Annotated in this window: 91 protein-coding genes and 1 tRNA gene; 57 read left to right on the top strand and 35 right to left on the bottom strand. The window is 67.7% G+C overall.

What is annotated here, in order from left to right; translation table 11 throughout:
- The first annotated feature begins 24 nt into the window (after positions 1 to 24).
- Positions 25 to 789, top strand: coding sequence for an SDR family oxidoreductase (locus tag AC1MBE_RS00790; protein ID WP_479780141.1), 765 nt, complete (start codon positions 25 to 27; stop codon positions 787 to 789).
- Positions 790 to 910: 121 nt separating this feature from the next.
- Here the strand turns inward: AC1MBE_RS00790 and serB are convergent, their stop codons facing one another.
- Positions 911 to 1,807, bottom strand: a complete 897-nt coding sequence (gene serB / locus AC1MBE_RS00795; RefSeq protein WP_479780143.1) for a phosphoserine phosphatase SerB — start codon at positions 1,805 to 1,807, stop codon at positions 911 to 913.
- Between the two features lie 133 nt (positions 1,808 to 1,940).
- Between serB and AC1MBE_RS00800 the strand changes: the two genes are divergently transcribed.
- The 5 genes from AC1MBE_RS00800 to lplAB all read left to right on the top strand — a co-directional run bounded on the left by AC1MBE_RS00800 (position 1,941) and on the right by lplAB (position 6,036).
- Positions 1,941 to 2,726 (top strand): ABC transporter ATP-binding protein, encoded by a 786-nt coding sequence (locus AC1MBE_RS00800; protein ID WP_479780145.1) that lies wholly within the window; start codon positions 1,941 to 1,943, stop codon positions 2,724 to 2,726.
- 18 nt (positions 2,727 to 2,744) lie between these two features.
- Positions 2,745 to 3,530, top strand: a complete 786-nt coding sequence (locus tag AC1MBE_RS00805) for a sulfite exporter TauE/SafE family protein (RefSeq protein ID WP_479780147.1) — start codon at positions 2,745 to 2,747, stop codon at positions 3,528 to 3,530.
- A 7-nt stretch (positions 3,531 to 3,537) separates the two neighbouring features.
- Positions 3,538 to 4,347 carry a TrmH family RNA methyltransferase gene (locus AC1MBE_RS00810; protein ID WP_479780148.1) on the top strand — a complete coding sequence of 270 codons (810 nt, stop codon included), beginning with the start codon at positions 3,538 to 3,540 and terminating at the stop codon, positions 4,345 to 4,347.
- Between the two features lie 186 nt (positions 4,348 to 4,533).
- Complete coding sequence (locus AC1MBE_RS00815) at positions 4,534 to 4,791, top strand: type B 50S ribosomal protein L31 (RefSeq protein WP_056739465.1); 258 nt, start codon at positions 4,534 to 4,536, stop codon at positions 4,789 to 4,791.
- A 141-nt stretch (positions 4,792 to 4,932) separates the two neighbouring features.
- Positions 4,933 to 6,036, top strand: a complete 1,104-nt coding sequence (gene lplAB / locus AC1MBE_RS00820) for a lipoate-protein ligase LplAB (protein ID WP_479780150.1) — start codon at positions 4,933 to 4,935, stop codon at positions 6,034 to 6,036.
- Positions 6,037 to 6,121: 85 nt separating this feature from the next.
- Here lplAB and pepN read toward each other — a convergent pair whose 3' ends face one another.
- Positions 6,122 to 8,731 (bottom strand): aminopeptidase N, encoded by a 2,610-nt coding sequence (gene pepN, locus AC1MBE_RS00825; protein ID WP_479780152.1) that lies wholly within the window; start codon positions 8,729 to 8,731, stop codon positions 6,122 to 6,124.
- Between the two features lie 55 nt (positions 8,732 to 8,786).
- The gene (locus AC1MBE_RS00830) at positions 8,787 to 9,821 is read right to left on the bottom strand and encodes a YeiH family protein (RefSeq protein ID WP_479780154.1); all 1,035 of its coding nucleotides are present in this window, start codon (positions 9,819 to 9,821) and stop codon (positions 8,787 to 8,789) included.
- 110 nt (positions 9,822 to 9,931) lie between these two features.
- Here AC1MBE_RS00830 and AC1MBE_RS00835 point away from each other — a divergent pair, with 110 nt between their 5' ends.
- The 3 genes from AC1MBE_RS00835 to AC1MBE_RS00845 are packed head-to-tail and all read left to right on the top strand — an operon-like array spanning position 9,932 to position 13,291.
- Positions 9,932 to 11,524 carry a circularly permuted type 2 ATP-grasp protein gene (locus AC1MBE_RS00835; RefSeq protein ID WP_479780155.1) on the top strand — a complete coding sequence of 531 codons (1,593 nt, stop codon included), beginning with the start codon at positions 9,932 to 9,934 and terminating at the stop codon, positions 11,522 to 11,524.
- On the top strand, positions 11,517 to 12,443 hold the full coding sequence (locus tag AC1MBE_RS00840) for an alpha-E domain-containing protein (protein ID WP_479780157.1): 927 nt from the start codon (positions 11,517 to 11,519) through the stop codon (positions 12,441 to 12,443). Before AC1MBE_RS00835 ends, AC1MBE_RS00840 begins: the two co-directional genes overlap by 8 nt.
- On the top strand, positions 12,440 to 13,291 hold the full coding sequence (locus AC1MBE_RS00845; RefSeq protein WP_346958113.1) for a transglutaminase family protein: 852 nt from the start codon (positions 12,440 to 12,442) through the stop codon (positions 13,289 to 13,291). The genes AC1MBE_RS00840 and AC1MBE_RS00845 overlap by 4 nt, the downstream gene beginning before the upstream one ends.
- A gap of 52 nt (positions 13,292 to 13,343) precedes the next feature.
- Here the strand turns inward: AC1MBE_RS00845 and AC1MBE_RS00850 are convergent, their stop codons facing one another.
- Positions 13,344 to 13,829 carry a pyridoxamine 5'-phosphate oxidase family protein gene (locus tag AC1MBE_RS00850; protein WP_346958112.1) on the bottom strand — a complete coding sequence of 162 codons (486 nt, stop codon included), beginning with the start codon at positions 13,827 to 13,829 and terminating at the stop codon, positions 13,344 to 13,346.
- Between the two features lie 161 nt (positions 13,830 to 13,990).
- On the opposite strand from AC1MBE_RS00850, the gene AC1MBE_RS00855 reads away from it, so the two are divergent.
- Entirely contained in the window at positions 13,991 to 15,688 is a 1,698-nt protein-coding gene (locus AC1MBE_RS00855; RefSeq protein ID WP_479782708.1) for a GAF domain-containing sensor histidine kinase, read from the top strand.
- Positions 15,689 to 15,710: 22 nt separating this feature from the next.
- Here the strand turns inward: AC1MBE_RS00855 and AC1MBE_RS00860 are convergent, their stop codons facing one another.
- Positions 15,711 to 16,433 carry a response regulator gene (locus AC1MBE_RS00860; protein WP_479780159.1) on the bottom strand — a complete coding sequence of 241 codons (723 nt, stop codon included), beginning with the start codon at positions 16,431 to 16,433 and terminating at the stop codon, positions 15,711 to 15,713.
- Positions 16,434 to 16,795: 362 nt separating this feature from the next.
- Between AC1MBE_RS00860 and AC1MBE_RS00865 the strand changes: the two genes are divergently transcribed.
- Positions 16,796 to 17,239 carry a universal stress protein gene (locus tag AC1MBE_RS00865; protein WP_479780161.1) on the top strand — a complete coding sequence of 148 codons (444 nt, stop codon included), beginning with the start codon at positions 16,796 to 16,798 and terminating at the stop codon, positions 17,237 to 17,239.
- A 51-nt stretch (positions 17,240 to 17,290) separates the two neighbouring features.
- On the opposite strand, the gene AC1MBE_RS00870 is transcribed toward AC1MBE_RS00865, so the two are convergent.
- From AC1MBE_RS00870 to glgC, 3 genes are all read right to left on the bottom strand, one after another.
- Positions 17,291 to 17,758, bottom strand: coding sequence for a pyridoxamine 5'-phosphate oxidase family protein (locus AC1MBE_RS00870; RefSeq protein ID WP_479780163.1), 468 nt, complete (start codon positions 17,756 to 17,758; stop codon positions 17,291 to 17,293).
- 103 nt (positions 17,759 to 17,861) lie between these two features.
- Entirely contained in the window at positions 17,862 to 19,400 is a 1,539-nt protein-coding gene (locus AC1MBE_RS00875) for an SDR family NAD(P)-dependent oxidoreductase (RefSeq protein WP_479780165.1), read from the bottom strand.
- Between the two features lie 113 nt (positions 19,401 to 19,513).
- On the bottom strand, positions 19,514 to 20,932 hold the full coding sequence (gene glgC, locus AC1MBE_RS00880) for a glucose-1-phosphate adenylyltransferase (RefSeq protein ID WP_479780166.1): 1,419 nt from the start codon (positions 20,930 to 20,932) through the stop codon (positions 19,514 to 19,516).
- 101 nt (positions 20,933 to 21,033) lie between these two features.
- Here glgC and glgA point away from each other — a divergent pair, with 101 nt between their 5' ends.
- Positions 21,034 to 22,233, top strand: a complete 1,200-nt coding sequence (glgA, locus tag AC1MBE_RS00885; RefSeq protein WP_479780168.1) for a glycogen synthase — start codon at positions 21,034 to 21,036, stop codon at positions 22,231 to 22,233.
- 96 nt (positions 22,234 to 22,329) lie between these two features.
- On the opposite strand, the gene AC1MBE_RS00890 is transcribed toward glgA, so the two are convergent.
- Both AC1MBE_RS00890 and AC1MBE_RS00895 read right to left on the bottom strand, forming a co-directional pair.
- Entirely contained in the window at positions 22,330 to 24,504 is a 2,175-nt protein-coding gene (locus AC1MBE_RS00890; protein ID WP_479780170.1) for an acyl-CoA dehydrogenase family protein, read from the bottom strand.
- A gap of 111 nt (positions 24,505 to 24,615) precedes the next feature.
- On the bottom strand, positions 24,616 to 25,326 hold the full coding sequence (locus AC1MBE_RS00895) for a TetR family transcriptional regulator (protein WP_479780172.1): 711 nt from the start codon (positions 25,324 to 25,326) through the stop codon (positions 24,616 to 24,618).
- Positions 25,327 to 25,388: 62 nt separating this feature from the next.
- Between AC1MBE_RS00895 and AC1MBE_RS00900 the strand changes: the two genes are divergently transcribed.
- Genes AC1MBE_RS00900 through AC1MBE_RS00910 form a run of 3 tightly spaced genes read left to right on the top strand, consistent with a single transcriptional unit; the run spans position 25,389 to position 29,023 of the window.
- The gene (locus AC1MBE_RS00900; protein ID WP_479780174.1) at positions 25,389 to 26,762 is read left to right on the top strand and encodes an acetyl-CoA C-acetyltransferase; all 1,374 of its coding nucleotides are present in this window, start codon (positions 25,389 to 25,391) and stop codon (positions 26,760 to 26,762) included.
- A gap of 9 nt (positions 26,763 to 26,771) precedes the next feature.
- Positions 26,772 to 28,112 (top strand): 3-oxoacyl-ACP reductase, encoded by a 1,341-nt coding sequence (locus AC1MBE_RS00905; RefSeq protein ID WP_479780176.1) that lies wholly within the window; start codon positions 26,772 to 26,774, stop codon positions 28,110 to 28,112.
- A complete protein-coding gene (locus tag AC1MBE_RS00910) occupies positions 28,109 to 29,023 on the top strand; it encodes a MaoC family dehydratase (RefSeq protein ID WP_479780178.1) in 915 nt (304 codons plus the stop codon). Before AC1MBE_RS00905 ends, AC1MBE_RS00910 begins: the two co-directional genes overlap by 4 nt.
- Before the next feature lie 87 nt (positions 29,024 to 29,110).
- On the opposite strand, the gene AC1MBE_RS00915 is transcribed toward AC1MBE_RS00910, so the two are convergent.
- The 5 genes from AC1MBE_RS00915 to AC1MBE_RS00935 form a co-directional block, all read right to left on the bottom strand.
- Complete coding sequence (locus AC1MBE_RS00915) at positions 29,111 to 30,301, bottom strand: FUSC family protein (protein ID WP_479780179.1); 1,191 nt, start codon at positions 30,299 to 30,301, stop codon at positions 29,111 to 29,113.
- Positions 30,302 to 30,381: 80 nt separating this feature from the next.
- Positions 30,382 to 31,530, bottom strand: coding sequence for a serine hydrolase domain-containing protein (locus AC1MBE_RS00920; RefSeq protein WP_479780180.1), 1,149 nt, complete (start codon positions 31,528 to 31,530; stop codon positions 30,382 to 30,384).
- A 47-nt stretch (positions 31,531 to 31,577) separates the two neighbouring features.
- Positions 31,578 to 32,639, bottom strand: coding sequence for a glutathione S-transferase family protein (locus AC1MBE_RS00925; RefSeq protein ID WP_479780182.1), 1,062 nt, complete (start codon positions 32,637 to 32,639; stop codon positions 31,578 to 31,580).
- A gap of 48 nt (positions 32,640 to 32,687) precedes the next feature.
- Complete coding sequence (locus tag AC1MBE_RS00930) at positions 32,688 to 33,455, bottom strand: M50 family metallopeptidase (RefSeq protein ID WP_479780184.1); 768 nt, start codon at positions 33,453 to 33,455, stop codon at positions 32,688 to 32,690.
- Positions 33,456 to 33,470: 15 nt separating this feature from the next.
- Entirely contained in the window at positions 33,471 to 33,824 is a 354-nt protein-coding gene (locus tag AC1MBE_RS00935; protein WP_479780186.1) for a TraR/DksA family transcriptional regulator, read from the bottom strand.
- Between the two features lie 165 nt (positions 33,825 to 33,989).
- Here AC1MBE_RS00935 and AC1MBE_RS00940 point away from each other — a divergent pair, with 165 nt between their 5' ends.
- From AC1MBE_RS00940 to AC1MBE_RS00960, 5 genes are all read left to right on the top strand, one after another.
- A complete protein-coding gene (locus AC1MBE_RS00940; RefSeq protein ID WP_479780188.1) occupies positions 33,990 to 34,532 on the top strand; it encodes a hemerythrin domain-containing protein in 543 nt (180 codons plus the stop codon).
- Positions 34,533 to 34,539: 7 nt separating this feature from the next.
- Positions 34,540 to 36,738, top strand: coding sequence for a 4-alpha-glucanotransferase (gene malQ, locus AC1MBE_RS00945; protein ID WP_479780190.1), 2,199 nt, complete (start codon positions 34,540 to 34,542; stop codon positions 36,736 to 36,738).
- A 153-nt stretch (positions 36,739 to 36,891) separates the two neighbouring features.
- Positions 36,892 to 37,524, top strand: a complete 633-nt coding sequence (locus AC1MBE_RS00950) for a GNAT family N-acetyltransferase (protein ID WP_479780192.1) — start codon at positions 36,892 to 36,894, stop codon at positions 37,522 to 37,524.
- Positions 37,525 to 37,671: 147 nt separating this feature from the next.
- On the top strand, positions 37,672 to 40,398 hold the full coding sequence (locus AC1MBE_RS00955) for a LuxR C-terminal-related transcriptional regulator (protein ID WP_479780194.1): 2,727 nt from the start codon (positions 37,672 to 37,674) through the stop codon (positions 40,396 to 40,398).
- 13 nt (positions 40,399 to 40,411) lie between these two features.
- On the top strand, positions 40,412 to 43,099 hold the full coding sequence (locus tag AC1MBE_RS00960; RefSeq protein ID WP_479780195.1) for a LuxR C-terminal-related transcriptional regulator: 2,688 nt from the start codon (positions 40,412 to 40,414) through the stop codon (positions 43,097 to 43,099).
- 114 nt (positions 43,100 to 43,213) lie between these two features.
- On the opposite strand, the gene cysC is transcribed toward AC1MBE_RS00960, so the two are convergent.
- The 3 genes from cysC to AC1MBE_RS00975 all read right to left on the bottom strand — a co-directional run bounded on the left by cysC (position 43,214) and on the right by AC1MBE_RS00975 (position 48,151).
- Positions 43,214 to 44,509: an adenylyl-sulfate kinase gene (cysC, locus tag AC1MBE_RS00965; protein ID WP_479780197.1), complete on the bottom strand. Its 1,296-nt coding sequence runs from the start codon at positions 44,507 to 44,509 to the stop codon at positions 43,214 to 43,216.
- Between the two features lie 32 nt (positions 44,510 to 44,541).
- On the bottom strand, positions 44,542 to 45,513 hold the full coding sequence (locus tag AC1MBE_RS00970) for a sulfite exporter TauE/SafE family protein (protein WP_479780199.1): 972 nt from the start codon (positions 45,511 to 45,513) through the stop codon (positions 44,542 to 44,544).
- Positions 45,514 to 45,604: 91 nt separating this feature from the next.
- Positions 45,605 to 48,151, bottom strand: a complete 2,547-nt coding sequence (locus AC1MBE_RS00975) for a PKD domain-containing protein (protein ID WP_479780200.1) — start codon at positions 48,149 to 48,151, stop codon at positions 45,605 to 45,607.
- 434 nt (positions 48,152 to 48,585) lie between these two features.
- Here AC1MBE_RS00975 and AC1MBE_RS00980 point away from each other — a divergent pair, with 434 nt between their 5' ends.
- Genes AC1MBE_RS00980 through AC1MBE_RS01005 form a run of 6 tightly spaced genes read left to right on the top strand, consistent with a single transcriptional unit; the run spans position 48,586 to position 54,584 of the window.
- Complete coding sequence (locus AC1MBE_RS00980; protein WP_479780202.1) at positions 48,586 to 49,587, top strand: 3'(2'),5'-bisphosphate nucleotidase CysQ; 1,002 nt, start codon at positions 48,586 to 48,588, stop codon at positions 49,585 to 49,587.
- A complete protein-coding gene (gene cysD / locus AC1MBE_RS00985) occupies positions 49,541 to 50,500 on the top strand; it encodes a sulfate adenylyltransferase subunit CysD (protein WP_479780204.1) in 960 nt (319 codons plus the stop codon). The genes AC1MBE_RS00980 and cysD overlap by 47 nt, the downstream gene beginning before the upstream one ends.
- Positions 50,500 to 51,741: a sulfate adenylyltransferase subunit 1 gene (locus AC1MBE_RS00990; RefSeq protein ID WP_479780206.1), complete on the top strand. Its 1,242-nt coding sequence runs from the start codon at positions 50,500 to 50,502 to the stop codon at positions 51,739 to 51,741. The genes cysD and AC1MBE_RS00990 overlap by 1 nt, the downstream gene beginning before the upstream one ends.
- 46 nt (positions 51,742 to 51,787) lie before the next feature.
- The gene (gene pssD / locus AC1MBE_RS00995) at positions 51,788 to 52,294 is read left to right on the top strand and encodes a PssD/Cps14F family polysaccharide biosynthesis glycosyltransferase (protein ID WP_479780208.1); all 507 of its coding nucleotides are present in this window, start codon (positions 51,788 to 51,790) and stop codon (positions 52,292 to 52,294) included.
- On the top strand, positions 52,294 to 53,670 hold the full coding sequence (locus AC1MBE_RS01000; protein WP_479780210.1) for a glycosyltransferase: 1,377 nt from the start codon (positions 52,294 to 52,296) through the stop codon (positions 53,668 to 53,670). Before pssD ends, AC1MBE_RS01000 begins: the two co-directional genes overlap by 1 nt.
- Before the next feature lie 5 nt (positions 53,671 to 53,675).
- Entirely contained in the window at positions 53,676 to 54,584 is a 909-nt protein-coding gene (locus tag AC1MBE_RS01005; protein ID WP_479782710.1) for a glycosyltransferase family 2 protein, read from the top strand.
- A 15-nt stretch (positions 54,585 to 54,599) separates the two neighbouring features.
- Here the strand turns inward: AC1MBE_RS01005 and AC1MBE_RS01010 are convergent, their stop codons facing one another.
- Complete coding sequence (locus AC1MBE_RS01010) at positions 54,600 to 56,063, bottom strand: carbohydrate binding domain-containing protein (protein WP_479780212.1); 1,464 nt, start codon at positions 56,061 to 56,063, stop codon at positions 54,600 to 54,602.
- Positions 56,064 to 56,376: 313 nt separating this feature from the next.
- On the opposite strand from AC1MBE_RS01010, the gene AC1MBE_RS01015 reads away from it, so the two are divergent.
- Positions 56,377 to 57,714: a phosphotransferase family protein gene (locus tag AC1MBE_RS01015; protein ID WP_479780213.1), complete on the top strand. Its 1,338-nt coding sequence runs from the start codon at positions 56,377 to 56,379 to the stop codon at positions 57,712 to 57,714.
- Here the strand turns inward: AC1MBE_RS01015 and AC1MBE_RS01020 are convergent.
- The 3 genes from AC1MBE_RS01020 to AC1MBE_RS01030 all read right to left on the bottom strand — a co-directional run bounded on the left by AC1MBE_RS01020 (position 57,711) and on the right by AC1MBE_RS01030 (position 61,817).
- A complete protein-coding gene (locus AC1MBE_RS01020) occupies positions 57,711 to 58,601 on the bottom strand; it encodes a sulfotransferase domain-containing protein (RefSeq protein ID WP_479780214.1) in 891 nt (296 codons plus the stop codon). The two genes, AC1MBE_RS01015 and AC1MBE_RS01020, sit on opposite strands and share 4 nt — an antisense overlap.
- Before the next feature lie 61 nt (positions 58,602 to 58,662).
- A complete protein-coding gene (locus AC1MBE_RS01025) occupies positions 58,663 to 60,249 on the bottom strand; it encodes a lipopolysaccharide biosynthesis protein (protein ID WP_479780216.1) in 1,587 nt (528 codons plus the stop codon).
- Positions 60,246 to 61,817: a hypothetical protein gene (locus AC1MBE_RS01030; RefSeq protein ID WP_479780217.1), complete on the bottom strand. Its 1,572-nt coding sequence runs from the start codon at positions 61,815 to 61,817 to the stop codon at positions 60,246 to 60,248. Before AC1MBE_RS01030 ends, AC1MBE_RS01025 begins: the two co-directional genes overlap by 4 nt.
- Before the next feature lie 230 nt (positions 61,818 to 62,047).
- Here AC1MBE_RS01030 and AC1MBE_RS01035 point away from each other — a divergent pair, with 230 nt between their 5' ends.
- Both AC1MBE_RS01035 and AC1MBE_RS01040 read left to right on the top strand, forming a co-directional pair.
- Entirely contained in the window at positions 62,048 to 63,400 is a 1,353-nt protein-coding gene (locus AC1MBE_RS01035; protein ID WP_479780218.1) for an O-antigen ligase family protein, read from the top strand.
- A gap of 95 nt (positions 63,401 to 63,495) precedes the next feature.
- On the top strand, positions 63,496 to 63,912 hold the full coding sequence (locus AC1MBE_RS01040) for a serine acetyltransferase (protein WP_479780220.1): 417 nt from the start codon (positions 63,496 to 63,498) through the stop codon (positions 63,910 to 63,912).
- 21 nt (positions 63,913 to 63,933) lie between these two features.
- Here the strand turns inward: AC1MBE_RS01040 and AC1MBE_RS01045 are convergent, their stop codons facing one another.
- Entirely contained in the window at positions 63,934 to 65,013 is a 1,080-nt protein-coding gene (locus tag AC1MBE_RS01045; RefSeq protein ID WP_479780221.1) for an alkaline phosphatase family protein, read from the bottom strand.
- A 582-nt stretch (positions 65,014 to 65,595) separates the two neighbouring features.
- Here AC1MBE_RS01045 and AC1MBE_RS01050 point away from each other — a divergent pair.
- Positions 65,596 to 71,580 carry a PKD domain-containing protein gene (locus tag AC1MBE_RS01050; RefSeq protein WP_479780223.1) on the top strand — a complete coding sequence of 1,995 codons (5,985 nt, stop codon included), beginning with the start codon at positions 65,596 to 65,598 and terminating at the stop codon, positions 71,578 to 71,580.
- Positions 71,581 to 71,847: 267 nt separating this feature from the next.
- Here the strand turns inward: AC1MBE_RS01050 and AC1MBE_RS01055 are convergent, their stop codons facing one another.
- Positions 71,848 to 72,492: a hypothetical protein gene (locus AC1MBE_RS01055; protein WP_479780224.1), complete on the bottom strand. Its 645-nt coding sequence runs from the start codon at positions 72,490 to 72,492 to the stop codon at positions 71,848 to 71,850.
- A gap of 222 nt (positions 72,493 to 72,714) precedes the next feature.
- Positions 72,715 to 72,797, bottom strand: a tRNA-Leu gene (locus AC1MBE_RS01060).
- Positions 72,798 to 72,948: 151 nt separating this feature from the next.
- Between AC1MBE_RS01060 and AC1MBE_RS01065 the strand changes: the two genes are divergently transcribed.
- Both AC1MBE_RS01065 and AC1MBE_RS01070 read left to right on the top strand, forming a co-directional pair.
- A complete protein-coding gene (locus AC1MBE_RS01065; protein ID WP_346958091.1) occupies positions 72,949 to 74,253 on the top strand; it encodes a M20/M25/M40 family metallo-hydrolase in 1,305 nt (434 codons plus the stop codon).
- Between the two features lie 31 nt (positions 74,254 to 74,284).
- Entirely contained in the window at positions 74,285 to 75,445 is a 1,161-nt protein-coding gene (locus tag AC1MBE_RS01070) for an acyl-CoA dehydrogenase family protein (protein WP_479782712.1), read from the top strand.
- Here AC1MBE_RS01070 and AC1MBE_RS01075 read toward each other — a convergent pair.
- Positions 75,442 to 75,675 (bottom strand): DUF5703 family protein, encoded by a 234-nt coding sequence (locus tag AC1MBE_RS01075; RefSeq protein WP_346958090.1) that lies wholly within the window; start codon positions 75,673 to 75,675, stop codon positions 75,442 to 75,444. The two genes, AC1MBE_RS01070 and AC1MBE_RS01075, sit on opposite strands and share 4 nt — an antisense overlap.
- 39 nt (positions 75,676 to 75,714) lie before the next feature.
- Here AC1MBE_RS01075 and AC1MBE_RS01080 point away from each other — a divergent pair, with 39 nt between their 5' ends.
- From AC1MBE_RS01080 to AC1MBE_RS01095, 4 genes are all read left to right on the top strand, one after another.
- On the top strand, positions 75,715 to 75,981 hold the full coding sequence (locus AC1MBE_RS01080) for a hypothetical protein (protein WP_479780227.1): 267 nt from the start codon (positions 75,715 to 75,717) through the stop codon (positions 75,979 to 75,981).
- 411 nt (positions 75,982 to 76,392) lie between these two features.
- Entirely contained in the window at positions 76,393 to 77,322 is a 930-nt protein-coding gene (locus AC1MBE_RS01085) for a hypothetical protein (RefSeq protein WP_479780229.1), read from the top strand.
- A 30-nt stretch (positions 77,323 to 77,352) separates the two neighbouring features.
- Complete coding sequence (locus tag AC1MBE_RS01090; RefSeq protein WP_479780231.1) at positions 77,353 to 78,828, top strand: bifunctional lysylphosphatidylglycerol flippase/synthetase MprF; 1,476 nt, start codon at positions 77,353 to 77,355, stop codon at positions 78,826 to 78,828.
- 281 nt (positions 78,829 to 79,109) lie between these two features.
- Positions 79,110 to 81,743, top strand: a complete 2,634-nt coding sequence (locus AC1MBE_RS01095; protein ID WP_479780233.1) for a bifunctional lysylphosphatidylglycerol flippase/synthetase MprF — start codon at positions 79,110 to 79,112, stop codon at positions 81,741 to 81,743.
- 26 nt (positions 81,744 to 81,769) lie between these two features.
- Here the strand turns inward: AC1MBE_RS01095 and AC1MBE_RS01100 are convergent, their stop codons facing one another.
- Together AC1MBE_RS01100 and AC1MBE_RS01105 are read right to left on the bottom strand one after the other, a co-directional pair.
- Positions 81,770 to 83,095, bottom strand: a complete 1,326-nt coding sequence (locus AC1MBE_RS01100) for an alpha/beta hydrolase (RefSeq protein ID WP_479780235.1) — start codon at positions 83,093 to 83,095, stop codon at positions 81,770 to 81,772.
- Between the two features lie 61 nt (positions 83,096 to 83,156).
- Entirely contained in the window at positions 83,157 to 84,092 is a 936-nt protein-coding gene (locus AC1MBE_RS01105) for an aldo/keto reductase (protein WP_479780236.1), read from the bottom strand.
- Positions 84,093 to 84,143: 51 nt separating this feature from the next.
- Between AC1MBE_RS01105 and AC1MBE_RS01110 the strand changes: the two genes are divergently transcribed.
- Both AC1MBE_RS01110 and mshC read left to right on the top strand, forming a co-directional pair.
- Positions 84,144 to 84,977, top strand: coding sequence for an undecaprenyl-diphosphate phosphatase (locus tag AC1MBE_RS01110; protein WP_346958085.1), 834 nt, complete (start codon positions 84,144 to 84,146; stop codon positions 84,975 to 84,977).
- Between the two features lie 15 nt (positions 84,978 to 84,992).
- Positions 84,993 to 86,282 (top strand): cysteine--1-D-myo-inosityl 2-amino-2-deoxy-alpha-D-glucopyranoside ligase, encoded by a 1,290-nt coding sequence (gene mshC, locus AC1MBE_RS01115; RefSeq protein WP_479780238.1) that lies wholly within the window; start codon positions 84,993 to 84,995, stop codon positions 86,280 to 86,282.
- A 25-nt stretch (positions 86,283 to 86,307) separates the two neighbouring features.
- Here mshC and AC1MBE_RS01120 read toward each other — a convergent pair whose 3' ends face one another.
- A complete protein-coding gene (locus tag AC1MBE_RS01120; protein WP_479780239.1) occupies positions 86,308 to 87,213 on the bottom strand; it encodes a PAC2 family protein in 906 nt (301 codons plus the stop codon).
- A gap of 121 nt (positions 87,214 to 87,334) precedes the next feature.
- Here AC1MBE_RS01120 and AC1MBE_RS01125 point away from each other — a divergent pair, with 121 nt between their 5' ends.
- The 18 genes from AC1MBE_RS01125 to AC1MBE_RS01210 all read left to right on the top strand — a co-directional run bounded on the left by AC1MBE_RS01125 (position 87,335) and on the right by AC1MBE_RS01210 (position 108,179).
- Positions 87,335 to 88,057, top strand: a complete 723-nt coding sequence (locus AC1MBE_RS01125; RefSeq protein WP_479780241.1) for an HAD family hydrolase — start codon at positions 87,335 to 87,337, stop codon at positions 88,055 to 88,057.
- Complete coding sequence (locus AC1MBE_RS01130) at positions 88,050 to 89,288, top strand: site-2 protease family protein (protein ID WP_479780243.1); 1,239 nt, start codon at positions 88,050 to 88,052, stop codon at positions 89,286 to 89,288. The genes AC1MBE_RS01125 and AC1MBE_RS01130 overlap by 8 nt, the downstream gene beginning before the upstream one ends.
- 101 nt (positions 89,289 to 89,389) lie before the next feature.
- Positions 89,390 to 90,514: a tRNA (adenine-N1)-methyltransferase gene (locus AC1MBE_RS01135; RefSeq protein WP_479780244.1), complete on the top strand. Its 1,125-nt coding sequence runs from the start codon at positions 89,390 to 89,392 to the stop codon at positions 90,512 to 90,514.
- 81 nt (positions 90,515 to 90,595) lie between these two features.
- Entirely contained in the window at positions 90,596 to 92,404 is a 1,809-nt protein-coding gene (gene arc / locus AC1MBE_RS01140; protein ID WP_479782714.1) for a proteasome ATPase, read from the top strand.
- 47 nt (positions 92,405 to 92,451) lie between these two features.
- A complete protein-coding gene (dop, locus tag AC1MBE_RS01145; protein WP_479782716.1) occupies positions 92,452 to 94,062 on the top strand; it encodes a depupylase/deamidase Dop in 1,611 nt (536 codons plus the stop codon).
- Between the two features lie 111 nt (positions 94,063 to 94,173).
- Positions 94,174 to 94,374: a ubiquitin-like protein Pup gene (locus AC1MBE_RS01150; RefSeq protein ID WP_146337557.1), complete on the top strand. Its 201-nt coding sequence runs from the start codon at positions 94,174 to 94,176 to the stop codon at positions 94,372 to 94,374.
- Positions 94,375 to 94,475: 101 nt separating this feature from the next.
- A complete protein-coding gene (gene prcB / locus AC1MBE_RS01155) occupies positions 94,476 to 95,303 on the top strand; it encodes a proteasome subunit beta (protein WP_479780246.1) in 828 nt (275 codons plus the stop codon).
- A gap of 1 nt (position 95,304) precedes the next feature.
- Positions 95,305 to 96,012, top strand: coding sequence for a proteasome subunit alpha (gene prcA / locus AC1MBE_RS01160; protein WP_479780248.1), 708 nt, complete (start codon positions 95,305 to 95,307; stop codon positions 96,010 to 96,012).
- 1 nt (position 96,013) lies between these two features.
- The gene (gene pafA / locus AC1MBE_RS01165; protein ID WP_479780250.1) at positions 96,014 to 97,378 is read left to right on the top strand and encodes a Pup--protein ligase; all 1,365 of its coding nucleotides are present in this window, start codon (positions 96,014 to 96,016) and stop codon (positions 97,376 to 97,378) included.
- A 112-nt stretch (positions 97,379 to 97,490) separates the two neighbouring features.
- On the top strand, positions 97,491 to 98,426 hold the full coding sequence (locus AC1MBE_RS01170; protein ID WP_479780252.1) for an FKBP-type peptidyl-prolyl cis-trans isomerase: 936 nt from the start codon (positions 97,491 to 97,493) through the stop codon (positions 98,424 to 98,426).
- A gap of 40 nt (positions 98,427 to 98,466) precedes the next feature.
- Positions 98,467 to 98,862: an FKBP-type peptidyl-prolyl cis-trans isomerase gene (locus tag AC1MBE_RS01175; protein WP_476915398.1), complete on the top strand. Its 396-nt coding sequence runs from the start codon at positions 98,467 to 98,469 to the stop codon at positions 98,860 to 98,862.
- A 127-nt stretch (positions 98,863 to 98,989) separates the two neighbouring features.
- The gene (locus AC1MBE_RS01180) at positions 98,990 to 101,050 is read left to right on the top strand and encodes a helix-turn-helix transcriptional regulator (RefSeq protein ID WP_479780254.1); all 2,061 of its coding nucleotides are present in this window, start codon (positions 98,990 to 98,992) and stop codon (positions 101,048 to 101,050) included.
- A 5-nt stretch (positions 101,051 to 101,055) separates the two neighbouring features.
- On the top strand, positions 101,056 to 101,454 hold the full coding sequence (locus AC1MBE_RS01185; RefSeq protein ID WP_479780255.1) for a hypothetical protein: 399 nt from the start codon (positions 101,056 to 101,058) through the stop codon (positions 101,452 to 101,454).
- A 35-nt stretch (positions 101,455 to 101,489) separates the two neighbouring features.
- The gene (gene tatA / locus AC1MBE_RS01190; RefSeq protein WP_346958073.1) at positions 101,490 to 101,759 is read left to right on the top strand and encodes a Sec-independent protein translocase subunit TatA; all 270 of its coding nucleotides are present in this window, start codon (positions 101,490 to 101,492) and stop codon (positions 101,757 to 101,759) included.
- A gap of 48 nt (positions 101,760 to 101,807) precedes the next feature.
- Positions 101,808 to 102,602: a twin-arginine translocase subunit TatC gene (gene tatC, locus AC1MBE_RS01195; protein WP_479782718.1), complete on the top strand. Its 795-nt coding sequence runs from the start codon at positions 101,808 to 101,810 to the stop codon at positions 102,600 to 102,602.
- A gap of 24 nt (positions 102,603 to 102,626) precedes the next feature.
- A complete protein-coding gene (locus AC1MBE_RS01200) occupies positions 102,627 to 105,530 on the top strand; it encodes a DEAD/DEAH box helicase (protein ID WP_479780257.1) in 2,904 nt (967 codons plus the stop codon).
- A 91-nt stretch (positions 105,531 to 105,621) separates the two neighbouring features.
- A complete protein-coding gene (locus AC1MBE_RS01205) occupies positions 105,622 to 107,295 on the top strand; it encodes an amidohydrolase (RefSeq protein ID WP_479780259.1) in 1,674 nt (557 codons plus the stop codon).
- A gap of 146 nt (positions 107,296 to 107,441) precedes the next feature.
- The gene (locus tag AC1MBE_RS01210; protein ID WP_479780261.1) at positions 107,442 to 108,179 is read left to right on the top strand and encodes a polyprenol monophosphomannose synthase; all 738 of its coding nucleotides are present in this window, start codon (positions 107,442 to 107,444) and stop codon (positions 108,177 to 108,179) included.
- A gap of 89 nt (positions 108,180 to 108,268) precedes the next feature.
- Here AC1MBE_RS01210 and AC1MBE_RS01215 read toward each other — a convergent pair whose 3' ends face one another.
- The 4 genes from AC1MBE_RS01215 to AC1MBE_RS01230 form a co-directional block, all read right to left on the bottom strand.
- A complete protein-coding gene (locus AC1MBE_RS01215) occupies positions 108,269 to 108,616 on the bottom strand; it encodes an RNA polymerase-binding protein RbpA (protein ID WP_026266329.1) in 348 nt (115 codons plus the stop codon).
- 293 nt (positions 108,617 to 108,909) lie between these two features.
- Positions 108,910 to 109,863, bottom strand: coding sequence for an SPFH domain-containing protein (locus AC1MBE_RS01220; protein ID WP_479780263.1), 954 nt, complete (start codon positions 109,861 to 109,863; stop codon positions 108,910 to 108,912).
- Positions 109,864 to 109,975: 112 nt separating this feature from the next.
- Complete coding sequence (locus AC1MBE_RS01225) at positions 109,976 to 110,455, bottom strand: NfeD family protein (RefSeq protein WP_479780265.1); 480 nt, start codon at positions 110,453 to 110,455, stop codon at positions 109,976 to 109,978.
- A gap of 124 nt (positions 110,456 to 110,579) precedes the next feature.
- Entirely contained in the window at positions 110,580 to 111,443 is an 864-nt protein-coding gene (locus AC1MBE_RS01230; RefSeq protein ID WP_479780267.1) for a methyltransferase domain-containing protein, read from the bottom strand.
- Between the two features lie 110 nt (positions 111,444 to 111,553).
- Between AC1MBE_RS01230 and AC1MBE_RS01235 the strand changes: the two genes are divergently transcribed.
- Positions 111,554 to 113,644 carry a S9 family peptidase gene (locus AC1MBE_RS01235; RefSeq protein ID WP_479780269.1) on the top strand — a complete coding sequence of 697 codons (2,091 nt, stop codon included), beginning with the start codon at positions 111,554 to 111,556 and terminating at the stop codon, positions 113,642 to 113,644.
- A 9-nt stretch (positions 113,645 to 113,653) separates the two neighbouring features.
- Here AC1MBE_RS01235 and AC1MBE_RS01240 read toward each other — a convergent pair whose 3' ends face one another.
- Both AC1MBE_RS01240 and AC1MBE_RS01245 read right to left on the bottom strand, forming a co-directional pair.
- The gene (locus tag AC1MBE_RS01240) at positions 113,654 to 114,361 is read right to left on the bottom strand and encodes a peptide deformylase (protein ID WP_479780271.1); all 708 of its coding nucleotides are present in this window, start codon (positions 114,359 to 114,361) and stop codon (positions 113,654 to 113,656) included.
- Positions 114,362 to 114,370: 9 nt separating this feature from the next.
- Positions 114,371 to 115,300 (bottom strand): hypothetical protein, encoded by a 930-nt coding sequence (locus AC1MBE_RS01245; protein ID WP_479780272.1) that lies wholly within the window; start codon positions 115,298 to 115,300, stop codon positions 114,371 to 114,373.
- Positions 115,301 to 115,343 lie beyond the last annotated feature (43 nt).

Here is a 115,343-nt window from a genome sequence, read left to right on the forward strand (position 1 = left end):
GACGTTTGGAACAAAGGAGCTCGAATGGGACTGCTGGACAACAAGACCGCGATCGTTACCGGTTCGTCGCGCGGCATTGGCGCAGAGGTGGCGAAGTTCCTCGCCGCCGAGGGTGCCGCCGTCGTCGTGAACTACCGCCAGAAGGCGCCGCGCGCCAACAAGGTGGTCGCGGAAATTGAGGCAGCGGGCGGCCGGGCCGCAGCCGTGGGCGCTGACCTCACCACGCAGGAAGGCGTCCAGGCCCTGGCCAGCGCGGCGATGGAAAACTTCGGCTCGCTGGATCTGCTGGTGCTCAACGCCTCCGGCGGCATGGAGTCCGGCATGGAAGAAGGCTACGCGCTGAAGCTCAACCGCGACGCCCAGGTGAACATGCTCAACGCCGCCGTGCCGCTGATGTCGGAAGGCTCGCGGGTGGTCTTTGTGACCAGCCACCAGGCCCACTTCATCGAAACCGTGCCCACCATGCCCGAGTACGAGCCCGTCGCCCGCAGCAAGCGCGCCGGCGAGGACGCGCTCCGGGAGCTCGTTCCGAGCCTCGCCGACAAGGGCATCTCCCTGGTGGTGGTCTCCGGCGACATGATCGAAGGCACCGTCACCGCGACGCTCCTGGACCGCTCCAACCCGGGCGCCATCGAGGCCCGCCGCGCCGAGGCCGGCAAGCTGTACTCGGTCAAGGAATTTGCCGCCGAGGTCGCCAAGATGGCCACCGCCGACGTCGAGACCGGCCACACCGAATACGTCGGCGGCGCCGACTACTTCGACAAGTCGAGCGGCGCGGGCAGCAACTAGCAACCGCCGAGATGGCACTTGGCGGCAGTGTTTTTCAAGAACACTGCCGCCGAGTGTCATCTGGCGTTAACGCCGGCCACGCGGAGGCCGACCTCGCGTTAACGCCGGGCCCCGCCGGGGCCTAGACGCCGGCGATGTGCCGGACGGCGTCGAGGTACGGCATGTTCACGGCCGCGTCCGCCACCGCGCGGACGGCCGGCTTGGCGTTGAACGCGACCCCGATGCCGGCCGCGCCCAACATGTCCAGGTCATTGGCCCCGTCGCCCACCGCGATGGTGTGCTCCATCGGGATACCCTCGGCCGCGGCCCACTCCCGCAGGTACTTTTCCTTGGCGGCGCGGTCCACGACGTCGCCGAGCACTTTCCCGGTCAGCGCACCGTCCACAATTTCCAGTTCGTTGGCGATCCAGTAGTCCATCCCCAGCTCCTCGGCAATCGGCCGCAGGATCTGGTTGAAGCCGCCCGAGACGACGGCGACGGCGTGCCCGGCCGCTTTGAAGGCCGCCACCAGCTCGGCGGCCCCGTCGCTCAGGGTCACCTCCGCGCGGACGGACTCGACGACGTCGGCCGGCAGCCCGGCGAGCACCGCCACGCGGGCGTGCAGGCTCTGCGCGAAGTCCAGTTCCCCGCGCATGGCCGCCTCGGTCACGGCCGTCACTTCCTCGCGCTTGCCGGCGTAAGCCGCCAGAAGCTCAATGACTTCCTGCCGGATCAGCGTGGAGTCCACGTCCATGATCAGGAACTTCCGCGGGGCCTCCCGCAGGGCGGCGGGGACAATCGCCGTGTCGACGCCGTCAATCCCTGCCGCGGCGATGCTCCGGCGGAGCCCGGCCAGCCCGGCCGCCGTGGGGGCGTCCGGCATCGTGCACTCGGCTGAGTACACCGAGAAACGGCCGTCGCCGGCGGTGCTTTCGGCGCCGACGGACAGTCCCGCCCCGGCCAGCGACCGGCGCAGCTGCTCTACTTCGGGAAGGGACAAATTGACGCCGTAGCTGACCGCGGTCACGTTCGAACTCATGGCCTCAATCCTAGCGAGCGGGCCGCAGCCGCCCTGAATTCGTTTCGCGCCGGTGACGCGCCCGGGGGACACCGCCGCGGGGCCGCCCGCCCGGTTATCAGTCGTCCGCTTTTTTGTCCTAGTGTCTACTCCTATGAGTGATGTTCTTGAAATGGCCGCCGTCAGCGTTGTACGTGGGGCAAAAACGCTCCTGGACAAGGTTGACTGGCAGGTCAAGGAAGGCGAGCGTTGGGTGATCCTGGGTCCCAACGGCGCCGGCAAGACCACTCTGCTGCAGGTGGCCGCCGCCCGCCTCCACCCGACCAGCGGCATGGCGGGGATCCTCGAAGAAATCCTCGGCGCCGTGGACGTCTTCGAACTCCGCCCGCGGATCGGCCTGTCCTCCGCCGCCCTCGCCAACCAGATCCCCGAGCACGAAAAGGTCCTCAACGTCGTCGTGACCGCCGCCTACGGCGTCACCGGCCGCTGGCGCGAGGGCTACGAAAAGGACGACGAACGCCGCGCCTTCGCCCTGCTCAACGAATGGGGGATGGGCCCGCTGCTCAACCGCCCCTTCGCGTCGCTCTCCGAGGGCGAACGCAAGCGCGTGCAGATCGCCCGCGCCCTCATGACGGACCCGGAACTGCTCCTGCTCGACGAGCCCGCCGCCGGCCTGGACCTGGGCGGTCGCGAGGACCTCGTCCACCGGCTCAGCGAGCTCGCCCGGGACGAGGCGGCCCCCGCGATCGTGCTGGTCACGCACCACCTCGAAGAAGTCCCCCCGGGATTCACGCACGCCCTGCTGATGCGCGACGGCGGCGTGGTCGCCTCCGGCCCGCTGGCAGACGTGCTGACCGCGGAAAACCTCAGCAAGACCTTCGGCGTCGACCTCGACGTCAGTGTGTCCGGCGGCCGGTACACCGCCACCGCCCGCCGCTGAAGGGCCCGCTGACAGCGCGTGGAGTTCCTCAGTAGCGTCTTCATTTTCTTCGCCGGCCTCTGGGCCGGCACCATCAACAGCGTGGTCGGCTCCGGCACCCTGGTGACGTTCCCGGTGCTGATTGCCCTCGGCTTCGCCCCGGTGACCGCCTCGATCAGCAACGCCATGGGCCTGGTGGCCGGCAGCGCGGCCGGGGCCTGGGGGTACCGCAAGGAGCTCGCCGGGCGGCGGAACCAGCTCCTGAAGCTGCTGCCGGCCTCGCTGCTGGGCGGCATCACCGGCGCCTACCTGCTGCTGCACCTGCCGGAGCAGGTTTTCCACTACGCTGCGCCCGCCCTGATCGTGGTGGCCCTGCTGATGGTGGTGTTCCAGCCCAGGCTGCAACGCTGGGTGCAGAACCGCGAAGAGAACCCGGAGCACGCCATCCGGGACAAACGGCACGGGATCCTGCTGGTGGTCCTGGTGTACCTCGCGGGCGTCTACGGCGGCTACTTTGTCGCGGCGCAGGGCATCCTGCTGGTCGGCATCCTCGGGGTATTTATGGCCGGCACCATGCAGAACGCCAACGCCATGAAGAACATCCTGGTCCTCGGCGTGAACCTCGTCGCCGCAGCGTCCTACCTGCTGTTCGCCTTCGACCGGATCAGCTGGCCCGCCGTCGGGCTGATCGCCGTCAGTTCGTTGATCGGCGGCCTGGTCGGTTCCAAGGTGGGCCGCCGCCTGTCGCCGCCCGTGCTGCGCGGTGTCATCTTCATCCTGGGAACCGTGGCCCTGGGCTTTATGATCGCCAAGCTGGTGAATTGACCGGACCATGAGCTTCCACTACCTCGAATCCGCCGACGACCCCCGAGTCGCGGACTACACCCAGTTGACCGACGTGCACCTGCGCAAGCTCCGCGAACCCGCTGAAGGCATGTACATCGCGGAGTCCTCCCGGGTCCTGCGCCGCGCCCTCGCCGCCGGGCACCGGCCCCGCTCGTTCTTCCTTGCCGAGAAATGGCTGCAGGACCTCGCCGACGTCTTTGAGGCGTACCCGGACGTGCCGGTGTACATCGGCTCGGCCGCGCTGCTGGAGGAGATTACCGGCTTCCACCTGCACCGCGGCGCAATGGCAGCCATGCACCGCCCCGCTCCCGTGCCGCTGCCCGAGCTGCTCGCCGGCGCCCGCCGGATCGCGGTCCTGGAGGACATCGTGGACCACACGAACGTCGGCGCGATCTTCCGGTCCGCAGCCGCCCTGGGGCTCGACGCCGTACTGGTCTCCCCGCGCTGCGGGGACCCGCTCTACCGGCGCAGCGTGCGCGTGAGCATGGGCACCGTGTTCCAGGTCCCGTGGGCCCGGCTCGAAGACTGGCCGGGGGAGCTGGCGGTGCTAAAGGAACACGGCTTCCTCGTCGCCGCCATGGAACTGACACCGGACGCCGTGGATGTCGACGTGCTCGCGGCCCGGAACCCCGACCGGCTGGCCCTGGTACTCGGCACCGAGGGTGCCGGGATGAGCGACGCGACCCTCGCCGCCGTCGACCTGGCCGTGAAGATCCCGATGCGCGCCGGCGTCGATTCGCTCAACGTCGCGGCCGCGTCCGCCGTCGCGTTCTGGGAACTGCGGCCCCGCGACTGACGCCCCATCCGGGCCGCCGCTGCCGTCGGCAGGATCCCGGGAGTCCGCCCGCGGGCCGGTTCGTCCAGTCGGAGGATCTGGGCTATTATTGATAGCTGGCCGTGCTGCGCCTTTCGGCGCCGGGCGGCCACTCCCACTCATACCTGGCAGCTGGCAAAATCCAGTTGCGCGAACAAAGGTCCAATTATGCAGTCTGATATCCACCCGAAGTACGAAGCTGTTGTTTTCAACGACCTGGCTTCCGGCGTCAAGTTCCTGACCAAGTCCACCGTGTCTTCCTCGAAGACCATCGAGTGGGAAGACGGAAACACCTACCCGGTCATCGACGTCGAAATCTCCTCCGAGTCCCACCCGTTCTACACGGGCAAGCAGCGCATCATGGACTCTGCAGGCCGCGTCGAGCGCTTCAACGCTCGCTTCAAGGGCTTCGGCGGCAAGAAGTAACTTCTTCTCCCCAAGGTCTTTTGGAAAAGCCCGCACCGGTAACGGTGCGGGCTTTTTGCGTCCCGGCCGGCATCGGCCTGGGGCCGCTGCGGTTTGCGGCCGGGTTCTGTTTCGGCCGCCCAGTGCGGCAGGATTGAGGGTATGACTTCCTTCCCTTCCCCCGCAGCGTCCAGCCCCGAGGACGACGGGGGGCGGCGCCACGGAGAGTACAAGGTTCCCGGCGGCAAGCTGGTGGTGGCCGATCTCGACGTCGTCGACGGCGTGCTGGCCCACGTCTCGATCAGCGGGGACTTCTTCCTCGAGCCCGACGAAGCGCTCCTGGACATCAACCGCAGCCTCACCGGCCTGCCGGTGGACGCCGGCGCGGCGGACCTGGCCGCGGCCGTGACCGCGGCCCTGCCGGAGGACGCCGTGCTCTTCGGCTTCTCCGCCGAGGCGGTCGCCATCGCGGTCCGCCGGGCGCTGGCCAAGGCCACCGGCTGGGGCGACCACCATTGGAACATCATCGGCCCGTCCGTGCTGCCGACGCACGTGAACGTGGCCCTGGACGAGGTCCTCACCGAGGAGGTCGGTGCCGGGCGCCGCAACCCGACGCTGCGGTTCTGGGACTGGGAGGAACCGTCCGTGGTGATCGGCAGTTTCCAGTCCGTCCGCAACGAGGTCCACCCCGACGGCGTCAGCCGGCACGGCATCAGCGTGGTCCGCCGGATCAGCGGCGGCGGAGCCATGTTCATGGAGGCCGGCAATTGCATCACCTACTCGCTCTACCTGCCGCAAACCCTTGTGGACGGCATCAGCTTCGCCGACTCCTACGCTTTCCTGGACGCCTGGGTGATGGCCGCGCTGGAAAAGGTGGGCATCAGCGCTTTCTACGTGCCGCTGAACGACATCGCCACCGACCAAGGGAAGATCGGCGGCGCCGCGCAGAAGCGCCTTGCCAACGGCGGGATGCTGCACCACGTCACCATGAGCTACGACATCGACGCCGACAAAATGGTCGACGTGCTGCGGATCGGCAAGGAGAAGCTCTCCGACAAGGGCACCACCAGTGCCAAGAAACGCGTCGATCCGCTGCGGCGCCAGACCGGGTTGGCCCGCGCAGAGATCGTCGCGGCCATGATCGAGGTCTTCACCGAACGGTACGGGGCGACGCCGGCGGAACTCACCGAGGCCGAACTCGACGCCGCCCGCCGACGGGTGGCGACCAAGTTCGGCACCACGGAGTGGCTGCACCGGGTCCCGTAGCCGCCATCTTGGCCATCGGCTGCTCCGTAGCGGCCGTTTTGACCCCTGAAAAGGGCGGCTTCTCAGCAGTGGATGATGGAGGTTCCTAGCCGGCCGCCTGTGCGGTGAGCGCCCGCAGCAACTGGCTGCGCTGTTCGATGATGATCCGGCGCAGGGCCCGCGGCGCGTCCGGATGTTCGGCCAGCCACTGGTCCGTCCGGGTGATCACCGGGTGTTCCGCGGGGGTGCCACCGTCTCGGGCGAGGTCCTGGCCAGCCGGGTAGAGGCCGCGGACGATCCGGCTGGCGATCTCGATGCTACGGTCCGCCCAGACCCGTTCGAGGCACTCGAAGTAGGGTTCCACGTAGTTGTCCAGCAGGGCGGCCGGCGCCGTGTTGAAGCCCGCGATGGTGGCGCTGAGCAGCTGGTTGGATAGCGCCGTGCCGTGCACCGCGGCGTCCCAGGCGGCATCCTTGACCGCAGGGTCTGGCCGGGCCGCGAGGGCCGTGGCGTGCCCGGACTTGCCCGAGGCCGTGTTGTCCCGGTCAAGCTCGGCGTCCAGCTGCGCAGAGTCCGCCTGCCCGTTGGCCGCGAGGGCGTGCCAGAGGTTCCAGCGGAGCTCCGCGTCGACGGAGAGACCCTCGATGACGGTGCTGCCGTCCAGCAGGCCCCTGACCAGGTCCAGCCGACCGGCGTCGTACCGGCTCGTGGCCGCCACGGTGCGCGCCCAGGCCAGCTGCTGGTCGGAACCGGGGGCCGTCTTCCCCAGTTCCGCGGCCGCTGTGCCGAGGAAGCCGCTGCGGACCGCGCCCCGCGCGGCCGCGGGGACGTAGCGTTCGATCGCCGTTCCGGCGTTGCCCAGGACAGTCAGGAGCACACCGATGCCGGTCTCGGCGGGGCCGAAGCGCTGCACGGCCTCGACGTAGCGGGCCGCGGGCGTGACGGCGTCCCGGGCGGAGTCCCACAGGGCCGTCCAGCACAGGGCCCGGGCCATCGGGTCGCTGATCGAGCCCAGGGAACCGCGCACGGTGGCCTCGGAATGCGGATCCAGCCGGACTTTGGCGTAGCTGAGGTCCTCGTCGTTGACGAGCAGCAGCGCCGGGCGGGCCTTGCCGGCGAGCTGGCCCACCAGGGTGCGTTCGCCGTCGACGTCGGTCTCCACACTGTCGGTGCGGACCAGGGCGCCGGCGGCGTCGGGGTTGTACAGGCCGATCCGCAGCCGGTGCGGGCGCGGCTCCTTGCGGCCGGTGATCGGGTCGTCGGCGTGCTGGTGCAGGGACACGGCGCCCAGGACGCCGTCGTGCTCCTCGATCTCGGTGCTGAGGGTCGAGATGCCCGAGGTCTGCAGCCATTGCCGGGCCCAGGTGGCGAGGTCCCGGCCGGAGGCGGCGCCGAGCGCGGCCAGCAGGTCCGCCAAGGTGGTGTTGCCGTAGGCGTGGTCGCGGAAGTACTGGCGCGAGCCGGCGATGAACGCGTCGAAACCCACGTAAGCCACCAGCTGCTTGAGCACCGAGGCACCCTTGGCGTAGGTGATGCCGTCGAAGTTCTGCTTGGCGGCCTCCAGGTCCGGGATGTCCGCGACGATCGGGTGGGTGGTGGGCAGCTGGTCCTGGACGTAGGCCCAGGCCTTGCGGTTGTTGGCGAAGTTAACCCACGCGGTCGCCCAGTCCGTGGTGCGGTCCACCCCGAGGGTGCCCATGTAGTCGGCGAAGGACTCCTTGAGCCACAGATCGTCCCACCACCGCATCGTGACGAGGTCGCCGAACCACATGTGCGCCATCTCGTGCAGCAGGGTGTTGGCACGGCCCTGGTACTGCGAGTCGGCGGCCCGGGAGGTGAAGACGTAGCTTTCGGTGAACGTGACCAGGCCCGGGTTCTCCATGGCGCCGAGGTTGTACTCGGGCACGAAGGCCTGCTCGTACTTGCCCCAGGGGTACGGGTAGTCGAAGAGGCCGTTGAAGAAGCCCAGGCCGTTTTTGGTGAGCCGGAACAGTTCCGCCGCGTCGAAGGACGGTGCCATGGAGGCGCGGCAGTAGAGCGCCAGCGGCACGTCCAGCACGGTTCCGTCCGCGAGGGCCCCGTGCCAGGTGTCTTCGGCCTTGAAGTAAGGGCCGGCGAGCACGGTGGTGATGTAGGTGGACATCGGCCTGGTGGGGGCGAAGTCCCAGCGGCTTGTTGCCGGGTCGCTGGTCAGCCGGGTACGGAGGGTTTCGGCGCCGTTGGAGGACACCTGCCACTCGGACGGCGCCATCACGTGGAAAGTGAACTCGGCTTTGAGGTCGGGTTGTTCGAAGTTCGCGAACACGCGCCGGGCGTCCGCCGGTTCGTACTGGGTGTAGAGGTAGCACTGGCCGTCGGCGGGGTCGAAGAAGCGGTGCATGCCCTCGCCGGAGGTGCTGAACAGGGCGGTGCCGGTGACCGTGACCTGGTTTTCGGCCTGCAGGTTGTCCAGGCGGATCCGGGAGCCGTCCACGACGTCGGCCACGGGCAGGGCCTTGCCGTTGAGGAGAACGCTGTGCACCGAGCTGCTGATGAAGTCCAGGAAGGTGGAGGCTCCGGGTTCGCCGGCGGAGAAGGTGATGACACTGCGGCTGGTGTAGCCGGCAACCGCGGGATCCGCCGCCTGGCGGACGTCCAGGGAGACGTCGTAGCTGTGGATGGTGATCAGGGCTGAGCGGGTTGCCGCTTCGTCACGGCTCAGGTTCTGGTTCGACACTCCGCTATCTAATCACGGGCGGTGCCGCAGGGCCGGAAGTCAGCGGGGCGGGCGGTCAGCGGCCGGGGATGAGGACGACGGCGGCGGCCAGTCCCAGCGCGGCGATCAGCAGCCAGGACGCCAGCGCGGCCAGCAGGGCGGGGGTCCCGGTCCGCAGCAGGTGCCCGACCCGGACGGCCGACCCGAGGCCGAACAGCGCCATGCCCAGCAGCACGTCCTGCAGCACCGCGGCCGCCCCGAGCACCCCGGGGGAAAGCCAGCCGGCGGACCGCAGGGCAGCCATCGCGATGAACCCCACCACGAAGAGCGGCACGACCGGGGGAAGCTTCCCGCCGTCGGCGGACCCGATCCGGTGGTGGATCCCCGCCGCGGCGACCATGGGGGCGAGCAGCAGCACCCGGGTGAGCTTGACGATGACGGCGACCGCGAGCGCCGAGGCGCCGGCGGTCTGCGCGGTGGCGACGACCTGCCCGACGTCGTGCACCGACGCGCCCGCCCAGGCCCCGAAAGCCTCCGGGCCCAGCCCCAGCGGCCCTATCAGCAGCGGCAGGACGCCGATCGCGAGTGTGCCGCAGAGCGTGACCAGCGCGATCGGCAGCACGGTGTCCTGCTGCCGGATGCGGCGCACTGCGGCCATCGCACCGATCGCGGAGGCGCCGCAGATGGCGAAGCCGGTCGCGAGCAGCAGGGACACCGCCGGCGGCAACCGGAACAGCCGGCCGATGCCGTAGGTGCCGGCGAACGCCGCCAGCACCACCCCGGTGATCACTAACAGCGCGGGCACGCCCAGGCCCAGCACATCCACCACACTGACCTTGAGCCCCAGCACCACGATCCCGCTGCGCATCAGGTGCTTGCCGGCGAAGTCCAGTCCGGCCCGGCCTGCCCCGGCGCTCCAGCCGGACACGCCGGGCAGGTTCGCGGCAAGCAGCCCCAGCAGCACGGCCACGGTCATGGCCGGCAGCGCGGGCAGCAGCAGGTGGACGGCGAGGGCGGCGGCGACGGCGGCAGCGCAGGCGAGCAGGCCGGGCGCCAGCGGCTGCAGGCGGCCCGGGCGGGGGAGCGGGAAGGAGGGGCGGATCAAAGGCACGCACCCCACCTTGCCGCAACCGCCGGGCAAATATCGCTGCGTGAGCCGCAACACGCCCCGCGGCATACGCGGAAATGATTTCGTAACGAAAAGGTGGTTGGCTAGTGGGCATGTCTGACCTTTTCCAGGATTACTCCGAGGCCGCCGGCCGCAGCGGCGCCTACGACGAGATGTTCACCCCGGACCAGCAGGCCCGGCGCTCCTACGGGCAGGTGGCAGGGGCGCTGCAGGAGCTCTCGCTGGCCGACGTCACCGCCCGCGCCGACTCCATGGCCCGGACCTTCCTGGACCGCGGCGTGACCTTCGACTTCGCGGGGGAGGAGCGGCCCTTCCCGCTGGACATCGTGCCCCGGGTGATCCCGGCCGATGAGTGGACCGTCCTGGAACGCGGCGTAGCCCAGCGTGTCCGTGCCCTCGAAGCGTTCCTCAACGACGTATACGACAAGATGACGGTGGTCTCCGACGGCGTCATTCCGCGGCAGCTGGTGACCACCAGCGCGCACTTCCACCGCCAGGTCCACGGCTTCGAACCGGCCGGCGGCGTCCGTGTCCACATTTCCGGCATCGACGTGGTCCGCGACGCGGCGGGAACGTTCCGGGTGCTCGAAGACAACGTCCGGGTCCCCTCCGGTGTCAGTTACGTCCTGGAGAACCGCCGCGCCATGGCCAAGGGCCTGCCGGAGGCGTTCGGCCAGCAGCTCATCCGCCCGGTGGAGGAATACCCGCGCCGGCTGCTGTCGGCGCTGCGCAAAACGGCGCCGTCCGGCGTCGACGATCCCACCGTGGTGGTCCTGACCCCCGGCGTGTTCAACAGCGCCTATTTCGAGCACACCCTGCTGGCCGGCCTGATGGGCGTCGAACTGGTCGAGGGCCGCGACCTGATCTGCCGCGGCAACCGGGTCTACATGCGCACCACCGCCGGTGAACAGCGTGTGGACGTGATCTACAAGCGGATCGATGACGAGTTCCTGGACCCGCTGCAGTTCCGTTCCGACTCCATGCTGGGCTGCCCGGGGCTGGTCAACGCGGCCCGCGCCGGCGGCGTCACGATCGCCAACGCGGTGGGCAACGGCGTCGCGGACGACAAGCTGGTCTACAGCTACGTGCCGGACCTGATCCGGTATTACCTCAGCGAGGAACCCGTGATCGCCAACGTGGACACCTTCCGGCTCGAAGAGAAGGAAGCCCGCGAGCATGTGCTGGACCGGCTCGACGAGCTGGTGGTCAAGCCGGTGGACGGCTCCGGCGGCAAGGGCCTCGTGATCGGCCCCGACGCGTCCAAGGACGAGCTCGAGGCCCTGCGCAAACGCATCATCGCCGACCCCCGCGGCTGGATCGCGCAGCCGGTGCTGCAGCTCTCCACCGTGCCCACCCTCAGCGGCGACAAGTTCGGCCCGCGGCACGTGGACCTGCGGCCCTTCGCGGTGAACGACGGCGACGACGTCTGGGTCCTGCCCGGCGGCCTCACCCGGGTGGCGCTCAAAGAGGGGTCCCTGATCGTGAACTCCAGCCAGGGCGGCGGCTCCAAGGACACCTGGGTGCTGGCGGATTCCCCGCAGGTCCCGGTCGAGGTCATCCCGCGGCCGGCCATCGCGGTCCGCGAGCGGGTGTCGGTCTGGCCGGTGGAGAGCAACTGGCGCGACAGCCAGAAGGAACAGCAACAGCAGCAGTCCGACGCGCAGGAGGTAGCCGCGAATGCTTAGCCGTATCGCCGAGTCACTGTTTTGGATCGGCCGTTATGTGGAACGCGCCGACGGCACCGCCCGCATCCTGGACGTCCACCTGGAACGGCTCAACCACCTGCCGATAGAGGAACAGCGCAGCGTCGCGCAGGAGCTCCTCGCCGTGATGGGCGCCCGGCCGCAGTCCGAGGACTTCGGCCTTGATGAGCTGCTGCACGCCCTGGCCTACGACAAGCACAGCGCCACCTCGATCGCCGGGTCCCTCGGCGCCGCGCGGGAGAACGCCCGGCGCGCCAGAGAAACCGTGTCCTCCGGGCTCTGGGAAAGCCTGAACACCACCTATTACGGGCTGAACCAGCACCGCAAGGACGTGGTGGGCACGTACCGCTTCTGCAACTGGGTACTGGAACGCACCGCCATGGTCAGCGGCCTCGCGGACACCACGGTCAGCCACGACGAAAGCTGGCTGTTCCTGGTGCTGGGCCGTTCGCTGGAGCGCGCCGACATGACCGCGCGGATGCTCTCCACCCGGGACGTGCTCTCGGCTGGCATGTCCTGGGTGAACATGCTCCGCTGCGCCGGTGCGTATGAGTCGTTCCTGCGGACCCGGCGCGCCGCCTTCGGCGACCAGCACGCGGCCGAGTTCCTGCTGCTGGACCGGCTGTTCCCGCGGTCCATCGTCTACGCGCTGCGCGACGCCGACGACTGCCTCGCCAAACTGGACCCGTCGGCCCAGCGGGTCGGGTTCATCAACGACGCCCGCCGGATCGTGGGCCAGGCCCGGACGTTCCTGGAGTTCCACCGCACCGATGACCTGATGTCCGAACTGCCCGAACACATGGAGCGTGTGCAGAAGGCCGTGTCGCAGGCCTCGGACGCCATTTCCCGTAAGTACTTCAATCAGGCAGACGAACTGGCCTGGGTGGGAGAAGTTTCATGACCCGGCTCAGCATCACCCACAAGACCGCGTACAAGTACAACAAGCGGGTCACGCTCTCGTACAACGAGGCACGGATGACGCCGCTGACGGACCCGCAGCAGGTGGTGCTGGAGTCCTCGATGAAGGTCTCGCCGTCGCAGGCGGCGCTCAGCAGCTACCGCGACTACTGGGGCACCCGCGTGACGGCGTTCGACATGCAGATGCCGCACGACCACCTCGAGGTCCTCTCCACCACCACGGTGGAGGTCCACCGCGTGGAGCGGATCCCGGCCGAGGCGGACATTGTGGGCTGGGACGTACTCGCCGCGCCGGAGACGCTAAACCAGTTCAGCGACTGGATCCCGCAGTCGCAGCTGACCGGCCCGGGCGCCGAGGTCCTCGCGATCGTCCCCGGCGTCGTCGAGGGACGCAACCCGCATGAGGCGGCCATGGCCGTCTTCGAATGGATGCGCGGCGAGATGAGCTACATGAAAGGCTCCACCGGCGTCACCACGAACGCCGAAGAGGCGTGGAACCAGCGCCAGGGCGTCTGCCAGGACCTCGCGCACCTGGCCATCGGGGCGCTGCGCAGCTGCGGAATCCCGGCCCGGTACGTCTCCGGCTACCTGCACCCGCGTTCGACGGCGGAGCTCGGCGAGACGGTCGCCGGGCAGTCCCATGCGTGGCTGGAGTGGTGGGACGGCGAGTGGCGCAGCTGGGATCCGACCAACCACAAGCCGGCCGGGGACTTCCACGTGACCGTGGCTCGCGGCCGGGACTACCGCGACGTACCGCCGCTGAAGGGCATCCTGTCCGGCGGCGGAGGCTCCGCGCTGGCCGTGACGGTGGAGATCACCCGGCTGGCCTGAAATCCGCCCCCAGCCGCATCCGACGTGGCTGGGGGTTGTTCGGGCTGGGGGGTTATTCGAAACCGGAGCGGGTCGCGTCATCCAGCGGCGTCCACCAGGTCAGCGGGGGCACAATCTTGAAACGCCGACCGGTGACGGAGTCCGGCGTGATCCGGACGAAGTGCTCCTTCTTGCCCGCCTGCCAGGGGAACAGCAGCAGGCCCACGGTGTCCAGGACCTCCTCCTGATTCTTCACCGCGGCGGCCTGGCCTTTGATGACCACGCTCCAGGCGATGCCGCTGTCCGCGTCCACGCCGTCGGCCTCGACGGCCACCGGGGTGTCTCCGGTGGCGGCCTGCAGCTTGGTGCCTTCCGCGGTGCGGAACACGAGGGTTCCGTGGTCCACCTTGTAGTTGATCGGGAAGATGTCTGGGTGGTCGTCCACCCAGACGGCCATCCGGCCCACCGTGACGCTGCGCAACAGCCTCCAGCACTCGTGGTTCTCCAGGTTTTCGACGTCGTGGGGCTGGCCGGCGGCAGCTTTCGGATCAGTGCTCATGGCGCCGAGCCTACGTCAGCCCGCGGCGGTGGGGCTAGGGCATAACGGCCCGGCGGCGTAACAAACCTCAGCCCGTTTTAGGTCCCCGCGCTGCGGATGGGGGTATTCTGGCAACACGTCATCGGCGCGGATGTACGTCGTGAGAATTGGGGCCAATGAAGATGCATTCACCTGGTAACAGCCCGGACATCGTCTCCTCCGGCAACCCCCGGATCGAGGACCTGCTCAAGGACTTTGTCTCCCGCGCCGGAGAGCTGCTCCAGTCCCAGGAGCGCATGGCCGGCCTGCTCGAAGCGGTCGTCGCCGTGGCCGAGGACCTCAGTTTGGACGCCGTGCTGGAACGTGTGGTGCAGTCCGCGTGCCGACTCTTGCATGCCCGCTACGGCGCCCTCGGCGTGATCGGCGACGACCATGCGCTCAGCCACTTCATCACCGTCGGAATCGACGGCAAACTCGCCCGGCAGATCGGCCCGCTGCCCACCGGGCACGGGGTGCTGGGCCTGCTGATCAGCGATCCCAGGCCGCTTCGGCTCCACGACCTGCGCAAACATCCGGAGGCCTACGGTTTCCCGGAGCACCATCCGCCCATGCAGTCCTTCCTCGGCGTCCCGGTCCGGGTCCGGGACACCGTGTTCGGCAACCTTTACCTGACCGAGAAGGAAGGCGGCGGGGACTTCACCGCGGAAGATGAGGCGCTTGCGGTGGCGCTGGCCGCCGCCGCCGGCGTCGCGATCGAGAACGCGAAACTTTACGACGACTCCCGGCGCCGTGCCCGTTGGCTGGAAGCGTGCATGGACGTGTCCGGGCTGATGCTCGGCAGCGACCGGGACTACACCTCGGGCGGCCTCGATCCCATCGCGGCCCGGGCGCTGCAGGAGTCCGACTCCCAGTTGGCCCTGATTGTGGCCCCGGATGTGTCCGGCCCCGGTTACATCGTGGCCGGTGCCGCGGGGGAGCGGGCGAAGAACTTCGCCGGCAAATCCCTGACCCTTGACGCACCCGAGCTGCAGGACGTGCTTAACGGCGGCGAACCGGTCATTTTCGAGCACACAGACGGGATGCTGGAGGGCACCGACGGCGGCTGCCTGGGCCCGCTGCTGGCGGTCGCCCTCAGCACCCAGGGCGCGCACCACGGGCTGCTGCTGCTGGCCCGCAAACAGGAATCGCTGCGCTACGCCCGTACCGACGTCGAGATGGGGGCCGTCTTCGGCTCGCATGTGGCCCTGGCTCTGGAACTAGCCCGGGTGCACCGGCTCCGCGAGGAACTGCTGGTCTTCACGGACCGCGACCGGATCGCCCGGGACCTGCACGACTTGGTCATCCAGCGCTTGTTTGCCGCCGGGCTGAGCGTCCAGAGCCTGACCCGGTTCACCAAGGACGAACTCGCAACGGAGCGTATCCGCAACGTCACCGGCGAACTGGACGAGGCGATCCGCAGCCTGCGGGACACCATCTACTCGCTCAAGAGCAGCAGCGGGGAGACCGAACTGCTCAGCGGCAGGATCCGGCGCGTGACCCGCAGTTCGGCCAAATCCATGCCCTTCACGCCCCGGCTCACGCTGACCGGGCCGGTGGACGCGGTCACGCCGGACAAGGCGGACAACGTGGTGGCGGTGGTCTCGGAAGGGCTGAGCAACGCCATCCGGCATTCCGGCGCGGATGCCATCTCGGTCTCCGTCGCCGTCATCAAGGGCCAGGTCACGGTGGTCATCACGGACAACGGCTCCGGGTTCAACGACAGCCAGGAACGCAACGGCCTGGCCAACCTGGAAGACCGGGCACGGATGCTGGACGGCCAGTGCACCATCACGACGGCGCCGGACGCCGGCACCAGCGTTGAATGGTCCGTCCCGCTCTAGCCGGGGCTGTCCGCCGGAGCCGTCAGCGCACGCTGTGCTGCCGGGCAGCGTCCGGCGTACCCGCCGGGGCGCCGGCCGGGCTGGCGATGAAGACCGCCGCCTGGGTCCGGCGTTCAAAGCCCAGTTTGGCCAGCAGGGACGAGACGTAGTTTTTGACGGTCTTTTCGGCCAGGAACATCTCGGCCGCGATCTGGCGGTTCGTCAGCCCGCCGCCGACCAGCTCCAGCACCCTGCGCTCCTGCGGCGTGAGGGCCGCGGTGCGCGGATCAACCTCCTCGGTTTCCACCAGGCTCTCAACGATCCCGGCAGCGACGCCGTCCTCGAAGAGGGACTCGCCGGCCGCGGCGCGGCGCAGCGCACCGATCAGGTCGGTGCCGCCGATCTCCTTCAGGACGTAACCGGAGGCGCCGGCGAGGACGGCACCGCGCAGGGCCTGCTCGTCGTCGAAACTGGTGAGGATGATGCAGTTCAGTGAGGGATCGATGGAGCGCACGTCCCGGCAGACCTCGATTCCGGTGCCGTCGGGCAGCCGGGCGTCCAGGACACAGACATCCGGGTGCAGCGCCGGGATCCGGCGGGTCGCCTCCACCGCAGATCCGGAGCTGCCGACGACGAGGAAGCCCTCGCCCTCCAGCAGCTCCTGCAGGCCGCGGCGGACCAGCTCGTGGTCGTCGAGGATGAACACACGGATCACAGCCGGGTGTCCCTCGGCTGCAGTGAGACCGGCATCTGCCCAGGCAATCATGTTTCTCCCGTCAGGGCGCCGTTGCTGCCGCACTTCCCGCGGAGCTCCCCAGCTCGCGTCGCAGGTACGCAACAGACTTCGCCCGTCCATCTTGTGCGGAACCCTGGCCGCTGGTTCCTGAATTGTGGTGGAGTCGTACCTTCCATTGTGACCTCCAGAGGCCCTCAATGGTCGCGGGGCCCGATTATTTCTTCGGCCCGCACAGCCAGTCTCCGGCCGGCCGCCGGTCCGGGGCAAGGGCCGTTCGGCCCACGGCGGCCCGCGCGCCCCCTCGGGGCCGTGACTTTCGGCCCTAGCCCGGCTGCGGGGGCGGCGGAATCCTTGGAGCTACGCGCCGCGGGGGCGCGACGAAGGGACCAGTCATGAGCGAGGCTACGGGCATCCGGACCATCCTGGTCGGCGTCGACGGATCGGACGCCTCGGTGGAGGCCCTGCGCCAGGCCCAGGGCCTGGCGCTTCCGTTGTCCGCCAACATCGTGGCGCTGGCCTGCTGGGACGTGCCGCCGGTGTACGACGGCTACGTGGCCATGGGGATCAATGACTTTGACGTCCGCGCCGGCGAGATCCTGCAGGAAACCGTGGTGAAGGCCTTCGGTGACACCCTTCCTGCCAACGTGGAAATCCGGCTGGTCCAGGGTCATCCGCGCCGGATGCTGCTGGAGGAGAGCCGCAACGCGGACCTGCTGGTGCTGGGCCGGCGCGGGCATGGCGGTTTCGGCGGCTTGCTGCTCGGCTCGGTGAGCTCCGCCCTGGTGGCCCACGCGCACTGCCCCGTCCTGGTGGTCCACGCGCCGGAAAAGCGTTAGCCGGGCCGGGCACCGGGGCCGATGAGCCCCGGCACCGCTCAAAGTCCGGGACTACTCAAAAGAAGCCCGGCGCGGGTCCGCGAGCCGCGTGTGCCACACATCCGGGTTGTTGACCTTGAAACGGCGCCCGGTGAGGGCCTTCGGCGCCAGCCGCACGTAGTAGTTCTTTTCACCGGGCTGCCACGGCTCCAGGAGCAGTTCGTCCACCGCGTCCTTGTCCGCCTGGTCTTCGATCAGCTCGGCCTCGCCGCGGGCGACGACGCTCCAGGCCGTCTGCTCGTGGGTGTCGTACCCGTCGATTTCAAACGCCACCGGCTTGGCCGTGATGGCGCCCCAGAGCTTTGTCCCGCCGGCGGTGCGGAAGACGATCGAGCGGCGCTGCAGGACAAAATTCACCGGGAAGACCTCCGGATGACCGTCCACGATCAGGGCAATCCGCCCGACCACTTCGCTGTCGAGCAGGACCCAGCACTGGTCGATGGACAGCTGGAAATTTGGCGGTGGCGTCGTCGTATTCACAGCTCCACGTTACGGACAGCCCTTGGGGCCGATTAGGGCCATAAGGCCCGTGGCGCCGCCGCGGCGGCGCTGCTAGGCCACCGCCCGGCGCGGCGGCCCGGGTCTACCAGGGGCTGGGCTTGTAATCCTTGAGGAACACGCCGTACTGGTCCTCGCCCGACTCGCCCATAACGATCGGGTCGTAGACCCGCGCCGCGCCGTCGACAAGGTCCAGCGGGGCGTGGAAGCCTTCCTCCATCAGCCTCACCTTTGTGTAGTGCGGACGTTCGTCGGTGATCCAGCCGGTGTCGACGGCGGTCATCAGGATGCCGTCGGAGTCCAGCATTTCCTTGGCGGACGTACGCGTCATCATGTTCAGCGCGGCCTTGGCCATGTTGGTGTGCGGGTGCCCGGGGCCTTTGTAGGCGCGGGAGAACTGGCCCTCCATGGCGCTGACGTTCACGATGTACTTACGCCGTGCCGTGGAGCGCTTCATCGCCCCGCGCAGCCGGCTGACCAGCAGGAAGGGCGCGGTGACGTTGCAGAGCTGTACTTCGAGCATCTCCAGCGGATCCACCTCATCCACCACCTGGGTCCAGCTGTTGATGCTGGCGAGGTCCGGGACCAGGCCGCCGGCGTCGATCGCGGTGCCGGCGGCGATCCGTTCCAGTGAGGCGGAGCCGGTGGAGAGCGCCAGCGAGGTGATGGCGTCGCCGGCCAGTACCGGGTGCTCAAGGACCGTGCTGGCCAGGGCGAGCGGGTGCTTGTCGTGGGCGTGGCCGAAGGTGACCAGTTCGGGGCCGCCGTTGGCCGCCTGCAGCTCCGCCGGCAGCGGCTCGTCCTCGGCGTCGACGAGCGGCTTGTAGGCGTTGCCCGAGCGCCGGACCGTCTGGGCCGCGTTGTTGATGATGATGTCCAGCGGACCGGCGGCGTCGAGGGAGTCCGTCAGCGCCATCACCTGCGAGGGATCGCGCAGGTCGATGCCCACGATCCGCAGCCGGTGCAGCCAGTCGGCGCTGTCCTCCATCGCGGCGAAGCGCCGGGCGGCGTCCTTCGGGAAGCGGGTGGTGATGGTGGTGTGGGCGCCGTCGCGGAGCAGCCGCAGGGCGATGTACATGCCGATCTTGGCCCGGCCGCCGGTCAGCAGGGCGCGCCGGCCGCTCAGGTCGGTCCGCGCATCGCGCTTGCTGTGGCTGAAGAGGGCGCATTCGGGGCAGAGCTGGTGGTAGAAGGCGTCCACCTGGGTGTAGTGCTGCTTGCAGATGTAGCAGGGCCGCGACCGGATCAGGTGCCCGGCGACCTCGCCGGTGGCCGAGGGCGCCAGCTTGTTCCCGCGCGTCTCGTCGTCGATCCGGTCCGGGGCCGCCGTCGCGGTCTGGGCGATCACGGCGCGGTCCGCCTCGGCGATGAGGTCCCGCTTCGTGGTCCGGCGGTGCCGCTTGACCGCCTTGAACATTTTCCCGGTCGCACGGCGGATCGAGACGTAGTCCGGGTGCTCCTCGTCGTAGACGTGGATGCTGTTGAGCACCTTGAGGCAGGCCGCGATCTCGGCGGGGGTCAGGTTAGCCTGCGTCGCTTGGGCCTGGACGGGGTCAGCGGCCGTCGGTGCAGCGGCCGCCGACTCATCACCGGCCGGTACGGGGGGCAGATCGGAGGAGCTCATTGGCCTAATTTTACAGCCCGGCCGGGGTCCGGCCGGACATCAGCCGCGGCAGGGGCCGGGGCCGGGTACCGCCTGGCGGCACCCGGCCCCGGAGGCCTGCCCAGTGCGCCTGCTCAGTACGCCTTCGTCGAGGACTTCCCCGGAGGCTCGACGCCGACGGCGGCGGCGTGCACCTCGCCGACCTTTTCCACGGACTCGCGCCCGGCCGGCCAGTTTTCGGTGGCCGTCTTCACGGCATCCGGCACCAGGTACAGGTTGGCCGCGGACAGGGAGCGTTCGGCGTCGCCGGGTTCGGGCACCTCCTGGCCCTTGGACAGGACAGTGATGCCGGAGTCGGTGACCTTGAAGCCGCGGGCCCGGTCCAGTTCGGGGTCCAGGCCGATCGCGGCGCCCGCGGGGATCCGGACGTTCTTGTCCACGATGGCGCGCTTGATCACGGCGCCCGCGCCAACCTGGACCTTGTCCATCAGCACCGAGTCGAGGACGCGGCTAGCCGTGCCGACGTAGACGTCGTTGGAGAGTACGGAGCCCTCGACGATGCCGCCGGAGATCACGACGCCGCTGGCCACGATCGAATCCAGCGCGGTGCCCACGGTGCCGCCCTCGCCGCGGACGAACTTCGCCGGCGGGGAGATGCTCTGGCGGGTGTAGATCGGCCATTCCGAGTTGTACAGGTTGAACACCGGCACGGGGGAGATCAGGTCCATGTGGGCGTCGTAGAACGAATCGATGGTGCCGACGTCGCGCCAGTAGGTGCGGTCGCGTTCGGTGGAGCCGGGGATGTCGTTGAGGGTGAAGTCGTAGACCCCGGCCTCGCCCTGGTCGACGAAGTAGGGAATGATGTCCCCGCCCATGTCGTGCTTGGTGTCGAGCCGCTCGGCGTCGACGTGCAGCGCCTCCACGAGGGCGTCGGCGTTGAAGACGTAGTTGCCCATGGACGCCAGGAACTGGCTGGGGTCCGCGGCGAGTCCCGGCGTCGAGGAGGGCTTCTCCACGAAGGCCGCGATCTTTTCCGGATTCTCCTGGTCCACCTCGATCACACCGAACTGGTCGGCCATGTGCAGGGGCTGGCGCACGGCGGCGACCGTTGCCTTGGCGCCGCTGGCGACATGCTGGGCGACCATCTGCGCGAAATCCATGCGGTACACGTGGTCCGCGCCGACCACAACGACGATGTCCGGGTTGGCGTCGTGGATCAGGTTCAGGGACTGGTAGATGGCGTTGGCGCTGCCCAGGAACCAGCTCTTGCCGACACGCTGCTGGGCAGGCACGGAGGCGATGTAATTGCCGAGCTGCGTGGACATGCGCCAGGTTTCGGAAATGTGCCGGTCGAGGCTGTGGGATTTGTATTGCGTCAGGACGACAATCTGCAAATACCGGGAATTCACCAGGTTCGAAAGTGCAAAATCAATGAGCCGGTAACTTCCGGCAAACGGAACGGCCGGTTTGGCCCGGTCGGCCGTCAACGGCATTAGCCGATTTCCCTCGCCACCTGCGAGGACAATGGCCAAGACTTTCTTCTGCTGCGGCATGTGATCGCTCCTGAACGCCTTCGTTGCTCCCCAAAACCGTCCGGTGTGCCCGGACCTCTTCACACTAGAACAGATCAGCCGGAAGGACTACCTTGGGGTTTGTGCGTATAGACATTGTGACCAAGGAATTCCCGCCCGAAATCTATGGGGGCGCCGGCGTCCACGTGGCCGAACTCAGCCGGGTGCTGGCCCGGAGGGTGGATCTGCAGGTGCGGGCCTTCGGGGCGCCGCGGCCTCCGGAGTACCACGGGGCAACCGTAACGTCCTACGCCGTGCCGGGGGATCTGGCCGGCGCCAACGCGGCGGTGCAGACCCTCGGCGTGGACCTGCGGATCGTTCCGGACATCGCCGGCGCGGACCTCGTGCACTCGCACACCTGGTACGCCAACATGGCCGGGCATATTGCCTCGCTGCTGCACGGCATCCCGCACGTGCTCAGCGCGCACAGCCTGGAGCCGCTGCGGCCCTGGAAAGCGGAGCAGCTCGGCGGCGGCTACGCCCTCTCCTCCTGGGTGGAGAAGACCGCCTATGAGTCCGCCGCCGCAATCATCGCCGTGTCCGAAGGCATGCGGCAGGACATCCTGCGCAGCTACCCCGAGGTGGACCCGGCCAAGGTCCGCGTGGTCCACAACGGCATCGACGTCAGCCTCTGGAACCGTGACGAGAACGACGACGTGATCCACGCCCTGGGCATTGATCCGGAGCGGCCCAGCGTCGTCTTCGTGGGCCGCAACACCCGGCAGAAGGGCGTCCCGTACCTGCTGCGGGCCGCTGCTAAGCTGCCCGCCGAGGTCCAGCTGGTGCTGTGCCTGGGCGCCGCGGACACGCCGGAACTCGCCGCGGAGACGGCCCGGCTGATCGAGGAACTGCAGGGCCAGCGCAGCGGCGTGATCCTTGTGGAGCGGATGCTGCCGCGCAACGAACTCGTCCAGGTGCTCAGCCATGCCACCGCGTTCGCCTGCCCGTCCATCTATGAGCCGCTCGGGATCGTGAACCTGGAGGCCATGGCCTGCGGCGCCGCGGTGGTGGCCAGCGCCACCGGCGGCATCCCCGAGGTAGTCCAGCACGGCGAGACCGGCCTGCTCGTGCAGCTTGAGCAGGTCACCGACGGCACCGGCACCCCGCTGGATCCGGAGAAGTTCGTCACCGAGTTCGCGGCGGCCCTGACCGAGGTGGTCTCCGATCCGGCCCGCGCCCGCGCGATGGGCCAGGCCGGCCGCCGCCGGGCCGAGGAGCACTTCTCCTGGGAGTCCATCACTGAAACCACCCTTGAGGTCTACCGCTCGGTCCTCCCGCAGTAGCAGCGCCTGCACTGAAAGACCGCAGCAACGACGACGGCGCCGCCCCGGCCAAGGGGCGGTGCCGTCGTCGTGCGGTGCTGTTGGTTAGCCGCGCTGCTATTTAGAGCGCTGCGCCTTGCCTGAACCGGACTTTCCGGCCTGGGCCTTGCCCTCCCGCGCAGTGCGGGCCAGCAGGATCTTCTCATCCAGCGGCGCCTGGCCGCTGGCGCGCTGCTGCCGGAAGAATTCCCGGGCCTCGTCCTGGCGGGTCCTTTCCGCCCCGGTGGCGATCGCGGCGCGGAGGTGATCCGGGCCGAAGCCGAAGGCGTCCACCAGGTCCAGGGCATGCGGGCGGAGCTTGACGAGCAGCCGGTTGATGTACTCGCCCACGGTGCGGGCACGCTGCATCGAGAGCCGGCCGTTCATCAGGTACCAGGACAGGTTCTTCTCGATCAGGGACAGGCCGAACAGGTCGCGCAGCCAGGTCAGGACAGCCTTGGTGCCGGGATCCGCGACGTTGCCCAGCGCCTCGGTGAAGGCCTCCCACTGCAGCAGCTCGGCGTGTGCCTGGGCCGCCTCGATGAGCTCGTTCTGGTGGCTGTTGAACAGCGCCGCGGCCTGCTGCTGCGGAAGCTTGTTCGCGCCCTTAAGCGCGGAACCGACCTCGGCGACCATGGCCTGGACCCGCTCGGTCAGCAGGGCCCGCTGGCCCGCCTCGTCCTTGATGGCGCTGGCGGCTTTCTGGACCGAACCGGAGTCCGCCATAAACTGGGCGACGCCGCGCAGCCCGGTCCGGTGGATGGCCGCGCCGGTGGCCTGGCCTACGACGTAGCGGGCCAACACGCCAAAGTCGACGTTCCGGAATTCCTTGGCGTAGTCGGCCAGCAGGCGCTTCGCGACCAGCTGCAGCAGCACGGTGTTGTCGCCTTCGAAGGTGGCGTAGACGTCCAGGTCGGCGCGCAGTGAGGCGAACCGGTTCTCGATCAGGAAGCCCGCGCCGCCGCAGGCTTCACGGCACTCCTGCAGGGTGTCCAGGGCGTGCCAGGTGCTGAGGGGTTTCAGCGCGGCGGCCAGGGTTTCGAGGTCCTGGCGGTCCTCGTCGGTGTCGTTCCGGCCGGAGAACACGTCGTCGAACTTCTGCAGCAGCTGCTCGCTGGCGAAGCTCGCCGCATAGGTGGTGGCAAGCCGGGTGAACAGCCGGCGCTGGTGCCGCTGGTAGTCCAGCAGCACCTCCTCGTCCGTGGCGGAGGAGGCGTTGAACTGGCGGCGTTCGGAGGCGTACTGGATGGCGGTCTTGAGGGCCAGTTTCGACGCGGTCACGGCGGCGCCGTCCAGCGACACCCGGCCCTGGACCAGGGTGCCCAGCATGGTGAAGAAGCGCCGGCCCGGGCTGGCGATCGGTGAGCTGTAGGTGCCGTCGGCGTCGACGTTGCCGTAGCGGTTGAGCAGGTTCGTCCGCGGGATGCGCACCTGGGTGAAGTGCAGCCGGCCGTTGTCGATGCCGTTCAGGCCGCCCTTGACGCCGTCGTCCTCGCCGCCGATGCCGGGGAGGAATTCCTTGGTCTCCGGGTCGCGCAGGTCCATGTAGAAGGCGTGCACGCCGTGGTTGACGCCGTTGGTCACCAGCTGGGCAAAGACGACGGCGGCGAGGCCGTCGGTGGCCGCGTTGCCGATGTAGTCCTTCCAGGCTGCGCGGAACGGCGTGTGCACCACGAATTCGCCGGTGGCCGGGTCATAGGTGGCGGTGGTGGCGATGCTGGCGACGTCCGAGCCGTGGCCGGTCTCGGTCATCGCGAAGCAGCCGGGGATGTCCAGGCTCATGATGCCCGGCAGCCACTTCGTGTGGTGTTCCTCGGTGCCGAGGTGGTTCACGGCGGAGCCGAAGAGGCCCCACTGCACGCCCGCCTTGATCTGCAGCGAGGGGTCGGCGATGACGAGTTCCTGGAAGCCGGCCACGTTGCCGCCGTGCTCGTCCGCGCCGCCGACTTCCGCCGGGAAGGCGCGGTGCACGGCACCGTTGTCCACCAGGATCTTCAGTTGGCCGAAGACCCGCTGCCGGTGTTCGGTGTGGGTCAGCCCTTCGGTTTTGTGCAGTTCCGGCCGGCCGGCCAGCTCCCGGGCCTGCCGGCGGACCGCGGCCCACTTGCCCAGCAGCTGCTCGCCGAGCGCGTCGACGTCGATGGCGGGGGTTCCGGCTGCATGGGTTCCGGCGGCGGAGGCGGCCGGCGAGGTCCTGGGTGCGGTGGCCGGGGGAGTGGGGCGGCCCGCGGCGCGGTCGGCTAGTTCAGTCATGTCGATTCCTTCGTTGGCACTGACATTGCGGTTTCCGGCAACTTGCGGTGCTGGCAATTTGCCGCTCTGGCGATTGGTGGTTAGCAGTAAGAGGTTTAGTCAGTTGGTGGCCTAGGGCCCGGTGTCCGGTGCGGGGACCGGCGGGTCCTGCAGTTCGGGCGCGATGCCGAAACAGAGCCAGTCGGTGATCTGGCGGGCCATTGCTTCCTGGCCCGGCTTGGCCGGGGAGGCCGGGCTGGCCAGCCACTGTTCGCCCGCGTTCCGGACCAGGCCGATCGCGGCGTTGGGCCAGTAGCCGATCACGGCTTGCTTGCCCGGAACGGCGCGCAGCTGGTTCCGCATGGGCAGGGCGATCATCTCGCTGATCGCAGCGAAGAAATGGCCCAGCGCGCCGGCCGCGGCGAGGGAACCGGAGTGGCTCTCGGCGTCGCCGGGTGCGTAACGGGTGACAAAGGTGTAGACGTTCGGGCTGGTCTCGGCCATCTGCAGGTAGGCCGACACCATGGCGTACAGCCCTTCGCGAGGGGTCTGGGCGGCCTGGGCGGCTTCCTGGATGCGCCGCTGCATCTGGTTCAGCACCACCTCGCCCACGGCCTGCTGGAGGCCGGCCTTGTCGCCGAAGTAGCGGTAGAAGACGGACTTGGACGTCCCGGCCGCCGCGGCGATGTCCTCCATCGAGGCTTCGCTTCCCAGCGCGTGCACCGCCTTGCGCGCGGACTTGATCAGTTCGCGGCGCCGCTCCTCGCGGTGGGACTGCCAGCGGGAGGCGCGGCCGTCGACGGGGCCGCCCGAAGTGGGGGGTTCAGCCTGGAGGATGTTCACGATACCCAGCGTATCAGGTACGCTGGGTATCAGTAATCCGCTTTGATCAAAGGAGACAGCACATGCCTGAAAACGGAACGTCCACAACCGGACCGAAGGACAGCACGGCGCCGGCCGCCGCAGCAGCAGCCGCGGCCCCGCAGCTCCGCAAGGCCGTGGTGGTCGGCGGCAACCGCATCCCCTTTGCCCGGACCGGCGGCGCCTACACCAAGTCCTCCAACCAGGACATGCTCACCGCTGCCCTGGACGGCCTCATTGCCCGGTTCGGGCTGCAGGATGAGCGGATCGGTGAGGTTGCCGCCGGCGCCGTCCTGAAGCATTCCCGCGACTTCAACCTCACCCGCGAGGCTGTGCTCGGCTCGGCGCTGTCCGCCGAGACCCCCGCGTACGACCTGCAGCAGGCCTGCGCCACCGGCCTTGAGACCCTGCTGGGCCTGGCCAACAAGATCAAACTGGGCCAGATCGAATCCGCCATTGCCGGCGGCGTCGACTCCGCCTCGGACGCCCCGATTGCCGTCAGCGAGGGGCTGCGCGAAGTCCTGCTGGACCTGAGCCGCGCCAAGACCCTGCCGCAGCGGCTGCAGGTGCTCAGCCGGCTCCGGCCCAAGGACCTGGCACCGGACGCCCCGAACACCGGCGAGCCCCGGACCGGACTGTCCATGGGGGAGCACCAGGCGCTCACCACCGCCCAGTGGAAGATCACCCGGGAGGCCCAGGACGAATTGGCCTACAACAGCCACCGCAACCTGGCCGCGGCCTACGACGCCGGTTTCTTCGATGACCTCCTCACCCCGTACCGCGGGCTCAGCAAGGACTCCAACCTGCGCCCCGACACCACGCTCGAGAAGCTCGCGGGCCTGAAACCGGTCTTCGGCAAGAACCTCGGAGCTGAAGCCACCATGACGGCCGGCAACTCCACCCCGCTCACCGACGGCGCCTCCACCGTGCTGCTCGCCACCGAGGAATGGGCCGACGCGCACGACCTGCCGAAACTGGCCACCGTCCTCGACGGCGAGGCCGCCGCCGTCGACTTCGTCCACGGCAAGGACGGGTTGCTGATGGCGCCGGCGTTCGCCGTCCCGCGCCTGCTGGCCCGCCACGGCCTGGGCTTCGGGGACATCGACTTCTTCGAAATCCATGAGGCCTTCGCCGGCACCGTGCTGAGCACCCTGGCCGCGTGGGAGGACGAGGAATTCTGCCGCACCCGGCTCGGCCTGGAGGGCGCCCTGGGCAGCATCGACCGCGCCAAGCTCAACGTCAACGGCTCCTCTCTCGCCGCGGGCCACCCGTTCGCCGCCACCGGCGGCCGGATCGTCGCCTCGCTGGCGAAGATGCTGCACGCCAAGGGGCAGGTCGGCGGCCGGCCGGCACGCGGACTGATCTCCATCTGCGCCGCCGGCGGCCAGGGCGTCGTCGCTATTCTCGAAGCACACTAGGGGAACCCGATGACTGACAAATACACCCAGTTCGTGAGCAAGGGCCTCGGCAAGGACATCGCCAGGAGGCTCGGCCTCCCGCAGCCCGTGGCGCTTCGGCGGCACCGGCCGGGCCAGCCGCTGGTCCAGGGACCCGTCCTGGTGCAGGGCACCGGCAGTGGCGCCGATGAACTCGCCGCCGCGCTGCTGTCCTGGGACCTCGACGTCCGCCGCCACGCCGTGCCGCGCGAGAAGCTCGGCGCGATCATCCTGGTGCTGGACGAGGCGGCCCGGCCCGACGACCTGGAAAAACCCGTGCTCAGCGCCGCGGCCTCGCTCCGGGACCTCGCCGCGAACGCCCGCGTGGTGACCGTCTCCCGCGCCGCCGCGGGCACTGCTGATCCGGCCGCCGCGGCGGCCCGGCAGGGCATCGACGGGCTGCTGCGCTCCCTGGCCAAGGAACTGCGCGCCGGCACCACCGGCAACGGCATCCTGCTGGCCGACGGCGCGCGGACCACAAGCCCCAGCGCCCTGGGCGCGCTCCGGTTCTTCCTCTCCGGGCGCTCCGCTTTCGTGGACGGCCAGTTCCTCACCGTCTCCTCGGAAGCGGGTCAGCTGCCGGCCGACGCCGAGAGGCCGCTGGCGGGCAAGGTCGCGGTGGTGACCGGAGCCGCCCGCGGAATCGGCGCGGCGATTGCCCGCACGCTGTACCGCGACGGTGCCACCGTCGTCGCCGTCGACATCCCGGCCGCCGGGGATCACCTCGCCAAGGTCGCCAACGAGGTGCACGGGACCGCCCTGCAGCTGGACATCAGCCGGGACGACGCGGGACAGCGCATCATCGAGCACGCCGTGGAGCGCCACGGCGGGCTGGACATCGTGATCCACAACGCCGGCATCACCCGGGACAAACTGCTCGCCAACATGGACCAGTCCCGCTGGAGCTCGGTGATTGCCGTGAACATCGCCGCCCAGCTGCGGATCAACGAGGCGCTGCTGGCCTCGGAGCATTTTCGGAATTCGCCGCGGATTGTCTCCGTTGCCTCCACCAGCGGCATCGCCGGGAACCGCGGACAGACCAACTACGCCGCGTCCAAAGGCGGCGTGATGGGCATGGTCCGTGCCACGGCGCCGTTGCTCGCCCCGCACGGCGGCTCCATCAACGCCGTCGCGCCCGGTTTCATCGAGACCGAGATGACGGCCCGGATCCCGTTCGCCACCCGCGAGGTGGCCCGGCGGCTCAATTCGCTGCAGCAGGGCGGGCAGCCCGGGGACGTGGCGGAGGCCATCGCGTTCCTGGCCAGCGACGCGGCCGCCGGGATCTCCGGCGAGGTGCTGCGCGTCTGCGGGCAGAACCTGGTGGGCGCATGACCGGTGGGCAGCCCGTGATCCTGGGCGAGATGCCGTCGCTCTCCAAGCTGTACGTCAACGCCGCCGCCACCGCTGCGCGCCGCCGGCTCCTGGGGGAGCACGCCGGCACGCAGCTTCCCGGCGTCAGCCACGAGGTCCGCGGCGTCAAAGCCGCGGTCACGAACCTGACGGCCTACCAGCACCTGATCGGCGAAACCGCCAGCGATGTGCTGCCGGCCGGATTCATCCACGCCCTGACGTTCCCGCTGTCCATGTCCGTGATGAACCGGGATGACTTCCCGTTGCCGCTGCTGGGGATGATCCACCTCACCAACAAAGTGGTCCAGTCAGCTCCGGTGCTGTTTACCGAAGCGCTGGACATCCGGGCCTGGGCGGAAAACCTGCGCGGGCACCGGTCCGGCACCCAGCTGGACGTGGTGGCGGAGGTGCGCGGGGCCGGGGAGGACTTCGTCCGCTGGCGCGGCGTCTCCACCTACCTTGCGAAGGGTGTGTTCCTGCCGGGGATCGACAAGCCGTCCGCGGCCGCCGCGCCCGGGGGGTTCCGCGTGCCGGATCCGACGGCGTTGTGGCAGCTCGGCGTGGACACCGGCCGGGCGTACGCCGCCGTTTCCGGTGACTTCAACCCGATCCACCTCAGTGTCCTCAGCGCCAAGGCCCTGGGCATGCGGCGCTCCATCGCGCACGGCATGTACCTCGCCTCGAGAGCGTTGGCCGACGTCGGCGCCGCCAAGGGCGACGCGTTCAGCTGGGACGTGGCGTTCGAGGCGCCGGTGTTCCTGCCGGCCAGGGTGGCGCTGGACATCAGTACCGTGCAGTCGGACGACGGAGCGTGGCTGCGCTCCGAGTACGTGGCGTGGAGCCCGCATTCGGGGCGCAAGCACTTCAGCGGAGCGGTGGCGTCGCTGAAATAGGCGCCCAAACCGACGACGGCGGCCGACCCCGACTATTGCGGGGCGGCCGCCGTCGTTGTGCAACCTTGAAGCGGCTGTGCCGTTCGGTTAGCTGGTGCCGGCGGCGGAGGCGTCCGGTTCCCGCTTTCCGTCGCCGGGCTTCGCGCCGCCCGATTTCACGGCGCCTGATTTGGCGACGCGCAGCATCCGGTGCAGGCTCAGCAGGATTGATTCGACGGCGCTCGGGGCGCCCACGGACTGGTCCTCGGCCGCGACCCGCGCGGTGAAGGCCTTGACCGCGGCGTCGGCCTCCTCGACGAGTTCGGCCTGTCGTTGCGGTTCCTCCTCCTCCGCGGCGCGCAGCACGTCGCCCACCAGGGTCATGGCTTCGGCGAGCGGCTCGGCGTGCCCGTCCGGGATCACGAACGGGGTGTCTTCGGCCCAGATGACGTCCGATAGCACCTGGGTCACGTCCTGGATGTGGAAGGTCAGCCGCTCCAGGTCCCGCAGGTTGCGGTAGTCCTCCTCCACGTCCCGCGGATGCAGCCGGCGCCGAGGATTGGCTTGCCGGCTCGCGTCGGCCTTCTGCACCGCGGCGCGCACCGACCGGGCGCGGCCCGCGAGCGCCTCGGAGCGGCGGGACCAGTCCTCGTGCTCCGGCGGCCAATTCTCACGGAGCGCCTTGCCCATGTCCCAGAGCTGTTGGGCCAGGGCAAGCCGCAGTTCGGCCAGGCTGAGGGCCGCGGCCTTGAAGTGCAGCGGCGGGAAGACGAGCAGGTTCACCACGATGCCGACGCTGACGCCGACGCCCATCTGGAAGAGATAGCCGAACGAGAACTTGTCCGGGTTGTGGCCGCCGACCAGCAGCACCAGCAGGGCCGCCGTCGGGATCCAGTCGCTGCCCGAGCCGATCCGCGGCAGGCCGGCGAGGATGACGCCGAGCCCCATCACGATTGCCACCGTCAGCGGCGACGGGTCCCCGAGGCTGAAAAGCATGAAGGCAAGCCCGACGCCGATGGCCAGGCCGACGAGCGTCTGGACGCCCTGGCGCATGGAACCGGAGACGTTCTCGTACATGGCGACCAGCGCGCCGAGGGGAGCGTAGTACGGGTAGTCCGCCGCGGAGCCGGGCATAAACGGGGCGATGTAGAACGCGACGCCCGCCGCGATGGCCGCCTTGGTGGCCAGCTGCAGCCGGGGCCACAGCAGTGCAGCGGACACACTCCCGGCCACGGTGCGTGCAAGACCGCGCACCCAGGAGGGGTGGGTGCCGCCGTCGTTTTCTTTTTCGTGTGCCATCCCGGCTCACCCTAGGGCCGCAGCGTTGCTGCTACAACTGGACGAACCCTGTGGGGGAGCCATGGCGGGTTTCGTGGACTTCAGGCGGAGGCGTGGCAGGCCTTGCGGACCGCCGCGGAGAGCCGTTGAGCCCTGCCGTTCGTGCGACCTTCCTCACTGCGCCTGGGAACGTAGCCGAAACCGATGCCGTAGCCCGGATCGGCGAAGCCCAAGGCCGCGTTGGCGCCCTCATGGCCGAAGGCGAGGTGGCTGCCGAAATCCCGGCCGGGCTGGGGCTTCATAAAGACCACGGCGAACGCATTGTCCAGCCCCGAGGAACGGTCAAGGCCCCAGACCTGCTCCTCGGCCATCTGCACGACGGTCGCCGGCGCCAGGAAACCGGGGCGACCGTCGACTCCGGTGGTGGCCGCAGCGTACAGCCGGGCGAGGCCCTCCGCGGAACCAACCCCTCCGGCGGCGCTCATCCCGCCGGCACGAATGACGCGGTGGTTGGGCAGTTCCATGATGCTGCTGACCGGAGCGTTGCTGTTCAGGCCGGCATGGCTGAGCGGGTCCAGCCACTCCGCGGCCGGGTCCTCTGGGTAAAGCACCTCCCGGAAGCGCGCGTCCTCCTCCTCGGGCAGACCCAGAAAGAAATCGATTACGAACGGACGGCGGAGCCGCTCATCGTAGAGTTCCTGCAGCGGGGCGCCAGCGACCCTCCTGCAGAGTTCCTCCATGAGGATGCCGATCGTCAGCGCGTGGTAGCCGAAGGTGTGCCCCGGACGCCACAGCGGCGCCGCGGCGGCCAGACGGCGGGCGGCCTCCGGCGTCGTGAACTCCTCGAGGGAGAAGCCGCCCGGGATACCCGGCAGGCCCGCCTGGTGGGAGAGGGCCTGCCGGACGGTGAGCGCGTCCTTGCCGCGGGCACCGAATTCGGGCCAGTAGGACGCCACGGCGGCGTCCAAGTCCAGCAGCCCGTCCTGTACCAGCAGGGCGATGACGAAGGCCGCGGCGCCCTTGGAGCAGGAGTAGGTTCCGGTGATGTCGCCCGGGCCCAGTCCAGGGCCGCCGCTGAGGTCGATGACCTTGGTGCCGCCGCGGTACACCGCCAGCTGCGCACTGTACTCAGGGTCACGGGCAAGGAACGTGTCAAAGAGTTCACGGACGGCCGCAAATTCCGGGGCGGCGCTTCCGACCGAGTGTGCCGGGGCCGGCCGCTGCGCGCCAGGGGTGGGGGAGAGTTCCATGGCCCCACCCTAGCGCCGCCGCATCCGCCGCCCGCCGCGTCGGGTGGTCAGCCGGCGCCGTGTCCGGCGGTGACTTCTTCCCCGGCCCGGACGGGACCGGGCGGCGTGCCGTTGCCGAAGGGACGTCCGCCGAGGGCCTCCCGGCCGTGCTCCGAGAGCCAGCTGCCCAGCTCCGGACCCTTCGGGACGATCCCGGTGGGGTTGATGTCCTCGTGGACGATGTAATAGTGCTGCTTGATCTGCACGAAGTCAGTCGTGTCGCCGAAGCCGGGGGTCTGGAACAGGTCCCGGGCGTAGGCCCACAGCGCCGGCATCTCGCTGAGCTTCTGGCGGTTGCACTTGAAGTGCCCGTGGTAGACGGCGTCGAAGCGTGCCAGCGTGGTGAACAGCCGGACGTCCGCCTCGGTAATCGTGTCGCCCACCAGGTAGCGCTGCCGGGTGAGCCGTTCCTCGAGCCAGTCCAGCGCCGTCCAAAGCCGGTCATAGGCGGCGTCGTACGCGTCCTGGGAGCCGGCAAAGCCGCAGCGGTAGACGCCGTTGTTGACCTCGGTGAAGACACGTTTGTTGACGGCGTCGATCTCCTCCCGGAGGGCCTCGGGGTAGAGGTCCGGGGCGCCTTCGCGGTGGAAGTCGGTCCACTCGGTGGAGAAGTCCAGGGTGATCTGCGGGAAGTTGTTGGTGACCACTTCGCCGCTGCGCACATCAACGATGGCCGGGACCGTGATGCCGCGCGGGTAGTCCGGGAAGCGGCGGAAGTAGGCCTCCTGGATCCGCTCGATGCCGAGGACGGGGTCCTTGCCGCCGGGGTCAAGGTCGAAGGTCCAGGAGCGGGCATCGTGGGTGGGGCCGGGCTGGCCGAGTGAGATCACGCCTTCCAGGCCCAGGAGCCGCCGCACGATCACCGTGCGGTTCGCCCAGGGGCAGGCGCGCGCCGCGACCAGCCGGTAGCGGCCGGCCTCGACGGGCCAGCCGGGCTCGCCGTTGGCGCCCGGGGCGCCGTCGCGGGTGATCCGGTCCTCGATGTAGTTGGTGTCCCGGTTGAATTCCGCACCGCCGGTGACGTAGGCGCCCCTGGTGCTGAATTCCGTGTTCGTGGTTGTCTCACTCATGCCCCCAGCCTATGTGCAGCGCATGCCGAGTGCATGCCGAACGCGTGCCTAGTGCAGCAGGCCGGCGAGGACCGGTGCCATCGGCTGCCACGCGGCCCACCAGGCCGCTGCCACCACCAGGGCGAACAGTCCAATCCAGACAAACGCCGGCAGCGGTGTGGACCGGGCCAGCAGGTACGCGTCCGACGTCGAGAGCCGGTTCCGGTGCCGTGTGTGCACCGCCGCCAGCTTCCCCAGGTCCCGGACGGCGGCCACCAGCAGCGCGATGCCCAGGCCGATCATCACGTGGCCAATGAACACCGCCGGGACGAACAGCACCAGGAGTACTGCCACCAGCACCGCCGCGGCCGTGATCAGTACGCCGGCGCCGTTACGAAGAAAGAAAAAGGACAGCAGCAGCAGGACGGTGCCAACCGACATCGCCGCCGGGCCCCAGCCATTGAAGCCGGACCAGACCATCGCGGCCCCGACCACTGCGGGGACCGGGTAGCCCCAGAACGTCGACCAGACCGCGGCCAGCGGACGGCGGCTGTAGCTCGTGGTCGCGCCCGAATGGTCCAGGCTCAGCCGGATGCCGCCAAGCCGCTGGCCCGTCATGAGGGCGGCGAAGGCATGGCCGAGCTCATGGGTCACGGTGGCGAGCAGGCCAAAGTACCGCCAGCTGGCGCGCGGCAGGGACAGCGCAACGGCGACGGCAACGACCAGCAGGAGCTCGGTACCGGTTACCACCGGTGCGGGGGCGTGGCTGAACCCGGCCACCATCCGCTGCCACCACGTGCCGGCCAGGTCATCGGTGGCGAGGGTTGTTGATTCCATGCTCATAGGGGACTGTTATGCCTTACCGGCACTGTGCCGGATGCAGTAGGGAGTCCACGGCCTGGCCTCGAGCCGGCCCTCGGCGATCGGGCCGCCGCACACCCGGCAGATGCCATAGCTGCCGGCGTCGATCCTGGCCAGGGCCGCTTCGATCTGCGCGAGAGACGCCCGGCTCTGTTCCAGCAACGCGGACGCCTGGGAGAGTTCGAAGGCGATCGTCGCACCCTCCGGGTCGTGTTCGTCGTCGACATTGGAGTCCTGCCGGGCGGCATTCACCGACGTGATGTCCCTGCGGAGGGCCGGCAGCAGGGCAAGCTTCCGCTCGCGCTCCTGGGCAAGGAGAATCCGGAACCGTTCGACGTCGACCATAGGGTGCAAGGCTAGCGCGCCCCGCTGTGCGCCGTCGAAACCGACCCTCGCTGCCGGCCATTGCGGCCACGACCCGGGGCGGGAGTGCCGGGCCGAAAGGCCTGTTGCCCGGAACCGGACCGGACGTACAGTGGGACCAGAATCCCGCCCAGCCAGGGAGATGCCATGCAGACACCGGTTCCCAAGAACGCCGAGGACGAAGCCCGGGCGCTCGCTGCCGTTCAGACCCACCATACGGGGATGCTCAAACGGCTCGATGCGCTGGTCACCGCCCTCACCCATGCGGTGCAGGCCCATGATGCCGTGGCGGAGCACGACGCCCATGAGGTGCTGGTCGAATGGTGCGAGACCGAGCTCGTCCCGCACGCGCTCGCCGAGGAGGGGCCGCTGTACGGCGGCGCCGGTGCCGCCCCGGAGGGCCGGCTGCTGGTAGCGGGAATGCTCGCTGAACACCAGGTGATCGTAGGGCTCGTGGAGCGGCTGCGCGCCTCCCGGGGTGTTGATGCCGCCGTCGCTGCCGGCGCGATCGGGTACATCTTTGCCCTGCACCTGGACAAGGAGAACCGGCTGCTGATGCCCTTCATCGCGGCGTCGCCCGGGCTCAGCCTGGCCGACTCAGTCGCCGGCCTGCATGAGCTGGTGGGTGAGGCAGCCCTCCACGCGGCCCAGCACAGCGCCGCACCGGCAGCGCCGCCGGTCAACGGCTGACGCGCCCATGGCGGACAGCACGGCCCTGCGCGACGCCGGACCGGAACCGGCGGACGACACCGAGGCGCTGCTGCGTGAACTGGCGGCGGCGCACCGGGTGGGGACCTCCTACTGGGGCTGGGACGGGGTGGAACGCGCGGTCGCCGCCGGCACGCTGCGCCAGGTACTCACCGCCCTGGGCGTCGCGTCGGACAGCCCCGGGCAGATCCGGCATTCGCTGGAGCTGGCCCGGCTGGCCCCCTGGCGCCGGCTGCTGCCGCCCATCGTGGTGGCCCGGGAGGGTACGGCGGCATCCTTCGATGTCCATGTGCCGCACGGAAGCCCGGTCAGCGCCTGGATCGTCACCGAAGACGGCGCCCGGCACCAGGCGCGGCAGCTGGAGAACTGGGAAGGGCCGGTAGAGGTCGACGGGTCCCTGACCGGCCGAGCGAGCTTCGCCGTCCCCGACGGGCTGGAGGTCGGCTGGCACACCGCCCTGGTGGACGCAGACGGCACGGCGGCGGAATGCCCGCTCCTGGTGACACCGGGAAGGCTGGCCACCACCGGAGCCCTGGCTGGACGCCGCACCTGGGGACTCACGGCCCAGCTCTACTCCGTCAGGTCCGGGCGGTCCTGGGGGATCGGCGATTTCACGGACCTGGCCGACCTGGCTGCGGTTGCGGGCGCGGAGGGTGCGGGGTTCGTGCTGGTCAACCCGCTGCACGCCGCCGAGCCGCGGCCGCCGGTGGAGGATTCACCCTACCTGCCCACCACCCGGCGCTTCTTCCACCCGCTGTACATCCGGGTGGAGGAAATCCCGGAATACGCCTACCTGGACGCCGCGGCGCTCGCCCGCACCGGGCAGCTGGCAGAAAGCCTAAGGGCCGCCAACCGGGACGCGGCACTGCTGGACCGCAACGCCAGTTACGAAGCCAAGCTGGCCACCCTGGAGCAGGTCTTCCGGGTCCGGCGGGGTCCGGCGCGCTCACGCCGCTTCAGCGACTTCTGCCGGGACCAGGGCCAGGGGCTGGACGACTTCGCGCTCTGGTGCGCCCTGGCCGAGACCCTTGACCCGGCGGCTCCCGAATGGGCCGACGCCGCGTCGTCCCCGGAGACTGCTTTTTGCACGGCGCAACGGGCGGCGCTCGCGGACCGGATCGAGTTCCACCGCTGGCTGCAATGGATCTGCGACCAGCAACTCGAATCGGCGCAGGACACCGCGCGGCGGGCCGGTATGAACATCGGCGTCGTGCACGACCTCGCGGTCGGGGTCAAGCCCGGCGGCGCCGACGCGTGGACCCTGTCCGGCGTCCTCGCGCACGGCGTCACGGTCGGAGCGCCGCCGGACATGTTCAACCAGCAGGGCCAGAACTGGACGCAGCCGCCGTGGCACCCGGCGAAGCTGGCCGAGTCCGGCTACGCCGCGTACCGGGACATGCTGCGGACCGTGCTGCGCCATGCCGGCGGGATCCGGGTGGACCACGTCCTGGGCCTGTTCCGCCTGTGGTGGATTCCGGAGGGTGCCGGTCCGGGCGAGGGCACGTACGTGTACTACGACCACGAAGCGCTGGTCGGCATCCTGGCCCTCGAAGCCCAGCGCGCCGGTGCCATCGTCATCGGCGAGGACCTCGGCGTCTTCGAGCCCTGGGTCCGGGACTACCTGGCGGAGCGCGGGATCTTCGGCACCTCGATCCTGTGGTTCGAGCACGACGGCGACGGCCCGCTGGCGCCGGAACGCTACCGGCAGCAGTGCCTGACCAGCGTCAACACCCATGATCTGCCGCCCACCGCGGGCTACCTGGCCGGTGCGCATGTAACCCTCCGGGAGTCCCTCGGGCTGCTGCGGCGTCCGGTGGCGGAGGAACGGGCCGCCGACGCCGCAGACCAGGAGGCGGTGCTGGCGCTGGTGCGGGAGCGCGGGCTGCTGCCGGCGTCGGGAGCCGGAGGGGAGCAGGCCACGGTGGAGGCGCTGTACGCGTTCACGGCCCTGACGCCGTCGTCGCTGCTGGGGGTGGCGCTGGTGGACGCCGTGGGGGAGACCCGCACCCAAAACCAGCCGGGCACCAGCACCGAATACCCCAACTGGTGCATATCGCTGGCCGGGCCGGACGGCGTCGTCCTGATCGAGGAACTGGCCGACGACGCGAGGTTCAGTTCCCTCCTCGGCACCGTCCGGCAGGCCCTCCACCGCAGTGCCCGGACCGGCCCTTCGCAGCAGGCGGAATAGGCTGCCAGGCAGCTCCCGGAAAACCGCTTCCAGCGTGTCGTTGCGGGCCGAGGCACCGGGGTGATAATTTCTGTTGCCGCCGCAAATTTGCGGACAATCACGGCTCCCGGATTACCCCGCTCCGACGCATCCCCGCGCACCAGAAAGGCCGCAATGGCGCTGCTCCTTCCCGACACTTTGCCGACCCTTCAAACGGTCACCGGCAGGTTTGTCCTGGCACCATTCACACCGCTCGACGTCGAGCCGCTGGCCCGGCTGCTGGGCCGCGACGAAATCTGGTCCCAGGGCTTCAGCGACAGCGAGGCCCGGCCCGCCGGCGAGGCGGAGCTGACTGCGTTCGTGGACCGGCGATTTGCAGGGCTGCAGGTCTTCTCGGTGTATCAGAAACTCCCGCTGGGGCAGTCCCGCTTCGTCGGTACCACCGGCATCACCGAACACGACGGCGGGACCGAGCGGGTGAAGATCGGCCGCACCGTGCTGGACCCGGACTTCTGGGGAGCGAAGGTGAACCATGAGGTGAAAATCACCCTGCTCGACTGGTTGTTCTCCTGCGGGGCCGGCCGGATCGAATGCGATGTGGATGCGCGCAACGAGCGGTCGCTGTCCTCGCTGGTGCGCTTCGGCTTTACGGCCGAAGGAACCCGGCGCCGGTCCTCCCGGAACATCGACGGTCTCTGGCGCGACTTCGTCATCCTGTCGCTGCTGACCGAGGAGTGGCCTGACCTGCGGCCCCGCGCGCTGGCCTCGTTGTCCGGGCAGAGGCCAGCCGGGCTGCTCGCCGTCTAGGTGGTAGATCCCCGAGGTTGAGTACCGTTGAGGCCCTCCAACAGGAGCGAGGCAGGTAAATCGAGTACACGTTACTCGTGTACCTGCGCAGGGCAGTTCTTAGGTTTGGGCTACTGGGTCTCCAACTGAATACGAAGGTCTCGCATCATGTTCACCTCAAACGCTCTTGTCTCAATCTCTGTTGCCGCAGGCAACGCCAATCATCGTGAATCCGTTTTCCCTAAGGGGGCCAAGGGAATTTCCCGCCCCGCGTGGTACCGCCAGGACTTGGTCGAGGATATTCTGGGCTCCCTGACCGGCCAGGGCTCGCCCGGCGGCTCGTGCGGCGCGGTGGTAGTTGGGGCGCCGGGAGTGGGCAAATCCTTTCTGGCCCGCGAAGCGCTGGAGCGGCTGGACGACGGTTACCTGGTGGTGCAGGTAAAAGGCAGTTCCCGCTCGGCGACGACGCCTTACGGCGCCCTGCGGTCGCTGGTGAACGACCTCGAAGAAGGATGCGTCGAACATCCGCTTAAGGTGGTTGCCGGCCTTGCTCAGTTGCTGCGGGACCGGGCAAACGGACGCAACGTCGTCCTGTTTGTGGACAATACCGAAAGCCTGGACGAGCTGGCCGCGCTCGTCATCAACCGGCTGACGGTCCATGGAACCGTTCGCCTGCTGGCCACCGGAGAGGATCTGCTGGCCGCGCCGGGCGATCTGGTCTCGCTGTGGAAGGACGGGTTGGTTAGCCGGACAGACGTCGGCGCCTACAGCCTGGCCGAGGCAGGCCAGTGGCTCCGCCACCATTGTGCAGCCGACGTCTCACCCGCGGCGGCGGCGGCTTTCTGGGGTGCCAGCCGCGGAAATCCGAGGGTGCTCGAACTGATCATGCGCGATCAGATTGACGCCGGCACCTTCATCGAGGACAACGGCATCTGGGTGCTGACCAGCAGCACATTCGTGTACGGCGCCAACTCCAGAGACGCCGTCAGCGCCTGGATCAACCCGGAGTCCGGGGCGGAGCGACAGGTCCTGGAGCTACTGGCACTGAGCGGCGGAATGTCGTTGAACACGCTCCTGCGGCTGTGCAGTGCCGAAGCCGTCGATTCCCTCACCGGGAGGGGCCGCCTCGACGTGGCAAGTGACCGCCGGCACCTGGTCCGACTCTCGAACCCGTTGGCGGAGCGCGCTATCCGCCAACGGGTCCCCAAAGGCCGGAGCCGGGAACTGCGCCGGCTCGCTGCGCAGACCCAGCGAGAAACTGACAGGTCGGCCGTGGAAACTCTGGATTTGGCCCGGTGGGCTCTCGACTGTGGGGATTCTTTGTCCCCCCAGGAGGCCAGGGAAGCTGCCCGCTTGGCCAATCTCGCCGGTCAGCCGCAGCAGGCCCTGAGGTTCTTGGAGCTATTGGCCCCGCAGGAACGGGGAACGGGATTGGCCCTGCAGGCCCGGGCGTACACAAACTTGGGGGAAGCCGCACAGGCCGAACAGCTCTTATCCCCGGATGCCATCGACGCCATGGACCTTCCGCTGAGTTGTTGGGTCGAGGCGATGCTGGAGCGCAGCTACGTCCTCGCTTCCTGTCCGGGCCGCGCCCCGGAGGCGCGGGCTGCGTTGGACAGGGTGGAAGGCCGGCTGAACGGACCTGTTGCCGCCTCTCGCCAGGACGCTGCCGGCACCGCCGCGCTGCGGGAGGACCTCGCCCTGGCCACGGCCGAACTGGACCTCAGCGAGGGCAGGTACCGGCGGGCGACGGATGCGCTGAGCCGGTTCTATCCTGCATGCACGACCAAAGAGAAGAGGGTGCATGCTGCCACGCTGTTATGGCAGGCCTGGACGATTGTGGGGCGTCATACGGACGCCCGGGCCCTTCTCCATGACATGCAGATGCGCTTCACCGCGGAGGAGCTGGCGGCGGTCAACGCCCGGCCCACCGAGCAAGCACTGTTAGGCGTCTTCCTCGGGACGGCCCCGGACCCCCAACTTCGCCGTGGCCGCGATGCAGGGCCGTTCGGCGACGGGATCGCCGTCGCCGCTTTTGCATTGAGCGAACTCGCAAAGGGGGCCTTGGACGCTTACTGCGGCCGGGCGGAGCGTGCGCTGGAGCGGCTGTTGCCAGCACACGGTCAGCTCGGGCAGCTGGATACGTCCGGGGCGCAGGCTTTGGCCAGTGCCGCAATCGCTTACAGCTACGCCCTGCTCAGGGAAAACGACAAGGCCCTGCAGTATCTGCGGTCCGCGGAAGTGGACGGCTGTTGCCCGTCGCGGCTCTCCTTGAGCGTGCGTTCATTCTTTCAGGTGCTCGCCTCTGCCGAGCTGGCGTCCAAAGAAAAAGCCGGCGTGCGACTGCTGGGACTCGCCGAGGAGGAACGCCGGCGAGGTGCGAAACTCCCTGAACTGGTCCTCCTTTGCGCTGCTGTGCGCCAAGGCTGTCGGAGCGCCGCCCCCAAGCTGGTCGCGGCCTCAGCCGGCGTCCAGGGACGGTTCGCGGACGTCAGCCGATTGTTCGGAACGGGCATCGTGGAACAGGACAGCGCCGTACTGTTGAAGGCCGCGGAAGCCGCCGCCGCCATGGGTGATGACCTGTTCGCCAGGGACGCTGCCCGGGAGGCCCGGAAGCTTGCCGGCGCGGCGGGGGACCGGGTTGTTGCCCGCGCGGCCCGGCACCGAATCAGCAGCAGTGTCCAGAAACTGGGCGTCTTGCCGTCGGAGGAGGATGGCCCGACGCTCACGGCGCGTGAACAAGAGGTCGCCCTGCGTGCGGCCGCGGGTGAGAGCAACAAAGCCATCGCTGCGGAAATGTGCATTTCCGTGCGAACCGTGGAAGGGCACCTCTACCAGATTTACGGAAAGCTCCAGCTCACCAACCGTGCTGACTTGAAGATGTCCTTTGCGTAGGGGATCGGCAGACATGGACAACTACGGTGATCCCTGCGTCTTGGTGGGCTGCTCCGACCTGGTAACTTCCATCGTGGCCACGCTGCAGGATTCTGACCGGGCCGGAGTCCTGCTGGCGGGGGATCCCGGCCTGGGTAAGAGTGCCCTGGCCCGGGCGGTGCTGCGGCAGCTCGGACCCACAGTCGAACCTTTCTGGGTTTTTCCCGCGGCGGCGATGGCGGACCTTCCTTTCGGCGCGCTGGCCCCTTATCTGGACTCCTTCCCCCTGCCGAAAGCCGGATCGCGGCTGTCAGCGCCGCGCCGCATGGAGAAAATGCTGAGCCGGCGGCTCGAAGCCGGCAATGCCAAGGCACTTGTGATCGTAGAAGACGCCGGGAACCTGGATGCGGACAGTTCCAGCGTGCTGGCGCAGCTGGCCATGACGGGCTCGGCGAAGCTGCTGGTGCTCGCCAGGCCAAAGCCGGGACCGCCGGCAGCTTTTGGTTCCCTTTGCAACGAAGGGATGCTGCAACGCTTTGACCTGTCCCCGCTCACCGATGCGCAGGCGCGCGAACTCTGCAGCCAGGTGCTGGGCGGTGAGATCGTCAGCAGCGCCAGTACCGCATTGTTCAGGATTACAGGCGGAAACCCCTTGTTTTTGCTGGCGCTGATCCGTCAGGCCCAGCGCTCCGGCGAATTGGTGCTGCGTAATCACGTCTGGATGCTGAAAGACTTCCATCTGCGGATCGGTCAGCAATTAAGGGATCTAGTCCGGGAACAGCTCGCTTGCAGGTCTGCGGCCGAGATGGAAATCCTTGAGACGGTCGCGCTCGCGGAGCCTCTGCCGCTGGCCTGGCTGCACCGGCTCGCCAGTGAGACGGAAGTGGAGACCTTGGAAGCGGACCGGCTCATCACCATTGCCCGGGGGCCGCAAAGGCTGGTGCGGTCGGCTTCCCCGCTGCTGGGGAAAGTGGTGCGGTTCCTTGTTCCCCCGGCCCGCAGCATGATGATCCGCTCCCGCGTCCTCGCTGTCGTGGACGGTACGATACCGGAGGAAACGCACACCCGGCTGATCTGCTGGTCGCTGGACTGCGGAGCCGTCGTCCCCGACGAGCAGCTGTTGGGTGCGGCCGCCAGCGCGAACCGGTATTTCGAACCGATGGTAGCGCTGCAAACGGCCGGAGCGATCGAGGGCGAAGTGTTTCGGGCGGCAGCGAAAGTCCAAATGGCCGGCGCCCATTTGCATCTAGGTAATCTTCCCCGCGCAGCGGCGCTACTGCAGGACTGCGTCGCCTCCGCCACGGACCACGCGACGGCGGGGGCAGCTTCCGTCCTCGCCGCCCGTGTGCATTTGGGGATGGGCGGGCACGCCCTGGGACTGACGAAGATCGCCGCCTCCTGGCGTGCGTCGGAGCAGCGTCTAGGGGCAGTGGACCCTTCTTCAGAGCCGGCCGGCCCGGACGGTAGCAGGCTGCTGATTCTGCACGCACTTCACTTGGAGGGACGCTACGCCGAGATTGAGGATGAGCTGGCCGCACGGGTGGCCGACGCCGGAGAAGACCCCATCACCCGTGCCAGGGTTCTCTACCTCTGGGCTGAATTGCTGGCCGCCACCGGACGGCCGGAAAGCGCCTCCCGGGCGAACGGTGAAATCCTGCAGATCCTCGGGGGTAGTTCCACTGCGCAGTTCCGGGCATATGAACTGGCGCGCTTCAAGCATTCGCTGGCACTTGTTCGCCTCGGGCGATGGAACCTCGTCGCTAAGCCCCTTACGGAGGCGCCCTGGCACGGATTTCGCAGCGGGTTGCACTTTAGCGGGGGACAGTCCTTGGTGGAAGGACTGTCGGCACTAAGACAGGGGGACGCGGTGACCGCGCTGGGCAGGCTCTCGGTCACCATCGAGGCTTTCTTCGAATCCGACTTCGACTACCTCCTGCCGTACGCCTTAGGTTTGGCGGCCTATGCCGCTTCCCTGCTCGGACGTAACGACGTGGTGGACCGCTACTGCGAGGCCTTCAACCGCGTCCCCTATCAGGGATCCGCGCACTTCCAGCTGATGGGTCAGGCGCACATCGCGGCAGCGAGCGCCGGCCGTCTGGGCGCAGCAAACGCACTTCGGGAGCTGGCCGTGTGCGCTGATCGCGCCCAAGGCCTGGGACTCCTCGCGGCGGAGCGGGATGCCCGTGAACTGGCGCTCCGGCTGGGCGACAACGGCCAGTTGCCGAGGCTGGTGGAACTGACGGATCAGGGCGAGGGCCCTGAAGCCGAGTGCCTCAATGCCTACGCGAGGGGCGTCCTCCGGCGTGACGCTGAGCAGCTGATCGCGGCCAGCGAGAGAGCGCAGGAACTGCGTTACCACCTGGTCGCGGCGGAATGCCTGGCCAAGGCCGTCTCCTTCCTGAACGGCAGCGGGACCCGCAAACGCGCTCGCGCCGTGGCCCACCTGCTCCAACTCAGGCGCAGGGAGTTGGCGGGAATCAGCACCCTGTCCTTGTTCGGCGCCGAGGATGCCACCTCCCTGACACCCAGGGAACGCGAAATTGTCACTATGGTGGTCAACGGCAACAGCAACCGTGAAATCGCCCAGCTCTCGTCACTGTCGATCCGCACCGTTGAGGGACACCTCTACCGCGTCTTCAGCAAGCTCGGCATCAACCGTCGCGAAGACCTGACGAGTGGTGACCTCACGGCTGTGCGAAGCGGCGAGCTCAGCGCCCGCTGAGAACGGACGGGAACTGAGCGGTAGTACGGCGTTGCTGGCCCGTTTCAGGGACCAGGCGAACAGGAATGTGTTGGCATCGGTCAGATGACCTCACTGAAGGGCAACGCGCCGGGTTCACTGGCTGAGTTCCACCAGTTCGCCGGTCTTCAGGCCCATGGCTGCCAGAATCGAATCGACTGCGTCGTCGACCGAGACCGTGCCGGTATCGAGCACCAGATCGGCCTCGATCGGCGGTTCGTACGGAGAATCGATCCCGGTGAAGTCCGTTACGTCGCCGGCCCGGGCCCGGGCGTACAATCCCTTCCGGTCCCGTGCCTCGCATACCTCCAGCGACGTGGCCACGTGCACCAGCACAAACGAGCCCACAGTCTCGGCCATCGCCCGGACTTCCCGACGGGTTGACTCAAACGGTGCGATCGGAGCGCAAACGGCAACTCCGCCGGACTTGGAGACCACGGCGGCCACCCACCCGAGCCGGCGGACGTTGAGCTCCCGGTCCTGCCTGCTGAAGCCGAGACCCGACGACAGGAGTCTGCGCACGTCGTCGCCATCCAGCAGCGTCACAGGCCGCGAGTCCGTCAACTGCAGCCGTTCCGCCAGGGCGCGGGCGATGGTCGATTTCCCGGAGCCGGACAGGCCCGTGAGGAAAACGACTGCACCCGGCGCCGGGGTGCCTCCTGCCAGCGGTTCGGGCCCGGCGGCGGCGCGCCGTCTCGGCAGGGCACGGGCCGGGGGCCCCGCTTCGGACGTGTAGTTGAGCAGGATGGATGCGCCCAGCCGGAGCAGCACGTGCTCGCGCAGGGTCCGGTCCTGGGCGACGGACGCACCCTCGAACGCGGGCAGGACCAGCAGCCCGGTCCGGGCTCCAGTCAGCTGCTCCGCGCAGCGCTCAAGGACCGAAAGGAGTTCCAGGACCGTATAGTTTCCGTGCTCTTGGCAGCCGGCAACCGCCACGAGCCACAACTGGGCGTGATGGCGGATTGCCATGCCCATCGCTTCGGCAAGCTGGGCAGGCTCCGGCAGCCGATCAAACGCTGCCACCAGGCTCGGAACCGTGCCCTGTCCCGGCACGTCCCGTCCCGGTCGGGCGAGGGGGCGCGTAAGACGCAGCCGGCGGGCGGGCGGGTGCTCCGCTGGCTGGAGGGCTTCCAGCCGGCCGGCAAGATGGATGGTGCCGTCCCCCGATTCCTGGCTGGCGGAAACGGTCAATCTGGCCAAGGGTGTGCCGTCTGGGTCCGTGATCGCCAGGGCGCCGCAGTGCACGGCCAGTTGGCCCACGGTGCCGGGCACTGAGAGCGTAAACGGCCAGGGCCATTCCGACGGAACGTTGGCGGGCAGAGCGTAGCCGTCTGCGGGACTGTACAGGCCGCCCAGGAGGAGTTCCAGCTCGTCGAGCCGGGCGCCGGTCAAAACGTGTGATGGTTCCGACCCGAAGTGCAAGCTCACAGTGTCCCCCTGATTCCGCCGGTTGAGTTCAGCAGGGCGGCTGCCTCGCGCCGCCGCCGGCTCTCCACGCTGGCCAGCGCCGGGAAACCCTTCCGGCGGCGCAGAACCATCCAGGCCAGCGGTGCCCCCAGCAAGGCAACCACCAGAATCCCTGCGGTCACCGGGTCCGGAATGGAGAGCATCTTCAGTGCCGAGGCCAGCAGCACAAAAGCCAACGCCCGGCGCACGAAACCGCCCGAGAGGCGGGAGGACAGCATGGCCCCCAGATAGACACCGGGGATGCTTCCCAGCACCAGAGGCAGGGTTAGTCCGAGGTCCAGATCGCCGAAAAGAGTGTGACCCGCGGCGGCCGCGATGACCAGGGGAACGGCTTGCAGGAGGTCGGTGCCTACCAGCTGGTTTGCCTTGAGCCCTGGGTAGATGAGCATGAGCCCGATGATGATCAAGGACCCGCTTCCGACGGAGGTCATGCCCACCACTATGCCGCCCACGATGCCCAAAAGGACGGTGGGCAGAATCCGGACCGCCACGGCAGGCCGCTCCGTGGGCAGCTCCGCTCCACGCCCGTCCGCGCTGCGTGCGCGCTCGGCCAGCCGGACGTAGGCCCGCACCACCAGCAGGATGGCGCTCAAGAGCAGGGCACAGCCAAGGGCCAGTTTGACGCTCTGTTGAACGTCCTCGCCGGGGCCCAGCCATTTGAGGATCAGCACGCCGCAGAAGGCCGAGGGCACCGAACCCACCGCCAGCCACTTGACCACGTCCAGATTCACTGTCCGGCGGCGCAGGTGTACCGCAGAGCCCACCGGCTTCATGACGGCGCTGGCCACGAGGTCGCTGGAGACCGCGGCGAGCGGGGGGACGCCAAAAAACAACACCAACGCCGGCGTCATCAGTGCGCCGCCGCCCATCCCCGTGAGTCCGACGACGACGGCTACGCCGAAGGCTGTCAACACCAAGGTCAGGTCCATAGACAGATCCTGCCACCGAGGCAACGTCGAACAAACACGTAGTTCGGCGCGGCCAAGAGTAGTCTCCGGGGCAGGGCCCCGCCGGAGCGTGCTAGCCGTTGGTGGTGGTGGTTGCGGTGAGGTCGAAGCTGATGTCTTTGGTGGCGTGGTAGTTCAGGTGGGTTTCGGCGGCGATGGTGTTGGTGCCGTTGACCAGCAGGGACAGTGGGACGTTGAAGGTGACCGGGGCGGCGGTGGCGCTGGAGGTGGGGATTGCCGCGGTGGCGTAGGTGTTGATGGTGACTGTGCCGGCGGGCATGCGGCTGCGGCCGACTTCGGTGCCGTTGACGTAGATGACGACGCCGTCGTCGGCGACGGTGGTGAGTTTGAGTGCGGTGACGGCGGAGGTGTTGGTGATGGAGAAGCTGCGCAGGAAGTAGGCCGCCAGCGGGCGGGCGCTGGTGGTGGCGGAGGGGTTGAGGTTGGTCCCCAGCGGGGTTGAGCCGTAGCCCAGGGCGCCGGGTCCGGTGTTCCAGGCGGAGGAGTTGTAGGCGGGGTTCTTCCAGGCCGGGTCCGGTGCGGTGTTGCTGTACCGGAATTTCCACGTCGATTTGGCGGGCACGACGACGGCGGTGACGGAGCCGGAGGAGGTGGAGACGGTGACCGGGGAGGTTTTGGTGCCGGTGGCTCCCTGGGTGTCGGTGACGGTCAGGGTCACGTTGTAGGTGCCCGCGGCGGCGTAGCTGTGTGAGGGGGATACCCCGGTTCCGGTGCTGCCGTCTCCGAAGGTCCATCCGTAGCCGGTGATGCCGGCGTCGTCGGTGGAGCCGCTGGCATCGAAGGCCGCGGTCAGGCCGGACGTCGAGGCGGTGAAAGACGCCACCGGCGCAGCATTCGCCGTGGCGCCGCCGTTGGTGGTGGTGGTTGCGGTGAGGTCGAAGCTGATGTCTTTGGTGGCGTGGTAGTTCAGGTGGGTTTCGGCGGCGATGGTGTTGGTGCCGTTGACCAGCAGGGACAGTGGGACGTTGAAGGTGACCGGGGCGGCGGTGGCGCTGGAGGTGGGGATTGCCGCGGTGGCGTAGGTGTTGATGGTGACTGTGCCGGCGGGCATGCGGCTGCGGCCGACTTCGGTGCCGTTGACGTAGATGACGACGCCGTCGTCGGCGACGGTGGTGAGTTTGAGTGCGGTGACGGCGGAGGTGTTGGTGATGGAGAAGCTGCGCAGGAAGTAGGCCGCCAGCGGGCGGGCGCTGGTGGTGGCGGAGGGGTTGAGGTTGGTCCCCAGCGGGGTTGAGCCGTAGCCCAGGGCGCCGGGTCCGGTGTTCCAGGCGGAGGAGTTGTAGGCGGGGTTCTTCCAGGCCGGGTCCGGTGCGGTGTTGCTGTACCGGAATTTCCACGTCGATTTGGCGGGCACGACGACGGCGGTGACGGAGCCGGAGGAGGTGGAGACGGTGACCGGGGAGGTTTTGGTGCCGGTGGCTCCCTGGGTGTCGGTGACGGTCAGGGTCACGTTGTAGGTGCCCGCGGCGGCGTAGCTGTGTGAGGGGGATACCCCGGTTCCGGTGCTGCCGTCTCCGAAGGTCCATCCGTAGCCGGTGATGCCGGCGTCGTCGGTGGAGCCGCCGGCATCGAAGGCCGCGGTCAGGCCGGACGTCGAGGCGGTGAAAGACGCCACCGGCGCAGCATTCGCCGTGAAGGGAACACGCTGCACCGCAAGCACAGCCGAAGTGTCGACGACTGTCACCTTCAGCCATTCATCCATCGTGGACCCGCCCTCCACCGTGATCCTGGAAAGGTTGGGGACCGGGGTGGTGAGGCCGTAGTAGGACAGCCACGTCGAGGAGGTCAGCGGGCGGTCGCTGGCAAAGCTGTGACTGTCGCCGTTGAAGAGGAAAACCGGAAGCTTATAGCTGAGGGATCCGGAGGCGAAGGCCCTCACGAGCGGCTCGTAGGCGGTGCGGCTGGGGGTTCCCTTGAACATATCCGCCTGGGTCGTGAAGACCACGGCACGGCTGGCGTTCGCTGTGGCACGTTCGAAGGCAGCGTGAATGAGGGCGATGTCGGCGTCGGTCCGTGCACTCACTTCGGCTGTCTGGGCAGTCGTCGGCGCTGAATATCCGCTCCAGGTTGCCAGATCGTTGGCCGAGCCCACGATGTGCACCGCGGCGAACGTGAGGCCTTCCCGGTCGTAGAGCACATTCTCCGGATAGCCGGTCTGCGCCGTGACGCTGGCCGCGTTCCGTCCGAGCGTGGTCCCCGGAGCCGGGAAGAAGACCCGTCGCACGGCGGCCAGCCGGTCCAGCGGATTGGCGGCCCCCACGGAAGCACCGGAACAGTCGGCCCACTCGTTGTCGCCGGGCGTATACACCAACGGATCGGCAAAAGTGTCGAAATGCCCTTTGACGGTCGCGTAGTACGAGTCAGAGCAATTCGGCGGCCCGCCGATGTCGCCGAGGTGGGTCACCAGCTGCACTTGGGAGTCGGCATTGATCTGCCCGATCCGCTGCGGGAAAACACTAAGCTGTGTCGAGCCGTAGGGAGTGTCCCCGATGACGGCGAAGCTGAAGGGGGTGGCGGCCGCGACCGTTTCCGCGGCCGCGGCGGTGAAGGTCAGGGACAGTGCGGCGGCGGCCAGAGCCGAAACAAGCTTGAGCTTCACGGTTATCTCCTCGCATAAAGACGGTTGATCCTGGAGACCGTTTCTGCCGCAGTCACTGTTCGGGGGCCACAGATCCGCGTGCCGCTAGCCGCTCCAGACCGTCTCGGGTACCGGAAGGCTACAAGCGGGGCATCCAGTTGTCCAGCACACGCACACGGTGAATCCGCACAGCTAAACCCCGGGGATCCGGGGCATCGCGCTGCGGACTGACCGGTCTGCCGGGCGGCCGGTGGCCGACGACCAAGTAGGTCCGAGCCTTTCCGAGTGGTCCGCACCCGCCCGCTGACGGCCTGCCCAGTAGTCCGGGGCGAACGATGCAGTGAGACGGCCTGAAAAGACGCGTACTGCTTACTCGCCTGCACGGACCGGTGCCCTCCTAGGTTTGATACATCCGGTCAGCAAACAACTCCGGGTACTAAGTAGGTCTCAACAATGTGCTCTTCGACTATCGCCTCCGTGACGAGTTTTTCCGGATCAGCGGCCGGGCGGAACTCAACTGGCAGGACAGCGTCCGCCTCGAGTTGTACTACGTAGAAAACTGGTCTTGCGCCGGCGGCATCATCATCCTGGGGCGCACAGCCGGGCTGATGAAGGACCCAGTGGGCGACGACTACAACGGGGGAATCATGGTATTGCTGAAACGTATTGGTGCCATCAGCGCCAAACTGTCGGATGCAGAGCTGGCCGCGGCGCTGGCTGAAGGGGCCGGAGACATCCTCAGGACCCTGCAGGGCCAGGCCACCGATATGACCCCTGGTTCGCTGGGCGCGGAGGGGGACAGGCGTTCCCAGGATTTCCTGAAGAAAATGCTGCTCCGCAGCCGGCCCAAGGACCAGGTCCTCTCCGAGGAGGCGCCGGACCAGCTCTCGCGCCTGCGGGCCGAACGGGTCTGGATCATTGACCCGTTGGACGGGACCCGTGAATTTTCCGAGGGCCGCCGCGACTGGGCAGTGCACGTCGCACTGTGGCAGGAAGGCGAGCTCACGGCCGGCGCGGTCGCCCTGCCCCGTCTGGACATGGTCCTGACGGGTGAGGACGCCGGCGAATCCGCCGGCCGGCATACCGGCCTAAGAATGGCCGTGTCCCGGAGCAGAGCCCCGGAAATCGCCGGCCCCGTAGCCGCCGAAATCGGCGCCGCCTTGATTCCGATGGGCTCGGCCGGGTTCAAAACGTGCGCCGTCGCCAGCGGTGAAGTCGACATCTACCTGCACGACGGCGGCCAGTACGAGTGGGATTCCGCCGCGCCCGTCGTCGTCGCCCGTGCCGCCGGGCTGCATGTGAGCCGCCTTGACGGCTCGGCACCGCGGTACAACCAGGAAAACCCCTACCTCCCGGACCTGCTGGTGTGCCGCCCGGAACTCAGCGGGGTGGTGCTGGCAGCAATCAGCAATGCAAGGCGGCAATTGCCCCAGACGGAAGGACACACCGGTGAATGACGTGACCGAAAGCCCCAGACGCATACTTTCCCAGCTTGAGGTTCTTGAGTCGGAGGCCATCTACATCCTCCGGGAAGTGGTCGCGGAGATCGAGCACCCGGCCATGATGTTTTCCGGCGGGAAAGACTCGATCGTTATGCTGCACCTCGCGGGTAAGGCGTTCGCTCCTGCCCGTGTCCCGTTTCCGGTGCTTCATATCGACACCGGCCACAACTTCCCGGAAGTACTCGAACTCCGGGACCGCATGGTGGCCCGGTATGGATTGAACCTGGTGATCGGATCCGTCCAGGACGCGATTGACCGGGGGGTGGTCCGCGAGGAGCCGAACGGCTCCCGGAACCGGATACAGACCCCGGTGCTGCTGGAAACGGCGGAAAAGAACGGCTTTACCGCCCTGCTGGGCGGCGCCCGCAGGGATGAGGAAAAAGCCAGGGCCAAGGAGCGCATCTTCTCCTTCCGGGACGAGTTCGGCCAATGGGACCCCAAGAAGCAGCGTCCCGAGCTGTGGAACCTGTTCAATGCCAGAGTCCATCCGGGTGAAAGCATCCGGGTGTTTCCGCTGTCCAACTGGACCGAGCTTGATATCTGGGAGTACATCGCTGCCGAAGGCATCGAGGTGCCCTCCATCTACTACGCCCACCAGCGCGAGGTCTTCGAACGCAACGGCATGCTGTTCGCGGCTAACGAGCTCTGCCAACCCACCGCCCACGAACCGACGTTCCTGGAGTCGGTCCGCTACCGCACGGTGGGGGATGCCACCCTGACCGCCGCAGTCCGCTCCCATGCCGACACCGTAGAGCTGGTCCTCGAAGAAGTCGCATCCTCCCGGATTACCGAACGCGGGGCAACCCGCGGCGACGACCGGGTCAGCGAAGCGGCGATGGAAGACCGAAAGAAAGAAGGCTACTTCTGATGGACCTGCTGCGATTTGCCACTGCCGGATCGGTCGACGACGGCAAGAGCACCCTGATCGGGCGCCTGCTGTACGATTCCAAGTCCATTTTCAGCGACCAGCTGGAAGGAGTCGAGCGGACCAGCCGCGAAATGGGCTCGGAATACACAGAGCTGTCGCTGCTGACGGATGGGCTGCGGGCGGAGCGGGAACAGGGCATAACCATCGACGTCGCGTATCGGTATTTCGCAACCCCGTCGCGGAAATTCATCATTGCCGACACCCCCGGCCACATCCAGTACACCCGGAACATGGTGACCGGCGCCTCCACCGCGGACCTGGCGATTGTGCTGGTGGACGCAAGGAAGGGCCTCGTTGAGCAGAGCCGCCGCCACGCCTTTCTGGTTTCCCTGCTCCAGGTTCCCCACCTTGTGCTGGCCGTCAACAAGATGGACCTTGTGGGTTACTCACGCCAGGTCTATGAGGACATCCGGCGGGAATTTACGGAGTTTGCTGCAAAGCTGCGGATCGCTGACCTGACGGTTATCCCCGTTTCCGCCCTGCACGGGGACAACGTCGTGGACCGCTCGCAGAACATGCCCTGGTACGAGGGCGGTTCTCTGCTCAACCACCTGGAGAACGTGTACATCGCCAGCGACAGGAACCTGGTGGACGGGCGGTTCCCAGTGCAGTACGTTATCCGGCCGCACACCAGCGAGCACCACGACTACCGCGGCTATGCGGGCAAGATCGCCGGCGGAGTCATGCGGACCGGGGACGACGTCGTCGTATTGCCCAGCGGGCTGCCCAGCCGCATCGCGTCCATTGAAACCGCCGATGGTCCGGTGGACGAAGCGTTTGCGCCGATGTCCGTGACCGTGCGGCTGGAGGACGACATCGACATTTCGCGGGGGGACATGATCTGCCGGCCGCACAACCAGCCGAGTGTGACGCAGGATATCGACGCCATGGTCGCGTGGATGAGCGAGGAGCCTCTCCGGCCCGGGCAGAAGCTGTCCCTCAAGCACACCACCCGCAACACCAGGGCCCTGGTGCAGTCTGTGCAGTACGAACTCGACGTCAATACCTTGCACCGGGACGAAGCCGCCCCCGAACTTGCGCTGAACTCCATCGGCCGGGTCCGGCTGCGGACGACGACGCCGCTGCTGACCGACGAGTACCGGCGGAACCGTGAAACCGGCGGATTTGTCCTGATTGACGAACACACCCACAGCACCGTCGGCGCGGGAATGATCATCTGAACGGCCGGTGCCACCACGCGTCACTTCTTGGGGAGGATCGAAAGCAATGAGATCAAAGAGAGTTTTTCCGGACGGTCGGCGGGCTGCAGCACCGGGCCGGGAGCGGATTCTGCTGGTGGGTTCCAGCGGCGGTCATCTGGCGCAGCTGATGTCGCTGCGGTCCTGGTGGTCTGCGCATGAGCGGGCGTGGGTCACCTTTCCCACCGAGGATGCGAAGTCGAACCTCGAGGCGGAAACCGACGTCTCATGGGCGTACTCGCCCACCACACGCAACATTCCCAATCTGCTCCGGAACGCCCGGCTTGCTTTTCACGTGATTCGCCGCTTTCACCCCACCGTTGTCGTCTCCACCGGCGCCGGGAGCGCTTTCCCCTTCTTCGTCGCGGCCCGGGCTTTAGGCATCGCGACTGTGTACATCGAGGTCTTCGACAGGGTTGAGAGCCCCACCCTGACCGGCCGGCTCTGCCGCCCCTTCTCGGATCTCATGCTTGTCCAGTGGCGGGACCAACTCGGCCTGTACCCGAATGCACAGCTCCTGGGAAGGCTCCTGTGATGAGCAGGGCCTCCAGAACAATAACGGTACTGGTGGGAACCGACTGCCATCCGTTCACGAGGATCATCGACTGGGCCGACAAATGGGCGCAGGCGAATCCGTCGGACCGGGTGATCGTTCAGTACGGCCACAGCGCACCGCCGCGCATCGCTGCCGGTCAAGACTTCGTCTCGCCGAAGGAGCTGGCGACCCTCCTGGAGACTAGTGAAATCGTCATTCTTCACGGCGGCCCTGCCACGATTTCAGAGGCGCGAAAGGCCGGGCACCTTCCCTTGGTGGTTCCCCGGGATCCGCAGTACGGGGAACACGTCGACGACCATCAGCAACGGTTTACGCGCTGGTCCGCTAAAAGGGGGCTGGCCGTTTGCGTGGAGTCGCCGCAGGAGTTGGACGCCCACGTGGCCGCGTCGGCGGAAAACGAAGCGGGAACCCGCCTCCTGATACACGCCGAGAACTCCGGCGCCGAGGAGGCCGCACAGCAGCTGGCCGCACTGCTGCACAAGCGCCGAACCTCGACGAACCGCGCCTCAGTCGGAGCGCCCGTGGTGCTGTATGTTGCTGCTCCGGCGGACTCCGTGGACGCTCTGCTGGAATCCGTCGGAGGCCGCGCTTCAGTGGCTGTCCTGGGCGATACGCGCAACCTCTGGCAGCGCGGCATCGTCGACAATGAGGATTGCAGCTGTGGCGCGCCCTTCCATGAGTGCGGGTTCTGGCAGGCCGTCGGCACGTCCGCGTTCGGCGGTTGGGGCCAAGTCGATGTCCGCGGTCTCCGCGGACTTGCCGATGCCGCCGTGCCGGCGCGGACGTTCGGGCCGGCGGCGCCGACCGGCCGGCGGGAACGGCGGCAGGTGCTAGCCCGGTACAGCGGGTATTACCAGGCGGTCTATGCCGCGGCCAGGGATATCTCCGGGGCGGACGTCCTGGTCGACTCCGGCCAGGACCCCATGCTGGCCTACGCGCTGAGCCACAATCGCGAGATTGACCTGCGGTTCCTCGAGGTCGCCACCACTGCCTCATTCTGGTCCACGGCGCGGACCGCAGCGACGCAGGATAAGCCGTCCTGGCTGAGCGCAGCACGGGTGGCACGGGCGCTGAGCCGCCACCACATCCCCCGGGCCAGTCTGCCGCCGTCAGCCGCCGGCGATAAGCCGGCCGTTGCATGGGCCTGGACCGAGTTAGGACTGCCCGGCGACAGTGCCGACGACGGCGGTGATGGTGCCGCCGGCCCGGCCGGCCGGGCCACGGGTCCGCTTCACGCCATGGCTGCATGCCACGCCCTTGCCGCCGGCAGCAGCGCCGCGCCCGGCCCTGCTGCCGGGACCAGCGGGGCCGTAGGATCCAGCACCGGTGCCGGCACGGCGAGAAGGGCGGGGTGACCGCCATGGAACGGGTCACGGCGATAATTGCCACGAGGGACCGCCCGGAGATGCTGCGCCAGGCGATCAGCGCCGTGATGGCGCAGACCTACGCCGGATTCATCGAGGTCCTGGTGGTCTTCGACCAATCGGACCCTGATTATTCACTAGCGGAGGAATCAGCGACCCGAAGCGTGCGTGTTCTGACTAACGGGCGGAAGCCGGGGCTGGCCGGTGCCCGCAACAGCGGCATCGAGGCAGCCACGGGGGAGTTCATCGCGTTTTGTGACGACGACGATCTCTGGCTGCGGCACAAGGTCGAGGCGCAAGTGCAGGCGCTGGCGGACAACCCCGGCACTGAGTTCGTGACCTGCGATATTTCGGTCGCCTACGACGGGCAGTCCTACGACCGCCCGCTTGGGAAGTCCTGGGTCAGTTTCGCCGATCTGCTCCGCGACCGGCACACAGAACTCCATCCCTCAACGTTCCTGATGTGGCGGTCCGCCGTCTTGGACGGCTTCGGTCTGGTGGACGAAGAGGTCCCGGGAGGGTTCGGCGAAGACTACGAATTTCTCCTAAGGGTTTCCCGCCGGGGGCCGATTGCCCATGTCCGCCGGCTGTCGGCAACAGTGAGGTGGGGGAGCCAGTCCTTTTTCTTCCGCCGCTGGCAAACGATGTGTGACGGTCTGTCATGGATTCTGGACAAATACCCCGAGTTCGACACGGTGCCCGCGGGTTCCGCCCGGATCAGGGGCCAGTTGGCGTTCGCCCACGCGGCCATGGGTGAGCGGCGAACGGCCTTGCGCTGGGCAGCATCGGCTGCCAAGCGCAATCCCCTGGAACCGCGCGTGCCGCTGGCCGCCGCCGTCGCGTGCGGGATTGTGACTCCGGCGCGCGTCATGGAGGCACTCCACAAACGGGGCCGCGGCATCTAGCGGCGGGGTTGCCGCTCAGCCGCTGACCAGCTTCCGCCAGGCCGCGGCCGAAGGCGCGTCCGTCAGCCGATAGTCGCCGACACCGACCGCGGAATCCCAGTACGCCACAAAGAGGGCCTTGTGGTCCTTCAGGTATGCGCCGACCTTGGTAAGCCACGCGGCTCGCCCCTCCCCGCCGGGGTCCGAGGGAATAAGCCGGCTTCCGGTCTCGGCAATGCCGAACGGCTTCCCCGCGGCCTTGGACACCGCAACGACGTCTTCGAAGACCTTGGCCGGGTCCGGGTAGGTCGAGGGACCGGCAACGCTCCCGGCGTCGTTATAAGGGTCCCAAGCCAGGACGTCGATGTAGCCCTCACCCGGGTAGTAATCCTTCCAGTTCAGCTTTGAAGCAGGGTTCACGGTCCACCCCATCAGGATCAGGGTGGAGTGCAGGTGCTCGTTGTTCGCCTGGTCCTCCAGCCGCGCAATGTGCTGCCAGGCCGCCCGGTAGGCGGCCGCAGTGAATTTACCGCGGGCGATTTCGGCCTCGGGTTCGTGGACGTAGGACCAGTACGTTTCCTGGTCCCGCGGGGCCGCCTTGAACCAGGCCAGCAGGGCTTCATCGAAGGTGCCCGCCAGCACGTCCTCCGGCGGCGGGCGGAAGGAGATCACCAGGGACTTTCCCTTGAACGTTTCCAGCGATGACCAGCTGGACGGAAGCGCATCGTCGAAGAGCCGGACGGTCCCCAGCGAACCGAACCGGCATTCCTCCCGTGCCAGCGCTTCTTCACGCGTCCCGCCGGAGCTCGACTGTCCCAAGCTGGAGCCGAAAACGGTTCCCGACGGCGGCACAGGGTCGGGAGCCGGCGCACCGGCAGGTACCTCGTGCATGGAGACATCATCCACCTGAAGAGACTGGCCCGGTGCCAAGCCCCACGCCAGGATGTTCAGGTCCATGGACGAACAGTCATAGGCGGCCGTGACATCGAAGGCGATCTTCGTCCAGCTTTCGGTCGTCAGGTGAAAGGGTGACCCGGTGAGCGGGACGTCGCCCTGCTCCTCGCGGACCCGCACCTGACCCGATATGCCGGGGGTGTCGGTACGGACCCAGGCGCTTACGGTGTAGCGCGTTCCGGCTTTGGTGGCCCTGACGGTATTGAGTCCGTCGTTCAGGACGGCTGTCTGCTTGCGTTTCGTTGTGAGCTCGACGGCGTGCCCGCCACTGTGGCCCCCGCTCACCACGGCCAGCTCCTGGGTGCTGCTGTCATTGGTCCGCCAGCCAGAGATGCCAGCTTCGAAACCGCCGTTAACCACCTGCTCTGCCGGACCCGCCACAACCGGAGCAGAGCCGGCCTCGGCAAGGCCCAGGACAACGGCCAGGGCCGTGCAGCTGCCGGCAACCAACCGCCGGCGGCGGCTCCGGTGCGCGGAGGCTGCCCGGGCCAGGGGCAAGACGGCACCGGTCCCCGGGGTGTCCCCGATGTCTCTTGAGCGGTTCATAGGCTTGCTCCTGCGCCCGAGGGCGTTGGTCACGACGCATAGTGAGACCCGGCTGCGATCAGGACTTTCGAATCAGGTCAGGGCGGCCGTGTTGATGTGAAGAGACTGTACAACCCTTCGTCACGGATTCCCACAGGTGCTACGCGGGCGGCGCCTCAAATTACCCGTGTATCACGGAGGCAATTTCGTGCACAATGGGACCACGTGCCGCAGCGGCAGTGTGGGGGAACCGGCGGAGGGACCGATTATGCGCAGGCCGTGGCGAGTGCAACGCGTTGTGGACGGCACGGGCACGTCGCCGTTGGACACTCTGGTGGAGCAGCTCTGGCGTCTGCCCGTCGCTGCCGGGCAGATCCGTGTTGTCCTCAACCCCGCTCCCGGTGATGAGTGGCGCGAGGTGGAATCGTATTGGGTGCTTCCCAACGCTTCACAGGCGCGGCTGCTGATCCCGCTGGCGACGCCGCGAGTCACGGCGGCGAGTCTGCTCCAGTACCGGTCGCTGCGTCGCGGCAAAGTCAATATGGCGCGGATCCTGCTGGGATCGTTGGCGCGGTTGGGTGTACGGCCGGTCCTGAACAGGTTGTCCGTTCAGGAACGCGTGGGGCCGGTGCCGGGAGCTCAGGAAGCGCTGCCGCTTGCCGCCGTGGCGGCCAAGCTGAGCGACAGCGGCACGACGGCGGGCAAGGACGGCCCGCACTCCGGCGCTGGCGGGCGCCAGCTGTTCGCGTCAATCGGCATCAGGGAAGGCGATAACCGCAAGCCGACGCTGCAGCTGGTGGACGGCGCGGGGAAGCCGGCGGGGTATGCCAAACTGGCTTGGAACGAGAGCAGCAGCGAATTTGTCCGGACGGAAATCGGCGCCCTGAGCGCCGTCGCCGCGCTGGCCGGACCGGTGCGGGCCCCCGCACTGCTGGCCGTTGGAACCCGCGGCACGTTTCCCTATCTGGTGACTGAGCCCCTGCCCCTGGACGTCCGCGCGGTGCGGGGCCGTGTCAAAGGCCCCACCCCCCAGGAGCTCTTTGCCCTGTGCCCCGTCTGCAGGGTGGATGCGCTGTCCTCCACCGACCATTTCCAGGCTCTGGGCCGCCGTCTGGCTGCCCTTGACCCTGCGTCCGAACCGCAGTTGGCCCAGGCCCTGGCCGGCCTGGCAGAGCTGTTGCGTACCCGGGATCCGTTGGTGCCGGTGGCTGAACGCTGGCACGGTGACCTTGTTCCCTGGAACACCGCACGGGATTCCAATGGGCGCCTGTGGTGCTGGGACTGGGAGTCGTGCGAGCCCGATGCGGTCGCAGGCCTCGACGCGGTGCACTGGATGTTCAGTGTCAGGCGCGAACGCGGCGAGGGCCCGATGGCAGCCAATCTGCTCCGTGCCGTGGCTGACGCCGGACCGTTTTTCGAGGCAGCGGGTGTCGCCCGGCACGCCTGGCCCGTGCTGGCGGGCGTCTACGCGATGGTGGTAGCCGAACGGGCATGGACGTTGGCTGTCCGCAATGGGGGCTGGGCCTCCTCCTGGGTCTCCGAGCGGGAGCTGGTTGGCATGCTCGGCGCCGCCCGTGAACTCCTTGAGGATCCGGAGGGACGGGGCCCGGCCGAGGCGTCAACTGCCGACCTGGCAGCGTCAACGACACCGCCGGCCGAAGGATCCGCTTAGCCCCAGAGCGGCTCCCGCTGGAGATAATCCGCAAGTTCCTTGTTGTGCGGGGCGTAATAGGATGTGAGCTCTGCCCTGGCGGCCTCGGGCATGCTGGACCGGGCGCTGGCGTTAAACGTTCTGGTCGTTGGCAGGTCGTATTGGGGTATGCCAAGGAAATCGCACACGCGGTTGAAGGCACCTTGGACGTCGTCGTACATATCCTCGCTGCGCAGGATCAACAACTGACCCTCCGGAAACGCCCGATGCCAGTTCTGCACCTGTGGCAGATACACCCCCCGGGCCCGGTAGGAGTAAAAGTCATGGGCGGCGCTGTAATACCCGGACTCGGCAGCCATTTTCCCGAGCTCGCCCGCCAGCCTCGTGTCCTCGGCAGCCAGCGCCGCTTCGAAGCTCAGCGGCTCGACGCCGTTCTGGACCCTCTCCTGGTAATGGGAATAGGCGCGCTCTACTGGATCTCTCAGCAGCGCGATCGCCTTGATGTCATGGGAGACCGCGCGGGCCTGCATCGCGATCCGGGGGTCCCAGAGGTAGTACGGTGACGCCTCACCGCTAATCGGACGGTAGCCCAGTTTCCGGGACAGCAGATTGCGGTACGACTCCGTGTGGAAGTGCGAGCGGTACCAGAGTTCGCCTCGGTTGCGCTCCTTGAAGAAGTAATCCGTACTCTTCTTGCCGCGCACCTGCGGAAAGAGCCCCAGGACACCCGGGTGCATCAAAAGGTACTTGTACAGGGAAGTGGTGCCGCCGCGCTTGGTGCCGACGATCAGGAAATCCGGCGTTGGCCTCGCGCCCACGGTCCCCTTGGCGTAGGACCGGGTTACCAGGTCCCCGGCATCTTTCATCCATCTGGGTGCTGCGTCTTTGATGTCGCTAAGTCCAACCATTGCAGACTCCTCATTGGTCCAGGAAATGATTTGGGCAGGAACGGGTTCTGCGGAGGGGCGGCTAGGCGGCGGCCAGTGCTTTACTGCGCGGGGTGCGGGACAGGAGGGCAAGATCGTCCAGGTGAAGCCGTTTTCTGTCCAACCAGCACCACGTGGCAAGAGCGGCCATGCTGGAGCCGCCGGCGACAAAAACGGCCGCCGTCGACTGGCCCATCAGCACCTTGGTCAGAACGCTGATCGGAACAACACAGACGCCGGAGACAAACAGAGCGTAGAAGACCCGCCGGGCGCCGAACCTGATGCCCAGGAAGATGCGGCTCTCCACAGAGGCCAGGACGGAGTCCAGCAGTAGGCTGAAGGCCCAGGACGCCGCCGCGCCCGTAATGCCCCAAAGCGGAACCAACCACAAGTTCCCGATCACGTTCAGAGCCAGCACAATGACCTTGTTCGCGGCGATCCATCCGCTTCTGCCGCTCATCATGAGCAAGGCGTCCACGTTCCCGGCCATCAGGAACGCTATGGCGCCTACGCTGAGCACGATCAGTGCCGTGCTTCCGCTCTCGAAACCGGGGCCGAGCCAGCCAAGGACGGTCGGGGCGAAAAACATGAACAGCGCGTAGATCGGTGCCCCCAGCAGCACTATCCAGCTGACCGTGGTGGAGTAGAGATCCTGAACCTGGCGCGTCTTGTTCTCGCTGAGCAGGGCACTGAACCGCGGCGATATCACCATCCTCATGGCGGTGGCTACGATGAGCCCTGCGCTGACGAAGCGGCTGGCGGCTCCGTAGACGCCGGCCGCACCGGCCCCGGCGATCAGGCCCACCAGCACCACATCGAACCAGATGATCGACTGCTCCACGCCCGAGGAGAACCAGCGGGGCAGCGCGAACTTCCATATCTGGACATTCAGCTCACGGCCCGGCCACAACGTCCCGTGCCCGCCGGCACCCCGTCCGTGCGCGTCGACGCGCCGCCACAGAATCGTCAGGGCAGCCAGCATCGCGATCGCCGCCGGCGCAGCCCACGCGACGGATGCCAGCACCGGAAGCGAGCCCAGACCGAGACCGGCGAGTCCGAAGGCCCCCAGCACCAACAATGGCCGGGCGATCGGCAGGCCGATATTGCCGATGGCCACAAACGGCACAATGTTTCCGAGTCCGCGGGTTGCGGCCAGCGCAACCACCGTGACGGCAGCCGCGGGCAGGAACCAGCTTGCGCCCTGCAGCGCCTGCACCAGTTGGAGGCTGTCGGCGTCACCCCCTGCGCCGAGCCAGGGAGCCAGTACGGCCATCAGCAGTGCCGACACGCTCCCGATGACGGCGGTGGGAAGGAGCAGGGCCGTCGTGGCGCCCCGAAGCTTGGACCGGTCCGAGATCTCCAGGCGGGGGAGTATCCAGACGGCGGCAGTGTCCATGCCGGCTTTTGCCAGGCCCAGCACGATGGTGAAGATGGCGATGGTCTGCAGCACGACGCCGGAGCCCGCCTCGCCCAGTGCCCGGGCCAGGATGAACGTCAGCGCAAAGCCCATGAGGGAGCCGATCGCCGCTCCCAGGATTCCGATGATGCCGCCGCGTGCGGCCTGCTGGCGTTCGGCGCTGTGGGGGGACGTCCCCCGAACAATTGCCTGCTCCACCCCGGCAGCGCTCACGATGACTTGCGGCTTCCGGCTTTGGAATGTGAATCGGAAAAGGACGCCTTGGAAGCTGTCCCCGCAAGGAGCACCTTGGGGACTGACCCGGGAGTGGCCGCTTTGGCCAGCCTTTCGACGTCCCGGTGCCGGCCCTCCTTGGTGGGGCCTTCCGGGTCAAGGACCCTGCGCCCGGAGGGGACCAGTACGGTTCCCGCGAGCTGGGCCTCGATATCACTCATTTCGGCGGCGTTCAGAGCCAACGCGTCGATCCGGGTCCGCAGGCATTCCCCGACGAGCAGAACGAAGTCGGAGAGACGGCCGGCTGCCAGGCGGCTCGCGTGCGGTGCTGACGGCGGCAGAGCCAGGATGATCACTTGGCCCGACTCGCGTCCTATGAGTTCCCGGCGTACCGCTTCAGTCACGAAATCATCGGCGTCGAAGATGGTCCTTCCGCGGTGTGGCTGGAACACCGTAAGGGACTGGACGAGGGCGGACCTGAATATGCGGCCATCGGCCCCGGCAGCATGGCTGTCCAGCTGCAGTCCAGCCGTCAAGACCCTCATTTGTTCATCCGAAGCCCCCATCACGATCAACTCGACGCGGGTTCCGGCTTCAGCCAGCACGACGGCCAGGTTGGCAGCCACATCCGAGGGCTGCGACTGCTTGGTCTCATCGATAACGGTCAGGGTGCGCAGCCGGTTGTTCGAGCTGGCCAGCAGCCGTTCGCGCACCACCCGAAATTGGTCCAGGTCCGTCCCCGCGGCAGGAATCGTTGCACGGGAGGCGCCAAACCGGACCAGGAGGGGGCCCGCGCCCGCCCCGCGCACGTCAAACCAGTCCCGGACGCGCCGGTCCAGCATATTGACGGCGAACGCAAACACCAGGCCCACCACGAAGGCGGCCAGCGAGCCGGTGAGCATCACCGTCACTGGCTGGGGCTGATAGCTCACTTCGTTCTGTGCTGCCGGATTCAGCACCGTCCCGCCGCTCGTGTCGATCAGGGACAGCTGGTTCAGCTGGGACTGGACACTCCCGATCTGGGTGAGGATTGAGGGTGCACTGCCGCCGGCGCGCGGAAGCGCTTTCTGCAGGCCCGAGAGCTGCTGCTGAAGTTGGCCCTGGAGCTTGGACTTCCGTTCCTCAGCCTGTCCTTGGCGGTAGGAGAGGTACGAGTTGGCGAGCGCATCCGCGCCCGCCTTGGCGTTCTGTGCAGTGCTCGAGGTGTAGGAAATTGCCATTGTCGTACCGTTGGCCAACGTCGTGACATTCACCCCGGCCCGGAGCGCTGCCACCGAGTCGCCGTGGGCCAGGTTGGCCGCGGCGGACTGCGCCACCACATAGGAGCTCGCCAGCTGCTGCTCTGTGGAGGCGTCCAGCAGCGCCGAGCTCGCTTTGGCGGGGTTAAAGGGATCAGTGGTGATGACGTTGAGGTTAACGACGGTGGAAGCCGTCACGGAGGTCGGCGTCAAGCCCAGGTAGACCGCGGCGGCGCCGATCCCCAGAACGGTGACCAGTGCAATCGTTTTCCATTGCCGTCGCAAAACTACTGCGTAGTGACCGAGTCCGACGGAAGAATTCTCGTCCATTTGTTCCTCAATCTGCCGACAGATCGCCGGCAATACGCCCAAAACGGGAGACCTGACTCAGCGCCGGGCCGGGGCTGATGGCTCGACGATATAGCCCGGTTGGCCGGGGGCATATAGGTACTTGTGCGCAGGTATTACCTAGGAACTACTCGTTGCCCATCAATGTGCCGGTTGTCATACTGAACGCCGACAGGCAAGCAGCCCGATAACTTCTTAAAAGGACGCCAGGCATGAACACGGACCTCCCGGCCGGAACAGTCGGCGTCGCGGGACCGCGCCGAACTTCTGTTCAGCGCGCGGATCGGGAACGACTCGGGGCCACCGCTGAGTTACCGCGCTGGCCGTTCGCGCTGATCTTCCTGGGCTACCCCATGTGGTGGCTCGCCGGCCTTAGCGATCTCATTTGGATCGGCGTCGGCGGAATCATGTTCCTGTACCTGGTGCGGTTCCGTTCGGTGCGGGTGCCGAAAGGATTTTCGGTGTGGGTGCTTTTCCTGCTCTGGATGACGTGTTCGTCGATCGCTATCGACTCACCGGAGCGCATGCTCGGCTTTGTTTACCGGCTGCTGCTTTATCTGGCGCTGACTGTCATCTTCGTCTACGTCTACAACGCCAAAGCGCACCTGAAGGTGCAATATATCCTGGGCTGCCTGACGGTGTTCTGGGCGGTCGTGGTGCTGGGTGGCTATCTGGGACTTCTTTTTCCCTCCGTGGTGATCCACACCCCGCTGAGCTACGTTTTGCCGCAATCCCTGATGCGGAACGAGCTGGTCAACCAAATGGCCATCCGGCGGCTGACGCAATTTAACCCCACCGCGTGGAACTACATCGACCCGCGGCCCAGCGCGCCTTTCCTTTACACGAACAACTGGGGCGCCGCTTACTCTCTGCTCCTGCCGCTGGTGGTGGGCTACCTTTGGCACGTCCGCAGGAGCCGCCGCTTTTGGCTGGTGCTCGCGGCCATACCGGTCTCCTTCATACCGGCGTTCCTGACCCTTAACCGCGGTATGTTCCTGGGCCTTGGCATCGCGCTCCTCTACGCCGCCATGCGGATGGCCCTGGCCGGAAACCGGAAGGGCCTTGGCGCGCTGCTGGGCATGGGCATTCTGGTAGCGATCATCGTCCAGGTCCTTCCCGTCACCGAACGCCTGCAGAACCGGCTCGGGGTCAGCAGTACCACCCAGGACCGCGAGTCCCTCTATGTCGAAGCCCTGAACGCAACGCTTAAGTCACCCATTTTTGGTTTCGGTGCGCCCCGGCCATCCGTCACCATTGGCGCACCGTCGGTGGGAACTCAAGGTCAGATCTGGATGGTGCTCTATTCCCACGGCTTCCTTGCGGCAGCCTTCTTCTTACTCACGTTCGTCGTCATGTTCTTCTATACATTGCGGCTCTCGGATCCGGTGGGCCTGGCCTGTAACACCGTCCTGCTGGTGTCGATAGTGGAAGTGTTCTACTACGGCATGCTCGCGTCGGGCCTGGCGCTTATGCTGATCGCAGGGTCAATCGGCCTGCAGAAGGCAGCCGCACTGAAACGGGGGCTGCGGCCGCCGGGCAAAGGGGTGTTCCCATCGAACTTCTAAGCGAGCTCCGCAACGATATCAAGGCAAACCGCGGCCAATCCAAGGGCCAGTTCGTCATGGTTCTGTACCGGATTGCGCACGCAAGCCGCAAGCCATTGGACAGGCGCCCCCGGCCGCATGCCGTCGTCGTCGGAGCAGCGTACAGGCTGCTGGTGGAGTGGGTGCTGGGCGTCGAGATTCCCTGGCGCACCAGGCTCGGTTCCGGCGTGCGCGTCTACCATGGTGTCGGCGTGGTCATCAATGACCGGACCGTCATCGGCAACAACGTCGGCATCCGGCAGAACGTCACCATCGGCAACAAGGGTGCCGCAGGGCCATGCCCCGTGATCGAAGACGACGTCGAGATCGGCGCCGGGGCGATCATCGTCGGCGGCATCCGAATCGGCAAAGGAGCCCGCATTGCCGCCGGCGCCCTGGTGACCAAGGATGTACCGCCGGGGTACATGGCGATAGGGAACCCGTCGGTGCTGCGTCCGCCGCTGGATGTTTCGGCGGACACGAACTCCGTATGAGCGGCCGACCGCACCCCGGGGCTACCGGGTGGCGTTATATACGTCGGAACCGAAGTGGTTCAATCCGGAAACCCCCGCCATGCCCAGATGCGGCAAGGAGAACGTGTCCTCGATACTGGCAAGCAGGCTGTAGTGGTTGTAGAGAGTGTCCGACGAGGTATTGGGACGCACGAAAGGCGAAATCACCAGGGCGCCCACCTTCCCCCCTCCCGGGCCGAACACCGCCTGCAGCGGCGCCCCCCGATCGATGTTCTCACCTACCTCCTTGTCGCCCTCATCGAAGGTGATGACCAGCATCCCGTCCGCCACGAAGGCAGGGGAGGAGGTGATCGCCGGAACCCACTTCTTCAACCACGCATCCGCCGTGGGCAGACCGCCTGCCGTCCCATCGACGCAGGGGGAATCGTGTCCGTCGTTGCACGTATTGGGAGTGATGTAGGAAAGATTGGGGGTAGTGCCCGCAGCTTTCAGATCAGCGGTCAGACCGGACAGGTCCACGACGTTCTTGGAACAGTCGGGCGAGTCGGTGATCGAGGCAAAGTACACGAACGGATTATGCCGGGTGGCATACTGGTCGCCGATCCTGGGCACCTTGGTGGTGTCTGCGGCGTTCAGCTTTGGGTGCCGGCAAGCGGTGCCCATATCCTCCATGTAGCCCTTCCACGTCAGCCCCGCTGAGCTCAGCTGCCCTGCAACGGTGGGCACACTGTCTGGGTAGAGGCAGCCGAAGCCGGCAAGCTGCCCGTAGGACGCCGTGCCGGTTTGTGTGAACTCGTGGTAGACAGCACAGTCATTCATGGTCTTCGGGTTGGGGCCCTGTCCGGAGATCTGCGCTATGTAGTTCGGCAGCGAGCTGGGCGCCACGGCATAGTAGGACGTCAGGAGAACGCCCTGCTGCCGCAGCGTCTGGGACAAGTATGGCGCCAGTGATGTCGCGCCCCAGGCCCGGTTGTAGCTGGTGTTTTCCAGATTAATGACAAATACGTGAGCCGGCTTGGTCGCTGCCGACACGGCCCCGGGGGCGGCGCCCGCTCCCGGTTCGGCCCCGGCCAACTGGCTGCTGCACCCCGACAGAAGGGATGCCAGGGCCACCGCAGCCACGCCCGCAAGGGCCCTGCCGGCCCGTCCGGTGAGCGCCCTGCCGGCAACTGCTGGGGCCGGCGGCGATAACCTGCCCGGGTGCCTGCGGCTGGTTCGGGCGGAGGTACTGCGGTGCGGCCTCATCTGGTTTCCATTCCCTCAGTTCGCTGGTGCAGCGGCTTTGTTGGCTCAACAACTAGCACCAGCTCGCTTACGGGTCTATAGGTAGTCCCATCTACGGATGGGGGTCCAGGGTTGCTGAAGTAGACCCGCTGGAACCGCGTTCGTGGCGGCCCGGACAGCGGCCGGAGACTTCCTGCTGCTCCGTTAGCCGCGTTCAGGTGGCGCCGCACTGGGGGTAAGTAGTGCAGCAGATTAGACGGGTAGCGAAGGACGGGATTCAGGTAGCCGGATGCCCTGCTCCACCCTACTTTTACCGGGCCCGCCGTCATACTCTTGCTTCACTCTCCGGCTCTGGGGAGGGTCCGGAATTCAAGAATGCGCCTCTTCCCGGCGCATTCCGGTCTCTTTTTAAGGGGGCTCCCTGTGTCGAGGGCGCGCAAAGTTTCAAAAATAGTTGGCCCGCTGGCCATCGCTTCAATCGTGTTATCGGCACTGGTGGCCAATCCGTCGCCGGCCACGGCGGCACCGGTGGTGGTGCGGAACGGCTCGTCGTCAGCGACGGCCGCTGCCTCCTGCTGGGAAATCAAGCAGGACACCCCTGCGGCCGCCAACGGCACCTATTGGCTGCTGACGCCGGCCATGGATGCCCCCGCGCAGTTCTACTGCGATATGACCACCGACGGCGGCGGCTGGGTCCTGATCGGCAAGGGCCGGGAAGGCTGGGTCGTCAACAACAATGGGAAAGGCTCGCCGTCGGCGCTGCGCACTGCCGGACTGAGCCCCATGTCGTCAGCGACGACGCAGTACTCGGCCACCGTGGTGCAAGGTTTGCTCAATGGCGGACGCCCGGACGCTCTGGCAGACGGCATCCGGCTCAAGCGTGCGATGAATGCGGACGGCACGCAGTGGCAGGAAGCCCGCTTCAACACGAACAAGGAGGACCGCTGGGTCTGGACTTTCAGCGCAGAGCACCAGGTGGCCTGGTACACCTTCGACGGCGTTCGTGGCGGGGGAGGGCTGACCTCCAACTTTGGGGCGGACGATGCCTACCAGCGGATTAGCACCAATACGCTCGCAGACAAGGCACAGGGTTACACCCAGGGATTCTCCTACGGCACAACTGTCACCGGCACCAGCAGCAGTACCAGTTACCTGTGGTCAGCCGCGGACGGTCTGGGCTCGGCCCGTCCCTACACGGAAATGTATCTCCGCCCCCGGGTCACCTCCCTGGACGCCGGCTTCACCCGTATCGGAGACAGCGGCAGCGCCGCGAAAACGAATGTGCCGGTCGCTGCATCCTTGGCGCTGGACAGCCCCTGGGGTCTGGCCGATCCGGCGGCTCCGAAACGGGAAGGGGATGTGCTCTCACAGGCGTTCGTCCAGAGCGGCAACACGATGTACGTGGGCGGTAACTTCACCGCCGTCCAGCGCGCTGCTAATTCCACCGGGGCTGACAAGGTATCGCAAGCATTCCTGGCGGCCTTTGACGTCAATACCGGCCAGCTGCTTCCAGGGTTCGCCCCGAAATTGGACGGCTCGGTGATGTCCCTCGCAGTCCTGCCGAATGGCAACGTTGTGGCGGGCGGCATGTTCACCAGCGTAAACGGCGCGCCGTCACCCTCGCTCGTGACTCTCAACCCGACAACGGGCGCCACGGCAACAAACTGGTCAGCGGCAGTGGAGAACCGCCTTACCGGAGACGTTTCGAGGGTGACGGATCTGGCCGTCAACGGGAACTGGCTCTATCTCGGGGGCGCCTTTACCCACCTCAGCGGAGGCAGCACGCCGAATGCGGGCATCTATGCGCGGGCCCTGGGCCGCGTGTCGCTGGCCGACGGCACACCGGATCCGAACTGGAACCCCAACATGGACGGGACAGTCATGGGGATCTCGCCCTCCGCGGACGGGGGACGGGTGTACGCCGCAGGTTTCTTCTCTAACGCCAACGGAATGACTGCCCGCAGGGCTGCCGCCGTGGAGACCGTTGCCGGTGCCCCGTTGGCCACCCCGGCCTGGAATCCGGTCTGGAGCAACACCAAGGACTACCAGCAGACCGTGGGGGCCATCGGTGACCGCGTCTGGGTCGGCGGCTCCGAGCACGGGCTCTTCAGCTTTTCCCCCTCAACGTTCGACCGGCTCTCCGGCAACATTGGCAAGAACCACGGAGACTTCCAGACGATGACGTCCAGTCAGACCGGCATCCTCTACGCCGGCTCGCACGGCCACGACTGGAACTATTCCAACGCCTTCACCTGGCCGGACGTGGGAACGGGCTGGACCCAAGCTGACGCCTTCAGCTATATCGGCGCGTGGGACGCGGCGACCGGCCAGATTGTCCCCACCTTCAGCCCGACCATCACCTGTGCCACGAAGGCCGAAGGTGTGTGGGCCTCCGTGGTAGATAGCAATGGCACCTTGTGGGCAGGAGGAGACATAGCCACCGCTGCAACGCGGACGTCGGTGTCCAGGTGGGCGGGAGGCTTCGCCCGCTTCCCGCAGACGGACGCGACCGCCCCTAGCACCCCGGGCAACGTGACACCGTCGTCGGACGGAACGACGACGGTGAAGCTGACGTGGGGTGCCTCCACCGACAACAGCGGCAGCGTTTCCTATCAGATCCTGCGTAACGACCGGGTGGTGGCCATCACCACCGGAACGAGCATCACCGTCCCGAAGGGCGGGGAGAACCGCTTCTTCGTGCGTGCCGTCGACGCCGCCGGCAACCTTTCGGCCAGCTCGCCGGCAGTTCCCACCAGCGGTGGTAATCCCGCACCTGTCGCCGCCTTCACCTCCACGAACGACGGCTGGACTGAAACCTTCGACGCCTCGGGATCAACCGACAACGGGAGTATCGCCGGCTACGCCTGGGACTTCGGTGACGGCAGCACCGGATCCGGTGCCAAGGCCAGCCACACCTACGCCGCAGCCGGCATCTACCAGGTCCGGCTCGTCGTCACCGACAACGGCGGTGAACGCGCGGGCCTGACCAAAACGCTGACCATTATGCAGCCTGCGCCGAAGGATTCCTACGGGGCTGCGGTTTACGGTGAGAATCCCACACTCTACTACCGGTTGGGCGAGAGCAGCGGCGACACCGCCGCGGATTCGAGCACCTCCAACAGCCCGGGAACCTATTCGGGCGGCGTGACCCTCGGCTCCCCCGGGGAGATGCCGAGCGCGCCCGACACCGCGGCCACCTTTGACGGCAGCTCCGGCCTGGTGGCCAGCAAGAAGAGCTACGACAACCCCGGCACGTACTCCCTGGAGCTGTGGTTCAACACGACCACCACCCGGGGCGGAAAGCTAATCGGTTTCGGGGACCAGCCAACCGGGACATCGAATAACTACGACCGGCACGTATACATGCAGGACGATGGCCGGTTGTTGTTCGGCACCTGGACAGGGCAGGCAAACACGATTACCAGCTCCGTCGCCTACAACGACGGCAAGTGGCACCTGATGGTGGCGACGCAGTCCTCCGACGGCATGGTCCTTTATGTGGACGGCGCCAAAGTGGGGACGAATCCGCAAACCCAGGCCCAGCCCTACTCCGGGTACTGGCGGATCGGCGGCGACACCACCTGGGGCTCCAGCAGCCCGTTCTTCGCCGGATCTATCGACGAGGCAGCCGTCTATCCGACGGCACTGACAGCGGCAAAGGTGGCCCAGCACTATCACCTCGGCGGCGGCAACCTGGCCCCGGCAGCGGCATTCAGCTCCACGGTCAGCGACGGTTCGGCCGCTCTGGACGCCTCAGACTCCACCGACGACGGCAGCATCGCCAGCTACGCGTGGGACTTCGGCGACGGCACCACAGGAACGGGCGTAACCACCACCCATGCCTTTGGCTCTGCCGGCACGTACCAGGTCACGCTGACCCTGACCGACGACCTTGGATTGACGTCCTCGGTCACCCACCCGGTAGCCATCACCCGGCCCGCACCGGCGGATGCCTACGGGGCCGCCATCTACGGCGATGACCCCGCCCTGTACTACCGGCTGGGTGAAAGCGACGGTACCACCGCGAACGACTCCAGCCCGGCCGGCAGCGCCGGAGACTACTCAGGCGGCGTCACGTTGGGCGCTGCCGGGGCGCTGCCGGGAGGGACGAGCACCGCGGGCACCTTTGACGGAAACTCCGGCCTGGTCGCCAGCCGCAACTCGTTCTCCAACCCGACCACCTACTCCCTGGAGGTGTGGTTCAACACCACTACCACCCGGGGCGGGAAGCTGATTGGGTTCGGAAGCAGCGCAACCGGAACCTCCGGCAATTATGACCGGCATGTGTACATGCAGGATGACGGCCATCTGGTATTCGGAACCTGGACCGGCCAAATGAACACGATCACCACACCCAATGCCTACAACGACGGGATGTGGCACTCGGTGGTGGCGACGCAGTCTTCGAACGGCATGGTCCTCTACGTGGACGGTGCCGAGGTAGGCACCAATCCGCAGACGGCGGCCCAGGATTACACGGGCTACTGGCGGATCGGCGGCGATACCACGTGGGGCTCCAGCAGCTCGTTCTTCGCCGGCACCCTCGACGAGGCCGCCGTCTACGCCTCGGCACTGACGGCGGCTCAGGTGGCCTCGCACTACCAGCTCGGCACTACCGTGCAGCCGGTGAATAAGGTGCCGGTGGCATCATTCACGTCGACGGTGAAGGATCGGGGGATCACTGTGGATGGGTCGGGCTCTTCGGATTCGGATGGCACGGTTGATTCCTACGCCTGGGACTTCGGAGACGGGTCCGTCGGTCAGGGTGCGACTGCGACTCACACCTATGCGGCTGCGGGAACCTACACGGTGAAGCTCACCGTGACGGATAACCAGAGCGCGACGGATGAAAAGACCGACCAGGTGGCCGTGACGGCGCCGGCACCGGTGAATAAGGTGCCGGTGGCATCATTCACGTCGACGGTGAAGGATCTGGGGATCACGGTGGATGGGTCGGGCTCTTCGGATTCGGATGGCACGGTTGATTCCTACGCCTGGGACTTCGGTGACGGGTCCCTCGGTCAGGGTGCGACTGCGACTCACACCTATGCGGCTGCGGGAACCTACACGGTGAAGCTCACCGTGACGGATAACCAGGGCGCGACGGATGAAAAGACCGACCAGGTGGCTGTGACGGCACCGGCACCGGTGGATGTGGTGGCTGTTCCGGCGAAATCCAGCTGGAGCTGGCGCTACGAAGCAACCGCGCCCCCGGCGGCCTGGAAGGAATCCGGCTTCGACGCCTCGTCCTGGAAGACCGGCAACGGCGTCCTGGGCTTCGGCTCCACCGGACTGGGCACGAATGTGGATGTCAGCACGGGAACCAGCACGCGCCCGCTCGCTGCCTATTTCATCAAGACATTCACGGTGGATAGCGCGGCCAGCGTTTCGAAGCTGACGCTCAAAACCGTCGCCGACGACGGCGTGGTTGTGTACGTCAATGGAACCGAGGTGGGCAGGAGCAATATGCCTGCCGGAAATGTGACGTTCAATACCTACGCATCGAGTGCAATCCGCACCTCGGTGGCCGCGGCCAGCCCGGTGACGATGGACGTGCCGGTGTTTCTGCTGCGGAACGGGGCCAACACCATCGCCGTCGAGACACATCTGAACTACCGCGCCACGGCCGACGTCAGCTTCGACCTGAATGCCACTGCAACCGTCGGCGGGACGGTGCCAAACCAGGCCCCGGTCGCCAAATTCACCTCGACGGTGTCGGGACTGGGAGTGGCGCTGGACGGATCCACGTCGGCGGATCCTGACGGGACGATGGCATCGTATGCCTGGGACTATGGTGACAACACCACCGGGACCGGTGTCACGGCAACGCACACCTACGCCGCCGCTGGAACGTACACGGTGACGCTCACAGCTACGGACAACAAGGGTGCGACCGGCGTGGCAACGGCTCCGGTGACAGTCACCTCGGTGACGGCACCGGTGGATGTGGCCGTGGTGCCGGCGAAGTCTCCGTGGAGCTGGCGCTACGCGTCAACGGCGCCCGATGCAGGGTGGAAGAACAACGGGTTTGATGCTTCGTCCTGGAAGATCGGCACGGCGGTGCTCGGGTTCGGCACAACGGGCCTGGGAACGAACATCGATGTTCCCCCGCCGACCAGCAGCCGGCCGCTGGCAGCGTACTTCCTCAATCAGTTCAATGTGGACAACCTCGCCAAGGTCTCGAAGCTGACGCTGAACACCGTGGCCGACGACGGGGTGGTGGTGTACGTCAACGGAACAGAGGTCGCCCGGCAGAATATGCCCGCGGGGGCGGTGACGTTTTCAACGTACGCGTTGACCGCCGTCAGGACAGCGAACGCCAACGCATCTCCGCTGTCCATCAACGTGCCGCTGTCCGTGCTGGTGGAAGGCATCAACACCATCGCGGTGGAGACTCATCTGAACTACCGCGCGACGCCCGACGTCAGCTTCGATCTCAAGGCCACGATGACTAAGCAACCCTGAGCCGCGGCGGGCATCACCCCCGCCGCCATGAGCATCAGATGGACCCGTCGGCAGCTGTACCAGCGACCGGCGGGTCCTTCTCTGTCTGGTGAGCCTGGGCTGTCGCCATCCGGATGCCCAACGGGTTGAGCCTGCTGCTGGTCAGCCTGGGCTGTCGGACCCACCGCGCAACGACGACCCGGCTGGTTGAACCTGCTGTCGGCCGGCCTGGGCTGCCGCCGCGCTGTCGCAGGGCAGGGGTGACCCGCCGTCGGGTGGCTCAGGGAATCAGCAGGCCGGGTTGTCCGGGAAGGTCACTTGGCTGACAAGCCAGGCCCGCGTCGGGGACTGCACCAGCGTCATGACATTCAAGGACCGGTCCTTGACGCTGCCTTTCTGGACCGTCGCTCCGGTAGTCGTCAGCACGGAAACGGCCGACGAATCGATGCAAACATTAAGGGTGACGGTGGGCGGCTTTACGCTCGGCTCGTAGCGGACCACCTTAGTTGACACCACTTTCGGTTTGCCGGCCAGGTGCCAGCCGTTGGCCTTGAACTCGGTGGTTCTTGCCATCAGGGAGTCGTAGGCGGAGCCGGTGGCCAGTGCGGAGAGTTCGTTCTTGGACGGCGGAGTCACCTTGGCAAGCAGCGCGGCCGTTGTGCCCACGTAAGCAGTGGCGTTCTTGGCCGCCGAAGCCGCGACAGGGACCGGAACAACGACGGCGGGGGTAGCGCTTGCCGACGCGCCGGCCGAGGGCTTTGCGGCCGATGGCGCGGCAGACTGCGAAGAACTACCCTGGGCGTCGGCCCGGCCCGCGCTGGGGGAGGATTGCGTGACAATCAGCAGAACCAGCAAGGCGGCCAGCACGACGGCGGCGAATACTATGCCGATGGTGCGCAACCTGAATCTCGGGGCCTGACCCGGTTCGGACATGTTTAGTCTCCCTCGATAATCGCCACCTTCGCCGGGGCCTGCTAAGTTATCGGAACTCTGCCACGGCTCGGGCGATGATCGTATCGTACACAGCCCGGGGTGCCGGCTATAGCCCCCGGCTTAGAACCGGATACAGGGTGCGGGCGCTAACCCGGGGTCAGCGGCGGCCGGAACACAAAAATGCCCCGGAATCCATGAAGGATTCCGGGGCATTTCCTGTTGTGCGCGGAGGGGGACTTGAACCCCCACCCCCTTTCGAGGACTAGCACCTCAAGCTAGCGCGTCTGCCATTCCGCCACCCGCGCAGGTGGTATTTCCGGGAACAAATTCGCCTTTCAGCGTTTTGCTTTTCTCGGAAGCAGCGAGAAAGACTCTAGCACGAAGATTCCGGAAACAAATAATCGGGGCCAATGGGTAGGCTGAAGCCAGCACTGAGCCACTGCCACGAGGAGCGATATGACTGACGTTCGGCCCGAAGATGAGGTTGTCCGGATCTGCCAGGAACTGATCCGGATCGACACGTCCAACTACGGTGACGGTTCCGGCCCGGGGGAGCGCGCGGCCGCCGAATACACCGCCGGCCTGATCACGGAGGTCGGGCTGGACGCCGAGATCTTCGAGTCGGCGCCGGGCCGCGCGAATGTTGTCACCCGGCTCGCCGGCGAAGACCCATCGGCCAGCGCCCTCGTGGTCCATGGCCACCTCGACGTCGTCCCTGCGCTGCGCGAGCAGTGGTCCGTGGACCCCTTCGGGGCCGAACTCAAGGACGGCCTGATCTGGGGCCGCGGTGCCGTGGACATGAAGGACATGGACGCCATGATCCTCTCGGTCCTGCGGGACTTCGCGCGCACGGGCCGCAAACCCAAGCGTGACCTGATCTTCGCCTTCTTCGCCGACGAGGAAGCCGGCGGCAAGTACGGCGCCGGGTACGCCGTCGAACACCGTCGCGAACTCTTCGATGGCGCCACCGAGGCGATCTCCGAGGTCGGCGGATTCTCTGCCACCATCGGCGGCCAGCGCACCTACCTCCTGCAAACGGCCGAGAAGGGGCTGTCCTGGCTCCGGCTGGTGGCCCACGGCCGCGCAGGCCACGGCTCCCAGATCAACACCGACAACGCGGTGACCCGGCTCGCCAGCGCCGTCTCGCGGATCGGCGAATACCGGTGGCCGGTGGAGCTGACGCCCACCACCCGGCAGTTCCTGGACGGCGTCACCGAACTCACCGGGGTGGAATTCGATCCGGACGACCCGGACAAAATCCTGAAGGAACTCGGCACCGTGGCCCGCTTCGTCGGCGCCACCCTGCAAAACACCACGAACCCCACCCTGCTCAAGGGCGGCTACAAGCACAACGTGATCCCGGAATCGGCCGAAGCCCTGGTCGACTGCCGGACGCTGCCCGGCCAGCAGGAGCAGGTCCTCGAGATCGTCCGTGAACTGGCCGGCACCGGCGTGGACGTCAGCTACGTCCACCAGGACGTGTCGCTGGAAGTCCCGTTCGCCGGCAACCTGGTGGACTCCATGATCGACGCGCTCCACTCCGAGGATCCCGGCGCGAAAGTCCTGCCCTACACGCTCTCCGGCGGCACGGACAACAAAGCCCTGAGCCGGCTCGGCATCACCGGCTACGGTTTCGCCCCGCTGATGCTCCCGGACGAGCTGGACTTCACCGGCATGTTCCACGGCGTCGACGAACGGGTGCCGGCCGACTCGCTGAAGTTCGGCGCCCGTGTGCTGAACACCCTGCTGAGCAACTACTGAGCCGCACCTACGAGGAATGGCCCCTAACGACATGACGCCCGAAGACATCCTTCCCGACACCCTGCTGGAGCGGATCCGCAGCCGCGCAGCCGGCTACGACCAAGACAACGCCTTCTTCACCGAGGACCTCCGCGACCTCACCGCCGCCGGCTACCTGAAGATCTTCGTCCCGGCGTCCGACGGCGGCCTGGGCCTGGGACTCGCCGGCGCCGCGCAGTTGCAGCGGCGGCTGGCGACGGCGGCACCGGCCACCGCGCTGGCGATCAACATGCACCTGGTCTGGACCGGCGTCGCACACGTCCTCGCCGCCCGGGGCGACTCCTCCCTGGACTTCGTCCTGACGGAGGCGGCGCAGGGCGAGATCTTCGCGTTTGGTAACTCCGAGGCGGGCAACGATTCCGTGCTCTTCGACTCGCGGACCGAGGCGACACCCCTGCCGGACGGAAGCTACGGCTTCACCGGCCGGAAGATCTTCACCAGCCTCTCGCCGGCCTGGACCCGGCTGGGCATCTTCGGCAAGGACGCCGCGGCCAGGGACGGCGACGGCGAACTGGTGCACGGCTTCATCGACCGCGAGACCCCGGGCTACGAAATCCTGTCCGACTGGGACACCCTGGGCATGCGGGCCAGCCAGTCGAACACCACGGTCCTGGAAGGGGCCGTGGTGCCGCCGGAACGGATCTTCCGCAAACTTCCCGTCGGCCCGAACGCCGACCCGCTGATTTTCGCCATCTTCGCCTGCTTCGAGACACTGCTGGCCGCGGTATACACGGGGCTCGGAGAACGGGCGCTGCAGCTCGGCGTCGACGCGGTCAAGCGCCGTACCTCGGTCAAGAACGGCGGACGCAGCTATGCGCAGGACCCGGACATCCGCTGGAAAGTCGCAGAAGCGGCCATGGCGATGGACGCGCTCTACCCGCAGCTCGCCGCCGTGGCGTCCGACGTCGATGCCCGCGCGGACCATGGCAGCCAGTGGTTTCCTAAGCTGGTCGGCGTGAAGGTGAGCGCCACTGAAACGGCGCGCAGGGTAGTGGACCTGGCGATCCGGGTCTCCGGCGGGTCCAGCTATTTCCGCGGTTCCGAACTCGAACGTCTGTACCGGGATGTGCTGGCCGGAATGTTCCATCCCTCCGACGACGAATCGGCGCACAACACGGTGGCCAACGCCTGGCTCGGCCCGCTGGACTCCTAGACCGTCCGCTGGACCTGGATGACTTTCCGACGCAGCCAGAAGCGCCGTCCGCCGCCGACGTAGAGGACGCTGCGTTCGAGTTCCCACTTGCCGTACTCGGAGTGCGCGGCGAGGAGACGGCGCGCCTCGGGCAGCGAATCCTCAGGGCTGACCGTCAGCACCAGGTACTCGTACTGACGTGCGTAGTCCCGTTCCCGACGGACCGAGCTGCTCAGAAATTGTTCCTTCATTGCTCTCCATTTTCGTCTTTTTCGGGCTAACGTGAAGTCATGAGCATCGATCCGCGTGTCGCGCTTCAGTCCCTAACCGCCGCCCTGGAAGAACATCTGGCTGCCGCTGCGGCGCGGCGCGGGGACGGGGATCCCGCGGTCGAAGCGGCCTTTTTCGCCGTCGCCGATGCCTTTGAAGTCTACGACGACTCGCTTTATGAAGCGTATGGCGAGGTGACCCCGCTTGAAGTCATCGACGAAGAAGATGACGACGAAAGCGAAGACGTCGACGACGAGGAAGACCTCGAACTGCTCCAGGACAACTAGCCCCAAACCACGTTCGGGACGACGCCGGCACTCCCTCCCGCTCCCTGGCGGCCACGCGGAGACGAAGCATCCCCTGAGCAGCGTCTCCCCGGATCTCCCCAGCTTACGGGCGTAGTCTGTGGACAAAGTTGCCTACGGGACGCTGTTTGAGTTCGCTTAGGCTTCGGAACGCCCTAAGACGTTCTGTGTCCCGGGTTGGCCCGATGTCGGAGGTTGTTGTTGCCTGCACCACGGCGCAGCGTCGGCCTGTCGGAGGCCGGCGTTGACGAAGTCCCCTCGGAAGCCCACCGCGCTGCCGCAGACGACGCGGCCAGTTCGCCTGCGCACTGGGTGACCGTCCGGCGGAGCCTCCCGGTCCGGTTGTTAAGGCGGCTCGGCCGGAGCATCATCAGAATCCCCTTGGCGCTGGCCATGGCTTTGCTGTTGTGGACGGTCGGCCTCGTCACCGGCTCAGTGTTGTCAGGGCCGCCGGCAGCGCTGGGGGCGGCCGTCTCTGCAGGTCCGGATCAACTGATGGGCGGCCAGTGGTGGTCCGTGTTCACCTCCGTGTTCTTCCCTGGCCCCCTAGCTTCCTACGTACTGGCGACCGCCGTCGTCCTGGGGTGCGTCGGGCTGGCCGAAGTCACCATGGGCGTTGGCCGGACTGCCGTGGCGTTCGTCGTCGGGCACCTCGGCGCCCTGCTGTTGTACTTTGCCGTGGTCGGGCTCGGCACGGCCATGGGCAGCGAATGGCTGTCCACACTCCGTCATCCGGGCCCGATGGGGCCGTTTGCCGGGTCCCTGGCCGCCGTCCTGGCTGCGAGTCCGCGGATCAGCGCCCTCTGGCGCCGGAGGATCCGGTCCGTCAGCATCGCCGTAACCGTAATGCTCCTGCTATATATTGGGCATCCGCAAAACCTGGACAGCGTGCTCGGTGTGGCATGCGGACTCGGGATCGGCGCCGTGATTGGCGGCCGGCACGGCTCCGCCCACTACATCCACTCCACAAGCCGCGAAGTCAGGGCACTGCTGTCAATGGTCGTGGCCGTCTTCGCGGCGGGCCCGCTCCTTGCCAGCCTGGCGAAGGCACCCTCGGGGCCGCTCGCCGTGCTCAGGAACCTGGTTGTCAACCCGATTCCCACCATCAACGATCTCCAGGCGAGCTGCTCGGCCGCCGTCGACCTTTCCTGCCTCCAGATCATCCATAGCCCCGGGTTGCGCGGCCCCGGCGGGGAGGCCCTGTCCCTGGTACCCCTCGTGCTGCTGCTGGTTTGCGCGGAAGGGCTGCGCCGTGGAAACCGGGCAGCCCTCTGGGTGGCAATTTCCGTCCATCTGGTGATCGGCGTCCTTTCGGCCATCTAGCTGCAGCTCTTTGCCCAGTTCGGAACATCCGTGCGGAGCGGTTCGCGGGTGCTGTCGGTGGACTCGGGGGTCGCGGAAGTCCTCTCGGTGGTGCTGGTGCCTCTGCTCATAGCCGCCGCGCTATTTGCGGCGCGGCGGCACTTCAACGTCGACGCCGATCCGGTTCTGGGCCGTCGGTCACTTATCCTTTTGGCCGGTGTCTTTGCCGTTTTTGTCACGGGCTATGTGGTGGCATGGTTCGCCGAAGACAACTACTACCACCGGGCCGGCCTACTGGCCCTTCTGGCCACCCTGCCGAGGATGTTCCTGCCGTACCCTTTTTCCTTCCGGTATTCGGTGTCCGTATACCCGCATGGCGTTTGGTCGCCCCTGATCTTCAGCTACGGCGGCGCCGTGTTCTGGCTGGTCTGCCTGATGAGTATCCTCGCCATGTTCGTCAGCCGAAAGCTCCGGGACCTCCGCGCAGACAGCGGGATCTCGCTGGCTCGGCGGCTGGTGCGCCAGGGCGGCGGATCGCTGTCCTGGATGGCACTCTGGCCCAACAACCGGTACTGGTTCAACGAGGCGGAGACCGTCGGCGTCGCCTACCAGCTCCATTACAACGTGGCCTTGACGGTTGGCGGACCCTTCGGCGAATCCGCCGACTTCGAGAGGGCCGTCGAGGGGTTTACCGCCTTTTGCGCCGAGCAGTCGCTCTCCCCGTGCTGGTATTCCGTCACCGACGAACACTGGAATCTGTTGCGCGGGCTCGGATTCAGCCGCGTGCGGGTGGCCGAGGAGACCCTGCTGCCGCTGGGCAACATCGAGTTCAAGGGCAAGGAATGGCAGGGGGTCCGCACCGCCCTCAACAAAGCCCGGAGGCTCTCCGTCGAGGCCCGGTGGAGTACCTACGGCGAGCTGTCGGGATCACTGCGGACCCAAGTCCACGAAATCTCGGAAGAGTGGGTCTCCGAGAAGACGTTGCCGGAAATGGGATTCACGCTGGGCGGCATTGAGGAACTCAAGGACGAAAACGTACTGCTGTGCCTGGCCGTGGATGACGGCGGCAAGGTCCACGGCGTGACCAGCTGGCTCCCGGTGTTCACAGCTGGCGTCGTCACCGGCCGGACGCTCGATTTCATGCGGCGGAGCCCGGACGGCTTCAAGGGCGTGATGGAATTCCTGATTGCCTCGGCCGTACTGCATTTTGACGGAACGATGGAGGAAATTTCCCTGTCCGGGTCGCCGCTGGCACCGGTACCACATGGTGATGCGGCGCGCGAGCCGTCCGACGGCGCCGCGATCGGCCGCTTCCTGGACTGGCTGGGCGGCGCCCTGGAACCGGCATACGGTTTCCGGTCGCTCGCTGCCTTCAAACAGCGCTTCCACCCGCGGCACCGGACGCTGTACATGATGTATCACGATCCTTTGGCGTTGCCGGTTATTGGACGCGCGCTGACCGAGGCCTACATGCCCACCATGTCCATCCGGCACACGGCCAGGCTACTGCGCGGCGTCATCGGATGAGCGCCGCCACCTAAGCAGCCGACGGAGCGAAGCATCCACGTAGCACCTGAGTGGCGCCCTGTACTTCCGCACCAAAATGCGAGTATTGCCCACTCCCGAACTGCCGCCCGAAGGGGAATATGCTTCAGGCGTGCCGTAGCCCTGCCACTGAGCCGGGTTGCGCTGCCGCACTGGAAGTGACAGGTGACATGAAGCCTACGAGCAGCACACCGGTCCGCCCCGACGGACGTGTGAAGCGGCAGGCAGGAGCACATCGGGCCCAGCCGCTGCCGCGTTACGGCTTGCGTCGAATCCCGCTGACCTGGCTGCTGATCGTTCTCTTGTGGTCCGCCGGAGCCGCCACGGGATCCCTGGTTTCCGGCCCCCCGCAGGCCCTCGGTCCGTTCGTTGCGATCGGCCCCGATACCCTGACACGGGGTGAATGGGGCCCCGCTCTTGCCAGCCTGCTGTTTCCCGGCGGGGTTGCGTCGTATGTCCTGGCCACCGTGGTACTTCTCCTGTGCGTAGGGTTTGCCGAAACCACGCTGGGAAGCGGTCGGGCGTTGGCCGCCGTGGTGGCCGGCCACCTTGCAGCCGTCTTCCTGTTCGTAGGGAGCGTGGCGGCCGGCGACGAGCTCGGCAGCAGCTGGCTAAGCTCCATGCAGCACCCGGCCCTGGCGGGTCCGTTCGCCGGCTCCCTGGCTGCCATAATGGCTGCGAGTCCCGGAATCAGCCCCTTGTGGCGTCGCCGCCTGAGGTCACTGGGCCTGGCCGTGACCATCATGCTCCTGCTGTACGTGGGTCACCCCCAGAACGTGCTCGCATTTTTGGGGGTGCTCTGCGGCCTGGGAAGCGGCTGGGCCGCAGCCACAGCCTCGTCCAGGGCCGCAGCTAAAGCCGCCTCCCGGCGTGCGGTGGACGGCGCCGCTCCGGGCGCGAGCGTTGTGTACCCGCGCGGCGCGGTATGGACGGGCCGGGACGTTCGCTCGACGCTCGCCATGACCGTGGCAGTGTTCGCCGCCGGGCCGGTGCTGGCCGGGCTGTCCCAGTCGCCTATCGGCCCCCTTGCCGCTCTCCGGAATCTGATTGTCAATCCGGTGCCCACCCTGAGCGAGCTCCAGAGCGACTGCGCCGCGGCAGTAAACGCCGGCTGCCCCCAGATCATCCACAGCCCCGGCTTGCACGGCCCCGGCGGGGCTGCTCTCTCCGTGGTTCCCTTGCTCCTGCTCCTGGCATGTGCGGAGGGGCTGCGCCGGGGGAGCCGGGTAGCGCTGTGGATAGCCACGGTTGCCCATCTCGCCGTCGGCGTGCTCTCTGCTGTCTACCTCCAGCTGTTTGCCCACTTTGGCGTGTACGTCAGGAACGGGAGCCGCAGGATTCCTGTCGATTCGGGCATCGTGGAGATCCTGCCGGTGGTGCTGGTGCCACTGCTGATCGCCGCCGCGCTGTTTTTCAACCGGCGCCACTTTGCCGTGGACACGGATCCCGCGCTCGGACGCCGCGCGCTGGTCTTGGTGCCCGGCATCTTTGCCGCATTTGTCGCCCTCTACGTCCTCGCGTGGTTCGCAGAGGGAAACAACCGGCACCGCGCCGGCCTCCTGTCGTTGGGAACCACCCTGCCTCGGATGTTCCTGCCGTATCCCTTTTCCTTCAAGTATTCCGTCTCGGTACACCCTCGCGGCTATTGGTCATCGTTGATTTTCAGTTACGGCGGAGCAGCTTTTTGGCTGATCTGCCTGGTCGCCGTCCTGGTCATTTTCACCAAGCGGCGCCTCTGGGACCACCGGGTCGAAGATAACCGCTCCGTGGCCCGGCGACTGGTGTTACAGGGCGGCGGCTCGCTGTCTTGGATGGCGTTGTGGCCCAACAACCGCTACTGGTTTAACCGCGCGGAAACGGTGGGAATCGCCTACCAACTGCACCACGGCATCGCCCTGACGGCAGGAGGCCCGTTCGGGAGGGAACGCGACTTCGCCGACGCCGCGCGCGAATTCACCGGGTACTGCGCCGAGCAGTCCCTGACGCCGTGTTGGTACTCCGTCGCCGACGCGCGCTGGGCAGAACTCAGGTCGCTGGGCTTCAGGGGCATGGAGGTAGCCCAGGAGACGGTGCTTCCCTTGACTGGAATCAATTTCCACGGCAAGGAGTGGCAAAGCGTCCGCACCGCCATGAACAAAGCCCGAAGGCTCGGAATCACGGCCCACTGGGGCGTCTACAGCGGGCTCCCGGACAGACTGCGGAGCCAGGTCCACGATATTTCCGAGCGGTGGGCCTTCTCCCGTGCACTCCCGGAAATGGGTTTCACGCTCGGGGGAGTGGAGCAACTCAAGGACGACCATGTGCTGCTCTGCCTCGCCGTAGATCCTGAGGGCTCGGTCCTCGGTGTCACCAGCTGGCTGCCGGTCTTCCGCACCGGGGAAGTGGTCAGCCGCACCCTGGATTTCATGCGCCGCCGCGACGATTGTTTCAACGGTGTCATGGAGTTCCTGATCGCGTCGGCGGTGCTCCACTTTAAGGACAGCATGGCCGAGATTTCCCTTTCCGGGTCCCCGCTGGTCCCAACGACGGCACTGGTAGCCCGCGGGCGAGACGGTGCGACGGGGGAGATCACCGTCGCCGCTCCCGGCAGCGGCAACGGGTCCGCAGATTCAACAGCCACCGCACGGGACCGTGGTGTCCCGGCCGCCCGTTTTCTGCGCTGGCTCGGCGACGTGCTTGAGCCGGTTTACGGATTCCGGTCGTTGGCGGCCTTCAAGCAACGCTTCCAGCCCCAGCACCGGACCCTCTTCATCCTGTACCAGGATCCGTTGGCGCTGCCGCTGATCGGCCGCGCCCTCGCCGAGGCCTATCTGCCTGACTGGTCCTTGCGCCACACGGCGCGGCTGCTGCACGACGTCACGGGCGGTCCGCAGACAGCACGCCGGCTCAGCCGGTAGCCGGATCCCGCCGCCCTGCAGAGGGCTCAGCCCGTCACGCCGAGGCGGGTCATGAGCCAGTCCATGTTGTTTTCGACGCCGTACTTCCAGGCTGTCCAGGCGTGTCCGCCGGGGGCCTCCTGGAACTGGACATCGATGCCGGCCTTCTTCATCCCTTGGTAGACCTGGACTCCCTGGGCCCGGAAGAACGGATCGCCGGCGCCGACGGTGACGATGCCGGCGGTGTCCGGATATTTGCGGGTCTTGATGACATCGAGCGCGTTCTGCTTCTTGAACTCGGCTGCGCTGCCGCCGAAATACTGCTGCAGGAGGACCTGGTGCCCCTGCCTGATGGTCGGCTGGTTTTCGCCCGAGCTGTCGATGAAGGTGGGATAGACCTCTGGGTAGTTCATGGCCAGCTGCATGGCGCAGGTCCCGCCGTAGGAGAAACCTCCGATCGCCCACTGCCGGTTGGAGTGCCTTCCGGCCCCAAAGGTGTCCTTGATCCAGTTCGGCACGTCCTGGCTAAGGTAGGTGCCAGCCTGGCCCTGCTTGGTGTTCATGCAGAGCGGCGGGTAGTTGGCCCACTTTGCCCCGGCGTCGGGCATCACAAGGATCGGTGCCAGCCCCTTGTGCGCGGCCGCGTAGTCGTCCATGAACTCGGCGATCCGGCCGTTGCGCAACCAGTCCACGGGTTCGCCGGGGACGCCGTGGATGAGGACCAGAACCGGAAGATCGGCCCGGGGGGTGCCGAGGTAGGCCGGGGGGAGGTACACAAAGGCCGTTGAGGACACCTCATGGGAGATGGGCGCCGGGATGAACGCCCGGACCACCGCTCCCTGCTCCGGCATGCCCTCCGGCGGGGTCCAGTTCGCCAGGGTGGTGGGCGGCTCACTCGGTTTTGCTTGCGGCACGGGATCGCCCCGTTCCTGGCTCTTGAACTGGTCCAGGGTTTCCATCTTGACGCCCGTGTCCCCGAAGACGGAGCCCAGGGTCGGGTAGTACTCGAAATTCTGGTTGATCAGCGACCCCGAAGCCAGGACAACGACCAGCGCCGCGGGCAGCACGGCGATGCGCGCCGGCAGCCGGCGCAGGTCCCGGATCTTGGGCACCACGAGGAGCAGGGCAAGGATGCCGAGCCCTGCGAAGGCATAGACACGTTTGGGCAACGGGGAACCCCAGAGGTTCCACACGCGCTCAGATAACAGCCACACCAGGACGCTCAGGATCAGCGCGACTACCCCTGCGGCCGGAACCCAGCGGGACAGATGGCTCCGCCGACCCCAAACAAGCCAGGCCAAGGCCGCCGCGGCCAGGATGTAGAGAACCACAGGCACGACGCCGGTAGTGATCGCGAGGTTCTGCAAGTTCATGGCCCAAGACTAAGGCCCAAAACCGGGAATACGCCCGGAAACAACCGAAAGGCTACCCGGATCAGGCCGGGCTGGAGACATCCTCAAGCGCCGCGGCAATCTCCGGCGGCAACGGCGTCAGCACCGCGTCCATGATTTCCTTCAGCTGGACCGGCGTCCGGGCACCCACCACGGCCGTGGCGACTCCGTGCTGGGACAGCAACCAGCTCAGGGAAACGTCCAGGGCGGTCCGGCCCAGTCCCTTGGCCGCCATCGCCACCGCTTCCACGACGCTGGAGGCGGCCCCTTCGAGATAGGGCTCCACGTAGCCGGCCAGTTTTTGCTGGGCGGCCCGTGAATCGGCGGGAATATGGCCGCGGTACTTGCCGGTCAGGACGCCGCGTCCCAGCGGGCCCCACGCCATCAGCCCCAGCCCCGCATCTTCGATGGCCGGGATCAGCTCGTCCTCGGCCTTGCGCTGCAGCAGGGAGTACTCGGCCTGGCAGGCCACCAGCGGGAAGCCCGCCACGGCGGCGGCCTTGGCGGTCTGCCAGCCGTTGAAGTTGGAGACTCCGGCGTAGCGTGCCCGGCCGGAGCGGACAGCGAACTCCAGGGCGGAGAGTGTTTCCTCCAGCGGCACGTTCGGATCCCAGGCCTGGGCGAACCAGAGGTCCACGTAATCGGTGCCGAGCCGGGCCAGGCTGGCATCCAGGCCGGAGAGCATTCCGTTGCGGGAGGTGTCGACGCTGCGCCGCCCGCCCGACGCCGTCAGGCCGGCTTTGGTGGAGATCACCACTTCGGAGCGGGCGACGACGTCGCCCAGCATTCCACCGAGCACGACCTCGGCCCCGCCGCCGGCATAGGACGCCGCGGTATCAATCAGCGTGCCGCCCCCGTCGACAAAAGCCCGGAGCAGCCCGGCGGCATCCTGTTCATCGGTCTCACCGGCCCACGACATGGTGCCAAGGGAAAGGGACGAGACACGCAACCCACTGTTGCCGACATAACGCTGCTGCATGCCTGCAAGCTTACGATGCTTCGGAACCTCCATAACGTAGGGTCTATAAACGTGAACTGGTTAGAAGCGGCCTTTCTGGGCCTTGTGCAGGGACTGACAGAATTCCTCCCGATTTCCTCTAGCGCCCATCTGCGGATCGTGGGGGCGTTCCTGCCGAACGCCGCCGACCCCGGGGCCGCCTTCACCGCCATCACCCAACTGGGTACGGAAACTGCGGTGATTGTCTACTTCTGGCGCGACATCGTCCGGATTGTCCGGGCCTGGTTCGGCTCACTCACCGGCAAGGTGTCCCGGCAGGACCCGGACGCCCGGATGGGCTGGCTGGTGATCCTGGGCAGCCTGCCCATCATCGTCCTTGGCCTGCTCTTCCAGGACCAGATCGAATCGGTCCTCCGCAGCCTGTGGATCGTCGCCACCACGCTGATCGTCTTCGGCATGATCCTCGCCGTCGCCGACGCCGTCGGCCGCCAGGAACGTGACCTGACCAAACTCAGCTACAAGCACGGCATCCTCTACGGGCTCGCCCAGGCGATGGCCCTTATCCCCGGGGTGTCCCGCTCCGGCGGCACCATCACTGCCGGCCTGCTGATGGGATACACCCGCGAGGCCGCCGCCCGCTACTCGTTCCTGCTCGCGATCCCTGCCGTGTTCGGCAGCGGCCTGTACCAGCTCTACAAGGTGGTCTCCAAGGACGGAATCACCGGACCCTACGGCCTGCCCGAGACCGGCCTGGCCACCGCCATTGCCTTCGTGGTGGGCTACCTCATCATCGGCTGGTTCCTCAAGTACGTCTCCACCCGCAGCTACCGGCTCTTCGTCTGGTACCGCATCTTCCTGGGCCTGGCGCTGTACCTGCTGCTCGGTTTCAATGTCATCAGCGCCTAGCACTAGGCTTGGGTTGTGAAATCCTGGACCTCCCGCCCCGTTCCCCAGCTCCCGGGCAGCATGCCCGCGCTTCGCCTTTTTGATACCACCAAGGGCGGCCTGGTGACCCTCGAGGCGACGGGGGAGCAGTCCATGTACGTATGCGGCATCACCCCGTACGACGCCACGCACATGGGCCACGCGGCCAGCTACGTCGCCTTCGACCTGCTCAACCGGGCCTGGCGCGACGGGCGCCAGCGGGTCGCCTACGTGCAGAACGTGACCGACGTCGATGATCCCCTGCTGGAGCGCGCGACGGCGACCGGCGTGGACTGGCGTGAGCTGGCAGCGAGCCAGATCGAACTGTTCCAGACCGACATGGAAGCGCTCAACGTGCTGGCCCCGGACAACTACGTGGGCGCCGTCGAGGCCGTGCCGCTGATCGTGCCGGCGATCGAATCCCTCCTGAAGCGGGGACTGGCCTACCGGGTGTCCGGCACCGCCGGCGAACCCGACGGCGATGTCTACTACGACGTCGAGGCGGCCGGAAAGCATTCCGCCGAGGCGCGGGACGCCTGGACGCTGGGATCCATCTCCGGGCTTTCGGATGCCGAGATGCTGGAACTGTTCGCCGAGCGGGGCGGTGACCCGGGGCGGGCCGGGAAGCGCCAGGCCCTGGACCCGCTGCTCTGGCGGGTGGCCCGTGAGGGCGAGCCCAGCTGGCCCGGTGGGGAACTGGGGGAGGGGCGCCCCGGCTGGCACATCGAATGCACCGTGATCGCGCAAAAATACCTGCCCGCACCGTTTACCGTGCAGGGCGGCGGGTCGGACCTGGTCTTCCCGCACCACGAGATGGGCGCCGGGCACGCGTACTCGCTGACCGGCGTGCCGCTGGCCAAGCATTTCGCGCACGCCGGCATGGTGGGGCTCGAGGGCGAAAAGATGAGTAAGTCCAAGGGCAACCTCGTCCTCGTCTCCAAGCTCCGTGCCGCCGGCGAAGAACCCGGCGCGATCCGGCTGGCCATCCTGGCCCACCACTACCGCAGCGACTGGTCCTGGACCGAGGAGGGCTTCGCCGAGGCCAAAGCCCGGCTCCGCACCTGGCGTGCCGCCCTCCAGGCCGCCCCGGCAGGCTCGGCCGGACCGCTCGTCGCAGAACTGCGGGCCGCGCTCTCGGACGACCTCAACGCCCCGCGCGCCCTCGCAGCCGTGGACGCCTGGGCCGCGGCAGCCCTGGCCGACGGAGCAGCTGACGGTGCTGCTTCGGCCGCCGACGCGGCACTGCTGAGCGACGCCGTCGACGCGTTGCTCGGCGTCGAACTCTAGCTGGCGCCTCCCCGGCCGGCAGCCCTTAGGGCTTGTCCTTGCCGCGGCGCTTAAGGTAGCGCTCAAACTCGCGGGCGATCGACTCGCCGCTGGCCTCGGGCAGGTCCGCGGTGTCCTTGGCTTCCTCGAGCTGGCGGACGTAGGCGGCGATCTCCGGGTCCTCGGTGGCGAGTTCGTCCACACCGCGTTCCCACGCGTCCGCGTCCTCCACCAGTTCCTGCGTGTCCAACGGAACCTGCAGGAGCTCTTCGATTCGGTTCAGCAGGGCCAACTGGGCCTTGGGCGAGGGCGCCTGCGCCACGTAGTGCGGGACGGCGGCCCAAAGCGAGACCGTGGGCAGCCCGGCCAGCAGGGCCACCTCGGCGAGAACCCCGACAATCCCCACGGGACCCTCGTACTGGGATGCCTCCAGGGCCATCCGCTCCCGCAGCGCGGCGTCGTCGGTCGAGGCGCTGACCGGGATGGGGCGGCTGTGCGGCACATCCGCCAGCAACGCCCCGACCAGGATCACGTAGTCCACCTTCAACGCTTCCGCGTGCACCAGCAGCTCGGCCGTGTAAGCGCGCCACTTGTAGGACGGCTCGGTGCCCTGGACGAAGATGACATCCACGTTGGAGCCCGGCACGCTGGCCTTGAAAATCCGGGTGGAGGGCCACTTGATCTTCCGTTCACCGGATGCGGTGCGGCGGATCGTGGGGCGGGTGAACTGAAAGTCGTAGTACTCGTCAGCGTCAATCGAGCCGACCTTCTTGCCGCCCCAAAGCTTGTTCAGGTAGCGCAACGCATCGCTCGCGGCTTCGCCGGCGTCGTTCCAGCCTTCGAAGGCGGCAAGCATCACGGTGATGCGCTGGCCCTCGGGCACAGGCTGCAGCAGCCGCTCCGGCTCAGGCGTGACGCCCGTTTCCGTGGTCTCTGGCTCGAAGCTATTCATGTGTTCACCCTACGTCCAAGTCACGGGCGCGCGCAGGAAGGCACCCGCCCCGAATACCCTGAAATTCGCCATCGGCGTAGCGTTGGATGCCCCGCCCGGCCCGCACCGTAGACTGAGAGACATGCGATCCACAGCCTCCCAGCCCCTGCTCAAAGCCGCGTTATGGGACATGGACGGCACGATCGTGGACACCGAACGGTACTGGATCGAAGCCGAACACGCCCTCGTGGCCGCGCACGGCGGTCAGTGGTCGCATGAGAAGGCCATGCAGCTCGTGGGCCAGTCGCTGGTCTACTCGGCCGGCATCCTGCAGGACGCCGGCGTGGCGCTGGAGGTACGCGAAATCATCGACACCCTTACCGGGCATGTCGTCAGCCTGGTGCGGGAGTCCGTGCCGTGGCGCCCCGGCGCACGCGAACTCTTGGACGAGCTGCACACCGCAGGCGTGCGCTGCGCCCTGGTCACCATGTCCGAGGCGCCCCTGGCCCGCGAAATTGTCGCCAGCCTGCCCAAACCCTATTTCGAGTTCCTGGTGACCGGGGACACGGTCACGCAGGGCAAGCCGCACCCCGAGGCCTATCTGAAGGCCGTCGAACTCCTGCAACAGCAGGACCCTGAACTTGACCACCGGCACTGTGTGGCACTGGAAGACTCTGCCCCCGGCGTTGCCGCGGCCGTGGCCTCCGGCGTCCTCACCGTCGCCATCCCGCACATCGTGCCGCTGCCGGATGATCCGCGGCGCGCGACCTGGGAGACCCTGGCCGGACGCACCGTCGCGGACCTTGAAGAACTCATCGTGCTCCGGCACGAAGCCACCGGCACCGGAGGGCGGGGCCTTGACTGAACCGTCGGCGCCGCGGCCGAAGCAGCAACCGGAAGAACGTCCCTTTTCGCTCCGCGGCGGGATTCCGCTGGGCCGGATCGGCGGCATCCCCGTCGTGCTGGCCTATTCATGGTTCGCCATCGCGGCGTTCACCGTCATTGCCTACGGCCCGGTGCTGGCCCACAATGACCCCCGGCTGGGCGCCACCGCCTACCTCGTGGCGTTCGCTTATTCGGTGCTGCTACTGATCTCCGTCCTGGTCCATGAGCTTGCGCACGCGCTCACCGCCCGGCTCTACCACTGGCCCACCCAAAAGATCGTCCTCAACCTGTGGGGCGGCCACACCCAGTTCGAAGAATTCACCGCCTCGCCCGGCCGGTCCGTGCTGGTTGCCATGGCCGGTCCCGCCGCCAACCTGATCCTCGCGGCCGGCGGCTGGCTGCTGGTCTCCGGCGGGCAGCTGGAGGGCGTGGCGGACACCCTGGCCAACATCTTCGTCTGGGCCAACCTGCTGATCGGCATCTTCAACGTGCTGCCCGGGCTGCCGCTGGACGGCGGCCGGCTGGTGGAATCCGCGGTCTGGAAGGCCACCGGCAGTCACGAGAAGGGCACCATCGCGGCAGGCTGGGCCGGCAGGATCATCGTGATCGCCCTCGCCGTCTGGTTCGTGGTCCTGCCCCTGCTCAGCGGCAACCGGCCGGACACCTCGCTGATGCTGATCACCCTCCTGGTGGGCAGTTTCCTCTGGATGGGTGCCAGCGCCTCGATCCAACAAGCCCGCTACCGGAGCCGGCTGCACCTGGTCGACGCCGCCGCCCTCGCCGAGCCGGCGGTGGGCCTGCCGGACACCGCCACCGTCCTGGACGTGCTGCGGCACTCGCCGCGCGGGGTTCCCGCCGTCGTGCTCTACGGCCCGGACCAACGGCCGTCCGCCGTCGTCGACGAAGCCGCCGCGGCGGACGTTCCCGCCGCACTGGCCGCCGCAACCCCGGCGACCGCCGTGTCCTACCCGCTGGCCGCGGGCGCCTACGTCAAGGAAGCCGACCGCGGCGCGGAACTGCTGGCCTACCTCGCCCAGCTCGAAGGATCGGACTACGCGGTGGTCAACGACGGCGGAACCGTCACCGGCCTGCTGCGCCAGCTGACCGTGCTCAACGCCCTGACCGGCAAGCAGCCGCCAAGTGCCGCCGGTTCACAGGCCGCCGGTTCACAGGCCGGCGGCGAGGGCCGTGATCAGGACCAGAACCGGTAGAGTTACCTGCCGGTCGTGAATTACCCGGCCCAACGACGCGGGCCGGTGCCAGCCGCCACATCCGCGGCCACCAAGGCTTTACAGGAGCGAGGAAACATCTCATGAGCAGCGACACTGCCGCCAGCGGCACCCCCAACGGGGCCAGCACAGCCGCGGCGAGCACAGCCGCAAACAGCACCCCGGCGCCAGCCACTGCCACAGGCCCGGCAGCCGGCGCTGCGCCAGCGAACGCGCCAACCGGCGCGAACCGGCGCCGCGGGCCGTTCCGCGAAGGCGAGCGGGTGCAGCTCACGGACGAACGCGGCCGGATGAACACCATCAGCCTTGAGGCCGGCGGGGCGTTCCACACGCACCGCGGTTTCCTCAACCACGACGAAATCATCGGCAAGCCGGACGGCTCCGTCGTGGTCAACAACGTCGGCCAGCAGTACCAGACCCTGCGCCCGCTGCTTTCGGACTTCGTGCTCTCGATGCCGCGCGGCGCGGCGGTCGTCTACCCCAAGGACGCCGGCCAGATCGTCACCATGGCGGACATCTTCCCGGGCGCCCGGGTGGTCGAAGCCGGTGTCGGTTCCGGTGCGCTGTCCATCTCGCTGCTGCGCGCGGTGGGGGACAACGGGTACCTGCACTCGTTCGAACGGCGGGAGGAATTCGCCGACATCGCCCGCGGCAACGTCGAAACGATCTTCGGCGGCCCCCACCCGGCGTGGCAGATCAGCCTGGGCGACTTCCAGGACGAAGTCGTACGCACCGAGGCCCCCGGCTCCGTGGACCGGGTGGTCCTGGACATGCTCGCGCCCTGGGAATGCCTCGACGCCGTCGCCACTGTCCTGGCCCCGGGCGGCGTGTGGATCAACTACGTCGCGACCGTCACCCAGCTGTCCCGGACCGCCGAGGCCATCCGCGCCGACGGCCGCTTCACCGAGCCGGACGCCTGGGAATCCATGGTCCGCGGCTGGCACCTAGAGGGACTCGCCGTCCGCCCAGACCACCGGATGGTCGCGCACACCGGATTCCTGCTGGTCACCCGGCGGCTGGCCGACGGCGTCACCGGCATCTCCGTGAAGCGCCGGCCGTCCAAGACGGAATTCGACGCCGAAGACGTCAACGCCTGGACCCCCGGCGCCGTTGGCGAACGGGCGGTCTCGGACAAGAAGCTGCGGCGGGCCGCCCGCGACGCGATCGCCGGCACCAACGTCAAGGACACCCCCGAGGTTACGAACTAGTCCGTATTTCGGAAGTCTTCGGCAGCACCCGCCGACTTGGGGCTATGGTCTTAATAGAAGTACTGAAGGGGCTGATGCATGATGGAGACTCCGAACACCGACCACGGCCGGACGCCGGCGGAGGACGAGGCCCAGGCGGCTGCCGCCGCCGGACGGGCGGAACGCGCGGGGGCGGCCGACGGCTACGCCGCCAATGAGCTGTCCGTCGCCGAACGCCAGGTGAATATCCTGCGCGACAAGCTCCGCCACATCGACCGCCAGCTGGCCGCGGCCACGCAGAACAACTCCAAGCTGGTCGGCATGCTGGAAACGGCCAAGGCCGAGATCCTGCGGCTGAAAAATGCCCTGGACCAGGAAGGTCAGCCGCCGTACAGCTTCGGCACCATCTTGCAGCTGAACCCGAAGCGCCAGCCGGAACCAGGCAGCAGCGGCCAGGCCGCCACCGAAGAGTCCGTGGACATCTTCAATGCCGGACGCAAAATGCGGGTGGGCATCAGCCCGCTGGTGAACCTCAACCAGCTCGCGGTCGGGCAGGAGGTCCTGCTCAACGAGGCCCTGCTGGTGGTGGCCGGGCTCGGTTACGAACGGGCCGGCGACCTGGTCACGCTCAAGGAAATGCTGGGATCCGACCGTGCCCTGGTGGTGGGCCGCGCGGATGAGGAGCGGGTCATCCGGCTCTCCGGCGCACTGCTGGCGCAGAAACTGCGGGTGGGGGACGCGCTCTCGATCGACAGCCGCACGGGCTACGCGCTGGAGAAGATCCCGCGCTCCGAAGTCGAGAACCTTGTGCTCGAAGAAGTCCCGGACATCACCTACCAGGACATCGGCGGCCTGGGACCGCAGATCGAGCAGATCCGCGATGCCGTCGAACTGCCGTTCCTGCACCCGGACCTGTACCGGGAGCACGGCCTCAAGGCGCCCAAGGGCATCCTGCTCTACGGCCCGCCGGGCTGCGGCAAGACCCTGATCGCCAAGGCCGTGGCCAACTCGCTGGCCGCCCGCGCCGCCGAGCGGGCCGGCAAGACGGACATGAAGAGCTACTTCCTGAACATCAAGGGCCCCGAGCTCCTGGACAAATACGTCGGGGAGACCGAGCGGCACATCCGGCTGATCTTTTCCCGGGCCCGCGAAAAGGCATCCGAGGGCAGCCCGGTGGTGGTGTTCTTCGACGAGATGGACTCGCTGTTCCGCACCCGCGGCACCGGCATCTCCTCCGACGTCGAGACCACCATCGTGCCGCAGCTGCTCAGCGAAATCGACGGCGTGGAGCGGCTGGACAACGTGATCGTGATCGGCGCGTCCAACCGGGAAGACATGATCGACCCGGCCATCCTGCGGCCGGGCCGGCTGGACGTGAAGGTCAAAATCCAGCGGCCCGACGCCGAGGCCGCGGCGGACATCTTCAACAAGTACATCACCACGGACCTGCCCTTCCACGAGCAGGACCTGGCCGAGCACAACGGCGACATCCAGGAGACGGTGGACGCCATGATCCAGCGCACCGTGGAGGCCATGTACTCCACCGAGAAGTCCAACGAGTACCTTGAGGTCACCTACGCCAACGGCGACACCGAGATGCTGTACTTCAAGGACTTCAACTCCGGCGCCGTGGTGCAGAACGTGGTGGACCGCGCCAAAAAGTCCGCCATCAAGGACCTGCTCACCACCGGGCAGAAAGGCCTGCGCATCGACCATCTGCTCCGCGCCGTGATCGACGAGTTCCGGGAGCACGAGGACATGCCCAACACCACCAACCCGGACGACTGGGCCCGGATTTCGGGCAAAAAGGGCGAACGCATCACGTACATCCGCACCATCGTCCAAGGCAAGGCCGGCCAGGAGCCCGGAAAGTCCATCGAGACGATGCCCAGCACGGGCCAGTACCTGTGACCGCGTCCCCCGCAGCGGTGTCCGGAGGCCTGCCCCCCGGCGGCGCCATGCGGGTGATGGGCTCGGAGACCGAATACGGAATCCACGCGCCCTCCGCACCGGGCGCGAACGCCACCATGATGTCGGCCCGAGTGATCCAGGCGTACGCCCAGGTGACGCGGCAGCGCGCCGCCGGCGGTGCCGAGACCCGCTGGGACTACACCGACGAAGAGCCGCTGCACGACGCCCGCGGCTGGACCCTGGAGCGGAGCGCTGCCGAACCGGAACAGCTCACTGACCGCCCGCCGGTGCTGGACGCGGAGGCAATCGCCCTTGCCTACGGCCGTGCCGAACTGGACCACGACGGCGAAGACGAGTCCGGCTCGCTGCTGATGAACATGGTGCTGGGCAACGGCGCCCGGCTCTATGTGGACCACGCGCACCCGGAGTATTCCAGCCCTGAAGTGACCAACCCGCGCGACGCCGTCACCTGGGACGCGGCGGGGGACCTCGTGGCGCTGGCCGCGGTCCGCCGGCTGGCCGCTGACCCGGACCTCCCGCCGATCAACCTGTACAAGAACAACACGGACAACAAGTCGGTCTCCTACGGCTCGCACGAGAACTACTTGATGCCCCGCTCGGTCCCGTTCGGTGAGATCGTCCGGGGGCTGACACCGTTTTTCGTCACGCGCCAGATTATGTGCGGCGCCGGACGCGTCGGCCTGGGCCAGGACAGTTCCCGGCCCGGCTACCAGATCAGCCAGCGGGCCGACTTCTTCGAAACGGAGGTCGGGCTCGAAACCACCATCCGGCGCCCCATCATCAACACCCGGGACGAACCGCACGCGACGGCTGACAAGTACCGCCGACTGCACGTCATCATCGGCGACGCGAACCTCAGCCAGGGCGCGAACTTCCTGAAGTTCGGCAGCACCGCCATAGTCCTGAGCCTGATCGAGGCGGGCCTTGCGCCCCGCGTCGAGGTCCCCGAGCCCGTGGCCGCCCTGCAGGCGGTCAGCCACGACACCTCCCTTACCGCGACGCTGCGCCTGGTCGACGGGCGCCGCGTCACTGCTCTGGACCTGCAGTGGATGTACTTCGAGGCCGCCGCCAAGCTCGCGCAGGACACCGGCGTGGCGGACGCCGTCGACGGCGACGGGCATACCCATGGCGTGCTGGAGCGCTGGTCCGCTACCCTGACCGAACTGGACAGCGACCGGGCGGCCGCGGCGTCGACCGTGGAGTGGCTGGCCAAGCTCTCCCTGCTCGAGGGCTACCGCCAGCGCGACGGACTGGAATGGTCCGATGCGCGGCTGGGGCTGGTGGACCTGCAATGGGCCGACATCCGCCCCGAAAAGGGCCTCTATCACCGGCTGCTGGCCCGCGACCGGATGCAGCGGATCGTCGACGACGAAGCGATCGCCCGGGCGGTCACCGAACCGCCGTCGGACACCAGGGCGTTCTTCCGCGGCCGCTGCGTCAGCCGCTTCGGCACCGACCTTGTGGGGGCGAGCTGGGACTCGGTCATCTTTGACCTGCCCGGCCGCGGCAAGCTGCAGCGGGTGCCGACCCGCGAACCGCTGCGCGGCACCGAGGCCCTGACCGGGGGCCTGTTCGCCCGGCACCGGGAGGCCGGGCCGTTCCTGGCGGAGCTCCTGGGGCTGCCACCCGGTTCATAGGCCCAAAGACCCCCCGCACGGGGTCCGGGCGTGGCAATATGGCTTACAGGATGTCCTGTGCAGGAGGGGACAGCCAGTGGGATTAACCAGTGGGATAGAAGGAGAAAAACGATGGCAGGCCAGGAGCAGCAGCAGCCGCAGTCCCGCGACACCGAGGTCGAGGAAGACATCCCCGCGCCTCCCGCGGCACCCGAAGCGCAGGCCTCGGCCGCGACCCAGGGCGTGGACGACCTGCTCGATGAGATTGACGGCGTGCTGGAGTCCAACGCCGAGGAGTTCGTCCGGGCTTTCGTCCAGAAGGGCGGCCAGTAGCCCGCCCGGGCCGCGGCCGCCAGCGAAGGAGGACCGGAGCTGCGCATACACAGGGCTGAACGCCGGAAGTCGTTGATCCACTACGTTGAGGGAGTGCACCAGTGCAGGAAACATCAGCCAACCAGGTAGCAGCGAACGCGACGTCCTCATTCACCGAGCACCTGCAGCGTTCACGGCCCGAACTGCTGCCGTACAACGCCCTCCCGCCCGGCTCGCCCTCCGGCCCGGCCGCCGCGCCGCTCCAGACCCCGCACGCGACCACCATCGTCGCCATGACCTACGCCGGGGGAGTGCTGATGGCGGGGGACCGCCGCGCGACCATGGGCAACGTGATCGCCAGCCGGCACATCGAGAAGGTGTTTCCCGCTGACCAGTACTCCGTCCTCGGCATTGCCGGAACCGCCGGCATCGCGCTGGACATCACCCGGCTGTTCCAGGTGGAACTCGAGCACTACGAAAAAATCGAAGGCACCCAGCTGAGCCTGGACGGCAAGGCCAACCGGCTCGGCGCCATGATCCGCGGAAACCTGCCGATGGCTATGCAGGGCCTCGCGGTCATCCCGCTGTTCGCCGGATTCGACCGGCCCGCCGGCGTCGGACGGCTGTTCTCCTACGATGTCACCGGCGGCCGCTACGAGGAGCAGGAACACCACACCGTGGGTTCGGGGTCCATGTTTGCCCGCGGCGCGCTGAAAAAGCTCTGGCGGCCCAACCTGTCCGAGGCGGACGCCGTCCAGGTGGCCGTGGAGGCGCTCTATGACGCGGCCGACGACGACTCCGCCACGGGCGGCCCGGACCCGGTCCGGCAGCTGTGGCCGGTGGTCTACACGGTAAGCCGCTCCGGTGCCGTCCGGGTCCCGGAGCGCGAACTCGCCGCGGTTGCCGGCGCCATCATCGAGTCACGGGCCGTGGCCCAGCGGGAGGCCTGAGATGACGCAGCAGTTCTATGTCTCCCCGGAACAGCTGATGAAGGACCGGGCCGACTTCGCCCGGAAAGGCATCGCGCGGGGGCGTTCCGTGGTGGTCATCAGCTGCCGGGACGGGATTGCGCTGGTGGCGGAGAACCCGTCGCCGTCGCTGCACAAGATCGGCGAGATTTACGACAAGATCGCGTTCGCCGCTGTCGGCAAATACAACGAGTTCGAGAGCCTGCGCCAGGCCGGGGTGCGGTATGCGGACGTCCGCGGCTACTCCTACGACCGCGAGGACGTCACGGCCCGCGGGCTGGCCAGCGTCTACGCGCAAAGTCTCGGTGCGGTGTTCACAGCGGAGCAGAAACCCTTCGAAGTGGAGCTGGCGGTGGCCGAAGTGGGGCCCGGCCAGGAATCGGACCACCTGTACCGGCTGACCTTCGACGGGTCCATCGCCGATGAACACGGCTTCGTTGTGATGGGCGGCCAGGCGGACAAGGTTTCCGAAGCGGTTGCGGCAGGCTGGCGCGGCGAACTCGACTTCGCCGGGGCCATCCGGCTGGCCCTGGCCGGACTGATAGCGGACAAGGAAGCCGACGCGCTGCCGGCGTCGGCCGTGGAGGTCGCCGTGCTCGACCGCGGCTCCGAAAGCAGCCGCGGCACCCGCCGCGCCTTCCGCCGCCTCGACGACGCCGACGTCGAGGCATTGCTGGCTGAGGAGAACTGAAATGGACAAGCGCATTTTCGGAATCGAAACCGAGTTCGGAATTTCCTATTCCAGCCCGGAATCCCGCCCGCTGGCGCCGGAGGAGGTTGCCCGCTACCTCTTCCGCAAGGTGGTCAGCTGGGGGAGGTCCTCCAACGTGTTCCTCACCAACGGCTCCCGGCTTTACCTGGACGTCGGTTCGCACCCCGAATACGCCACCGCCGAGTGCGACGACCTCGCGCAGCTGATCGCCCATGACCGGGCCGGCGAACTGATCCTGGACGACCTCGTGGACGAGGCCCAGGAGCGCCTGGCGGCCGAGGGATTCAACGGCACCGTATACCTGTTCAAGAACAACACCGACTCAGCCGGCAACTCCTACGGCAGCCACGAAAACTACCTGATACCCCGCCGCGGGGAGTTCTCCCGGCTCGCTGAAATCCTGATCCCGTTCCTGGTGACCCGCCAGTTGATCGCCGGTGCGGGAAAGATCCTGAAGACCCCGCACGGCGCCACCTTCGCGTTCTCGCAGCGCGCGGACCACATCTGGGAGGGAGTCTCCTCCGCCACGACCCGGTCCCGGCCCATCATCAACACCCGCGACGAGCCGCATGCCGACGCCGAGTTCTACCGGCGCCTGCACGTGATCGTCGGGGACTCGAACATGTCCGAGACCACGGCGCTGCTCAAAGTCGGGACGGTGGACCTGATCCTGCGGATGATCGAGGCCGGTGTGATCATGCGGGACATGCGGATGGAAAACCCGATCCGCAGCATCCGCGAAATCTCCCACGACCTCAGCGGCCGCGCGCTGGTGCGCCTCGCCAACGGCCGGCAGCTCACCGCCCTGGAGATCCAGCGCGAATACCTGACCAAGGTCACGGAATTCGTGGCGGCCCGCGGAGCCCACAACGCTCACGTGCCGCTTATCCTGGACCTCTGGGAGCGCACCCTGGATGCGATTGAAAGCGGCAACACCGCCACCATCGACACCGAGGTGGACTGGGCCATCAAGAAGAAGCTGATGGACAACTACCGTGAGCGGCACGGCCTGGAACTGGACGCCCCGCGGATCGCCCAGCTGGACCTCACGTACCACGACATTTCACGCAGCCGCGGGCTGTTCTACCTGCTGCAGTCCCGCGGTGCGGCCCGGCGCGTCGTCGACGATACCGCCGTCAAGGACGCCGTCGACGCCCCGCCGCAGACCACCCGGGCCAAACTGCGCGGCGACTTCGTCCGGCGGGCCCAGGAACTGGGCCGGGACTACACCGTTGACTGGGTGCATTTGAAGCTCAATGACCGCGCGCACCAGACCATACTGTGCAAGGATCCCTTCCGCAGCGTGGACGACCGCGTGGACGCCCTGCTGGACTCTATGGGCTGATACCCAGCTTTCCGCGTTATTCTGGGGGAGGTGCCGTTTCACGGCGACCGCCTGCTTTGCCGCTGGCAACCGTCCGGCGAAGCGTCCATCCTGCCCCGACGAAAGTTCTTACGTGCGCCGACTATTAGCAATTCTCCTCCCCGGACTGCTGCTGCTCACCGCTTGTGGTGGCGGCGAGCCTGCCGCCCCGGAGCCCACCAGCCAGTCCGCCGGTGAGACCGCGAAGCTGGACTCCCTGAAACTGACCGAGAACGGCGACAAGAAGGCGCCCGGCGTTGAGTTCACCAAGCCGCTCGAGGTCAAGGACCCCACCATCAAGGTGGTCAAGGAAGGCGAGGGCGACCGCGTCAAGGCCAACCAGGTCGCGGACATCTCCATCGTCGCCTTCAACGGCAAGGACGGCTCCACCCTCGAAGACACCTTCGCGAAGGACCCCGAGAAGCTTGAGCTGAACGATGAGCTCAAGACCGGAAGCGCCGTCATCTACAACGCCTTCGTCGGCGCCAAGGTGGGTTCCCAACTGGCCCTGGCCGTCCCCGGCAAGGCCGCCAGCGCCGAGGGCGGCGCCGCCCAGCCCTCACAGCTGCTGGTCATCAAGATCCTCGCCGCCAAGGACGCCCCCAAGGTCCTCGACAAGCCCGAAGGCGACGCCGTGACGCCGCCGGCCGGCCTGCCCACCGTGACCGAAAACGACAAGGGCGTCCCGGTCATCTCGGTCAAGGGCGTTGCGGCACCCAAGGCACTCATCTCCCAGGAGCTGATCAAGGGCAAGGGCCAGGCGGTCAAGGAATCCGACACCGTCACCGTCAACTACGTCGGCGTCACGCTGGCGGGCGGCAAGGTCTTCGATTCCAGCTTCGACAGCGGCAAGAAGGCCACGTTCCCGCTCAACGGCGTGATCAAGGGCTGGACCCAGGGCCTCGCCGGCAAGACCGTCGGCTCCCGCGTCCTCCTGGTCATCCCCAAGGACCTCGCCTACGGCGACAAGGGCCAGGGCGATGCCAAGGGCGACCTCGTCTTCGTCGTCGACATCCTCGGCGTCAAGTAACGACCTGCAGTTTCAGCAAGCCACCCAAGAAGGAGCAACCATGTCATTTGGACAGCGCAACCTCGACCGCCAGAAGCCGGAAATTGACTTCCCCGAGGGCGACGTACCCACCGAACTCGTCATCACCGACCTGATCGAGGGCGACGGCGCCGAGGCCAAGGCCGGCGACACCGTCTCCACCCACTACGTCGGCGTGGCCTGGTCCACCGGCGAAGAGTTCGACGCCTCCTGGGGCCGGGGCGCACCCCTGGACTTCCGGGTCGGCGTCGGCCAGGTCATCCAGGGCTGGGACCAGGGACTGCTGGGCATGAAGGTCGGCGGCCGCCGCCGGCTGGAGATCCCCTCCGAAATGGCCTACGGCTCGCGCGGCGCCGGCGGAGCGATCGGCCCCAACGAGGCCCTGATCTTCGTCGTCGACCTGGTCGCCGTCCGCTAGGGGCGACCCACAGCTCGGACCCCCTCGGCCCGGCCGCGCGGGAGAGCGTGGTAACAATCGGAAAGTTCTTCCGGCTGTTACCGCGCTTTCTCCGTTTTGGGGGCGGGGACTTTAGTACCCTTGCGGAGTGTCCGCCTCACGTACTGAACGACTCCTGAACCTGCTGATCGCGCTGCTCAACACCAAATACGGTCTGCACCGCAGCGAACTGCGGCAAAAGGTCTACCACGACACCACCAGCTCGGAGGCCGCCTTCGGCCGCATGTTCGAGCGGGACAAGGGCGAGCTCCGCCACTTCGGCTTCGACGTGGAGACCGTCACAGACAAAGGCTGGGGCTCCGACGATCCGGCCACCACCAGGTACCGGATCGGCAAGGAATCCAACCGGCTCCCGGACGTCAGCCTCACCCCGGCCGAGTGCACCGTCCTGATCCTCGCTGCGCAGCTCTGGGAACGGGCCGCCCTCGGGTCCGCCGCCCGTGACGCCGTGCGCAAGCTGCAGGCCGCCGGCGGCCTGCAGGACGCGGAGCTCCCGGCGGGCGTCCAGCCGCGCATCCGGCCGGCCGGCCAGGCTTTCGAGGATCTCGTCTCCGCCATCCACGCCCAACACCCGGTCAGCTTCGGCTACCTGGCCGGCAGCACCGGCCAGGAGCAGACGCGGACGGTCGAGCCCTGGGGGCTGGGCAGCCGCTTCGGGCAGTGGTACCTCGTCGGCCACGACCGCGCCCGCAGTGACAAGCGGTTCTTCCGGCTGTCCCGGTTTACCTCGGCCGTCACCGTGCTGGACCAGGAGACTTTCAACCCGCCGTCGTCCTTCAACGTCCGCGAACAGCTCGCCGCGCTGCCCGAACTGCCGGTCCGGCACGCGGTCATCGACGTCGCCCACGGTGCGCTGCTGGGCCTGCGGAAGCGTGCCGAGCCCTACACCGCGGACGACGGCGACGGGGGCTTCGGCGGGACGGGTACTCCAGCGGACGCCGCAGCGGGCACCGCAGCACCGGGGCGCGCCGGCTTCGACCGGCTCAGCGTGCCATACCGCGACGCGGAGACCCTCGCGGAGGAGCTGGCCTCCTACGGCGCGAAAGCCGTCGTCGTCGCGCCCTCCGGGCTGCACACCGCCGTCCGGAGGCGGCTGGCCGCCGCAGCCGCCTTCGCCGCGGCACCGGTGCCGCCGGTCGAGTTTCCCAGCGCCGGGCCGGCCAAGCGTCCGCGGAAACGCACCTCCGAAGACCAGCTCAAGCGGATGCTGCAGCTGGTCCCGTTCCTGGTGCACAACCAGGGCCTGCACATCAGCGAGGTCGCTGCGCGGTTCGGCATCACCCGCAAGGAACTCGAAGACGACCTGCGCATCCTGATCTGCTCCGGCCTGCCCGAGGGCTACCCGGACGATCTGCTGGACATCCGGTGGGACGACGACCACGTCTACATCTTCGAGGACCTGGACCTGAAACGCCCGGTCCGGTTCAGCGTCGACGAGGCGTGCGCCCTGCTCACCGGGCTGGAGGCCCTCAACGGCCTGCCCGGGCTCGCCGAGGGCGGCACCCTAGAGTCCGTTACCCTGAAGCTCATGGCCGCCGCCGGTGAGGAAGGCCTCAAGGCCGCGGCCGTGTCCGGCCCGGAGGTGGCGCCGGAGGACTCCGGCACGCTCGAGACCGCACGCCAGGCGATCCGCGCCGGTGCGCAGTTGCGGCTGAGCTACCTGTCCCCGCAGCGGGACGCCGTCACCGAACGCGACATCGACCCGCAACGGCTCTACTCGCTGGACAGCACCTGGTACCTCGAGGCGTACTGCCACTCCGCGCAGGGCCTGCGCAATTTCCGGCTGGACCGGATCCAGAGCCTGCAGCCCAACGGGCACCCGGTGTCCTCGACCGCCAACCCTGCCGACGGTTTCCCGGTCAAGCTTTTCACCCCCAACGACGACGACACCGTGGTGGTCGTCGAGCTGACCAGGCAGGGCGCCGGACTCGCGGACGACTACTACGCCGAGCGGACAGCGGCGCTTCCCGACGGCCACGTCCTCGCGGAAATCCGCTTTGGCAGTGCCGGCTGGCTGCCGATGTTCGTCGCCCAGCACGGCGGGGCCGTCCGCATCCTGCAGCCGCCCGAGCTTGCCGCCGCCGCCAGGGACTGGCTTGACGCTGCCTTGGCCCGGTACGAGGACCACCCGGCGCGCCAGCTAGACTGATCAGCATGCCTTGGTGGTCCTGGATCGTAATCTGGATAGCGCTCGTTGCGCTGTCCCTGTTGTTCTTCGGCGTGCTCGGCGTGCGGCTGTACCGGCAGTTCATGGCCACGGTCAAGGAACTCGGCGAGGCGGGGGAGCGCTTCTCGAGCCTCGGGTCCCCGCCGCTTACCTCCGGTTCAGCCGCTGTTCATGTCGGCGCCGTAGGCTCGGACGGCGACGACGCAGGGGAAGTATCCGGACCGTCAGCGGTTCCGGGGTCGGCCGTTTTTGCCCCGCCCGCGTCGATGCGACATGATTACCATGCATCCAAAGTTGCCCGGCAGGAAGCCCGGCGGGTACGCCGGATCCGGCGTAAAACGGAACGTGGCCAGCCCCAGGCGCTGCGCGACATCGATCTCCGTTAGACATAGGATGTATTCAAACGAAAGGACCACCCGGCATGAGGCTTGAAGGCTGGCATCTCATCATCATCATCGTCCTGGCACTCGTGCTTTTCGCAGCACCTAAGCTGCCGGGCATGGCCCGCAGCCTGGGCCAGTCGATGCGGATCTTCAAATCCGAGGTCCGCGAAATGAAGAAGGACGGCACGCCCGAGGCGCAGGCCGACTCCGACGCCGTCGAAGGCAAAGTCGTGAACCACCCCCGGTCCACCGGCACCGAAAGCCGCCCGGGCGAGGGAACCGACGTTCCGCCGCCGAACCGCGCCTAGAACCACATGGCAGTAACCATGAGCCGCCGATCGAACCCCGAGGGCCGGATGGCCCTTCTCGATCACCTCAAAGAGCTGCGGAACCGGCTCTTCAAATCGGCGATCGCCGTCGTGCTGGGGACCGTCGTCGGCTTCCTCGTTTACCAGCCGATGCTCGCGGCGCTGATCAAGCCGATCCGCGACCTGAACGAGCATGAGGGCCGGCAGGCCTCACTGAACTTCGACGGCGTCGCGAGCTCGTTCGACCTGATGATCCAGGTCTCCGTGTTCCTGGGCCTGATCGTCGCCAGCCCCATCTGGCTCTACCAGCTTTGGGCCTTCATCGTGCCCGGGCTGCACAAGAAGGAACGGCGGCTGGCGCTGTCGTTCGTGGCCGCGGCGGTGCCCCTGTTTGTCGGCGGCGTGCTGCTGGCCTGGCTGGTGCTGCCCAACGCGGTGCGGGTGCTGACCGAGTTCACCCCCTCGGGCGGCTCCAACTTCATCAGCGCCCAGGTCTACCTGTCCTTTGTCCTGCGCCTGCTGCTCGCCTTCGGAATCGCCTTCCTGCTGCCGGTGGTCCTGTTCGGGCTGAACCTGGCCGGGCTGATCAAAGGCCGGCAGCTGCTCCGGAGCTGGCGGATCACCGTGTTCCTGGTCTGCCTCTTCGCGGCCATGGCCGCCCCGGGCGCCGACGCGATGAGCATGTTCTACCTTGCCGTGCCCATGCTGATCCTGTTCTTCACCGCGATCGGTCTCTGCCTGCTCAACGACCGCCGGCGGGAGAAGCGCGCCGCCAAGGTTGCCGCCGAGACCGAAGCCACTGCGGACCAGGCGACTCCCAGCTCCGAGCTGGAGAATCTGTAGCGCTCCGCAGACTAGGCTGGATGCATGTCCTCACTACCCGGGCCGGAGTCCCCGTCCGAGCGCTACCGTGCCAGCGCCGAGCGGGCCGCAGAAGCCAAAACCTACCTGGGCGGATTCACCCGTTCGCTCGCGTTCGACCTTGATCCCTTCCAGCGTGAGGCGTGCCTGTCCCTGCAGGCGGGCCGCGGGGTGCTGGTGGCAGCACCCACCGGTGCCGGAAAAACGATCGTGGGCGAGTTCGCGATCTACCTGGCACTCCAGCGGGGCCTGAAGGCGTTTTATACGACGCCGATCAAGGCGCTGAGCAACCAGAAGTACACCGAGCTGGCGGATAAGTACGGCGCGGCGCAGGTGGGCCTGCTGACCGGCGACACCAGCATCAACGGCGAAGCGCCGGTGGTGGTCATGACCACCGAAGTGCTCCGCAACATGCTCTACGCCGACTCGGACACGCTGGATGACCTCGGCTACGTGGTGATGGATGAAGTGCATTACCTCGCCGACCGGTTCCGCGGGGCCGTGTGGGAGGAAGTCATCATCCACCTGCCCAGCGAGGTCCAGGTCGCCTCGCTCAGCGCCACGGTCTCCAACGCCGAGGAATTCGGCGCCTGGCTGGACACCGTCCGCGGCCAGACCGACGTGATCGTCTCCGAACACCGCCCCGTCCCGCTGTGGCAGCACGTCATGGTGGGCCGCAAGATCGTTGACCTGTTTGCCGGCGACACCAGCTTCGATGAGATCGCGCCCGCGGGCGAGGATAACGTCGCCGCCACCGCGGAGCCCGCAGCTATAGGCACCGGCACAGCCATCACCGAGCGCGCCGGCTACGAGGTCAACCCTGAACTGCTCTCGATGGCCCGTGCCGAGAGCCAGATGAACTTCCGTGGCCGCTTCGGCCACGGCGGGCGCAACCAGCGCAACCGGCGTGGCCAGCGGGACGAGCCGCCGCAGGACGGCCCGCGCAGCCCTGTCCGGAAGGCCAGCCGCCCGCAGGTCATCGCCAGCCTGGACCGGATGGACCTGCTGCCGGCCATCACGTTCATCTTTTCGCGCGCCGGCTGCGACGCCGCCGTGGCGCAGTGTGTCTCCGCCGGGCTCTGGCTGACCACGGAGCAGGAACAGCTCATCATTGCCCGGCGGGTTGACGAGGCTGCCCAGGACATCCCCGCCGACGACCTGGACGTCCTGGGCTTCTGGAGCTGGCGCGACGGGCTGCTCCGCGGCCTGGCCGCACACCACGCCGGCATGCTGCCCACCTTCAAGGAAGTCGTGGAGAAGCTGTTTGTGGACGGCCTGGTCAAGGCCGTGTTCGCCACCGAGACCCTCGCGCTGGGCGTCAACATGCCCGCGCGCTGCGTGGTGTTGGAGAAGCTCGACAAGTTCAACGGCGAGGCGCACGTCAACATCACGGCGGGGGAGTACACCCAGCTGACCGGACGGGCGGGCCGCCGCGGCATCGACGTCGAGGGCCACGCCGTCGTGCTGTGGCAGCCGGGCACCGATCCGGCAGCGGTAGCGGGCCTCGCCTCCCGGCGGACCTACCCGCTGAACTCCAGCTTCCGGCCCACCTACAACATGTCCATCAACCTTGTGGCCCAGTTTGGCCGCCCCCGCGCCCGGGAAATCCTCGAGTCCTCCTTCGCCCAGTTCCAGGCGGACCGTTCCGTCGTCGGGCTCGCAAAGCAGGTCCGCAGCCGGGAGGAATCCCTCGCCGGGTTCAGCAAGGCGATGACCTGCCACCTGGGCGACTTCACCGAATACTCACGGCTGCGCCGGGCACTCTCGGACGCGGAGAACACCGCCGCGAAGGGCACCTCGCGGGCCCGCAAGTCGCTCACCGAGGACTCCCTGAGCCGGCTGCTGCCCGGCGACGTCGTGGACGTGCCGTCGGGCCGCGCGCCCGGCCTCGCCGTCGTGCTCAGCTCGGACCATCACTCCCGCGAGCCGCGGCCGGCGGTGATGACCCTGGACAACCAGCTGCGCCGGATCGGACTGCACGACGTCGAGGGCCCGCTGGCCCCGATCACCCGGGTCAGGATCCCCAAGTCCTTCAACGCCAAGGTGCCGAAGTCCCGGCGCGACCTGGCGTCCTCGGTCCGCAACGCCATCCGCGAGAGCCGGCCGCCTGCGCCGCCGAACCGGAACGAGGACTTCGGCCGCGCCGCCGCCCTGCCGAACATGGAGAAAAAGATCGCGGAACTGCGCCGCGAGCTGAGAGCGCACCCCTGCCACGGTTGCAGCGAACGCGAGGACCATGCCCGCTGGTCCGAGCGCTGGTGGAAGCTCCGCCAGGAAACCGACGGCCTGATCCGGCAGATCCAGGGCCGCACCAACACCATCGCCAAAACCTTCGACCGGGTCTGCGGGGTCCTGTCCAGCTATGGCTACCTGGAAACCTCGGACGCCGGCGTGCTCTCGATCAGCCCGGACGGCCACCGGCTACGCCGGATCTACGGGGAGAAAGACCTGCTGATTTCGCAGGCTCTCCGGCTGGGCGCCTTCAGTGACCTCGACGCCGCTGAAATCGCGGCCCTTGCCAGCGTCCTCGTGTACCAGGCCAAGCGCGAGGACCGCGGCCTCCGGCCCAAGATGCCGAGCGTCTCGCTGGAGTCCGCCGTCGACATCGTGGTCCGCGAGTGGTCGGCCCTAGAGGACGTGGAGGAAGCCAGCAAGCTGCCGCTGACCGGCGAGCCGGAACTCGGCCTCGTCTGGCCGATCTTCAAGTGGGCCAAGGGCCGGCACCTCCAGGAGGTGCTCAGCGGCACCGACCTGGCCGCCGGCGACTTCGTCCGCTGGGTCAAACAGGTCATCGACCTGCTGGACCAGCTGGCCAAGATCCCCGGCCTGGAACCGCGCGTCGCGCGGCTCTGCGGTGATGCGATCACCCTGGTCAAACGCGGCGTCGTGGCCTATTCGGCCGTCGCCTGACCGGCCCCTGACGGCCGCCGCAGCCTTCCCTTCACCCTGCCCGTTGCCACCGGCCCGGCACATCGGCCCCAGCTACAAGGAGTTCCACACCATGACCGCTTCACCGTCCGAGGCTAGTCAGGCACCGCGCAAGGTGACGCTGTACCGCAACGGTTCCGTCTACACCGCCGCGGATCCCTTCGCCACGGCCATGCTGGTCGACGGCGACACCGTCGCCTGGGTCGGCTCGGAACAAGCTGCCACGTCCATCGCCGACGCCTCGATGGAGGTCATTGACCTCCAGGGTGCCCTCCTGGCCCCGGGCTTCGTGGACTCGCACGTCCACCTGACCGAGACCGGCATCGCGTTGGACTCGCTGCAGCTGGGCGGCGTCCGCTCCGCGGCCCAGCTGCTCGACGCCGTCGCCGGCTTCTGTGTCTCCGCTGCGAGTAAGGGCGGCACGGTGCTGGGGCACGGCTGGGACGAAACGCGCTGGGACGATCCCACCCTGCCCAGCCGGGAAGAACTCGAACGCGCCGGCGGCGGCCGGCAGGTGTACCTCTCACGGGTCGATGTGCACTCGGCCCTGGTCTCGAGCTCACTGGCGTCCGCGTCCGGCCTGGAGCGCCTGGACGGTTACGCCGCCGACGGGCAGGTCAAACGCGCCGCCCACACGGCCGCGCGGCTCGCCGCCCGGCAACTCCCGGCCGACGCCCTGCGAGGCTACCAGCAGGCCGCCCTGGCCGAGGCGGCCGCCAACGGGTATGTCGCGCTGGCCGAGATGGCGGCGCCGCACATCGGCAGCGTGGAGGACCTGCAGCTTGCGGCCGGCTGGAATGCCGCGGAACGGACCGGCGGCGCTGTCCCCGAGGTCCTGCCATACTGGGGCCAGCTGGCCGGTTCGGTGGAAGAGGCCCGGTCCATCCTCGACAGCCTGGGCGTGCCGGTCCTTGGCCTGGCCGGGGACCTGAACATGGACGGCTCGATCGGTTCCCGCACCGCCGCGCTGCGCAGCGACTACAGCGACGCGACGGGGGAGCGGGGTACCCGCTACCTGTCCGTCGACGAAGCGGCGGCGCATCTGGCCGCGTGCTCGGTCCTGGGGATCCAGGCGGGTTTCCACGTGATCGGCGACGCCGGACTCGACGCCGCTCTCGATGCCCTGGACCAGGCGGCAGCCGAAGTCGGCGAACAGCGCGTCCGCGCCGCCGGCCACCGGCTGGAGCACGTCGAAATCGCCGACCCGGCCGCCATCGCGCGGCTGGCCAAGTACTCGGTGACCGTGAGCGCGCAGCCCGGCTTCGACGCCCTCTGGGGCGGGGAGGAGAGCCTCTACGCCCAGCGGCTGGGCTCCCGCCACACGGCCATGAACCCCTTCGGCTCCTTCTACTCCGCCGGGGTTCCGGTCTGCTTCGGCAGTGACAGTCCCGTCACCGCGCTGCGGCCCTGGTCAAGCGTGCGCGCCTGCCTGGAACATCACAACTCCGACGAGCGGATCTCGGCCCGCGCGGCCTTCCTGGGCCACACCCGGGCCGGCTGGCGGGCAGCCCGGTACCGGAACCCGATGGCCGGCCAGCTCGTCCCCGGCGCCCCGGCCAGCTTCGCGGTTTGGGAAGTCGAAGAGCTGATGGTGCAGGTGGCCGACGGCCGGGTCCAGTCCTGGAGCACGGACCCGCGCGCCCGGACACCGCTGCTGCCCGCACTGGACACCGGCACCGATCCGGTCTGCCTGCAGACCGTGCGGGACGGCGTCGAGCTCTTCACCAACGGCTCGCTCGGGCGCTGAGCCGCCCGCCGGGTGTGCCCCGCGCCACCCGGGCCGAACACGGGCAGCCGCCCGCCGGCTGTCTATAATGGGAAGCTGTGCCCGTCGTCGGCTAATAACCGGCCGTTCCGGCCCACCGACCGCTCCCTTCAAGGAAAGGCCCCGCTGTGCGCGTCCTCACGATCATCCCGACCTACAACGAGCTGGAATCGTTGCCCAAGACCCTTGGGCGTCTCCGCACTGCCGTGCCGGCCTCCGACGTCCTGGTCGTTGACGACAACAGTCCCGACGGCACGGGCCAGTTGGCGGACCGCATCGCGGCCGAGGACAGCCAGGTCCACGTCCTGCACCGTGGAGGCAAGGCCGGCCTCGGGGCGGCGTACATCGCCGGCTTCAAATGGGGCCTGGACGCCGGCTACGACATCCTCGTGGAGATGGACGCCGACGGATCGCACAAGCCCGAGCAGCTGCCCCAGCTGATCGAGGCCGTGGAGCAGGGCGCGGACCTCGCCATGGGTTCGCGCTGGGTCCCGGGCGGCAGCGTCGTGAACTGGCCGTTGTACCGGCAGGCCATCTCCCGGGTCGGCAGCACCTACGCGCGGATCATGCTGGGCGTGAAAATCAAGGACGTCACGGGCGGTTTCCGCGCGTTCCGCCGGACCACCCTGGAAAAGCTCAACCTGGATTCAGTGGACTCGGTCGGCTACGGCTTCCAGGTGGATCTGGCCTGGCGGGTGGCCAAGTTGGGCCTGAACATCGTGGAACGGCCCATTACGTTTGTGGAGCGCGAGCTGGGAGCCTCGAAGATGAGCGGCAACATCGTGGTCGAGGCCATGATCAACGTCACCAAATGGGGCCTCACTGCCCGCTGGAACACGCTGGGCCGCAAGCTCGGCCGCAAGTAGGACCGCACCAGGACCAGCCGGCACCAAAAAAGGCCGGGCCGGCACCTCGTTGAGGTGCCGGCCCGGCCTTTTGACGTGGGGCCGGTTTCCTAGGCGGAACGCCGTTCGCCGCGGCGTTCGCGCAGGATGGTGAGCCGGTCTTCCAGGATCTGCTCAAGCTCCGGCAGGGAGCGCCGTTCCAGCAGCATGTCCCAGTGCGTGCGCACGGCCTTCTCGTTGCTGTTGACGGGGCGTTCGCCGTCGACCAGCAGGGCCTCCTTGCCGGTCTTCGAAACCCAGACCGGGGGAATCTCCGCTTCGGAGGAGAAGGTCACGAACACCTGCTCGCCGTCCTCGCAGCGGTACTCTACGCGCTGGCGCGGAGCCGGTTCGACGCCGGATTCGGTCTCCATGCTCTGTGCGCCAAGGCGCATACCCCGCAGGCTGCGATCGCTCATCTTTTCTCCCTTATGATCGGTTCGCAGGGCCAAGCCCTGCGCTAGCCGGGGGCCACCAGGACCACGCCGGACTACTTTTGCATGCGTTTTGCGTGGCGTTCACCACTGCAGAAATCTTCAGTAGATATAACGCGCGGCGAAGCGTAATTGTTCCGGCAGGCTGAACCGTCCGGACAAATAACCCACTATACGCGGGAGTGCCGCCGCGGGTAAAGCCGGACCGCGCAGGGAGGCACCCGCCCAGCGGGTGCCTCCCTGGTAGTCCACTGCGGCGGCACCGCCGGCCGGGCCGCTTAGGGCTCCGGTGTGGAGGCCCCGGCTGCCGGCGACGGCGCGCCGGACCTTCCGGCCGGAGCCTCCGAAAGCAGGTCGGGGTTGGTGCCGCCCAGGACGCTCCCGATGCCCTTGAGCGCCTCGCCGACCTCGCTGGGAATGATCCACAGCTTGTTGGAGGTACCTTCGGCCAGCTTCGGCAGTGTCTGCAGGTACTGGTAGGCCAGGAGCTTCTGGTCCGGGTTGCCCTTGTGGATGGCGTCGAAGACCTTCTGGATGGCCTGGGCCTCGCCGTCAGCCCGCAGGATCGCCGCCTGGGCGTCACCTTCGGCCTTCAGGATGGAGGACTGCCGCTGGCCTTCGGCAGTGAGGATCGCGGACTGCTTGGTGCCCTCGGCGGTCAGGATCGCTGCGCGGCGGTCCCGCTCGGCGCGCATCTGCTTCTCCATCGAGTCCTGGATGGAGTGGGGCGGATCAATGGCCTTGAGCTCCACCCGGGAGACGCGGATACCCCAGCGTCCGGTCGCCTCGTCCAGCACGCCACGCAGCTGTCCGTTGATCTGGTCGCGGGAGGTCAGCGCCTCCTCTAGGTTCAGCCCGCCCACCACGTTGCGCAGCGTGGTGGTGGTGAGCTGTTCGACGGCCTGGATGTAGTTGGCGATCTCGTAGGTGGCTGCCCGCGCATCGGTGACCTGGAAGTAAACGACAGTGTCGATGGACACCACAAGGTTGTCCTCGGTGATCACCGGCTGCGGCGGGAAGGAGACCACCTGCTCGCGCAGGTCGAGCAGGGGCAACAGCCGGTCAACGAAGGGAATCAGGATGGTCAGGCCCGGGTTCAGCGTCCGCTGGTACTTACCCAGGCGCTCCACGACGCCGGCACGCGCCTGCGGCACGATCCGCACCGAGCGCACCAGCACGATTATTACGAACGCAACGAGTACCAGCAGCACAATTGCGACTGCGATATCCATACATCACCTTTTCCCCAGTTATGTGGTTCTGCTTTGTTGGGCGGCAGCCTGGCTGCCGCTGGTCCTGCGGCCGGTGGCGGCTGCAGGAAGACTGTGTCCCGGACGGGCAGGCTCACAACGGTCCGGGTTGTTCCTGCCCGGCCTGGTCCGGCTGCGGAATGACGACGGCGGTGGCGCCGTCGATGGCGCTGACGACGGCGTGCTGCCCGGGGGCGAGGACACCCGATTCGTAGCGGGCGCTCCAGACATCGCCGCCAATCTTGACCAGGCCGCCGGTGGCGCTCACGGGCTCCACAACGAGGGCGGATTCACCGATCAGGCGTTCGACGTTGCTGCGCTGGTCCGCCGGGCTGCTGCGCAGGTGCTTGAGAGCCACGGGCCGCACGAAACCGATCATCAGCAGGGAGACGACGCTGAAGACGACAATCTGCAGCCAGAAGTCGGCGCCGGCGAAGGCGGCGACCAGCCCGGCCAGGGCGCCGCCGCCGAGCATGATGAAGAAGAGGTCCAGGGTGAGCATTTCCACCACGGCAAACACCAGGAAGACCGTGAGCCACAGTGCCCACCAGTTTTCAGCCAGCCATTCGAACATCGTTCCCCCTTGGCTCCGCCCGGGAGCTGCGAGCGCAGACCCTCCGTAAGCTGGTTCCATCCTAAGCCGGACGGCCGGGAGGGGGACAGGCCGCCGGCATCAGCGGCCTAACGTGGCCAACTCGTTATGCGGATCCGGCCCCAACGGGACGCGGTTCGAAAAGGCTGATCCGGAACCGGGCGGAGACGGCGGTCTGGGCCGGGAGGCCGCTCACCGTGGCCGCGAGGGCTTCGCGGTCGAGGTGGTGCCCGGCAGGCCCCATCAGGGCGAGGCTGGCGACGTCGGCAGGTGCCAGGGCCAACATCAGATCCAGCTCCCGGACCCCGCTGGTCACGAAGTGCCCGGCCAGCGACGCGGCGAGGCGTTCTTCCTTGGCCGGTTCGATGCCCAGCATTCCGGTTTGTCCGGCAATCTCGGCCAGGTGCCCGGGCCTGGGCGTGACGACGATCAGCCGCCCGCCCGGGCGGAGCACACGGGCGAACTCGGCGGCATTGCGCGGCGCGAAGACCACGGTGACAACGTCCACTGACCCGTCCGCCAGCGGAAGCGGCTGCCACACATCGGCGACGAGGTTGACCGCCTCCGGGTTCAGCCGGGCCGCCCGGCGCAACGCGAACTTGGAGATGTCCACGCCGACGGCCGCGGCCGGGACGCGGTCCAGCACGGCGCGCAGGTAGTGCCCGGTGCCGGTGCCGGCATCCAGGACTGCGGCGTCGTCCAAGGTGAGGAACGGCGCGGCAAGGTCGGCGACAGCCTCTGCCAGCTCCCGGTAATGCCCGGCGGACAGGAAATCGAAGCGCGCCGCGACCATGTCCGCGGCATCCGCTTCGAAGACGGTGCCTTTGCCGGTTAGGAGGTTGAAGTAGCCCTGCCTGGCGGCGTCGAAGCTGTGCCCGGCGGGGCAGACCAGCGAGCGGCCGCCCCTGCCTGCCGCGAACGGGCTCCGGCAGACGGGGCACACGAGGGCGGCGAGCGGAGCAGCGGGCATAGAGTCCATCGTAGGGCCGGGACGTTTTCCCGGGCACCGTGATCCGCGGGCCGCGCCGTGCCGGTGTGAGGTATTTCACCTCGGTGGCGGCAAGGGCTAGGCTCGCAATCGTGAAATCCGAACATTTACCCCTGCTCAAGTCCGTTTCAGCGCCCGCCGTGCACCCGGACGGCTCCCGGGCCGTCGTGTCCGTGGTCCGCCCCGATTTCGACGCCGATGCCTATGTTGGCCAGTTGTGGAGCGTGCCGGTGGATCCGGCGCTGCGGCCGCGCCGGCTGACCCGCGGCTTCCGCGACACCGCACCGGGGTTTTCCCCGGACGGCCGGGTGCTCGGATTCCTCCGCGCCGCCGCCGGCGGCAAACCGCAGCTGCATGTGGTCGAGGCCTCCGGCGGGGAACCGGTGCCGCTGACGGATGCGCCGCTGGGTGTCAGTGCCTTTGCCTGGTCCCCGGATTCGCGCAGCATCGTCTTCAGCGCCAGGACTCCCGAGGAAGGCCGCTACGGCACGGTTGACGGTGTCTCCGCCGGAGCCGAGGATGCCCGCCTGATTACTGATTATCAATACCGGATGAACGGTGTCGGCTACACCGCGGACAAACCGCTGCAGCTCTTCGTCGTCGCGGTCCCCGACCTGGACGAGGAACCACCGGTACCTCCCGCCGGCCGGGCGCTCAAGGCAGCCAAGGCCGCCACGGCCGCCGACGCAGCCGACGGCGGCAAGGGCGACCGGAGCCTGCCGGAGGCGCGCCAGCTGACCACGGCGGCGACCGACCACAACGGTGCCAGCTACAGCGCCGACGGCAGCGCCGTGTACTTCACCGCCGCCCTGCACAAGGACAGCGACAACGACCTGGTCAGCGGAATCTACCGGGTTCCGGTTGCTGCCGGGGCGGCAGGCGACGGCCCCGAGGCCGTGGTCCACGCCAACACCGGCGACACCGGCGGGCTGTCCGTCGCGGCCGTCCGGCAGAGCCGGGACGGCGAACGGCTCTACTTTGCGGCTCAGGACCTGGGCGCCGAGGGTAAGGACTTCGTGGCCCGCAACACGGCGCTGTACGTCATGCCTGCGGGCGGCGGGGACGCTGTCGCACTGAGCGACGCGGAGACCATGGACCTTGGCGGCACCCTGGAGCTGCGCGGTACGGACGGCGTCCTGGTGCTGAACAACTCCCGCGGCACAGTTCAACTTCTGGAATTCGGCCCCGAGGGCCAACGCAACGTGCTGCTCGACGGCGGGCACGTGGTCACCGGCGCCGCCGAGGCCGGTGGCGCGCTGCTGCTGAGCTTCGGCGATGCGGAGACCGCCGGGGACGTCGCGGTCCTCGAGGGCGGCCGACTCCGGGTCCTCAGTGACTTCTCGGCCCCGCTGCGGGCCGAAGCGGGGATCATCACCCCGCAGGAACTCACCTTCGCGTCCGGGGACGGTTATCCGGTGCACGGCTGGCTGGTCAGGCCCGCCGGGGACGGACCGCACCCGGTACTGCTGAACATCCACGGCGGCCCGTTCGCCCAGTTTACCGGCGCGCTCTTCGACGAGGCCCAGGTTTACGCGGCGGCCGGCTACGCGGTACTTATGTGCAACCCGCGCGGCTCTGCCGGTTACGGCCAGGGCCACGGCCGCTCCATCAAGGAACGCATGGGAACGGTGGACATGCAGGACGTCCTGGCCTTCCTTGACGGGGCGCTGGCGAAGTTTGAAGAGCTCGACGCCGACGCCCTGGGCATCATGGGCGGATCCTACGGCGGCTACCTGACGGCCTGGACCATCAGCCATGACCACCGCTTCAAGGCCTCGATCGTGGAGCGCGGCTTCCTGGATCCGGTGAGCTTCACCGGCTCCTCGGACATCGGCTGGTTCTTCGGCGGCGAATACACCGGCCGCACCCCGGAGCAGATGGCAGCGCAGAGCCCGATGGCGCGGCTGGAGCAGGTGCGGACGCCCACCCTGGTCATCCACAGCGAGGAGGACCTGCGCTGCCCCGTGGAGCAGGGCCAGCGCTACTTCACCGCCCTCAAGCAACTGGGCGTCGAGGCTGCCTTCCTGGTCTTCCCGGGCGAGAACCACGAACTGTCGCGGTCCGGAACCCCGCACCACCGCCGGCAGCGCTTCGACCAGATCCTGCGGTGGTGGTCACGGCACCTTCCGACGGCGGCCAACCCCGCCCCGGACGGCCAGGCAGCGGCGCAACTGGCAGGCTAAAACGCCGGGCTAAACGCCGGGCTGAGCGGCGGCCCCGCCCGGCAGGAACCCCAGTTCCTGCCGGGCGTGGTCGATGTCCGGCTGGGCCCAGCGGGCGGAGTATTCGGCGTTGCTGCTGAGCGAGCGCAGCTCGGCCCGGTCCAGGTAGAGGATTCCGTGCAGATGGTCGGTCTCGTGCTGGACGATGCGGGCCTGCCAGCCTGTGAAGTCGCGCTGCTGCGGCGTGCCGTCCGGCGCCGTGAACTCCAACCGCACCGATTCCGGCCGCAGCACGGCGGCCTGCAGCCCGTTCAACGACAGGCAGCCCTCGTAGAAGGCCTTCCCGGCTGTGCCGATCGGCTCGTAGCGGGGGTTCAACATGGCGAAGAACGGCAGCGGCTCCCGGCCCCGGGCCGCGGCGACGTCCGGGTCGACCTCGAACCGGTCCTCCAGGACGGCAAGCTGCAGGGGGATTCCGAGCTGCGGCGCGGCAAGGCCGACTCCCGGGGCCTTGTGCATGACCCGGCGCATCAGGTCGATCAGCCGGCCCAGCTCCGCTTCGTCGAGCTGGCCGGTGAAGGGCACGGCCTGCTGCCGGAGCACCGGGTGGCCCACCTGGACGATGGGCGGCAGCACCCCCGTGTTCAGGACCTCGTCCACGGCTTCCCGGATGCTCTCATCACTGGCCTGCGAGTGGGGGACGTCGGAGTTTGCGGCATTCCTCGTGTCTGAACACATGGCAACAGACTACTGGCGTCCGCATGCTGAAGTGACGAAATCGTAAATGCGTCCGCGCAGGAGTGCGCCGGCGTCGATCTTCAACACTCCTTCCCGGCCCACGACCGTGACCCGGAGCGGGATCAGCGTGCCCACCTTGTCCTCCGCCACGGCATGGGGATCGCACCGTGCCGGCCGGATACCCAGAGGCAGTTCGCGCACCGGCCCGGCCGCGTCCACCCGTAGCCCGCGCGGCCACGGAGCGCTCCGGTCCTCCTCCAGCAAGGTGGTCCCGCCGATGCTGTTGATGGTCAGCGTCCCGGCACCAGCGCCGGCGCCGGCCGCGTTTCGCGGGGCGATGACCAGGCGCACCACGGCGCTCCGGGCGTCCGCGGACAGCCGAAGGTCGGGACTCAGCCGGAAGCCGGCCACCGCGTCGGCGGCCCGGGCCACGCACATCTCGGCGCTGTTCCGGACCAGGACGCCGAAGGGATCATCCGCCGGGACCGTAAACGTCCGAGCGGGAGCCCCGGCCCCCTCCGCGACCCGAACCTCCACGACGGCGGACGGTTCCGGGGCTGGGCCGGAGTGTTCCGCCGGGCCGGGACAGGAGGCGGCCGGCAGCCGGGCCGGCAGGCTCTTCGCCTGGCCCGGCGGCAGCTCGGTTCCGGCCCCCGCGGCCGTCCAGCTGATGCTGGAAGCAAAGAGCGGGCTCTGCAGCCTGGCCGCGAGCACCGTGACCGCGGCGCCGGTGGTGTTGGTCAGCTGGATCTCGATGATCTGCCTGCTGTAGTTGTCGCGGAACTGGCTGAGCTCCGCGGTCAGCGGCCCGGGCGCGGCGGTCGGCGGCGACGAACCGCTGCCGGTTACGGCTGGGCCCGTGTCCGGGCTGCAGGCGACGGCCGCGAGCAGGACCAAGGCCGCGGCGGAGCGGCGGCGCATCGGGGAAAGGCGGCCCATGCGGTCAGTTTAGGCCGCTGGCCGGCGGCCGGCGACGGTCAGC

Source organism: Arthrobacter sp. BG5 (assembly GCF_056680155.1).

What these genes read in the sequence shown, in the direction of transcription:
- AC1MBE_RS00950 (WP_479780192.1), top strand. Translation starts at nt 36,892, where the DNA reads ATGGCGCTGCTCCTTCCCGACACTTTGCCGACCCTTCAAACGGTCACC.
- AC1MBE_RS01065 (WP_346958091.1), top strand. Translation starts at nt 72,949, where the DNA reads ATGACTGACGTTCGGCCCGAAGATGAGGTTGTCCGGATCTGCCAGGAA.
- serB (WP_479780143.1), bottom strand. Translation starts at nt 1,807, where the DNA reads ATGAGTTCGAACGTGACCGCGGTCAGCTACGGCGTCAATTTGTCCCTT.
- AC1MBE_RS00970 (WP_479780199.1), bottom strand. Translation starts at nt 45,513, where the DNA reads ATGGACCTGACCTTGGTGTTGACAGCCTTCGGCGTAGCCGTCGTCGTC.
- AC1MBE_RS00835 (WP_479780155.1), top strand. Translation starts at nt 9,932, where the DNA reads ATGTCTGACCTTTTCCAGGATTACTCCGAGGCCGCCGGCCGCAGCGGC.
- AC1MBE_RS01020 (WP_479780214.1), bottom strand. Translation starts at nt 58,601, where the DNA reads ATGGTTGGACTTAGCGACATCAAAGACGCAGCACCCAGATGGATGAAA.
- AC1MBE_RS01080 (WP_479780227.1), top strand. Translation starts at nt 75,715, where the DNA reads ATGAGCATCGATCCGCGTGTCGCGCTTCAGTCCCTAACCGCCGCCCTG.
- AC1MBE_RS00850 (WP_346958112.1), bottom strand. Translation starts at nt 13,829, where the DNA reads ATGAGCACTGATCCGAAAGCTGCCGCCGGCCAGCCCCACGACGTCGAA.
- AC1MBE_RS01070 (WP_479782712.1), top strand. Translation starts at nt 74,285, where the DNA reads ATGACGCCCGAAGACATCCTTCCCGACACCCTGCTGGAGCGGATCCGC.
- AC1MBE_RS01035 (WP_479780218.1), top strand. Translation starts at nt 62,048, where the DNA reads ATGAACACGGACCTCCCGGCCGGAACAGTCGGCGTCGCGGGACCGCGC.
- cysD (WP_479780204.1), top strand. Translation starts at nt 49,541, where the DNA reads ATGCAAGGCGGCAATTGCCCCAGACGGAAGGACACACCGGTGAATGAC.
- AC1MBE_RS01220 (WP_479780263.1), bottom strand. Translation starts at nt 109,863, where the DNA reads ATGGATATCGCAGTCGCAATTGTGCTGCTGGTACTCGTTGCGTTCGTA.
- AC1MBE_RS00900 (WP_479780174.1), top strand. Translation starts at nt 25,389, where the DNA reads ATGCCTGAAAACGGAACGTCCACAACCGGACCGAAGGACAGCACGGCG.
- AC1MBE_RS00845 (WP_346958113.1), top strand. Translation starts at nt 12,440, where the DNA reads ATGACCCGGCTCAGCATCACCCACAAGACCGCGTACAAGTACAACAAG.
- AC1MBE_RS00865 (WP_479780161.1), top strand. Translation starts at nt 16,796, where the DNA reads ATGAGCGAGGCTACGGGCATCCGGACCATCCTGGTCGGCGTCGACGGA.
- pssD (WP_479780208.1), top strand. Translation starts at nt 51,788, where the DNA reads ATGAGATCAAAGAGAGTTTTTCCGGACGGTCGGCGGGCTGCAGCACCG.
- AC1MBE_RS01230 (WP_479780267.1), bottom strand. Translation starts at nt 111,443, where the DNA reads ATGCCCGCTGCTCCGCTCGCCGCCCTCGTGTGCCCCGTCTGCCGGAGC.
- AC1MBE_RS00940 (WP_479780188.1), top strand. Translation starts at nt 33,990, where the DNA reads ATGCAGACACCGGTTCCCAAGAACGCCGAGGACGAAGCCCGGGCGCTC.
- AC1MBE_RS01075 (WP_346958090.1), bottom strand. Translation starts at nt 75,675, where the DNA reads ATGAAGGAACAATTTCTGAGCAGCTCGGTCCGTCGGGAACGGGACTAC.
- glgC (WP_479780166.1), bottom strand. Translation starts at nt 20,932, where the DNA reads ATGCCGCAGCAGAAGAAAGTCTTGGCCATTGTCCTCGCAGGTGGCGAG.
- AC1MBE_RS00955 (WP_479780194.1), top strand. Translation starts at nt 37,672, where the DNA reads ATGTTCACCTCAAACGCTCTTGTCTCAATCTCTGTTGCCGCAGGCAAC.
- AC1MBE_RS01175 (WP_476915398.1), top strand. Translation starts at nt 98,467, where the DNA reads ATGTCATTTGGACAGCGCAACCTCGACCGCCAGAAGCCGGAAATTGAC.
- AC1MBE_RS01120 (WP_479780239.1), bottom strand. Translation starts at nt 87,213, where the DNA reads ATGAATAGCTTCGAGCCAGAGACCACGGAAACGGGCGTCACGCCTGAG.
- AC1MBE_RS01125 (WP_479780241.1), top strand. Translation starts at nt 87,335, where the DNA reads ATGCGATCCACAGCCTCCCAGCCCCTGCTCAAAGCCGCGTTATGGGAC.
- AC1MBE_RS01100 (WP_479780235.1), bottom strand. Translation starts at nt 83,095, where the DNA reads ATGAACTTGCAGAACCTCGCGATCACTACCGGCGTCGTGCCTGTGGTT.
- lplAB (WP_479780150.1), top strand. Translation starts at nt 4,933, where the DNA reads ATGACTTCCTTCCCTTCCCCCGCAGCGTCCAGCCCCGAGGACGACGGG.
- AC1MBE_RS01105 (WP_479780236.1), bottom strand. Translation starts at nt 84,092, where the DNA reads ATGCAGCAGCGTTATGTCGGCAACAGTGGGTTGCGTGTCTCGTCCCTT.
- AC1MBE_RS00800 (WP_479780145.1), top strand. Translation starts at nt 1,941, where the DNA reads ATGAGTGATGTTCTTGAAATGGCCGCCGTCAGCGTTGTACGTGGGGCA.
- AC1MBE_RS00840 (WP_479780157.1), top strand. Translation starts at nt 11,517, where the DNA reads ATGCTTAGCCGTATCGCCGAGTCACTGTTTTGGATCGGCCGTTATGTG.
- AC1MBE_RS01135 (WP_479780244.1), top strand. Translation starts at nt 89,390, where the DNA reads ATGAGCAGCGACACTGCCGCCAGCGGCACCCCCAACGGGGCCAGCACA.
- AC1MBE_RS00855 (WP_479782708.1), top strand. Translation starts at nt 13,991, where the DNA reads ATGCATTCACCTGGTAACAGCCCGGACATCGTCTCCTCCGGCAACCCC.
- AC1MBE_RS00925 (WP_479780182.1), bottom strand. Translation starts at nt 32,639, where the DNA reads ATGAGTGAGACAACCACGAACACGGAATTCAGCACCAGGGGCGCCTAC.
- pafA (WP_479780250.1), top strand. Translation starts at nt 96,014, where the DNA reads ATGGACAAGCGCATTTTCGGAATCGAAACCGAGTTCGGAATTTCCTAT.
- arc (WP_479782714.1), top strand. Translation starts at nt 90,596, where the DNA reads ATGGAGACTCCGAACACCGACCACGGCCGGACGCCGGCGGAGGACGAG.
- AC1MBE_RS00935 (WP_479780186.1), bottom strand. Translation starts at nt 33,824, where the DNA reads ATGGTCGACGTCGAACGGTTCCGGATTCTCCTTGCCCAGGAGCGCGAG.
- AC1MBE_RS01005 (WP_479782710.1), top strand. Translation starts at nt 53,676, where the DNA reads ATGGAACGGGTCACGGCGATAATTGCCACGAGGGACCGCCCGGAGATG.
- AC1MBE_RS01010 (WP_479780212.1), bottom strand. Translation starts at nt 56,063, where the DNA reads ATGAACCGCTCAAGAGACATCGGGGACACCCCGGGGACCGGTGCCGTC.
- AC1MBE_RS01245 (WP_479780272.1), bottom strand. Translation starts at nt 115,300, where the DNA reads ATGGGCCGCCTTTCCCCGATGCGCCGCCGCTCCGCCGCGGCCTTGGTC.
- AC1MBE_RS01225 (WP_479780265.1), bottom strand. Translation starts at nt 110,455, where the DNA reads ATGTTCGAATGGCTGGCTGAAAACTGGTGGGCACTGTGGCTCACGGTC.
- AC1MBE_RS00960 (WP_479780195.1), top strand. Translation starts at nt 40,412, where the DNA reads ATGGACAACTACGGTGATCCCTGCGTCTTGGTGGGCTGCTCCGACCTG.
- AC1MBE_RS01150 (WP_146337557.1), top strand. Translation starts at nt 94,174, where the DNA reads ATGGCAGGCCAGGAGCAGCAGCAGCCGCAGTCCCGCGACACCGAGGTC.
- AC1MBE_RS00890 (WP_479780170.1), bottom strand. Translation starts at nt 24,504, where the DNA reads ATGACTGAACTAGCCGACCGCGCCGCGGGCCGCCCCACTCCCCCGGCC.
- AC1MBE_RS01030 (WP_479780217.1), bottom strand. Translation starts at nt 61,817, where the DNA reads ATGGACGAGAATTCTTCCGTCGGACTCGGTCACTACGCAGTAGTTTTG.
- AC1MBE_RS01200 (WP_479780257.1), top strand. Translation starts at nt 102,627, where the DNA reads ATGTCCTCACTACCCGGGCCGGAGTCCCCGTCCGAGCGCTACCGTGCC.
- AC1MBE_RS01055 (WP_479780224.1), bottom strand. Translation starts at nt 72,492, where the DNA reads ATGTCCGAACCGGGTCAGGCCCCGAGATTCAGGTTGCGCACCATCGGC.
- AC1MBE_RS00810 (WP_479780148.1), top strand. Translation starts at nt 3,538, where the DNA reads ATGAGCTTCCACTACCTCGAATCCGCCGACGACCCCCGAGTCGCGGAC.
- AC1MBE_RS00920 (WP_479780180.1), bottom strand. Translation starts at nt 31,530, where the DNA reads ATGGAACTCTCCCCCACCCCTGGCGCGCAGCGGCCGGCCCCGGCACAC.
- AC1MBE_RS00930 (WP_479780184.1), bottom strand. Translation starts at nt 33,455, where the DNA reads ATGGAATCAACAACCCTCGCCACCGATGACCTGGCCGGCACGTGGTGG.
- tatC (WP_479782718.1), top strand. Translation starts at nt 101,808, where the DNA reads ATGGCCCTTCTCGATCACCTCAAAGAGCTGCGGAACCGGCTCTTCAAA.
- dop (WP_479782716.1), top strand. Translation starts at nt 92,452, where the DNA reads ATGCGGGTGATGGGCTCGGAGACCGAATACGGAATCCACGCGCCCTCC.
- AC1MBE_RS01085 (WP_479780229.1), top strand. Translation starts at nt 76,393, where the DNA reads ATGGCTTTGCTGTTGTGGACGGTCGGCCTCGTCACCGGCTCAGTGTTG.
- AC1MBE_RS00910 (WP_479780178.1), top strand. Translation starts at nt 28,109, where the DNA reads ATGACCGGTGGGCAGCCCGTGATCCTGGGCGAGATGCCGTCGCTCTCC.
- AC1MBE_RS00915 (WP_479780179.1), bottom strand. Translation starts at nt 30,301, where the DNA reads ATGGCACACGAAAAAGAAAACGACGGCGGCACCCACCCCTCCTGGGTG.
- AC1MBE_RS00790 (WP_479780141.1), top strand. Translation starts at nt 25, where the DNA reads ATGGGACTGCTGGACAACAAGACCGCGATCGTTACCGGTTCGTCGCGC.
- AC1MBE_RS01185 (WP_479780255.1), top strand. Translation starts at nt 101,056, where the DNA reads ATGCCTTGGTGGTCCTGGATCGTAATCTGGATAGCGCTCGTTGCGCTG.
- AC1MBE_RS00815 (WP_056739465.1), top strand. Translation starts at nt 4,534, where the DNA reads ATGCAGTCTGATATCCACCCGAAGTACGAAGCTGTTGTTTTCAACGAC.
- malQ (WP_479780190.1), top strand. Translation starts at nt 34,540, where the DNA reads ATGGCGGACAGCACGGCCCTGCGCGACGCCGGACCGGAACCGGCGGAC.
- AC1MBE_RS01205 (WP_479780259.1), top strand. Translation starts at nt 105,622, where the DNA reads ATGACCGCTTCACCGTCCGAGGCTAGTCAGGCACCGCGCAAGGTGACG.
- AC1MBE_RS01000 (WP_479780210.1), top strand. Translation starts at nt 52,294, where the DNA reads ATGAGCAGGGCCTCCAGAACAATAACGGTACTGGTGGGAACCGACTGC.
- AC1MBE_RS00875 (WP_479780165.1), bottom strand. Translation starts at nt 19,400, where the DNA reads ATGAGCTCCTCCGATCTGCCCCCCGTACCGGCCGGTGATGAGTCGGCG.
- tatA (WP_346958073.1), top strand. Translation starts at nt 101,490, where the DNA reads ATGAGGCTTGAAGGCTGGCATCTCATCATCATCATCGTCCTGGCACTC.
- prcA (WP_479780248.1), top strand. Translation starts at nt 95,305, where the DNA reads ATGACGCAGCAGTTCTATGTCTCCCCGGAACAGCTGATGAAGGACCGG.
- AC1MBE_RS00860 (WP_479780159.1), bottom strand. Translation starts at nt 16,433, where the DNA reads ATGATTGCCTGGGCAGATGCCGGTCTCACTGCAGCCGAGGGACACCCG.
- AC1MBE_RS01215 (WP_026266329.1), bottom strand. Translation starts at nt 108,616, where the DNA reads ATGAGCGATCGCAGCCTGCGGGGTATGCGCCTTGGCGCACAGAGCATG.
- AC1MBE_RS00990 (WP_479780206.1), top strand. Translation starts at nt 50,500, where the DNA reads ATGGACCTGCTGCGATTTGCCACTGCCGGATCGGTCGACGACGGCAAG.
- AC1MBE_RS01240 (WP_479780271.1), bottom strand. Translation starts at nt 114,361, where the DNA reads ATGTGTTCAGACACGAGGAATGCCGCAAACTCCGACGTCCCCCACTCG.
- AC1MBE_RS00905 (WP_479780176.1), top strand. Translation starts at nt 26,772, where the DNA reads ATGACTGACAAATACACCCAGTTCGTGAGCAAGGGCCTCGGCAAGGAC.